The sequence below is a fragment of the Hyphomicrobium sp. genome (genome assembly GCF_047600905.1).
Taxonomy (GTDB): domain Bacteria; phylum Pseudomonadota; class Alphaproteobacteria; order Rhizobiales; family Hyphomicrobiaceae; genus Hyphomicrobium_B.
In genome coordinates, this window is the sequence record NZ_JASGKD010000001.1 from 1128765 (window position 1) to 1243796 (window position 115032).

Here is a 115032-nt window from a genome sequence, read left to right on the forward strand (position 1 = left end):
CCTATTACAATGGCATGATCAACTTCATCGCGAAGTACGCCGCCACGCAGGGACCGAAGTACGTCGTGACGAGCGCGGTCGTCACCGGCCAGGGCGCGGGTGATGCGGGCGGCACGAATGTCGATAGCCACATCACGCTGTCGGACGGCTCGGGCTACGACATTCGCTGGCTCGTGATGAAGACCAAGGAAGGCTACAAGGTCCGCGACGCCCAGGTGGTCGGCTTCTGGATGACATCGTTCCTCGATGATCTGTTCCAGAACTACATCACCGAGAACGGCAACAACCCGCGAGCCCTCGTGCTGGCTCTGAGCCGCTAGGCAGATCAATCTCCGCTGAATTGCCCGGCGTCTCTTGGTGCCGGGCCGTGTTCGTTGTCTGTACGCCGCTCGTTGCGCCGACGCCTTGACGTCGGGGACCAACCGCCCAAATTACGTCCAGCTTTGCATCGACAAAGCGCCGCACCCCTGCAAGGTTGCAGAGCACAGGGGAGCAATATGCCTGCATAGGTTCTATATGCGTGCGGGTGAGGTCTTGGGTGGGGATGGAGTGGGGTATGATGTTTTCTAAATGGCGTTTTGTATCGGGCTTGGCGTTCGTCGCCGTTCTGGCGTGCGCGTGGTCGCTGCAAACACGGCCGGTTGCGAGCCAGGAGCAAGAACAGCAGCAGGCTCCGGCCGCCGAGGGCACCGAGGCCCCATCCGATCAAGCCGCTCCTGCAGCCGAGCCCAGCCCCGATGGGTCTACCGCAGCGCCAGCCGCCGAGCCGGCACCCGAGAGCGGGACCACAGAAGCGCCGCCTGCGGGCGATGCTGCAGCTCCGCCCGCCGATAACGGCGGTGCTGCCGATGTCGCCCCGGCCCAGCCGGAACAGCCGGCGGCCGAGGCTCCTCCCGCCGCCGCGCCTGCGGAGGGTGGCGGTGCGATCAGCGCCAGCCAAGTGCAGATCGGCGCGGCCGTGTTCGGGGCCGACGGCGCGAAGATCGGCGAGATCAACGGCATCAAAGCCGATGATGCCGGTCATATTCAGGAAATCCTGGTGACGGACGGTGTTCCTGCCGGCATCAACGCCAAGGTCTTCGAGATCACCGCCGACAAGATCACCAGCGTGACCGACGGCGTGAAATTGTCGCTCAGCGCCGAAGAGGCGAAAAAGTTGCCGATCATCGACAACAGCAACGGCTGAAATTTAGCCGTGCGACGTCGCTCTTCCTGCGGATGAATGAGATGCTCGGGCTCATCCCGGGCATCCATCCGCCAATGCCATTGCCGAAAGATCGATCCTCGGCATGACGCCGAGGATGACACGATGAGAAACGTTACCGCTCGAAGCGCTTGAACTTGATGCGATGGGGTTCGACGGCCTCGTCGCCCAGCCGGCGCTTCTTGTCTTCCTCGTAGTCGGCGAAGTTGCCTTCGAACCATTCGACGTGGCTGTCGCCCTCGAAGGCGAGAATGTGCGTCGCAAGACGATCAAGGAAAAAGCGATCGTGCGAGATCACCACGGCGCAGCCAGGAAAATCTTCGAGCGCCGCTTCGAGCGCGCCGAGCGTCTCGGTATCGAGGTCGTTCGTCGGCTCGTCGAGCAGCAGCAGGTTGCCGCCTTCCTTCAAGAGCTTCGCAAGATGCACGCGGTTGCGTTCGCCGCCGGACAGCATGCCGACTTTCTTCTGCTGGTCGGCGCCCTTGAAGTTGAACCAGCCGCAATAGGCGCGGCTCGGAACTTCCTTCTTGCCGCCCAGAAGCATCTGATCGAGGCCGCCCGAGATTTCCTCCCAGACGGTCTTCTTGTCGTCCAAGTGCGCGCGCGATTGGTCGACGTAGGCGATCTTGACGGTTTCGCCTAAGCGGATCGAACCCTTGTCGGGCTTCTCGACACCAGTCAGCATCTTGAACAGCGTCGTCTTACCGGCACCGTTCGGACCGATGACGCCGACGATGCCGCCGGGCGGAAGCTTGAAGGAAAGGCCGTCGATCAGCAGGCGGTCGCCGAAGCCTTTCGTCAGATCGTCGGCCTCGATCACGACGCCGCCGAGGCGCGGACCAGTCGCGATCTGGATGGAGGCGCGACCATTTTCCTCACGACCGGCTTCATCCGCCAGCTTTTCGTAAGCGGTAATACGCGCCTTCGACTTGGCCTGACGCGCCTTCGGCGAAGACCGTATCCATTCGAGTTCGCGCGACAGAGCCTTCTGCTTGCTCTCTTCCTGCGCCTTCTCGGTCGCCTCGCGCTTGGCCTTCTGTTCGAGCCAGCCGGAATAATTGCCCTTCCACGGCACGCCCTGCCCGCGGTCGAGTTCGAGCGTCCATTCGGTGATGTTGTCGAGGAAGTAGCGATCGTGGGTGACCAGGATCACGCAGCCCGAGTATTCCTTCAGATAGCGTTCGAGCCACGCGACGCTTTCAGCATCGAGATGGTTGGTCGGCTCGTCGAGCAGCAGGATGTCGGGCTTCGACAGCAGAAGCTTGGTCAGCGCCACGCGGCGCTTCTCGCCGCCCGACAGCTTCGTGACGTCGGCGTCGCCCGGCGGCGAGCGAAGTGCATCGAGCGCCTGCTCGACCTGCGCGTCGAGGTCCCAAAGATTTTGCGCGTCGATCTGATCCTGCAGCGCTGTCATCTCGTCGGCAGTTTCTTCGGAGTAGTTCGCCGCGATTTCATTATAGCGGTCGAGGATTGCTTTCTTCTCCGCCACACCTTCCATCGCGTTGCCGAGCACATCCTTCTCAGGATCGAGTTCCGGCTCCTGCGGCAGATAGCCGACCTTGATACCGTCCGCCGCCCAGGCTTCACCGATGAAGTCGTCGATGCGGCCGGCCATGATTTTCAGAAGCGTCGATTTGCCGGCGCCGTTGAGGCCCACGACGCCGATCTTGGCGCCCGGCAAAAATGAAAGCGAAATGTCCTTCAGCACCTGCTTCCCGCCCGGGTAGGTCTTGGAAAGTTTGTGCATATGGTAGACGTACTGATGTGCTGCCATTAGCGGCGCCTCTATGTCTTGAAGCTCAAGGGGTTTGAGCGGCCTTCTAGCCGATTGCGGCGGCCAGCTCAATTATCTCGTTCCACCGTTGCGCGAGGTGTCGCGGGCGGCCTTGGCCGGTATATAGGAAGGATTCGCGGAGAAAGGACCGGCATGTCGGATCAAAGCACCGAAAACGGCAAGGCAACCAAGCCGAAGTTGGCCTGTGCGCTAACGGGAAAGGAACTTTCGCGCAGCAACCTCGTCAGCCTCGCGGCCGTCATGCCTTTGCTTGTGGAGCGCATCCGCAAGGATTATCCGGACCTCAAGGACGACGCATACGTCGCACGCAAAGAGCTAGACCGTTATCGCTCGCTTTATGTGATGGAGCTGCTGCGGGCGGAGTCGGGCGATCTCAGCGAGATCGAAGCGCAGGTGGCGCGCAGTCTCGCAACGCACGAGACGCTTTCGGAGAACGTCGAAGACGAGTTCGGCGCAGACCGCACGATCGGAGAGCGCCTCTCGGACATATTGGCGGAATTCGGCGGGAGCTGGAGCTTCCTCATCGTGTTCTCCGGCTTTCTCGCGGTCTGGATGCTCTACAATTCCTACAAGGCAGGATCGGCGTTCGATCCCTATCCCTATATCCTGCTCAACTTGATCCTTTCGACGATCGCCGCGGTGCAGGCGCCGATCATCATGATGAGCCAGAAGCGGCAGGAAGCCAAAGATCGGCTTCGCTCGCTCAACGACTATCGCGTCAATCTCAAAGCGGAGCTTGAGATCCGCCACCTGCACGAAAAGATCGATCACCTCATCAACAAGCAATGGCAGCGGCTGGCGGAGATCCAGGAACTGCAGCTCGAAAAAATCATGGAGCGGAAGAAGTAAACTCCGCTATCGGCGCGACGCGTTTATGAGGCCCGGCAAAAGCCCGGCACGTTTCTGCCAGCGTTTGCGAATTTCATCGGCGATCGTCTCAGCGGCGTGGAGCGGCTTATAGGTCCACGTCGGCAGCGGCTCGCCCGGCGGCGGCAAAGGTCGCGTCGCACCATAGGCTGCGAGAGCCGCATGGAAGCGGTCGAATTTCGCGCTGCCTCCGGTCGGTGAGAAAATGAAGATCGGTTTTCCTGTCGCCGCGGCTTCGCAGGCCATACTGACGCTGTCGGCCGTGATTACGAAGGCATCGGCGTGGGCGAGAAAATCGGGATAGGGATTGGCCCCGCCACCGCTCCAAAAGATCGCGGGCTTGCCGGCGATTGAGTCTTGCAGCCGGGCGGCGACGTCACTGGGCGTCCGGCGCGACGTCGTGATCATCAGCCCTGCGCCGGTATCGGCCAGCGCGCGCAATGCCTGGACCAGTCGATCCTCATCCTCCGGCGTGTAGCGGTAGTCGCCGTTCGGACCGCCGATCAGGCAGGCGATGCGCGGCTGAGGCAGCGCTGCGATGTCGGGCGGCATGGTCGCTCTCAACGCTTCGATGCGCTCGGCTGAAAACCGGTGCGGCGCCGTGAGCGTCGTGATGACGTTGGGTCCACGGCGGCGATCGTGCTCCGGCACCCAGATGAGATCGGCGCTATTCGGGCCGGTCTTCGGGTCCATCAGCACGACCGTATAGGTCTGAACGCCTGCGCGGCGCCTGAGCGCGCGGATATAGGGAATGGTCGTCCGCCCCGTCGCGAATGCAAATGCCGGCCACGGGGGCCCGAGCGGGCCGCCCGCTTTTCCCATGCCTTCACCAGGTGGCAGCGGGCCCCACGGCGCCGCCAGCTTGTATATGCCCGTCAAATTTACGCGCTTGATAACGGGGGAAAGGCCGAGCGCCTCGACGACGCCCAGACACTGCGCTTCATGCCCGGCCTTGCCATCCGAAAAGACCCAGGCCGTGCGGCCTTCAAGAGCGGATGGATGCGCGTCGGGCGGGGGCATATCGGGCGAACTTCCGGTTGCATGGGCGGCAAGGCCGGAAAGGCGCGGCCAAGCGTGTTGAAAGAAATTTGCGAAACTTTATCCGCTCGATGACATTGCTGATATTACTCTAAGCTCCCTGCGACGGCGCGGTCCATGGCAATAGAACTCGACGAAACAGATTGGCGGATTTTGCGCGAGCTGCAAGCCGACGGGCGCATCACCAATATTGCTCTTGCCAATCGTATCGGGCTTTCGGCCCCCCCGTGCCTCCGCCGTGTCCGGGCACTCGAAGAAGCAGGCCTCATCACTCGTTATACCGCGCTCGTCGATGAAGTCAGGCTCGGCTATGCGCTGACGGCGTTCGCGATGGTCCGTCTGCATAACCAGGCGGAATCGGACCTGCGCGCCTTCGAAAATCGCGTTCTCGGCTGGCCCCTCGTCCGTGAGGCCTACATGCTTTCGGGCGAGAGCGACTTCATACTGAAGTGCATCGCCCGCGATCTGCAGCGCTTCCAAAGCTTCGTGCTCGAAGAATTGACCGCGGCACCGAACGTCGCCAGCGTTAAAACATACCTGACGATCCGACGCGCGAAGCGCGAGCCCGGCGTACCGATCAGCGTCGCGGGACCGGATGGCACATGAGGCGGCGCTGCGTGCGTTTGGAGGTTTGATGACGGCGTTTTCCAGGTTCGCTCAGCGTGCGGCGAGAGCAGCCATTCTATCGATCGTGCCGAATGTCTCGCTGGCGCTGGCGGCGACGTCAGATGATCTGTTTAACGATTATTTTTCCAATGTCCTCGATGGCCGGCCCTGCTTCGCACGCAGCTACGATGAGACCGAGTTACAGGCGCATCCGATGCAGCTGGTGAGAAAGATCGAGATCGACCTTTCCAAGCAAAATTCCGATGGCACGCCCAATTCGGCCGACCATTTCGCCCTGGGCTTCGCGCTGATGCTGACGTCTGGATCCGATTGGATCGGGCAAGCGGCGAACTGCCGAACGAACGATGCGGATTTCGAGTGCTATCTGGAGGGCGACGGCGGCGTCTTCCGGCTGACGCCCTTGAAAGGCGGGGGGCTCAAGCTCGAGACCGGCGACAGCGGCATTTCGCTTGAGAGTTCGAGCGGTGACATCGAGCTTTCCGGCAAGAACGGGATCGACCGCACGTTCGATCTCGTCCCCGCCAAGGAAGAATGCCAATCGGCCGCCGCGTACTTCGAAGGCGGCGACGACTAAGACCGGTCTTTGTCATCCCCGGAACAAGCCTGAGGATGACATTTATCGAGACGAAGCTTCAGCCCCACTTGATCTGCAGGACCTCGAGTGTGCGGGTGCCCTTCGGCGTGGTGACGTCGACGCTCTCGCCCTTCGTCTTGCCGATGAGTGCGCGTGCAATCGGAGACGAGATGGAAATCTTGCGGTCGCGCAGGTTGGCTTCGGTGTCGCCGACGATCGTGTAGGTGACTTTCTCGCCGGAATCCTCGTCCTCGAGGGTAACGGTCGCGCCGAACTTGATCGTGTCGCCGGACAGCTTGGTGACGTCGATGATCTCGGCACGGTTGATCTTGTCCTCGATCTCGGCGACGCGGGCTTCGTTGAGACCCTGCTGCTCCTTGGCGGCGTGGTATTCGGCGTTCTCGGACAGGTCGCCGTGGGCGCGCGCCTCGGAAATCGCGGCGATGATGCGCGGGCGCTCGACAGCTTTCAGTCGCTGCAATTCTTCTTCGAGGCTCTTATAGCCCTCAAGCGTCATCGGCACCCGTTCCATCATAGTCTCCAACGTCTTCGAACGGCTCAATCATTTGCGGGGGTGTCCCCGACATACGGTAACAGCAAGCCTGGCAATTAGGAATGTTGCGAAGGGGCACCGCTTTCCGGGCGCCCCATCAGCGCGGCGAACGGCCTAGCGATGTGCGAAAGCCTGCAACGGAGCCACTTCCAGCGTGTCGGACGCCAGTGCTTTGATGGCTCGAGTAACCGCTACCGCCCCTGAGAGCGTTGTATAATACGGGATGTGGTGAAGCAAGGCCGTGCGCCGGATGTCCTTGCTGTCGCTCAGGGCTTTCGAACCTTCGGTTGTATTGAAAACAAGGCTGATGTCGCCGTTTTTGATGGCGTCGACGATATGCGGGCGACCTTCGAGAACCTTGTTGATGGCATCGCACTGGATGCCGTTGGCTTCCAGGAAGCGTTTGGTGCCCCGCGTGGCCACGACCTTGAAACCCATGGCGGCGAGTTCCCTGACAGGGGCGACGACGCGGGATTTATCGCTCTCCTTGACCGAGACGAAGACCGTCCCTTTCGAGGGCAAGGTCTGGCCGGCGCCGAGCTGGCTCTTGCCGAAGGCCATCGCGAAATCATGGTCGATGCCCATCACCTCGCCGGTGGAGCGCATCTCAGGACCGAGGATCGGATCGACGCCAAGGAAGCGCGCGAACGGGAAAACGGCTTCCTTTACGGCGATGTGGTCATAGCTGGGCTTAGTGAGTTTGAACGATGCCAGCGGCTTGCCCGCCATGATCTCGGCGGCAATCGAGGCGATCGGCAGGCCGATGACCTTGGCGACGAACGGCACGGTGCGCGACGCACGCGGGTTCACTTCGAGAATGAACACCTGCTCGTCCTTGATCGCGAACTGCACGTTCATCAGGCCGACGACGCGTAGCGCGAGCGCAAGTTCGCGGGCTTGGCGTTCGAGTTCGGCGATGATCGCCGGCGACAGTGAATGCGGCGGCAGCGAGCAGGCGCTGTCGCCGGAGTGAATGCCCGCTTCCTCGATATGCTCCATGATGCCGGCGACGAATGTGTCCTTGCCGTCGGATAGGCAATCGACGTCGACTTCGACGGCATCGGTCAGATAGCTGTCGATCAGCAGCGGCCGCTTGTCCGAGACGACAAGCTCGGACGGCTTGTCGAGCGTCGCCGAGAGGCGGGCGACGTAGCGGTCGACCTCGGCGCCGTCGTGGACGATCTCCATAGCCCGGCCGCCGAGCACGTAGGACGGACGAATGACGACGGGATAGCCGATCTGTTCGGCGATGCCGCGCGCCGCCTCGGGCGTCTTGGCGATGCCGCTTTTCGGCTGCTTAAGCTTCAATTTGTCGATCAGTGCCTTGAAGCGATCGCGGTCTTCGGCAAGGTCGATGGCATCGGGTGACGTGCCGAGGATTGGCACCCCGGCCTCTTCCAGCGCGCTCGCGAGCTTGAGCGGTGTCTGGCCGCCAAACTGGACGATCACGCCCTTGAGCGTGCCCTTGCTGCTCTCGACACGGATGATTTCGAGCACGTCTTCGGCGGTCAGCGGCTCGAAGAAAAGCCGGTCGGAGGTATCGTAGTCGGTCGAGACGGTCTCAGGGTTGCAGTTGACCATGATGGTCTCGAAGCCCGCAGCCGTCAGTGCGAAGCAAGCATGGCAACAGCAGTAATCGAACTCGATGCCCTGGCCGATGCGGTTCGGACCGCCGCCGAGAATGACGATCTTGCTTTTTTCGCTCGGAAACGCTTCGCAGGACGCTTCGTCCGTTAGCCCCGTTTCGTAGGTCGAATACATATAGGCCGTGGGGGACGCGAATTCGGCTGCGCAGGTGTCGATGCGCTTGAAGACCGGCACGACGGCAAGGTCCTTGCGCAATTTGCGGACGTCGGTTTCGGCGACCTTGCCGAGCTTTGCCAGACGCGCGTCGGAGAAGCCCTGCGCCTTGAGCGCGCGAAGCTGAGATGCCGATTTCGGCAGACCATGCGCGATGATGCGGGCTTCTGTATCGACGATGGCTTTGATCTGGGAAAGGAACCAAGGGTCGATCTTGCAATACTGATGGATCTCGTCGAGCGCGAAGCCTTCGCGGAAGGCCTGTGCGACCTTCAGGATGCGGTCGGATGTCGGCCGCGAGACGGCGGCGCGGACAACGTTCTTGTCGTCGCCCTGGCCAAGACCCTCGAGCTGAATATCGTCGAAGCCGGTAAGGCCCGTTTCCATCGAACGAAGCGCCTTCTGCACGCTTTCGGCGAACGTGCGGCCGATGGCCATGGCTTCGCCGACCGACTTCATCGACGTCGTCAGCGTCGTGTCGGCACCGGGGAATTTCTCGAATGCGAAGCGCGGAATTTTCGTGACGACGTAATCGATCGTCGGCTCGAACGAGGCGGGCGTGGCACCACCCGTGATCTCGTTCTGGATTTCATCGAGCGTGTAGCCGACGGCGAGCTTGGCCGCGACCTTCGCGATCGGGAAGCCCGTTGCCTTCGATGCCAAAGCGGAGGAACGCGACACGCGCGGGTTCATCTCGATGACGATCAGGCGGCCGTCGGCGGGATTGACGGCGAACTGAACGTTCGAGCCGCCGGTCTCAACGCCGATCTCGCGCAGAACGGCGATCGAGGCGTCGCGCATGATCTGGTATTCTTTGTCGGTCAGCGTCAGAGCCGGGGCGACGGTAATGCTATCGCCGGTGTGGACGCCCATCGGATCGATGTTCTCGATCGAGCAGATGATGATGCAGTTGTCCGCCTTGTCGCGGACGACCTCCATCTCGAATTCTTTCCAGCCGATGACGCTCTCTTCGACCAGGACCTGTGAGGTCGGCGAGGCGTCGAGGCCGCGATCGATGATCTCGAAATATTCCTCGCGATTGTAGGCGATGCCGCCGCCTGTGCCGCCGAGCGTGAACGACGGCCGGATGATCGCCGGCAGGCCGACGTGCTCGATCGCGGATGTCGCCTCGTCACGGTTGTGGACAAGGCGCGAGCGCGGGGTTTCGAGCCCAATCTCTTCCATCGCTTCACGGAACAGCTTGCGATCCTCGGCCTTATCGATGGCCTCGGCTTTCGCGCCGATCAGTTCGACGCCGTACTTGTGCAGAATGCCCTGCTTGTGGAGCGCGAGCGCGGTGTTGAGCGCGGTCTGGCCGCCCATCGTCGGCAGGATCGCGTCGGGCTTTTCCTTGGCGATGATCTTGGCCACAACTTCGGGCGTGATCGGCTCGATGTAGGTCGCATCGGCGAGATCGGGATCGGTCATGATCGTCGCCGGATTGGAATTGACCAGGATGATCCGATAGCCCTCGTCTCTCAGAGCCTTGCAAGCCTGAGTGCCGGAATAGTCGAACTCGCACGCCTGGCCGATGACGATCGGGCCGGCGCCGATGATGAGAATGGATTTGATGTCGGTACGTTTTGGCATACAGCGCAAGACTTTGGCCGAAGCTCGCGTGGTCGACGCGGTCGGCTCAGGGGTGGGTGGAACGACGGGCTAAGGGGGCCTTATAGGCAAAGCATTGCGCGGGGGAAACCCCGAAAATATCGCGCTGCGACGTTCTCCGCCTCGAACGCAGTTTATGCGGTTTTCAGGTTGTCATATTCGGGCCGGGCGGTTCCGGGCAGGAATACCGTCAACAGCCCGAAGAATGGCAGGAACGAGCAAATCCAATAGACGTAATCCACGCCCTTCGCGTCGGCGACGAGACCGAGCAACGCCGCGGCAATGCCTGCGATACCGAACGCCGCGCCGAAAAAGATTCCCGAAATCATGCCGACGCGACCCGGCACCAGTTCCTGGGCGAAGACGACAATCGCAGGGAATGCCGACGACAGAATGAGCCCGATGAGGATCGACAGAATGACCGTCCAGGTGAAATCGGCATAGGGCAATGCCAGCGAGAATGGCAGGCAGCCGAGGATCGAAAACCAGATCACCATCTTCGGACCGAAGCGATCGCCATAGATGCCGCCGAGGATCGTTCCGACCGCCGAGGCTCCGAGGAACGCGAACAGCATCAGCTGCGATTCCTGCACGGACACGCCGAAGCGATGAATGGCGTAGAAGGTGTAAAAGCTCGCGAAACTCGCGGTATAGATGTTCTTCGAAAAGACGAGCACGGCAAGCACGATGAGGGCGACAGCCGTCTTGCCGCGCGAATGGATCAGCCCGGGACCCTGCATGCCATTGCGCCGCTTCGTGCCGGCCACCGTCGCCCACTGGCCGACCTTCCACAGGATCACCATCGCGACGAGCGCAATTGCCGCAAACCAGCCGATGCTCCCCTGCCCGCGCGGTAAGACGACGAATGCGGCAAGCAACGGTCCGATTGCGGTACCGAAGTTGCCGCCGAGCTGAAACAACGACTGAGCGAAGCCGTGACGTCCGCCGGAGGCGAGGCGAGCGATGCGCGAGGATTCAGGATGGAAAATCGCCGAGCCGACACCAACGCAGGCGGCGCCGACAAGAAGGCCGAGATAGCTGGTCGTAAACGCCAGCAGAATAAGGCCAAAGAACGTCGATCCCATACCGATGCTGGTCGAATACGGGACGGGGCGCTTGTCGGTGTAGTGGCCGATGAAAGGTTGCAGCAGCGAGGCGGTGATCTGGAATGACATCGTCAGCAGGCCGATCTGCCAGAAGCTCAAATGGTAATCCTCTTTGAGCATCGGGTAGATGGCGACGAACAACGACTGCATCACGTCGTTGAGCAGATGGCTAAAGCTCACCGCCAATAAAACCGCGAGTGAGGCGCTGGCAACCGGCGCGCGAAGCGCGGTGCGGGATGAATCGATGACGGTCATGGGAATCTCCGGACGAGCTTCTAACGCCGGAGAGGACAGGATACATCGCGCGCGCCGGCATGGCTGCCATCCGGCTCCGTGATGTCGCAGAGATCTTGAAAACGATTATTTACCGTCCGCGGCCGGCGGCGGGGTGGGCCCCGGGGATTTATCCGGCAGGACGTCCTTTGGCGCGTCGATCTTCAAGTCGATCGGGTAGGAATAGGTCGTCTTGAAAATCGGCTTGTTCTCGTGGCCGGGCACCAGAAGCACATTGCTGGCTGGCAGGCCGGTCAGAGCATCGACGTAGAACATGCGATAGGCTTGGCTCGCCGTTGCGGTCGAGCCCTTCTCGACCTCGCTGTCGAGTTTATAGGAGAGGACATCGCGGCCATCGACCTGCGTGCGGCCTTTGCAGGCGTAATCGCCGACGTCGGTTTGCTGCTTGACGACATTGTCGTCCATCTGGCCGCGGATCTGGGCAGCGATCTGCTGCGGAACCGGCCGCCAGCCGCTTTGCTGCTTCGACCATGCCTGATCGCCAACCAGGATCAGCTCCGACGTCTGGTTGGTGAGCGTTTGCGTCACTGTCTGGTGCATGCGATCCGGCAGCACGTACTCAACCTGCATCGACGTCGGACCGTTCTCGGTGATCATATGGCTATCCATGCGGAACCACGCCGACTTGCGAAGCTTCTGCAGGGCAGCCGAGACCTCTTCACGGCATGGATTGGCGTTCTGCTTGGAGGGAGCCGGAGACATCTCCGGGGCTTGCGCCGCGGCTTCGCCGGAGAAAGCAGCGAGAACGACAATGGCGGAAGCGATGGTGCGGCGCATGGAAATATCCCAAACGGATGCCGGTTGAAGGGCGTTAGCGGAGCTTTTGCACCGGCGCATTCGCGGGCGCAACGATGTCGATGTCGGTCGGATAAGAATATTTGACCTCTCTGAGCGGCTTGGCGCCATCAGCGAGCGAGGCGACCACATTGTATGCCGGCAATCCGGTCTTCGGGTCGACGTAAATCGTCCGGGCGATGATTTTCGAGGGATCGGCCTGCGGATGCGACTTGTCCTCGAAGCGATAGCCGAGAAGGTCCTGATTTTCGTATTTCACAGTGCCGAGGCACTCATAACCCTCGAGCTTGCTCGGCCGCGCCAGCGCATTGGAGACTTCGGCAACAATCGATTGCGTGAACTGCGGCTGCAGTTCTTCGAAGCTACCGCCTGAACCTGAAAAGGCCCGATCGTTGACCAGCATCGTCTGCTGCTCGCCGGGCATGGCCGGAGACGTTACCGTCTGAAGCATTTTGAACGGCGGCATGTAGTCAATCTTCATGTACGCCTCGCCCTCAGCCGTCGGCTGGGCGAACTCGACGCGGAACGCCTTCTGCTCCAGCTGCTTCCTGATTGCGGCCAGGACGTCGGCTGAGCAATCGGCTCCCGCGGCAAATGCGGGAGACGCCGCCGCCAGCGCCAAAGCAGCGAAAATGAACACGCGCATCAGTTTCCTCCGAGAATTTTTCCCCGGGTTATAAGCAAATTTGCCGCAGAAGCGATCTTAAAGTTCAGCAAGGTTGATTTGCGGCGCGGCGCCCCTTGGAGTGCCGCTATCAGCGTTCCCGTGTCGTCGGCAGACCCTTCTGTTCACGCATCATGTTGACGAAGCGCGTGAAGAGATAATGGCTGTCCTGCGGGCCGGGCGAGGCTTCGGGATGATGCTGCACCGAGAACACCGGCTTGCCCTGAAGCGCCAATCCGCAGTTCGAGCCGTCGAACAGCGAGACATGAGTTTCGACGACGCCGTCCGGCAGGCTGTCGCGATCGACGGCGAAGCCGTGGTTCATCGACACGATCTCGACCTTGTTGGTCGTGAAGTCCTTGACCGGATGATTGGCGCCGTGGTGGCCCTGGTGCATTTTCTTGGTCGAAGCACCGAGTGCGAGCCCGAGCATCTGGTGGCCGAGGCAGATACCGAACACCGGCTTGCCGCTGTCGACGAGCTTCTTGATCTCGGGCACCGCGTATTCGCCCGTTGCCGCCGGGTCGCCGGGACCGTTCGACAGGAAGACGCCGTCCGGATTGCGCGCGAGAATATCGCCGGCCTTTTCTTTCGCGGGAACGACGGTCACCTTGCAGCCGGCGGACGCGAGGCAGCGAAGGATGTTGCGCTTCAGGCCGTAGTCGATGGCAACGACGTGGAATTCAGGATTTTCGTTGCGCGTAAAGCCTTTGTTCCAGACCCAGCGCTGCTCGTCCCACGAATAGCTCTGACCGCTCGTCACTTCGGGAACGAGATCGAGACCGAGGAGGCCGTGCCACGACTTGGCTTCGGATTTCAAAGCTTCGATGTCGAACTTGCCGTCCGGGCTGTGCGCGATGACGCCGTTCGGCATGCCGCGCTCGCGGATGCGGGCGGTCAGTGCGCGGGTATCTATTCCAGCGATGGCGATGATGCCGCGCGTTTTCAGCCAGGCGTCGAGATTTTCAGCGGCGCGATAATTGGAAGGATCTGTGATGTCGGCTCGAAGGACGCAACCGCGCACGCCCGAGCGCGAGGCAAGGTTCGAGGTCTCGGTATCTTCCGGGTTGGCACCAACGTTGCCGATGTGCGGAAAGGTGAAGGTGATGATCTGGCCGGCATAGCTCGGGTCGGTCAGGATTTCCTGATAGCCGGTAATGGCGGTGTTGAAGCAGACCTCTCCGACTGCCGTTCCGGTCGCACCAAGGCCGCGCCCGGCGATGACGGTTCCGTCGTCGAGCACGAGGCGCGCGGTCAGAGGCACTTCTGTCCAGGGTTCAGGTGCGGTCATCACTCTTCCAGATCATGGAGTTTCGGGCCGGGCCCAAATTTGCGCGGAACCTAGGGGAACGGCCATTCGGCGTCAATTATGGCGACCTCGTTAAAATTCTCGCCAAAGTTCTTCGGCTCAAGGGTTGCCTCAGGGCGGGCCAAGCCCCTAAACCAACGCTCCGAACGCAAGGAGACGCAGCATGCGCGCGAAGATCAACGCGGACCTCAAGGCGGCGATGAAGGCCGGCGAAAAGCAGCGCGTGGGGACGCTGAGGCTCATCAACGCAGCCATTCAGTCCGCCGAGATCGAGGCCAAGAAAGACCTCGACGAAGCCGCCGTGCTCGCGGTGATGACGAAGATGGTGAAGCAGCGGCGGGATTCAATCGCTCAGTATACGAGCGGGGGCCGCCCGGAGCTTGCAGCCACCGAGCAGGCCGAAATCGATATCATCGAAGCTTACCTACCCAAACAGATGGACGAAGCCGCAGTCGCGGCAGCGATCGCAGATGCGATCAAGGAGACCGGCGCGGCGAGCCCGAAGGACATGGGTAAGGTCATGGGCGTGCTCAAAGCCAAGTACGCGGGACAGATGGATTTCCAGAAGGCGAGCGCGGCGGTGAAAGCCAAGCTTGGTTGATTTTCCGACAGGCCTTCCTCGAGACCAGCGTGAGGATGACATGAAAACCGGAATGCCTAATGCGCAGGCACTGTGGAAAGCGGGTACGGCCGGACATGACAAGGCCTTGAAGTGGCAGGCCTCGAAGCGAATCACTTATTCCTGATTCCGCGGACGGCCCAGCTCAGGGGCGAACGCGGCAGGTCGCTTCACCGAGGCTCAACGCGTTCATGCGCTTCAGTCCGAACTTTCTGGATGAGATCAGATCCCGGCTGTCGGTCAGCCAGGTGGTCGGCCGGAAGGTCGCGTTGAAGAAGGCGGGGCGCGAGTATCGCGGGCTATCGCCATTCAAAACCGAAAAGAGCCCGTCTTTCTTCGTCAACGACCAAAAGGGCTTCTATCATTGCTTCGCGAGCGGCGAGCATGGCGACATCTTCACATTCCTGATGAAGACCGAAGGGCTTGAATTCCCCGAAGCCGTCGAGCGGCTGGCGGCGGAAGCGGGCGTCCCGATGCCGAAGCCGGTCGAGCGGAACGTCGAGCAGGAAGACCAGCGCGACCGGCTTTACCATCTGCTTGAGGCGTCGGCGGAATTCTTCGAGGCGAGCCTTAAGACCGGCGCGGGCGCGGAGGCGCGGCGCTATCTCGAAAAGCGCGGTCTCGCGCAAAAAACCATTCAAAGCTTCCGGCTCGGGTTTGCGCCGAATTCGAGGTCGGCGCTCAATGCGCATCTTAAGTCCAAGGGCTTCTCATCCGCCGATATGGCGGTCGCCGGAATGTTGATCGCGGGCGACGACATTCCGGAGCCTTACGACCGGTTCCGCAACCGCGTGATGTTTCCGATCCTCGATCTCAAAGGCCGGGTAATCGCGTTCGGGGGCCGCGCGCTCGAGAAGGACGTGCCGGCCAAATATCTGAATTCTCCGGAAACCCCCCTCTTCCATAAGGGCCACATCCTGTTCAATGCCGCCCGCGCCAGGACGGCGGGGCACGAAAAGAACCGGGTGATCGTGGTCGAAGGCTATATGGACGTCGTCGCGCTGGCGGAAGCCGGTTTCGAAGAGACGGTCGCGCCGCTCGGCACGGCGCTGACCGAGGACCAGCTGAAACTGCTGTGGCGCTTCGTGCCCGAGCCCGTGCTCTGCTTCGATGGCGATAGCGCTGGGCTGAAGGCCGCCGACCGGGCTGTCGAGGTCGCGCTGCTCTGGGTCAAACCGGGCTACAGCGTGATGTTTGCCTTTCTGCCGAACGGGCTCGATCCCGACGATCTCATCCGGCAACAGGGCGCGGATGCGATGACCGAGGTTTTGGCCCGGACCCGCCCACTGATCGACGTGCTGTGGGAGCGGGAGCTTAAGGCGCAGCCGACCGGCACCCCGGAGCAGCGTGCCGCCCTCGAAGCCCGGCTCGGCGCGCTTACAGCGTTGATCCAAGATGCGACGGTCCGCAGCCATTATTCCCGCGAGTTGAGGGACAGGTTGTATCAACTTGGTCGGGAGCGATCGTCATCGTTCCGTGGCTCAGCGGGTGCTCGGAATGACGGCTCCCGGGGGCAGGCGTCCTATGCGCGGCCGGTCGCGCCGCCCGACTGGCGCATGCGGGACCGCAGCCGCGTCGGCGGCCCGGGCGGCGAGAGATGGCAGCCGTCGCGACCTTTCCGGCAGAGCGCCCTTTCGAACGTACCGACCGCCAGTCCTGAACTCGTTAGCCATTTCCAGAGCATATCGCCGCGCGAAGCGCTTATCGCGAAAACACTTCTTAACCATCCCTGGTTGATTGATGAGCATTCCGAAGAGATTGCGGCAATCGAGTTCGGCGCCCCTTCGCTGGCGGCGCTTCGCGATGAAATTTTAGCGGTTCATGCACGCCAAAATTCACTTGACACCGCAACTTTACGCACCCAATTGAGCAAATCGGGGGTTGCAAAGGTGGTGGACCTCGTCGCGCAAACGATTACGCACGCCAGCGACCGTTTTGCCGAAGCAGATGCTTCCGTCACCGATGTCGAAGCCGCCTGGCACCATATTCTTGCGCTTCATCAGCGACAGGCCGCACTCGGTCATGCCCTGAAAGCGGCCGAGGAGGCTTGGTATCGGGATTGCACAGAAGAGGCTCAGCAACGCCTACTCGACATCAAACGTGAAATCGCCCGCGAGGCGGCGATGGATACAATGGACGACGAATTCGACCAACCCGACGACGACGCTTCACACGTTCAGCGCGCCCAATAGGCGCGTATCCGGCATTCAGGCTTCGGAGAGCTGCAGAGACAGCGGTTCGAAGCCTAAACCATGATTGAGCCGCACCCTTCCGGGCACGGCGCAGACGACAAGGAACAAAAATGGCACGCGCCCAGCAGGCAGTCCAGAAGACCGACGACAAAGAACAGGCAGCCGACGCACCAGAACGCGACAGCCCCCTCCTCGATCTTTCCGACCAGGCCGTCAAGCGTCTTCTCAAGTCGGCGAAGGCCAAGGGCTACGTTACCCTCGATCAGCTGAACTCGGTGCTGCCGTCGGAGGAAGTTTCCTCCGACCAGATCGAGGATCTTTACGCCACGCTGTCCGACATGGGCATCACGGTCGTCGAGACCGAAGAGGGCGAAGAGAAAGAAGAAGGCGCAGAGGATGTCGCCGACGATGAGGAAAGCGGGCGCTCTCTGGTGGCGCAAAGCTCGTCGGCCCTGACCAAGTCGGAAGGCAAATCGGAACCCGCCGAGCGTACCGACGACCCCGTCCGCATGTATCTGCGCGAGATGGGCTCGGTCGAGTTGTTGTCGCGCGAAGGCGAAATCGCCATCGCCAAGCGCATCGAGGCCGGCCGCGAAGCCATGATCGCGGGCCTGTGCGAAAGCCCGCTGACGTTCCAGGCCATCATCATCTGGCGCGACGAACTCAACGACGGCAAAATTTTGCTTCGCGACATCATCGATCTCGAAGCGACCTATGAAGGTCCCGAGGCGAAAGAAGTTCCGGCTATGACCGGAGAGGGCGAAGGCCCAGAAGGCGATTCCGAAACTCCGGCCGGCGAAGGCGACGACGAAGACGAGTTCGAGAACGCCATGTCGCTTGCGGCGATGGAAGCGGAACTCAAGCCGAAAGTTCTTGAAACCTTCGACAAGATCGCATCGACCTACAAGAAACTGCGCAAGCAGCAGGACAAGAAGCTCGAACAGCAGCTCGTCGGCGAGCAGGGTTCGCGCCAGCAGCAGAAAGCCTACGAGAAGCTTCGCGACGAGATCATCGTCGACGTCAAATCGCTCTCGCTCAACAACAACCGTATCGAAAGCCTCGTCGAGCAGCTCTATGCGATCAACAAGCGGCTGATCGGCCTCGAAGGCCGCCTGATGCGCCTCGCCGACAGCTACGGCGTGCCGCGCCAGCACTTCATCGATGAATACTACGGCAACGAACTCGATCAGACGTGGCTCGACCGTGTCGCCGGCAACGGCAAGAAGTGGGGTCAGTTCGTCAAGACAGAGCGCGGCCAGGTCGAGCAGATCCGGGCCGAGATCCATCAGCTCGCGACCGAAACGGGCTTGGAAATTCCGGAATACCGCCGCATCGTCAAAGCGGTGCAGAAGGGTGAGCGCGAGGCCCGTCAGGCGAAAAAGGAAATGGTCGAAGCCAACCTTCGCCTCGTTATCTCGATCGCCAAGAAGTACACCAACCGCGGCCTGCAGTTCCTCGATCTTATCCAGGAAGGCAACATCGGCCTTATGAAGGCGGTCGATAAATTCGAATACCGCCGCGGCTACAAGTTCTCGACGTACGCGACGTGGTGGATCCGACAGGCGATCACGCGTTCGATCGCCGACCAGGCCCGCACGATCCGCATTCCCGTGCACATGATCGAGACGATCAACAAGATCGTGCGCACCTCGCGGCAGATGCTGCACGAGATCGGCCGCGAACCGACGCCGGAAGAGCTCGCCGAAAAGCTTGCGATGCCGCTCGAAAAAGTGCGCAAGGTTCTGAAGATCGCGAAGGAGCCGATCTCGCTCGAGACGCCGATCGGCGACGAGGAAGATTCACACCTCGGCGACTTTATCGAAGACCGCAATGCCGTGCTGCCGATCGAAGCGGCGATCCAGTCGAACCTGCGCGATACGACGACGCGCGTGCTCGCCTCGCTGACACCGCGCGAAGAGCGCGTGCTGCGCATGCGCTTCGGCATCGGTATGAACACCGACCATACGCTGGAAGAGGTTGGTCAGCAGTTCTCGGTGACGCGCGAACGTATCCGCCAGATCGAAGCGAAGGCGCTGCGGAAGCTTAAGCATCCGAGCCGGAGCCGGAAGCTCAGGAGCTTCTTGGATAACTGATGCAGAGTTAACAAGGGCCGCGAAAGCGGCCCTTTTTGTTTCTGCGTCCGGAGAGATGTTTGAGCGTGTCTTCGTTGGGTGTTGCTTGTTCTCGACCTCAGCCCACGCTTCGGAGATCGCAGCTGCTAACCTTTCGCTCGCGGCCAAAAACTCCGCTTGGCAGCCCTTTAAGACGCCTTCATTCTTGCCCAGATTGAAAACGGGCCAGGAAATTCGGCTGCGGCGAGGTCGAGAACCTCAGCTTTTTCCGGGATATGGCCAGCAGCCCCATAAATAATTGGAGGAAACCAATGTCCGAAGTGCAGGAAAAGCCAGGCGGGGTTCGCAGCGAAAATTGCCAGGCCATCATCCCTCACCTCGTCTGCGGCGGAGCTGCAGATGCCATCGACTTCTACAAGAAGGCCTTCGGCGCGGAGGAAACGATGCGGCTGGCCGGCGCCAACGGCAAGCTGATGCATGCCGCGATCAAGATCGGCGGTTCCAGCATCATGCTCGTAGACGAGGCGCCGGAATGGGGATCGCTGTCGCCGCTCACCCTCGGCGGCAGCCCGGTCACGATCCATCTCTATGTTGCCGACGTCGATGCGTTCGTCGAGCGTGCCGTCAAAGCCGGTGCCATCCTTCGCATGCCGGTCGCGGACATGTTCTGGGGCGACCGCTACGGGATCGTGGAAGATCCGTTCGGGCACAAATGGTCGGTCGCGACGCATCTGCGGGACATGAGCAAGCACGAGATCGAGGAAGCCATGAAACAATTCATGCCGTCTTCGAACTGCGCTTCCTAGCTAAGAAAACGAAATTCGGCAGACGCGCTGGCGTCGAGGCTATTCAATCTTGATGATCTCGGCCTCGCCCGCGCCTGCCATGACGACGTCGCCGACGCTCTTTTCCATGAGGGCCTGCGCGAGCGGCGAGACGTAAGAGATCTTGCCTTTCGAAGGGTCGGATTCGTCTTCGCCGACGATGCGGAACTTCTGGACGCGGCCGTCATCCCTCTCAAGCGTCACTGTCGCGCCGAACGAGACCGTGTCGGTGCCTTGCGGTGCGGCTTGCACTTCGGCCGTCGTCAGGCGCTGGTTCCAGTAACGGAGGTCACGCGAAACACGCTGAATGACATCGCGGTCGCCCGAACGCTGGCCTTCGGCAAGCGCATCCTGAAGACGATCGACCTCGACCTCGATCAGGCGCAGACCTTCCGGCGTTACCAGATTGCGATGCTCGGAGACGAGCTTCTCGGGAAGCTCCTCAACGGCGTCGGATTCTTTGACAAATGCTCTGCTCATCAGGCCAATATAAGCATTATCCGCCGCGGGTACCAGAATGCGACAGCATCAGCAGACACTGACGATTAACACCCGCGGGCAAGGTCTGACGGAATTCACCCTCGACGTGGTTGAAATCGTCAACGCGGCGGAGATCGAGGTCGGTGTCGTGCATATTTTCTGCCGCCACACCTCGGCGTCGCTTCTCGTTCAGGAAAACGCCGACCCCGAGGTGCAGCGCGATCTCGTCGCGTTCTTTCAGCGCCTGGTGCCGGATGGCGACCCGCTGTTCATTCACCGCTCGGAAGGGCCGGACGACATGCCCGCGCATGTCAAAAGCGCGCTGACGCAGACGACGCTGACGATCCCGATTTCGCGAGGCCGGATGATGCTCGGCACATGGCAGGGCATTTACCTTTTCGAGCATCGGACGCGGCCGCACACGCGTGAAATCGTCGTGCATGTCCTCGGCGATTGAATGCCTCCTCTGGCATCGAGGTGAAACACGCCTACCTTATGCTGCGACGCACCGCTTAATTCCGTTTCGCAAAGGAGCGATCCATGAGACTGCCCCTCCTGCCTCTCGATGCCATGACGCCCGAGCAGAAAACGCTTTATGCCGACATGAAGAAGGGCATCGAAACCAACTTCAAGGGTTTCACCGCCATCAACGAGAAGGGCCAGCTGATCGGGCCGTGGAATCCCTGGCTGCAGTTTGCGAAGTTCGGCGGTCCGGTCTGGGAATATACCAAGGCGATGTCGAGTTCGCCGAAACTGCCGAAGACGGTGCGCGAGATCGCCATTCTCGTTACCGGCACCAAGTTTCATGCGGCCTATGAGCTTTACGCGCACATCCTCATCGCGGAACTGCGCGGACTGCCTGACGACAAGATAGCGACCATCATTTCGGGTCACCGACCGAATGATCTCAGCGACGAGGAAGCGATCGCCTACGATCTGGCATCGAGCCTCGTCAATGGCAGCACGCTTCCGGCGCTGACGTACAAGCGCGCGGTCGGAGCGTTCGGCGAAGATGGGGCAGCCGAATTCATCTATCTTGTCGGGCTTTATTGCGCGGTTTCGGTGATCCTCAACGGCTTCGATGTTCCGCTGCCCGAAGACGGCACAGCAGATTGATACGAGCTTAGTCCAAGCGGTAATTAAAGCTTACCGACACGCGCTCGGTTTTGGCATGGTTGACCGGCACCTCATGCCGGAGCCAGCTCTCCCACAGCAGCAGTGTGCCAGCCGACGGCGTCACGGAGACGAAGGTCTTGTTCTTCTCCTTGGCCGACGGCTTTTTTGGCGGCGCGGCCATCATCATGCTCAGCCGCGGATCCTCGTACTTGATGGCGCTCGCGTCCTTCGGCACAGCGAGATAGAGCGTGCCGCTGATGACCGAATGCGGGTGAATATGCGCGCCGTGGTGGCCGCCGGGTCTCAGGACGTTGATCCAGAGGCTGTCGATGGCGAGGCGGCGGCCCTCCAGGTCAAATTCGAGCGTCCGGGCAAACGCCGAGACGTGGCGATCGAGGACAGAGATGAGATCGGTAAAGGCTGGATGCCTGTCGGGCAGATCGTTGAGGGAAGCATAAGATGTATATCCGGGGTAATCGTTCGCCTTCGACCAGGCCTGCCCTGCCCTGTCGGCCGCGGCGATTTCCAGCGAAGCGGCAAGAAGCTCCGATACCAACGCTGTTGTCGCACCTCGCTGGAGGTCGTCACGGTAAACGCGGGTGACGAAAAGCTCTTGAATTCGCGGCATGATCCATACCCTGTTGAGGTCAGGTGAAATGTCGCGTTTACCGCAGCCTCGTTGCGCATGGAAGGCTGTGAGGCGACCTGCTAAAGACCGCCGATCATTTTTGAATCGAAAAGCCTCACCGGAGAAGCTCCCGATGTCCGACACGTCACCTGAATCGCAGGCTCGCGCGGCGACCGCCGCCCTCATCCGCGACTATTACGCGGCCTTCAACCGCGGCGATACCGACGCGATGCTCGACTTTCTGACCGAAGACGTGATCCACGACGTCAACCAGGGCGAGCGCCGCCAAGGCATCGAGAAGTTCCGCGCCTTCAACGCCCGCATGACGCACAACTACAAGGAAGAGCTGAAAGATATCGTCGTGATGGTGTCCAAGGATGCGACGCGCGCTTCCGCCGAATTCAACGTGCACGGCATCTACAAGAACACCGAAGAAGGGCTGCCCGACGCCGTCGGCCAGAAGTATGTGCTTCCGGCAGGCACGTTCTTCGCCATCCGCGACGGCAAGATTGCGCGCGTCACCACATATTACAATCTGACCGATTGGATCGCCCAGGTCGCAGGCTAAAGGATCGAGACGGAATGGCCGCTGTCGAAAAGAAGAAGCTCGAGGTCAAATCGGTAACGGGACCGGATATTCTCAAGGTCCTGCCCGATCTCGGCCGTCTGCGCATCATCGTCTTTCGCGATTGGCCGTATCTCTATGAGGGCACGCTCGAATACGAAGAGAAGTATCTGAAGAAGTTCGCCGAGGCGAAAGGCGCGGTCGTCATCTGCGCTTACGACGGCGAGCAGATGGTCGGAGCTTCGACCGGCGCGCCGATGATCGAGCACGCCGACGAGTTCGCGGAGCCGTTTAAGAAAGCCGGCTACGACATCTCAAAGATCTTCTATTGCGGTGAAAGCGTGCTGCTCAAGAGCCATCGTGGCCACGGCCTCGGCCACGCATTCTTCGACGGACGCGAGGCGCAGGCGAGAAAGCTCGGCGGATTTGAGTATTCCACGTTCTGCCGTGTCGTTCGGCCCGACGATCATCCGTTGAAACCAGCCGATTACGCCCCACTTGATCCGTTCTGGAGAAAGCGCGGCTACGAGCCGGTCGAAGGTCTGGTCGCGACCTACGACTGGCAGGACATCGACCAGGCCGCCGAGACCACCCACAATATGCAGTTCTGGATGAAGAAGCTTTGACGCGCTCAACGACCCTCAAAGTCGCGAGTTCTCAATATCCGATCGGGCAGCCGAAGACGCTGGCCGAGTGGGAGGAGAAGATTGCGCTGTGGGTGAAAAACGGCGCCGCAACAGGCGCCAAGCTTCTGGTGTTTCCGGAGTATGCCGCAATCGAGCAGGCCGCCTGCTTCGGGCCTGACGTCTACGGCGATCTTCGGGCAACGCTGGCAAAGGTCGCCGAGATCAAGGACGCGCGCGTCCAGTTTCACCTCGACCTCGCCAAGAAATACAACGTCTATATCCTCGTCGGCTCGGGACCTGAGAAAAAGCCAGACGGCAAGTTCGTCAACTCGGCACAGCTCGTGACGCCGAAGGGTTCGGTCGGCGTGCAAGAGAAGCTCATCATGACGCCGTTCGAGCACAGCTGGGGCGTGACGGCGGGCAAGCAGGTCCGCGTGTTCGATACTCCGATTGGTCGGTTCGGCATCGCGATCTGCTACGACAGCGAATTTCCGCTGATTACGCGCGCGATGGCCGAAGCGGGCGCGGAAGTGCTGCTTGTGCCGTCGTGCACCGAGCGCGTATCGGGCTATCATCGTGTTCGCACGGGTTCGATGGCGCGCGCGCTCGAAAATACCATTGCGTCCGTGCAGAGCCCCACGGTGGGCGACGCGCCATGGTCTCCGGCTGTCGATTTCAACGCTGGCGCCGCCGGCATCTATGTGCCGTCGGAGCATGGCGTCTCCGATACGGGCGTCCTTGCGGAGGGCAAGCTCAATGCGGCGGAGTGGGTGACGGCCGAGATTGATCTCGGGCGGTTGGCGCGCGTGCGCGAAACGGGCGAAATGCACAACTACGGCGACTGGTCGATCCAGCCGGGCGCTCCGACGCCAAAGGTCGACGTCGAAGTCGTCAAGCTCGCTTAGATCGGCGCGAGCCTACTTCAGCGCCCAGGTGATCGTCACGCGCGCTTCGAGCGTGCTGGTGCCGGTTTCGATCGGCACCGACGAGGCTGCCGCCTTTGCAAGCCGAGGAGCGTACATCACGGGGCCGCTCGACGTTACGTCCTCGGAGATCTGCAATACGTCGCCAACTTCGGCACCGGCGGCATCGGCAAGCAGCTTGGCGCGACGCAACGCATTGGCGACTGCGTCCTTGCGGGCGGCATCCTTCAAGGAATCCTCTTTCGAGACTTCAAAAGAAAGACCCTGAATCTGATTGGCGCCGGCGCTGACGACGTTGTCGAGCACATCGCCAAGCTGATCGAGCTTGCGGACCAGAACGATGACTTGATTGCTGACGCGGTAGCCCCGGACCTTTGGCGGAGCGCCATCCTTCGAATAATCCATAACAGGCTCGACATTGAACGAGGCCGTCTGGATGTCTTTGGGATCGATGCCCTTTGCTTTCAGCTCGTCGATGATTTTGGTCATCGTTTCGTTGTTCTTCGTCAGGGCGTCGCGGGCCGTCGCGGCCTCCGTCGAAACACCGGAGGTGATGCGGGCGCGGTCGGGTTCGGCTTCGGCTGTGCCCGTTGCCGAGACGGTAATGGTGCGTTCCACGGATTTATCCTCTGCGCGCGAAACCGTAGGCGGGATCAGCAGAAACATGGCCACGAAGGCGATCTTCAGAAGGTGAACGACGGCTATCGGCCGCGTGGCGCTGCGCATGGGTGTCTCCAACAAGTTTTCTCTGGTCGCTATAGTCGTTTCGAGGACAAAAGAGGGCCGATTGCTGTCTTTGGAGTGAACAGACGTTTGTTCAGCCGTCAAAATGGGACGTCCGCCTTGCGACGCCCGGATCTCCTGCTATAGCATTTCCGGGCTTTGCCGCTGTGCCGGGCAGTGGCGGGCCTGTACGGGCATGCCGAGACAGAAGAATGGTTGAAACCAAAATTCCCGAAGATCGCAAAGCTACGAGCCAAGGTTCCGACATCCGTCAATCTTTCGGCACCGATTTTATTGTCATCGGTTTCTTCACGCCGAATTATGAGCCGTCAGCGTCGACGTTCTCGAAGAACCTGATCGGTCACCGGATATCCCACCACCTTTATGCACGACCGGTGCTCGGCGACAGCTGGTACTCGCAGACGCGGCAGAAGCCCACCATCCTGGCGCAGGCACGAAAAGACTATCCGGACGTTCCGCTGATCTTCATGGACGTCGACTGCACCGTTCGCGGCGACATCGGCGGCATTCTGGATTCGCCCGGCGACCTCGCCATGCGCACCAAAGGAACGTCTTTGGGCACGACGAAGCGAGCTCTAAAGCCGACGACGCGGGTCCTGCTGGTGCGCCCGTCGGCGGGAGCTGACGCCTTCGTCGCTGCCTGGGAGGACGGCTGCCGGCACGCGGGCAAGGGAGATTCGGCTGAAGCGGTCCTTATCGAAGTCATGTCGGACAGCGCCGAGCGATATGCGATCGGGACCCTGCCGCTCAAGTATGCCGGCATAGAACTTCACGATGCGCCGCCGAATGCCGTCGTCGTACATGACAGCATTCATGATCAGACCCGCCCCGCCTGGGCTTTGCGCCGGAGCGCGCAGCGCTATTTCCGGGCCGGCCGAAACGCGGCCTACCGGCTCGCGACTGGGAAGACCTATGACGAGATCTATGGCAAGCGGGGTGCCCGCCAGCGAACGCAATAGAGCGGCGCGTTACGCTTTCCTGGCGACAGAATGCCTGACACAGAATCGTCGTCGTCAAGGCTGTCCGTCTTGCGAACATCTGGTATGAGAGGCACCGCGTGGGCCCGTAGCTCAATGGTTAGAGCTGACGGCTCATAACCGTCTGGTTCCAGGTTCGAGTCCTGGCGGGCCCACCAATTCCTCGCTCCGCGGGAACGCTAATCAGCGCCGCGCAGTCCGATACGCAATCGCACCGACGCATAACAACAAAGCCACGGCGGCGACCCCGCTCGATGCATCGATTTCGGGGGCAGCCGAGGGGCCGTCGCCTCCACCGCCTCCGCAGCCGAAAAACGGGATGCAAAAGGGGCCAGCATAAGCGTGCGATGCAAAAACCATCGCGGATATGAAGGCCGACGACGACATAACGAATTTCGTTTTCATGATTTTTTACAGCCTTGTTTTCTGGTTCAATTACATCAACGTATCGGTAGCTAGAAATTTTGTAATGGTAAAAAACCACGTCCTGTCTACCTCTTTAGTGAAAGAGTGAAGGGAGCGCTCGGAGGACGTCTGCGGAAGCAGGAACTCCTGGACCGCAAGGGCGGCGCACTATCGCCAATCCGTTGAATCGGCGCCTTTCGCTCTTGCCAAATTGCAACTCGCATTTGCACCCACGCCGGATTTGACAGCAACCGCGCCTTCGGTCACGCGAGAGAGCAAAGTGAAGGGCTAGATGCGTTCCGCTTTTCAATAATAACAAGAGGGAACGAGATGGCACGCGGCCCGAAGGAGCCGAAAGACCTTCTCCATTGCGCGAGGGAAGGCTGGAAGGCGCGCCAGGCGCAGCTTCGATTGAGCGACAATCCGCAGGACGACGGCGAGTGGAACGCACGCGCCGCCACCATCCGCGCGTGCCTCAAGCATGCGCAAACGCTGCCGGCAAATAACGCTGATGATCTGTTCGCCAAGGCGCTGCTAATTGCGATGCTGGTCGAGGAAAAAGGGCCGAACGACTTACATTATCGTCTCGCACAAAACCTGATTGCAGATTTGCAGGCTCACGGAGACGGGTCGCAGGAACCGGATCGATAGGCTACAGTTACCGTCGCGACGAGTTGCCCAACACGATTGACGAAGCCGGTGCGCGATGGTCGAAGAAAATGGTTGCCTATCGGATTGCAGCGACCGTGATCTCAACTACGAGACGGCCAAGGCCGTCCTGAACGAGGCGCACAGGGCTTGGAGCGTCGGCGACATCGAAGGTGTCCTTCGCACCTATGCCGAAGACATCCTCTTCCAACGCAATTCCGTCGAGGGCGAGCAGCCGCTCGCCATTCGCGGGCGCGACGCCATGCGGGCCTACCTCATCCCGATCGCCGAGAAAGCTTCGGGCGTAGCGGTGCTGGAAAGCTTCGAATTTCACGCGGGAATCGCGCGTTCGCGGGTTCGATATTTTCTGCAAGACCGCGAAACGGGCGAGACGATGTCAGGGACCTACAGGCAAGTGGTCGTATTCCGGAAAACGCTGATTTCGCGCATGGAGCAATACCACGATGCGGCGCGACTGGCGGCGTTCTTCAGGCTTATCGATGCACCCGACGTTCCAACCGAGACAAAGTGATTTGTGCGTCTTCGAGAGTGCCGATCTGTTCTCTCTTCACGGCTTCTGTGGATGGCATTCGGCGCCATTGGCTTCGGCAATCTTGATAACGTCCTTGGCCGTGGTGATGATGGCGCTGATCTTGCCTCGCGCCAGCGCGAAAGGCGCGCTTTCCGCATCGTAGTCTCGAATGGGCTCCGCGCCGAAAGATTCCGCCACCTTACATCCGGCATCGGAATAACAGGCGACTGTGGTGTCGGGGCCCGGCGGATCGTCTTTGGGGTTGATGCAGACCGTCTCGGCGTGCGCTGCGGCACAAGAAAGCGATGCTAAGATCGCGACAAGATAGGCCAGCATGCGCATGGATCATTCCCACATTTCCGAGAGTGTCATTGGTGCGCCCGGCTCAAGACCGCCGGGACCGTCAGCTTCAATGGTCGGCTTGCTTGTCGAGAGGCTTCTTTTCGGTGGGCGCGTCGTCGCCGCCGAAGAAATATTCGTAGGCTGCATACGTCATCAGAGCCACGCCGACTACGGCTGCGCCGCGACCGGCCTTGGCTATTCCGGACTTTGCGAGAACTCCGACGGCGCGGTCGGCAGCCGACGTCTCGACCGCCTGGGGCAGAAGTCCGATCGTCTTTTCGCTGATCAGCGCTTTCACCTCTCCCGACGTCAGAATCCCCTGCGCGGCTTTACGGCTGAGTTCGGCCGAATGACTGCCGCCAAGATAGAGCGTCGCCCCTACCTGGCCGGGTCCGACGTCGGTGAGGTTCTCGATCAGGCGGCACGAATGAAAATGGTCGTCCTTCGGGCAGGCGACGGTAAGCGGCCGCGGTGGCGGGGTCGGGAGAACAGGTGTTGCGAGCGGGGTCGCGGGTTTGGAGAGGAAAGGATCGGAGAATGTCGGTTTTACCAGGGAGGAATTCGGCAACGCGAAAACACCGCACGATGACGGCAAGCCACTCAGCCCACAAAGCGACGTCGGCTTGGCGACCTTTTTATTGTTGAGTCGGGCGATTATGTCGTTGATTTGCTGTTCAGTGAGAAGCGGCTTCGGCTGATCCTGTGCCGCCGCCGCAAGCGCCAGCGCAGTGAGGCCAATCGCGAAAGGAATGATCGCCAGACGTTTCATCGGGAAAGATCGCCTGCTGGAACTCCGCCCACTTCATATTCCAACATTTTGACAATTAGGCACAGCGGAGCCCTGCCGTTCAAGTCAATCTGTGCGGTTTCAGGCTCCCCGGACCTTTTCGTTGCGCAAAACCTCGTTCATCGGCGGCACGGAATTTGACACCCTACCCCTGCCGAACGGGCTCTCGCCGCCGTCATGATCTTTTGTCATCGTTACACAAACTGAGGAACTGCTAACAATTCCGGACCAAGTCGTGGAGCGGGGAATGATCGCCAATATTTTGAAAGTTGTTTTGCCGGCGATTTTGGCCTGCACGTTTCAGCCGATATCGGCTTGGGCGGATAACTGCGGCGACCGCGTTTCCCGCCTTGAGGCGGAGAATAAGGATCTATCGTTGAAGCAGCGTATGCACGTCACGAGCTCATTCGACGCTTTCTATTTGGAAAACCGCGATCCGTCGGCGCACATCACGATCTCGTGCGGCCCGGCGGTATCATCTTTCGATGTCGAATGGTCGGGCGGCTCGCTTTCGGCCTACAGTGCCCTCATCGATCAAGTTAGCCAGTCCCTCGATCTTAGCAGCGACGACTTTTCCTCGTCGCTCAAGCAATGCTGGAGCCAGGCCGCCGTCAGCGACGATGACGAGGAGGGAACCATCATGATCTCCACATCACGCGCTCAAATCAGCTGCATCGATAAAGACGGAAGAGCGCAAATCAGCGTCTCGCGACCCTCGCAATGATGCGATCCGTGTGAGGGCACGTTCAAGCGATGACCTTTCCATGTATGCGCTTGCTTCCCTTGCAGCGGGCTGATGAGGGCAGGCCAACTCGAGGGAAAGCCCATTCCTCTGTACAGACTTTGATGGAGACGGCTTCGGCCGATCAATGAATTCAGATATGTCGTCTGGCGTCGCGCAAAGCCTCTGGCGGCATGCTCCGCTACAATATTTTCTTTGGGCACGCGGTTTTTCGAAGTTTTCTTCGCAGATTTTGACGGTTGCCATCGGCTGGCAAGTTTACGCCTTGACGAGCAGCGCCTTCGATCTTGGAATGATCGGGCTGGTGCAATTCCTGCCGACCGCCATTCTGGTTTTTGTCGCGGGACATGCCTCGGATCAATATGATCGCCGGCGCGTCAATCAGATCTGCCAGATCGTCGAGGCGGCGGCCGCAGCGTTTCTCGCGTGGGGAAGTTACGCGGGCTGGCTGACCGTGCCGCAAATATTCGTCGCCGTCGCCCTATTCGGCGTCGCCGGCGCCTTCGAAAGCCCCGCCACGGCTGCACTGCTTCCGGGGGTTTCGCCCGAGGGCATGCTGCAAAGAGCTTCCGCGCTTTCGACGGGCGTCTTTCAGCTCGCCGCGATTGCCGGACCCGCTGCGGGCGGTTTGGCCTATGGCGTCTCCCCTGCCCTCCCTTACGCGGCGATCGCCTGCTTCTGGCTTATTTCAGCGCTTCTCAACGGCGCCATCGTTTTAGACCGCCCTGTCGCGGCGCGAGACTCTCCGACCGCCGGTGCGCTGTTCGCGGGCGCGCATTTCGTGCGAACGCATCCGGCCATTCTCGGGACGATCTCGCTCGATCTTTTTGCGGTCCTGCTTGGCGGCGCGGCGGCGCTGCTGCCGATCTACGCCCGCGACATTCTCCACACGGGCCCTTGGGGTCTTGGCATGCTGAGGGGCGCTCAGGCCATTGGCGCTTTGATCATGACCGTGTTGCTCGCCCGATATGCGATCACCAGGCACGTCGGAATGCGGATGTTTCAAGCGGTCATCGTGTTCGGCATCGCCACCATCGTGTTCGCGTTGTCGAAAGTGGTCTGGCTGTCAGTGCTTGCGCTCGCAGTGATGGGGGCGGCCGATACCGTCAGCGTCGTCATTCGCGTCTCGCTTGTCCAGCTTGCGACGCCCGACGACATGCGCGGCCGTGTCGGCGCCGTGAACTTCCTGTTCATCAATGCATCGAACCAGCTCGGCGAATTCGAAAGCGGAATGACGGCAGCTTTGCTCGGCGCCGTTCCGGCGGCCGCTCTCGGCGGCATTGGCACGATCGCGGTAGCGCTGATCTGGATGAAACTTTTTCCGGCGCTGCGCAATCTGCAGCGGCTCGAATAAATCTAATCAGCTTTGGACGCAGTCGCGCGTGATCTGGTCGATGGAGCGCACACCGGCGAGTGCCATGGTCACATCAAGTTCGCTGACGATCAAATCGATGGCTTTGCTGACGCCCGCTTCACCGGCGGAGCAAAGGCCATAAAGATAACTTCGACCGAGGAGGCAAGCACGGGCACCCATTGCAAGCGCTCTAAAGACATCCTGGCCCGAACGGATGCCGCCATCGAAATAGACTTCGATATCGGAACCGACAGCATCGACGATGCGCGGCAGCATCGAGATCGACGAGGCCGCGCCATCGAGCTGGCGGCCGCCGTGATTGGAGACGACGATGGCCGACGCGCCGCTTTTGACCGCCATCCGTGCATCATCGGCGTCCATGATGCTTTTGATGATGAGCTTGCCGGGCCATTGCTCGCGTATCCATGCGACATCGTCCCAAGATAGCGCTTGATCGAACTGGCTCTTGATCCAGTCCATATATGAGAGAAGATTTTCCGTGCCGGGAATGCGCCCGGCGACGTTGCCGAATGTCTTGCGCTTGCCCATCAGAACGTTGGCGATCCAGGCGGGCTTCGATGCGATGCGGCCAATGGTGCCGAGCGTGATGCGCGGCGGCACGCTCAAGCCGCTGCGGACATCGCGATGGCGCTGGCCGAGCACTTGCAGGTCGACCGTCAGAACGAGAGCGCTGCAGTTGGCGCGGCGCGCCCGGGCAATGAGATCGGCGACGAAACCGCGGTCCTTCATGAAGTAGAGCTGGAACCAGAATGGCTTCGATACAGCGCTCGCAACGTCTTCGATCGAACAGATCGAGAGCGTGCTGAGCGTATAGGGAATGCCGGCCTTTTCGGCCGCGCGCGCAGCGGCGATCTCGCCGTCGCGCCAGGCCATACCGCTGAGGCCGATGGGTGCAAGAGCGAGCGGCAATGGTTGGCGCTCGCCAAGCACCGTCTGGATGTGATTGCGGTTTGCTGCGCCGGCCAACACCCGTTGTCGGATGTTGATGTTCTGAAGGTCGCGGATGTTGGCTGCTAAGGTCGATTCCGAATATGAGCCGGATTCGTAATAGCCCATGAAGTCGCTCGGCACGCGGCGATGCGCCAAGCGCCGAAGATCATCGATGCAGGCCACGGATTTAAGCGTCACGGATCCTGTCCGGGCAGTGCGCGTGTCTTCAGGGATGCGCCGGTGACGTCAGCATTCGGCTTCGCTGACCGAGATAGCAACGCCGGGGTGCACCGATTTCAACTGGCGGACGTCGTCGAGCGCTTCCGCCCAAACGTTGCACGGCCCTGCGAGCCGGATCTCACCGCGTGTTCGCGACAGCGGCGTCGGGCCGAAGCCAATCGAGATCGCGTCTCCTTCCGGCCAGAAGACAATGTCACCGACTTTGACGGTGACGCGAGCGTCGGGTTCAGCGGCAGAACTTACAGGCGCGTCGAAATACACTTCGCCGCCCCATGTACGCGCAGCAGATTCAATCGGAAGCGCTGCCCATATACGTTCCGCGGTGGGCGTGTTGAGCAGCCTCGCACGGATGGCGACACTGCCCGCCCGGATCACGATCTTTCGCATGCCGCAAAATCCCGATCAGCGCTCCGCGACCGGGACTAGAATGCGGCCGCAATTGGGAAGTCTCTCATTGAGGGCCGCCGTCATCAAGGGTTTTGCGGCTCTTGGATGCGAACAAAATGTCCGTCGTGCTCGAAAGTTGCGCTCAATTCGCTGTTTGCGCAGCGCAATTGCCGTGTTGCGATTGCGAAGGGCCGTCACGCATGATGACAATCGGCAACGGCCCATTGCAATTCGATCACTTCGGAGCAGGCCCGAACACGAGAGACGTGTTCAAGCCGCCGAACGCCAGCGAGTTCGACATTGTGTAGCCGACGTTCATATTGCGGCCGACGTTCGGGACGTAATCGAGATCGCAACCCTCGCCCGGCTCGTCGAGGCCGATGGTCGGGGGCACCCAGCCTTCACGCATCGCCATGATGGTCGCTACGGCTTCGATGCCGCCGCCGGCACCGAGCGGGTGGCCGTGCATCGATTTGGTCGATGAGATCGCGAGCTTATAAGCGTGATCGCCGAAGACGTTCTTGATCGCCTTGGTTTCGTTGATGTCGTTGTCGGCCGTCGCGGTGCCGTGGGCGTTCAGATAGTCGATCTGATCCAGCTTGATGCCCGCGTCCGCGATGGCGTTCTGCATCGCGACGCTCGGGCCTTCGACCGTCGGCTTGACCATGTCCTGACTGTCGGACGCCATGCCGTATCCGCAAAGCTCGGCGAGGATGGTGGCGCCACGGGCCTGCGCGTGTTCGAGGCTTTCAAGAACAAGAACGCCGGCGCCGTCGGCGAGCACCGTGCCATTGCGCTTCTTGGCGAACGGGAAGCAACCTTCGGGCGACAGCACGTGGAGCGCTTGCCAGGCCTTCATCGTTCCGTAGTTGATGACCGATTCAGATGCGCCGACGAGGGCGACGTCGACAAGATTGTCGCGAATGTAGTCGCGGCCGATGCCGATGGCATGCGTCGCGGTCGAGCAGGCCGAGCAGGTGGCGAACGTCGGGCCTTTGACGCCGAATTCGATGCCGACGTGAGCCGCGGCCGAAGATCCGATGATACGAAGCAGCGTCAGCGGGTGGGTCGCGCGCTTGTTATGAATGAAGAGGTCGCGGTAGGCGGTTTCGTAAGTCGTCAAGCCGCCGGCGCCGGAACCGATGATGCAAGCCGACCGATAGGGATCGGTGATCGGCATTTCGAGGCCGGACATTTTCACCGCTTCGTCGGCGGCAGCGGCGGCGAACCAGGAATAGCGATCCGCGAGCGTAATGATGCGGTCGCGCTTGAAGTGCTTCAGGCGCTGCTTGGGATCAAAGCCCTTGATCTGCGCCGCGATCAGAATCTTCAGATCATCGACCGGGAAGCCTTCGAGATTGCTCACACCCGATTTACCGGACTTGAGGCCCGCCCAAAAATCAGGAACGTTCTGGCCGATCGGAGTTACAACTCCGAGACCCGTGACGACGACACGGCGTCCCGGCTTGCTATTCGACATCTTCTATCTTTCTTGTCTGGGTGAATGCGCGGAAACCCCCAGGAGGGGGTTCCGGCCGTCACACATTGATTTCGACGGAAGGTCGCTCGCGGCCGTTAAGCTTTGGCTGCGGAAGCCTGCTTTGCGGCAATCAACGACTTCACGCGGTCGACCACCGAGCCGACAGTCTTGAACGCTTCGACTTCTTCATTGGCGTTGTACGGGATCTCGATCCCGAAACCATCTTCGATGTCGAAAACGATCATCGCAAGATCAAGTGACTCAATCTTGAGATCTGTGAGCTGGGTGTCGAGCGAGATATCGTCGCGCGGCTCCTTCATATGCTTCTTGAGGATTTCAATAACCTTAGTCGCGACTTCGTCCATCGGCCTCTCCCACCCTCGCAACCCCTGCGACGGGCCAGTTTTGCTTGGCATCTACCTAAATCAAGACTACTAGATCAGCAAGCGGGGGGGTCACTTATCCTTAAACAACCGCGAAGTCCAGGTGCGGACCGTCGCGCTGGCCTGACCCCGGCCTATTTCATGCATCCACCACCCTGGCGATAGCTGTTACCGGCGTGATCGAGCGCTAGCTTTGGCCCACGAAAATTGGCTAAATATTCGCGCGTACCTTGCTGGTTAGCGGACGATTTACGACATCTTCAGCGAAGGTCAACGCGATCCGGAATAAGATAAAATAGAGCCGCCGGACAGCCAATGAAATCGGAAGTCGCCCTGCCCCTGTCAGAGACGTCGCCCCCCTGGGCCGACCATTACCCGGCCGGCGTCGATTGGCGCATGCCGATCCCGACGGGGACGGTGCCGTCGCTTCTGGACCGGGCAGCGGAACGCTTTCCGGACCATCAGGCGATCAGTTTTCTTGGCCGCGTGACGACCTATCGGGAGCTCTCGGCGGACGTCGAGCGGGTCGCCGCCGGCTTGCAACGAAATGGAGTAAAACGAGGTACCAAGGTCGGTATATTCCTCCCCAATACACCAACCTTCGTCGTGTATTATTTTGCAATACTCAAAGCGGGTGGAACGGTCGTCAACTTCAATCCGCTCTATACTGTCGAAGAGCTGACATTTCAGGTGAAGGACAGCGAAACCGAGTTCATGGTGACGCATGACCTTGCGATGCTGTTTACTAAGGTCGAGGCGTTGCTGCAGGCGGGGTTGATTTCCCGCGCGGTCGTGGTGCCGTTCGCCAGCGTGCTCTCGCCGCTGAAATCGGCGCTGTTTCGGATCTTCAAGCGTAAGGATCGCGCCGACGTCGGTGCTTCGCCGGTGGCCGGGCGGCTGATCAGAGGCCTCGATCTTGCCGCCGAACGCGTCCCGCTTTCGCCCGTCGAGATAAGCCCCGACGACATCGCTGTCCTGCAATATACGGGCGGCACGACCGGCACGCCGAAAGGAGCGATGCTGACCCATGGCAACATCGTCGCCAACACCAAGCAGGTCGTCGCCTGGGGCATGGCACTGAAGCCCGGCCAAGAGATCGTGGTCGGAGCGCTGCCCCTCTTTCACGTCTTTGCCATGACCGTGGTGATGACCGTCGGCGTCGAACTCGCGGCCAAGATCCTGCTGATCCCCCGCTTCCAGCTTATCGAGACGCTGAAGCTCATCAATCGCGAAAAGCCGACGATGATGCCCGTCGTTCCGACCATCCTGACGGCGATGCTGAATTTCCAGCACATCAAATCCTACGACCTTTCCTCATTGAAATTCTGTCTTTCGGGCGGCGCGGCATTGCCGCTCGAAACGAAACTTCGGTTCGAGGAATTGGCCGCAGGCTCGACCAAGGTCGTCGAGGGGTATGGGCTATCCGAAACATCGCCGGTACTGACGGCAAACCCGCTCGAAGGCGAGCCGGTGCGGGGATCGATCGGGTTGCCGCTGCCCGGGACGATGATTTCGCTGCGCTCGCTCGATGACCCGACAAAGGAGGTTCCTCAGGGTGAGCGCGGGGAACTTTGCGCCAAAGGGCCGCAGGTGATGAAGGGATACTGGAAGCGGCCGGAAGAGACGGCAAAGCAGTTCGTCGGGGACTACCTCCGGACCGGCGACGTCGCCATCATGGACGCGCGCGGATATTTTTCCATCGTCGATCGCATCAAGGATCTCATCATCTGCTCGGGCTTCAATGTCTATCCGCGCCGGGTCGAGGAGGCGATTTATGCTCATCCCGCAGTCGAGGAAGTGACTGTAATCGGTGTGCCCGACGCCTATCGCGGCGAGGCGCCGAAGGCGTTCATCAAGCTCAAGAACGGCATGTCCGTCACGGCTCAGGAGATGCTGAAGTTTCTCGAGCCCAAGATCTCGAAAATCGAGATGCCGGAATCGATAGAATTTCGCGACAGCTTGCCGAAAACGATGATCGGAAAGCTGTCGAAGAAAGAGCTGGTCGCCGAGGAAGCCCAGCGCGGCAAACAGGCATGACCACAAAGACCCTCCCCATCGCGCGTACCGATGCATCCCATCCTGGAGATGCGCGCGAGACGTCCTATTCGATCTCGGCGCTGGCGAAGGAATTCGGCATCACAACGCGAACGATCCGCTTCTATGAAAGCCGCGGGCTGATTTCGCCGCAGCGTATCGGAACGACGCGGCGCTATTCCAAACGCGATAGAGCGCGGCTGATCCTTATCCTGCGCGGCCGCAATCTAGGGTTCACGGTTGAAGACGTCAGCGAATACCTGTCGCTTTATGATTCAGATCCGGGGCAATTGGCGCAGACGCGACTGCTACTCGACAAGGTGACGACGGCGGTCGGCGAGCTTGAGACGAAGCGGCGTGATATCGAGCGCTCGCTTACCGATCTCAACGAAATCCGCGCACGCTGTGAAGCGCATCTCAAAAAAGGCGCGTGAATAACGATTGCGGCAACGCTATCGATACAAATCCCCACGCGTGGGCGGAAGAACGGGAGTGCGTTTCGCTGATTTCGAGGCGAGCGTCTGAAACAGGCGCAAGGTCCCGCGTGAGAACGCGAGGCTGACGCCGGCGAGATAAGCGACCCAGATGCGGTATTTCTCCTCGCCGACGTATTGAATCGCCTGATCCTTGTTGGCGGTCAGGCGCTCGCACCAAAGCTGGCACGTACGCGCGTAATGCAGCCGCCAGCCTTCGACATCGTGCACCTCGAAGCCGGCGCGCTCCATCGCCGAGATCGAATGGCCGATGTCGTCCAACTCGCCGCCGGGAAAGATGTATTTGGCGATGGCTTTCTTTTCCGGGCGCATCCTGCCCTTGAAAAGCCCCGGCTTATGCTTCGGCGCGCGGCGCGAGATGGCATGATTGAGAAACAGGCCATCATCGCTCAAGAGAGAGCGCACCTTGCGCATGTATTCGGGGATGTTCTTCAGCCCGATATGCTCGTACATGCCGATCGACGCGATCTTGTCGTAAGTGCCTGTGAGCTTCGAATAGTCCGACAGTTCGAAGGTCACGCGGCTGTCGATGCCGAGACGCTTGGCTTTGGCGCGCGCGAACGCAAGCTGCTCTTCCGACAGCGTCACGCCATGCGCGGTGACGCCATACTTCTCGGCGGCGTGGCAGAGAAGACCGCCCCAACCAGCGCCGATATCGAGCATGCGCTCGCCGGGCTTCAGCCGCAGCTTCCGGCAGATCATTTCGAGCTTGTCATGCTGGGCCTGCGCGATGTCGTTCGACCAGTCGGTATAATACGCGCAGGAGTAGACCATCTCGGGATCGAGAAAGAGCGCGTAGAAATCGTTCGACAGATCGTAATGAAACTGAATGTAGGCCTTGTTGTCGTCGGTCTTGCGATTCTTACCGGTGATCTCACCCTGAAAGCCGTGTGCGTCGCGCGCGTCCGCTGCCTTTGCGAACAGGAACGGCGACAATTTCAGTGCGAGGCTGGCGATCTCGCCCGGCTTCAGCTTCACGCCCTTGCGGCCGTCTTGCAGGCCCTTGCCGAAATCGACGAGCGTGCCGCCCGAAAAGTCGATGCCCTTCTCCACATATTGGCGGATGATGGAATCGAGCGATGGATGGCGCAGGATGGTGCCGATGACGCCGGGATCGCGGATCGAAATCTCGAAGTTCGATTGCGGCGCGTCGCCGAGCGGCAGGCGCGTGCCGTCCCAGAGGCGCACCCAGCCATCTGCATTCAAACGCGCCGCCAAAGTGCGGACGAGCGTGCGAGCAGCTTCAAGTTGCTTATCGTCCTTCGCGCCCATGCGCCCTTCCCTCGCTGCCTAGAACCGCGAGGGACATAGCGCATTGCCGGCCGAGAGTCTTCCCGCTTAGGCGGCCTGTGCCTCGATGGTCGCCGGGGACTCCATAATCGCCGTGACGCCCATGCCGCCTGCAGTGCAGACCGAGATCAGGCCGCGGCCGCCTTTGGTCGACAACAGCTTGGCCATATTGGCGACGATACGCGCGCCGGTTGCGGCGAATGGATGACCGAATGCCAGCGACGAGCCCTTGACGTTGAGCTTCGAACGATCGATCGAGCCCAGTGGCGCGTCCTTGCCGAGGATCTTCTTGCAGTAGTCAGGATCTTCCCAGGCCTTGAGCGTGCACAGAACCTGAGCGGCGAAGGCTTCATGGATCTCGTAGAAGTCGAAGTCCTGCAGCTTGAGGCCGGCGCGATCGAGCATTTTCGAAACGGCGATCGTCGGTGCCATCAACAGCCCGTCGCCGCCGACGAAGTTGTTGGCGATGTGCTGGCCGTACGTAATGTAGGCCTGGATCGGCAGATTGCGCTTCTTTGCCCATTCCTCGGAGGCAAGAAGAACAGTCGCGGCGCCGTCCGTCAGTGGTGTCGAGTTGCCAGCGGTCAGCGTGCCACGGTCCGATTTTTCAAAGGCGTTCTTGAGCGAGGCGAGCTTTTCGAGCGTTATATCAGGGCGAAGGTTGTTGTCGCGATAGACGCCTGCGAAGGGAATGACGAGATCGTCCATATAGCCTTCGTCGTAGGCGGCCGCGCCCTTCTTGTGGCTTTCGAAGGCGAGCTGATCCTGGTCGGCGCGCGGGATGTGCCATTCCTGAGCCATCAGCTCACAATGCTGGCCCATCGAGAGGCCGGTACGCGGCTCGGAGACGGCCGGCGGCTGCGGCGCGAGCTCGGCTGGCGACAGGCCCTTGAAAGCCTTCACCTTGTCGAGCGCCGATTTGCCCTGCTGGGCTTCGATCAGACGCTTTGAAAATTTCTTCGAGAAGACGATCGGGGCGTCGGAGGTGGTGTCGGAGCCGATCGAGATGGCATTTTCGATTTCGCCCGTTGCGATCTTGCCTGCCGACATCAGCGCGGACTGCAGCGACGTTCCGCAGGCCTGAATGAGCGTCACGCCGGGGGTCGATGGCGCAAGCTTCGTCGAAAGCACCGCTTCGCGCGCGAGGTTGAAATCCTTCGAGTGCGTGACAACCGCACCGCCGACGACTTCGTCGATGTGCTGACCCTTGAGGCCGTAGCGGTCGGCGAGGCCGTTCAAGGCTGCCGCCATCATGTCAAGGTTCGACTGGTCGGCATAAAACGTGTTCGAACGGCAGAACGGAATGCGGACACCGCCGATTACCGCGACACGCCGAAGTTCTCTTGCCATTTCATTTCTCCAGTATTCCCCCTCTCCCCATCGTCTTCGATGGCGAGAGGGCCGGGGTGAGGGGCGGCTGTTTGCTCACGTTGCGGCCCCTCACCCTGACCCTCTCTCCGCAAGAACGGGGAGAGGGAATAAGAATTATTCGGCAGCGGCGGCTTGCGTCGCGGGCGACGGGCTTTTCGCAGCGAGACTGTTCCTGTAGTGCAGCGGGCCGCCGCGGAAGGGTGCGAAGCCGGTGCCGAAGATCATCCCGGCATCGACGAGATCGGCGGATTCGACGACGCCTTCATCGAGCGACTTCTGGGCTTCGTCGATCATTGGCGCGACAAGCTCGCGACCGAGCAATTCAAGCTCAGCCTTTGCGTATTTCTTATCCGACTTGACCGGCTTGCCGTCCTTCCAGACGTAGAAGCCCTCGCCCGTCTTCTTGCCGAGGCGGCCTGAAGCGACGAGACGATCGAGCCTGGAACCTTCGCTCGACTGGCCAAGAATCTTCGCGACGTGGGCGCAAATATCGAGACCGACGTTGTCGGCGAGTTCGATCGGCCCCATCGGCATGCCGAACGTGCGCGCGGCCTCGTCGATCTTCTCCTTGTCCTCGCCCTGCTCCAATCGCATCATGGCAGCGAACATGTAGGGCGTCAGCACCTTGTTGACGAGGAAGCCCGGCACGTCCTTCGTGATCAGCGGGAACTTGTCGATGGCGGTGACGAACGCCGCGCCTTTCTTCACTTCGTCCTCGCGCGTGTTGGTGCCGCGCACGACTTCGACCAGCGGCATCTGTGGCACTGGGGAAAAGAAGTGCAGGCCGATCAGGCGGCCGGGATCCTTCAGCGGCGCAGCGATATCTTCGAGCTTCAGCGATGATGTGTTGGTCGCGAGCACGGCACCCGGCTTGATCCTGCTTTCGAGATCGGCAAACAGCTTCTGCTTGATGTCGAGCCGTTCGACGATCGCTTCAATGACGACGTCGGCGCGGGCGACGCCCTTGCCTTCGGGGTCGGCGATGAGGCGGGCTTTAGCGGCGTCGCGCGTCGCCTTGGTCTTGAACTTCCTCGCGAAGAGCTTGCCCTGCGCCTTGATGCCCTTCTCGAGCTGCTCAGGTGAAATGTCCTGCAGCGTCACTTCCATGCCGGACGCGACGCAGACGCCCGCGATGTCGGCGCCCATCGTTCCCGCGCCGATCACGTGCACGCGGCTTGGCTTCCACTTGAAGCCACGCGGCGCCTGGCCCTTGAGAAGTTCGGTTAGACGGAACACGCGGCGCAAATTTTTAGACGTGTCAGACATCATCAAAGGCGCGAAGGCTTTCGTCTCTTCGCGCTTCATGGTCTCGAGATCGCCGCCGTATTTCTCGAATAGGTCGATGAGGCGGAACGGCGCCGGATAATGATCTTCGCGGGCTTTCTTCGCCGTCTCCTGACGTATCTTGCCGGCGAGGAAGCCGCGAGCCGGCCATTTCGCGAGCAGCGACTTGGCGGCTCCGGCGGGCTTGGAGCGGCGGTTCTGCAGCACCGCCTTGCGGGCCGCCCAATGCAATTCTCCTTGGCTGCCGACGAGCTGATCGATGAAGCCTTGCGCCTTTGCGACCGATGCGCGGATCATGCCGCCCGTGAGCATGGCCTGCATCGCGGCCATCGGGCCTACCTGCTTGATCGATCGCGCGGTGCCGTTGAAGCCCGGGAAGATACCGAGCTTCACTTCGGGGAAGCCGAAGCGGGTTGAATCATCGCGGGTGGCGATGCGGTAGTTACAAGCGAGGATCAATTCCAGTCCGCCACCGACGCAAACGCCGTGGATGGCGGCAACAACCGGAATCGGCAGATGCTCGATGCGCTGGAACAGCTCGTTCACCGGCTTCAGCGCAGCGACCACATCCTGTTCGCTCTTAAACGTTTCGAATTCGCGGATATCGGCGCCGACGACGAAGCCGCGGTCCTTGCCCGACATGATGACGAGACCACGTATTTTCTTGGCTGCCGTGTCGGCCTCGGCCTGGGTGATGATGGTGGCGAGTTCCTCGATCGGCCGGCGGCCGAGCGAATTCATGCTTTCGCCTTCGCGATCGAAGATCGCCCAGGCGATGTCCTCGCCGTCGACCCAATAGCGCCAGTCCTTGAGATCAAGGCTGCTGGGTTCCGCCGCAAATTCTGTCATCTCTCACCTCAACTCATAGACAGCGGCAGCAATCATTCGGCTGCCAGGCTCTCGGCGCCACGAACGTTGTGGCCGAGCGTCACATAATTCGGTTTTACTTCGGCAGGATCGAAATGGTCGACCGCAATGACGCGTGCCACCAGCCGTTCGACCTCACGAAGCTGTTCGGCTTCCGCTTCCGTAATCACGTTCTTGGCGGCGGCCTCGGCAAACCAATCGCTGCCATGATAGCGCCGCACGAGCCCATCGCGGATAGCTTTTTCGAGCTTTTTCTCGACCGGCTCGGCCGCGATGACCTTTTCGAGCGTCACTTCCAGAATTCCGGTCGGATCGTTGACGTCCTTCGAGATGAAGATATCGCGCGTCAGGCGATCGCGAACTTCACCCGGCTGCAGGGCATGGCGGGCAACGCGGTGGCCCAGCGCGTCGGACGCGGGTTTGTGACGGCGACCAAGCGGGAACACGACGACGCGCATCAGCGGCCTCGCCCAGGCGACGGGGAAGTTGTCGATGACGCCGCTCATGGCTTCCTGGAAACGGTAGAGGGCGTTCCCAGCGGCGAGTTCGACGATCTGTTCGTCGCCTTCGGGGCGGCCGTCATCATCGTAACGCTTGAGCGTCGCCGACAGCATGTAAAGCTCGGATAGCGCATCGGCCATCCGGCCGGTGATCTTCTGCTTGGTCTTGAGGCCGCCGCCGAGCAGCGCGACCGTCAGATCGGCGACGAAGGCATATGAGCGGCTGGCGCGGCCGAGCTGGCGATACCAGTGCGACATGCGAAGAGCGCCCTCGGGCGCTTTGACGAAGGCTCCGCCGGTGAGATTGTGGACGAAGCCGCCGGTCGCATTCGAAAGCGAGAACGCAATGTGGTTATTGAAGGCATCCTCGAAGTCATCAAGGCCGCGCTTTTTGTCGGGGTTTTGCGCCGCCTGCACTTCCTTGTAGAGATAAGGATGCGAGCGTAGCGCGCCTTGGGCAAACGTAATCAGCGTGCGCGTGAGAATATTAGCGCCTTCGACCGTAATGCCGACGGGAACCATCTGATAGGCCGATTGCAAGTAGTTCGCCGGGCCATCGCAGATGCCGCGGCCGCCGTGAATGTCCATCGCGTCGTTGACAGCCCGGCGCATCTTTTCGGTCGTCTGATATTTCATCAGCGCAGAGATGACCGAAGGCTTCTCGCCGCGTGAAACCATCGCTGCCGTCATGGCGCGTGCAGCTTCGTTGACGTAGGCGGTCTCGATGATGCGGACGAGGCCTTCCTCGACGCCTTCCATGCGCGAGACCGGCAAGCCGAACTGCTTGCGAATGCGGGCATAGGCCGACGTGACGCGCAGCATCATCTTGGCGCCCGCCGTCGCCGACGACGGCAGCGAGATGGCGCGACCGGCGGAAAGGCATTCCATCAGCATGCGCCAGCCGTTGCCGGCCATCTTGTCGCCGCCGATGACCCAATCCATCGGGATGAAAACGTCATTGCCCCAGTTGGGGCCATTCGGGAAAGCGGCGCCCGAAGGCAGATGGCGGCGGCCGATATTGACGCCAGGATGATCAGCGGGGATCAGCGCCAGCGTGATGCCGACATCCTCGCCCTTGCCGAGCAGATTGTCCTTATCGAACAGACGGAAGGCGAGGCCAACGAGCGTCGCCTTTGGTCCGAGCGTGATGTAGCGTTTGTCCCACGAGAGGCGGATGCCAAGCGTGTCCTGACCTTTGTGGGTACCGCGCGTCACGTAGCCGACGTCGCGCATGGTGGCGGCGTCGGACCCGGACGTCGGGCCTGTCAGCGAGAAGCATGGGACTTCCTCGCCCTTGGCGAGGCGCGGCAGGTAATAGTGCTTCTGCTCGTCGGTGCCGTATTTTTCGATCAGTTCGCCGGGGCCGAGCGAGTTCGGCACCATGACGATGGTGACGACGTCGGGCGAGCGCGAGGCAATCTTGCCGAGAATGAGCGATTGGGCCTGAGGTGAAAAGCCGAGGCCGCCGTGCTCCTTCGAGATCAGCATCCCGAGGAAGCCGTTGCGCTTGACGAAGTCCCAGATCTCGTCGGGCACCTCGTGCAGGCTATGACGCACCTGCCAGTCGTCGATCATGCGGCAGAGGTTTTCGGTCGGGCCATCGAGAAAGGCGCGTTCTTCGGCCGTCAGCTGCACGGGGGGAACGGATTTGAGCTTGTCCCAGTCGGGGGTGCCGGAGAAAAGCTCGGCGTCGAAGCCGACGGTGCCCGCCTCGAGGGCCTGGGCTTCGGTATCGGAGACGCGCGGCAGGATCTTGCGGATCTGCGCGAAGACCGGGGCGATGATCATGCTCCGGCGGACGGCGGGGATCGAAAGTGCGGCGAGCGCCAGAAACGGCAGCCAAGCGATCCAGGATACGACGCCGATGCTCCCGCCGGTCGCGAGCAGCGTCCAGACGCCCAAAGCAGCGGCCCAACCCCAAAGGGGTGCGCGGATAATGCCCAGCGCCAAAAAGGCGACCAGAGCCACCACCAGCAGAACGACGGGTGCCATTTCCGTGCCTCCCATAAGGGCTGCCGCAAGGCGATAATCTCGGCGCGCCCGTTATCATTGGTTGACGTATACGTCAACTTGGGAAGACCCTGCCGCGTTTTCCAGGGTAGGGCCTTCCAGGGCCTATGCGGAGCCTAATTAATCACGTTTGTGCGGCAGCACATAGTCTTGCAGATACACGGGCCGATCCCTCGGGCCCGGAGCGATGCTGCGCGATAAAGTTTAAGGATTGCGGAAGTTCGGAAGCGTCGGCGGCGGCGGTCCTTCGCCGAAAAGGTCGTCAACGATGGTCTGATACCATTCGGCGCTTTCCTGATAGACCTGCTGGCGCAGTTCGGCGCTGTCGTCGGGTTTGGAGATAAAGGGGTCTTTGACCTCGAGATAGGACTTCCCGTCCTTGGTTGCGGGGACATAGTCGCCGCCGATCTTGGCGCTGTTGTCGGGTGCGACCATCGACCAGCAAGTGTTGCGATAGGAACCCGGGCCTCGCGGCTTGCCCTGCAGGTCGGCGATGATGTCAGCCGAGACGACGGTCGCCTGGCTGACGGCGGAAAACGCCGACTTCGGCATCTCATTGGCGATCGCGGCATCGCCCAGGACGTAGACGTCCTTCACCTTGGTCGAGGTGAAATTTTCCGGGTTGACCGGGCACCAGTCGCCTTCCGTCAGACCGGCGCTTGCGGCGATGGCTCCCGCCTTTTGCGGCGGGATGATATTGGCGAGCGCGGCGCGTTCGGTGCGGCCGGACTTCGTCGTGACGACGCCGGTCTTGGCATCGACTTTGACAACAGCGAAATCATCGATCTCGTTGGTGAGATTGATTTCGATGATGTCCTTGTAATATTCGGCGAAGGCTTCCTCGAAGACGGCCTGTTTCGAGAAGGTCTTCTTGGCATCGAAAATGACGAGCCGGGCCTTCGGCTTTTTGGTCTTCAGGAAATGCGCGATCATGCAGGCGCGCTCATAAGGTCCGGGCGGGCAGCGATAGGGGTTCTGCGGAACGGCCATGACGACGAGGCCGCCATTCGGCAACGCGAGCAGCTTTTCTTTCAGTAGCCACGTCTGCTCGCCACCTTGCCAAGCATGCGGCATCAGCTTGGCCGCGTCCGGCGAATAGCCTTCGATGGCATCCCATTTGAAGTCGATGCCCGGTGCGACCACGAGGCGGTCATACGCGAGAGCCTGCCCCTTCGCGAGCGACACTTTTTTTGCCGCCGTATCTATCCTTGTGGCGGTGTCGGTGAGGACGGTGATGCCGCGCTTCTTCACACCCTCATAATCATGGGTGATCGATTTGAATGAGCGGAAACCGCCCAGATACAGGTTCGAATAGAAGCAGGTGGTATATTTGACCTTCGGTTCGATGAGCGTGACGTCGAGGGAAGCGTCGGCCGTTTTCAGCCGGTTGGCGACCGCCGCGCCGCCCGGGCCGCCGCCGATGATCACGACCTTGGCAGTGCCGGCAGCCAATGCGGGGCGAGACAGTTCGGATATCGCCGCAAGGCTGGCTCCGGCGGCCAACACGTTGAAATCGCGGCGCGTGATCCCGGTCATTCCCGTTCCTATCGCTGGCGTGCAGACATGCCGCCTATTCTCGTTCTTAACGTGTGTTTGCTCGGACATTTGCCACGGGCGGCCGGCCATGTCAGGAAAATAAATCGTAAGGTTGGGCGCCATGACCGCCCATTCCCATATACCGGATGGACCTTCCTTCCGGATCAGAGGCCAAGCGCGTGAACGACCGGGCCGACATTTCCATTCTGAGCCGCAGGACGTTCATCGTTGCCGGAGCGGCCGGTGCAGTGTTGGCACCTTGGGCGGCCCGCGCGGATGGCGGGGCTGCCGCCGAACCGTTCGCACCGAGCCAGGAATTCAAGGACGATTTCGCGCGCATCGTCGGCGCTGCGACGCCCGTCGCCAGCAAGGTTTCCGTCGATCTTCCCGAAACGGCCGACAACGGAAACTTCGTGCCGATCACGATTTCGGTCGACAGCCCCATGACGGAAGCCGATCACGTCAAGGCTATCTATCTTCTATCGACCGCCAATCCGCACGCCCACGTCGCGACGTTCCATCTGTCGCCCGTGAACGCCATTGCGCGCGTGCAGAGCCGCATGCGGCTTGCCAAAACGCAGGACGTTATCGTGTTGGCCGAGCTTTCGACGGGCGCGTTTCTGATCTCGACGACGCGCGTCGGCGTCACCATCGGCGGCTGCGGAATTTAAGGAGCGCGCGACGATGACGGCGACCGATCCTCGCATCAAGCTTCCCGACAGCATCAAGGCCGGTGACGTCATCGAGGTGAAGACGCTCGTGCGTCATGTGATGGAAACGGGCAACCGACACGACAAGACCGGCAAACCGATCGCGCGCGACATCATCAACACGTTCATCGCGAAATTTGAGGGGAACGAAGTTTTTCGGGCCGAGTTCGGGCCGGGCATTTCAGCAAATCCGTATCTTGCGTTTCAACTCCGCGTGCCGGGCCCCGGCAAAATCGAGATTACGTGGATCGACGATCACGGCGTTGCTGTCACCGCGACGGCGCCTGTGAATCTTTCTTGATTAGTGCTCGGCGATACGCCGTTCCGTGCGCCGGTCGCCAGGCAAAGAACTCTTCCGTCATGCCGACGAAGGTCGGCACCCAGTCAAGCCTCTCCATCCGGCACGCTGCGGTTTGTCTGGATCCCGGCCTGCGCCGCGATGACGATGGCAATTGAAAAAGCCGTTCAATTCTTTTTTCCGATGCTCTGTCGGAACGAACGGCTGTCGTTCGTCTTGAAGTGGACGGCGCCCGGAAAAAGGCCATCAGTTGGGGCTATAAAGCGGATCGCCGGACAACGAGAACGGGAGGCAATATGACAGGCGTTCGATTGCTTGTAGGAACGCGAAAGGGCGCATTTATTCTCTCGTCCGACGGCACGCGCAAGAATTGGGATGTCAGCGGGCCGCATTTCGCAGGCTGGGAGATTTATCATCTTAAGGGTTCTCCGGTCGATCCCGACCGCATCTATGCTTCGCAGTCGAGCGGCTGGTTCGGCCAACAAATTCAGCGGTCGAGCGACGGCGGCAAAAGCTGGGAGCCCGTCGATAACAAGTTCGCTTATGACGGCGTGCCGGGGACGCATCAATGGTACGACGGGACGGCGCATCCCTGGGAATTCAAGCGCGTCTGGCATATCGAGCCGTCGCTGACAGATCCCGACAGCGTTTACGCCGGGGTCGAAGACGCAGCTCTGTTCCAGTCGAAGGACGCGGGAAAGTCGTGGGCGGAAATGCCGGGCCTGCGCGGACATGGGTCAGGACCCAACTGGCAGCCCGGCGCCGGTGGCATGTGCCTGCATACCATCCTTCTCGACCCGAAAAATCCGCAGCGCATGTTCATCGCCATTTCGGCGGCAGGCGCGTTCCGCACCGACGACGGCGGCGAAACGTGGCGTCCCATCAATCAGGGACTGAGATCGGAGTTCATGCCGGATCCGACCGCCGAGGTCGGCCATTGCGTGCATCGTCTCGCCATGCATCCGTCGCGGCCGGACGTTCTCTACATGCAGAAGCATTGGGACGTGATGCGCTCGGATGATGCCGGGAATTCCTGGCGCGAGGTCAGCGGCAATCTGCCGACCGATTTCGGCTTCGTCATCGATGTGCACGCACACGAACCGGAGACGATCTACGTCGTGCCTATCAAGAGCGATGCGGAGCACTTTCCGCTCGACGGCAAGCTGCAGGTCTGGCGCAGCCGTACCGGCGGTAATGATTGGGAATCCCTGACTCAAGGCTTGCCGCAATCCAATTGCTACGTAAACGTCCTACGCGACGCGATGTGCGTCGATACGCTGGACTCTTGCGGCATCTATTTCGGCACCACGGGAGGGCAGATCTATGCTTCCGCCAATGCCGGCGAAACTTGGGACGCGATCGTGCGCGATCTGCCGCCGGTGCTCTCCGTCGAGGTGCAAACGCTGATATGATCCGGGTCGTGCTGCCGTCACATCTCAGAAAGCACGCCAACATCAACGGCGAGGTGACTGTCCGGATCGATGGGCCGGCGACGCAGCAGTCGCTGCTCGACGCGCTTGAGACTGCCTATCCGGTCCTGCGCGGCACGATCCGCGACCACGACACGAAGAAGCGGCGGGCGTTTCTGCGGTTTTTCGCCTGCCAGCGCGATCTCTCGCACGAGGCGGCGGACACGCCGCTGCCCGACGAAGTCGTTCGCGGCTCTCAGCCGTTCCTGATCGTGGGGGCGATTGCCGGAGGGTAAGCGGACGTACGTCTGCAAAAAGAGAGACTCAGAAACGCTTTGCACGCGGTGCATGATGCAACCGGGGCATTTGACTTGCACCCGGCTGAAGTCGAACATGGCTGCCCTACATTCGATGCCCCTCCTGAGGTTCAACAGCCATGGCGCCTCCGCGACCTTCCAAGACGAAGCTTGGAAACCACAAGCTTCATCCCGAGACGCTGATGCTCGGATACGGATATGATCCGCTGCTGTCGGAAGGCGCCGTCAAGCCGCCGGTATTTTTAACATCGACGTTCGTGTTCAAGTCGGCGGAGGAAGGTCGCGATTTTTTCCATTACGTCGCGGGCCGCAAGCAACCGCCGAAGGGCACATCCGCGGGACTGGTCTATTCGCGCTTCAACCACCCCAACAGCGAAATCGTCGAGGAACGTCTCGCCGTTTATGAGGAAGCCGAAGCGTGCATCCTGTTTTCCTCGGGCATGTCCGCAATCGCGACCACGATCCTGACGCTGGCCCGGCCGGGAGACGTCGTCGTTCATTCTCAGCCACTCTATGGCGGGACCGAAACGCTGCTGTCGCGGACGCTCGAGCCGCTCGGCATTCACGCGGTGGGATTTGCGAACGGCGTCGACGAGAAAAGCGTACGCGCGGCCGTCGCCAAGGCCGAACAGAAAGGCCGTATCGCGCTGTTTCTGATCGAGACGCCGTCAAATCCTCTGAATACGCTGGTCGACATCGCGCTTCTGAAGCGCATCGCGGATCAGGTTTCGACGCGGCAAGGGCACAAGGCGCCGCTGGTTTGCGACAACACGCTGCTTGGTCCCCTCTTCCAGCGACCGCTGGCGTTGGGTGCCGATCTCTGCGTTTACTCGCTGACGAAATATGTCGGCGGACATTCCGATCTGATCGCCGGGGCGGTGCTCGGCAGTGCCGCATTGACGCGACCGGTGAAGCTGTTGCGCGGCGCCATCGGCACACAACTCGATGCACATTCGTGCTGGATGCTCGGACGCTCGCTCGAAACGCTGGAACTCAGAATGGAACGGGCCAACAAGAACGCGGGCGCCGTCGCCAAATTCCTGCACGGCAATGCCGCTGTAAAGAAGGTTCACTATCTGCCGTTTCTCGAAGCGCGGACGCCACAGCGCCGCGTCTTCAAGGCGCAATGCAAGGCGGCCGGGTCGACGTTTTCGTTCGACATCGCGGGCGGCGAGAAGCAGGCGTTCCAATTTCTGAACCGGCTGGAAATCTTCAAGCTTGCAGTCAGCCTGGGCGGCACGGAATCACTTGCCTGTCATCCGGCATCGACGACGCATTCGGGCGTGCCGGCGGACGTTCGCGCGGCGATCGGCGTTTCCGATTCAACCATCCGTCTTTCGATCGGCATCGAGCACCCGGACGATCTCATCGCCGATCTGGCGCAGGCGCTGTCGGCGGATTGAGTCAGCGGTGCGATCCGCTCAGCCCGCTCGGGCGTTGTCTTTCAGCAGCTTGTAATTGATCGAATCCAGCAGCGCTTCGAAGCTGGCGTCGATGATGTTGGGCGATACGCCGACGGTGGTCCAGCGATCGCCGGTTTCGGTGTCCTGGCTTTCGACGAGGACGCGCGTCACGGAGGCCGTACCGCCGTCGCGCGTTTGCGTCAGGATGCGGACTTTGTAATCGACGAGTTCGACATTCTCGATGTGCTTCTGATAGCGACCGAGGTCGCTGCGCAGGGCCTTATCGAGCGCATTGACGGGGCCGTTGCCTTCGCCGACCGACACGAGCGCTTCGTCGTCGCCAGCGATCGAAACGGTGACGACCGCCTGGGACACGGTGCCGTTGCCGTTGTGCGATTTCGACCGCTCTTCCTTGCGCTCGACGGTGACTCGAAAATTATCGACGGAGAAATAACGCGGCACGGTTGCGAGAGCGCGGCGCGCCAGAAGCTCGAACGAGGCTTCGGCCGACTCGTAGGAATAGCCCTGGTCCTCGCGCGCCTTCACTTCATCGAGAAGTGCCTGCACGCGCGCATCGTCCTTGTCCGATGGCAGGCCAAGGCGTTCGAGCGCCGAGGTGAGCGACGACCGGCCGCCCTGTTTCGAGACGAGGATGCGACGCTCGTTGCCGACGCTTTCGGGTGCCACGTGTTCGTAGGTCTCGGGATCCTTCAAAAGCGCGGAGGCGTGAATGCCAGCCTTGGTAGCGAAAGCGCTTTCGCCGACATAGGGTGCGTGGCGGTTCGGAGCCTCGTTCAGCACCTCGTCGAGGACGCGACTGGCGTGGGTCAGCGTCCGCAGCTTTTCGGGCGTGACGGCGGTTTCGAATTGGTCGGCGAACTCGCTTTTGAGCAGAAGCGTCGGGATGATCGACGTCAGATTGGCGTTGCCGCAGCGCTCGCCGAGTCCGTTGAGCGTTCCCTGGATCTGGCGGCAGCCGGCGCGAACGGCCATCAGCGTGTTGGCGACGGCGTTTTCAGTATCGTTGTGGGTATGAATGCCGAGGTTCGAGCCGGGCACGTGCTTGGCGACGTCGGCGACGATGCGTTCGACCTCGTGGGGAAGCGTGCCACCGTTGGTATCGCACAGCACGATCCAGCGCGCGCCGGCGTCATAGGCCGTCTTGGCGACAGCGAGCGCATAGTCGCGGTTCGACTTGTAGCCGTCGAAGAAGTGCTCGCAATCGATCATGGCCTCGCGCTGCGTCTCGACGACGGCACTCACCGATTGGGCGACGGCTTCGAGGTTTTCCTCGTTCGTAATGCCGAGAGCGACGCGGACCTGATAGTCGGACGATTTGGCGACAAGGCAGATGCTGTCGGCGGCCGACTGCAACACCGCCTGGAACCCTGGATCGTTCGAAACGGATCGGCCGGCGCGCTTGGTCATGCCAAAAGCAGTAAACCGCGCAGATTTGAAATCGGGACGCGCTGAGAACAGCTCGCTGTCCGTGGTGTTGGCGCCGGGATAACCACCTTCGATGTAATCGACGCCGAGGTCGTCGAGGACGCGCATCAGCCGGCGCTTGTCCTCGAGCGAGAAGTCGACGCCCGTCGTCTGCGCGCCGTCGCGCAGTGTGGTGTCGAACAGATAAAGGCGTTCCTTGCTCATGACGGTTTCGATGGCTTCTTGTCCGGGCTTTCGGCCAGCCGCTTTATCATGGTGGTGTTGGAAAGCCACTGGTCGTCGAGCGGGACAGAGTTGCGCTGCGTCGCGACGTAACCGCGGCGCTCGAAGAACGGCACGGCGGTGTCGCTGGCATCGACCGTCAAAGTGTCCGCGCCCCGCGCGCCGGCGATTTTTTCGAGTGCATCGGCGAGTGCGCTGCCTACGCCCTCACCTGCGTAGTCGGGATGTACATAAAGCATATCAATGGTTTTATTGTCCTTAAGGGACCCGAAGCCCAGGTATTCGCCATCGAGCTGAACGACTAGCGTCAAGGCTTCGGCCAGCCGCGATCGGAATTCGGCGGCGTCTTCGGCGCTCGCGGCCCAGGCGACCCTCTGATCTTCATCGTAGTCGTCGGCAGTCAGCTCGTCGATGGACTGGGCGAAGAGATCGCGCAAAGCCATTGTATCGGCAGGCAGAAAAGGGCGGAGCGGATAGTCGTCGGACATGGGCCAAAATGCTTCAGGGCCGGTATTGATGCCGGCCTTTTCGTATCGGAACGGACGTTATTGGAATGCAGCGTTCGGCCTAACCGCAAGCGGCCGGATGCGCAACCCCATAGTTGAGATATGAGAACGGGACCGGCTTCGAAGGATGCGTCAAAAGCTCTTCGATTTCATCGGTTAATTTGGATTGGAGCGGCGCCGGCGACCGTCTCTGCCGCTAGCGGACGGCTGCGGAACGGTCAGGTCCAACCCAGAGCTTCTGCCTGATAGTCCGCATCATTTCCTTTAGTTTGCGCTTGGTGCCACGGAAACGTCTTCTGCGTGATTGGATTTTTGCAGGATCGGCGGCTTTGACCACTTCATTAATGTCATCCCGATGGGTCAATTCGGCGATGCGGATGATCGTATCGCGGAGAGCGGGCATGATGTCGGGACCGGCGACTGCATCTTCCGCCGCTTCCTCTGCCGCGGAGACGTCGCTTGGGAACCATTTGTCCGAGAGGCGACCGCCGAAATAGCGCTCATTCATTTCGTGATTGGCTTCGCTGAAGCGCGTCTTGATCTCGGCGGCCTCGCGGCCGCTTAACAGTGCGCCGAGAGATTCGCCCTCCGGTATGCACGCGGCGATCAGGCGCCGGAGGTTCTGCGCCTCTCGCCAGCCATCCGGCGATTCCCCGAAGAGCGGCAGCGCACCATTGATGTGCCTTAGAACTTCGAGCCGCTGCAGATCGAGTGACTGATTGTAATCGCCGTCGAGGTGGGGATTATCCAGTTCGATCCCGAGCTGTTCGCAAAAGTCTCGCCTGATGTCGCGATCGGTCAATTGCGCCCGGTCGTACTCGCGAACGATCATATTTTCTGATCCGAAGACGCCGGCCCAGAGGTCGAGCGTCTTGAGGTGATTGAAGTAAGCGTCTTTCGGAGTAATGCCGTCGGCGGTGAATTTGCGGCGGTCGCCGCATTGCACGCCGGTCGACCAGGAGGCGAGAGCAAGCTCCGAGGGCTCGCGCGCGTAAAAGACGATCTTGATATCGTCCGTCGGCAAGGCCTCGCGAAGCGCCCGCAGTTGATCAGCGTCCCTGAGCCTAGACGATAAATGCTCGCACGATAAGATGAGGGTTCCGTCCGTAGTGGAACAGCGTCGCGTCAGCTCGGCCAGTACGGACGAGAGCACGTTTTGCCGCTCGCGACTGACAAACTCGACCTCGCGATCGATGAGGCTGGCCGCTACAGGAAAATGCGCGTCGTTCTCGAAGCAGATGTTGCCGGGCTCACAAGGGTAATAGAACCCGGCTTTGCGCAGCAATGCAGCATTCCGGCTCAGAAACGCTTGCAGCGTCGTGGTGCCCGTCTTCTCACCGCCAATGTGCACGAACGCTTGTCTGATCACGGTCGTCCCCCTCCGCGACATAGGAAGGATGGAGACATATATCGGAGGCTTATGTCAAATGGCCTATCCCGAAACGCAGGAACTTTTCCCCACGAGAAGACACTTCGCGACGACTATGGGCCGCCGGTGTGGCACAGGGGCCAGGCACGTCGGCGACGCTCAGCGCGCGACGTCCCAGGTCGTTTCGATCTCGCCGGTTTCCTTGTTTTTCGAGTCTTTGAGCGTGATGCCCATCGCCGCGAGTTCGTCGCGGATGCGATCGGATTCTTTGAAGTCCTTGCGCTTGCGCGCTTCGAGACGGGCGGCAATCAGCGGTTCGATCGTCGCCGCGACGGCCTGAGCGCTTTCGGCTGCACGCGCGTCCGCTGCCTTCAAAGATGTGCCGTCGAAGCCAAGGAACCCCAATGCGGCGCCAAGCGCTTTGACGTCTTTCGCCGCCGCAAGACCATGCAGCTCGGCAATGGCCTTGGGCGTATTGAGATCATCCTCGATTGCATCGAGCACCGATGGCACGACATTGCCGCGCGCATTCGCATCGATGCCGTCGAGCGAGAACCAGCCGGTCAAAATCTTCTGACTTTCTTCGAGGCCCTTCCTGGTCCAATCGATCGGCTGCCGATAATGCGTCCGCAACATGTTGAGGCGCAGCACTTCGCCCGGCCAGCCATCGTTCAGCAGTTCGCGAATGGTGACGAAGTTGCCGAGGCTCTTCGACATCTTCTCGCCCTCGACCTGCAGGAAGCCGTTGTGCATCCAAACGTTTGCCATCACCGCGGTGTTGTGGGCGCAGCGCGATTGCGCGATCTCGTTTTCATGGTGCGGGAACGCCAGATCGATGCCGCCGCCGTGAATGTCGAACACCGGACCGAGAAGCGCACCCGACATCGCCGAGCATTCGATGTGCCAGCCGGGTCGTCCTGGTGTTGTGATGCCGGCGGGTGACGGCCACGCCGGCTCGCCCGGCTTCGACGGCTTCCACAGCACGAAATCCATCGGCCCCTTCTTGTAGGGCGCAACCTCGACGCGGGCGCCGGCTTCCATCTCCTCGAGCGAGCGGTTCGAGAGGCGGCCGTAGTCAGCCATCGAGGCGACGTCGAACAGCACGTGATCTTCCGCAACGTAAGCGTGGCCGTTCCTTACCAACGCCTCGATCAGCGAGATCATGTCCTCGCCGCCTTCGGGGCGGCGGATATATTCAGTCGCGCGCGGCTCATAAGTCGGCGGCAGGACGCCGAGGGCATCGACGTCCTTGTGGAACTGCGCCTCGGTCGCTTCCGTCACTTTGCGGATCGCTTCATTGAGCGGCAGATCCGGATAATCGCGCGCGGCGCGGGCGTTGATCTTGTCGTCGACGTCGGTGATGTTGCGGACGTAAGTGACGTGATCGGGGCCGTAGATGTGCCGAAGCAGGCGATAGAGCACATCGAACACGATCACCGGGCGGGCGTTGCCGATGTGGGCATAGTCGTAGACGGTCGGGCCGCAGACGTACATGCGCACGTTCTTGCGATCGATCGGCACGAATTCCGACTTCTGACGTGTCAGCGTGTTGTAGAGCTTCAGTGCCAAAGCCGGACCTCGTACGTCTTCACCCGATTAGCGACGGCGGAAGTATGCCACAGCGGCGGCATGCGGGGATAAGTCTGCCGCCCGGGCCATATTGCTTGTCCCCAGGTCCGTCAAGCGCCTGAATATGCTGGCAAAACGCTAGCTGTCTCAATTGCTCCCAATTGACCGGCTAGCAAATCGCTGCTTAGGGTCCGGCAAGCACTGATTTGCTGCGCCGTCGGGCGTAGCGCGCCGCGTTCCTCCAGAGGCCTCGGGAAAAGGGTGAAGCAGGGAAGTCCAATCGGTTTGACCGTTCGGCGGCTGGTGATCGCACTGGCGGCGGTGGCGCTTGCCCTCGTTTTCGTGACGGAAGTCGCATCGGCACAAAGCTGGTGGCCGTTCGGCGGGGGGGAAATGACCGCGAGGACCAGAGCGACCGGCCGCCTGTCCCGCAGGAGCCCGTTTATCGGGAGCCGCCGCCCGCACCTGTTCCCCCTCCTCCCGGTCAACAGCAGACTTATCCGTCGGCACCCCCGCCCGCCCAAGTCCCTGGCGCTTCGACGGCTGCTCAGCCGCCGGCGCCCCCGGCTTGGACTCCCACCAAGAACCCGATCTGTCTGCAACTCGAACAGCGCCTCGTGCAGGAAAACCAGAAGAACGGCCAATCGCAGGCCGATCTGCCGCGCATCGAGGACGAAATCCGCCAGCTCGAACGCGTCGTCGACCAGACGGAATCGCGGCTCGATCACGGCTGCTATGAATACTTCCTGTTCACGAAGTCTCTGAAGAACAACCCGCAGTGCAAAGATCTCGCGCGCCAGGTGGATATTTCAAAGCGCAGGCTTTCCGACCTCGATGCGCAGCGCCAGGATATTCTCGGCTCGTCGGGCCGGTCCTATCAGAACGACATCATCCGCGAGCTTGCCCGCAACAACTGCGGCGCCAACTACACGGCGATGGCGCGACGTGCCGGCGGCGACAGCGGTGGCGGCGTGTGGGAAGATGAAGAATCCAGCGGCGGCAACACGTGGAACCCGCGAGCCGCGAACGGCGCGCAGACCTATCGCACGCTTTGCGTCCGCCTGTGCGACGGCTTCTATTTCCCTGTGAGCTTCTCGACGCTGCCGAGCCACTTCGAGCAGGACGCCGACGTGTGCTCGTCCCACTGTGCGGCACCGGCCGAGCTTTTCTACTATCCGAACCCGGGCGGCACGGTGGAACAGGCGGTGGCGATGAAGGATCAGTCGCCATACACCAAGCTCAAGTTCGCGTTCCGCTATCGCAAGGAATATGTGAACGGCTGCTCGTGCAAAGCCGCCGATTACGTTGCGCCCGAAGGCGACAAGAAAGCCGAGGGGCTCCCTCAAGGGGCCGACAATCAGCGGCGTGCCGATGCCGCACAGCGTGGCCCCGTGACGACGGGATCGACGGCGGTTCAATCCGAGACGCTGCCAGATGCTCAGCCCGCGGCCCAGGCGCCTTCTGTCGGCGCGGACGGATGGCAGACCGAAGCCCAGCCGCAGCAGTAGCGGCTGGCAATCTTGTCATCCTCGGCTTTATGCCGAAGATCCATTGTGCCGAAACATTGCTGCTTGATAGATCCTCGGGACAAGCCCGAGGATGACATGAGCTAGCCCGTCTTGCCCTCGAGACGGGCCAGGACGCGATCGCGGCCCATCAGCGGCAATAGAAATTTCAGTTCGGGGCCGGATTCTCGCCCGGTCAACGCAAGCCGCAGCGGATGAAACAGCGCTTTGCCTTTCGCGCCTGTCTTGGCTTTGACTGCGCCTGTCCACTCGGTCCAGGTCGTCTCGCTCCATGGTTCCGGCGGCAGGACTGACGCGGCTGCAACGGTGACTTTCGAATCCTCGATCACGGGTTCGATTTCGCCGGCGACGACATCCCACCAGGTTTTCGCATTGGCAAAGACGTCGAGATTGCCGCGCACTGCCTGCCAGAAATCCTCACGGCCCTCGATGCCCAGCGCGCGGAGGCGATCGGCGACGTCGGCGTAGTCGAGCATGTGCAGCAGCTTGCTGTTCAGAACCTTGAGATCGGCGACATCGAAGCGGCCCGGCGCGGTCGAGATCTTCGCGAAATCGAGTTTCTCGGCAAGCTCTATGCGTGACTTGAATGGCTCGATGGCGTCCGATGTGCCGACAAGAGCGGCGTGGCAAAGGACTGCCATCGGCTCGAGGCCATCATCGCGGAAGCTCTGGACCGAAAGCGCGCCCAAACGCTTCGACAGCGCGTGGCCATCGGCGCCGACGAGCAGCGAGTGATGACCGAATTCGGGCGGCGTTGCGCCCATCGCTTCGAAGATCGCGGTCTGCACGCCGGTATTGGTGACGTGATCCTCGCCACGCACGATATGGGTGATGCCGAAGGCGATATCGTCAACGACGCTGGTGAACGTGTAAAGATACGTTCCGTCCGCCCGGATCAGCACAGGATCGGAGAGCGAGCCGAGATCGACCGTCTGATCGCCGCGAATAAGGTCGTTCCACGAGACGAGCGTCGGCTGTGGCACGAGCCCTCGTCCCTCGCTGGTGTTTGGCAAACGAAAGCGCCAGTGGGGCTTTTCACCTCGTCCGATGCGCGTCGCGATCTCGTCGTCGGAAAGCTTCAGCGCGGCGCGATCGTAAATCGGCGGCTTGTGCATCGCGAGTTGGCGCTTGCGACGGCGATCGAGTTCCTCTTCCGTCTCGAAGCAGGGATAGAGCGCACCGCTCGCTTTCAAGGCTTCGGCGGCTTCATCATAGAGCGCGGTGCGATCCTGCTGGCGTGCCTCTTCATCCCAGGTGAGACCGAGCCATTTGAGGTCGTCGCGGATGGCGTCGGCAAATTCATCGGTCGAGCGCACAGTATCGGTGTCGTCGAGCCGAAGCAGAAAGGTGCCGCTATTTTTCCGGGCGAAGAGCCAGTTCAGCGCCGCCGTCCGGATGTTGCCGATATGGATGCGCCCTGTTGGGCTCGGTGCGAAGCGGACGCGTGGGCTCATTGGATGCTCGATCAAATCATCAAAATTGCGCGCAACCTACCGTGCGCACCGTCGAACGCAAGTTCTCTTCGTCATCCTCAAAGGCAAAGAGAACGCGAACCCTGCTTTTACGCCGTCATCCCGGCGCAGGCCGGGATCGAGACAAATTTCAGTATCGATTATTTGGATGCCTGTCTGGGTGCCGACCTACGTCGGCATGACGGAGCTCTCGTTTAGCGTCAGGCACTCTTACTACTCGCAGCCGACTTGGATACCGGAACGGTAGACTGTTCCGCTTGCCCCACATCCTCTCGAAACTTGTTCGTGATCGGGTAGCGGCGGTCGCGGCCGAAGTTGCGGGCGGAAATCTTGACGCCGGGAGCGGCCTGGCGGCGTTTATATTCGGCAAGATAGAGCAACCGTTCGACTTTCTTCACCGTCTCGACGGCGTGGCCGCGCGCGATGACGTCGGCCACCGGCATCTCCTTTTCGACGAGGCAGCTCAGGATATCATCGAGTTCTTCGTAGGGCGGCAGCGAGTCCTGGTCGGTCTGGTTGGCGCGAAGTTCCGCCGTCGGCGCTTTTGTCAGAATGCGATCCGGGATGACGATGCCCGCCGGCCCGCTCGCGCCGTCGGGAACGTGGGCATTGCGCCATCGCGACAGGGCATAGACCTCGGTCTTGTAGAGATCCTTGATCGGATTGAAGCCGCCGTTCATATCGCCGTAGAGCGTGGCATAGCCGACCGACATTTCGCTCTTGTTGCCGGTCGTCACGACCATGCCGCCGAACTTGTTCGACACCGCCATCAGGATCGTGCCGCGCACGCGGCTCTGCAAATTTTCTTCGGTGATGTCGGCGTTCGTTCCGGCGAAAAGATCCTTGAGGCCCCAGGTCAGGCCCGCGACAGCAGGCTCGATCGAGATCTTATCGTAACGGATGCTCAGCGCCTTGGCGCAAGCGGCGGCGTCCTCGAGACTGTCGTCGGAGGTGAATTTCGACGGCAGCATGACCGCGTGGACGCGATCGGCTCCGAGCGCATCGACTGCAATCGCGGCGACGAGGGCAGAGTTGATGCCTCCGGACAGACCGAGCACGACGCCGGGAAAGCCGTTCTTGGTGACGTAATCCTTCAAACCGAGCACGCAGGCTTGATATGCGGCGGCTGGACCTTCGGGGAGCTTTGCGATTTCGCTTCGTCGGCAATGCCATGCGCCGTTCGCGCGCGTCCATTCGGTAAGGACGATGGCCTCGCGCCAGGCGGGAAGCTGGACGGCGAGGCTGCGGTCGGCGTTGAGAACGAACGAGGCGCCGTCGAAGACAAGCTCGTCCTGGCCACCGACCTGATTGAGGTAGACGAGCGGCAAACCGCTTTCGATGACGCGAGCGACCGCGACATTCATGCGGTTGTCGGGCTTCGGCCAGTCGAACGGCGAGCCGTTCGGTGAGATGAGAATTTCCGCACCGGTTTCGGCCAGCGTCTCGACCACCTCTGCGCCCCAAATGTCTTCACAGATCGGCACGCCGATGCGGACGCCACGAACATTCAGGGGCCCCGGCAACGGCCCCGTCGCGAACACGCGCTTCTCGTCGAAGACACCATAGTTCGGCAGATCGACCTTCAGTGTCGTCGCCTGAACGATGCCGCCGTCGAGCAGAGCGACTGCATTGTAGACCTTCGCCCCTTGAGTCCAGATCGTGCCGATCAGGACGGCCGGACCATCGGCGCACTTTTCGGCCAGCCATTCGAGCTTGTCTTTCGTCGCCTGCAGGAACGCCGGCTTCAGAACGAGGTCTTCGGGCGGGTAGCCGTTGAGGAATAGCTCGGAAAAGACGACGACGTCGGCGCCGAGCTCTTTCGCCCGCGCGTGTGCATTGGCGGCGCGTTCGGCGTTTCCTTGTAGATCCCCGACCGTGGGATTGAGCTGGGCGAGAGCGATCTTGAGCGAAGCGGGTGCTGTCATGCCCGCTATTTAGGGGCCGCCGCGCCGGAGGTCCAGAAGCGAACGGAGGTGCCCTTAATCGTCGTCGTCATCGCAGGGGACTGGGAACTCGACGTCAGGGTCCCAGCAGACCTCGCCATCGTGAACGCGGCTATCGATGCGCGGGCTCAGGTCGCGCGCCATCGCCGTCGAGACGAACGCGACAAACGCGACGATGACCAGAACGCGCACACCCATGCCGTCGGCACCTTGAAACGAAAACGGCGGCCTCGGAGGGCCGCCATTCAGCATACATCACAAATGCCGGCGGCGAAAATGCCCCGTGCTCAGGCGATCAAGGTCCTGGGCTGCGGCTGGTTTTCGGCATCGCGCTCTTTTTTCAATTGCTCGGCGACGAGGAAAGCCAGCTCCAGCGCCTGATCGGCGTTGAGGCGCGGATCGCAATGGGTGTGATAGCGGTCCGAGAGATCCTGCTCGGAAATCGCGGTGGCGCCGCCGGTGCATTCCGTCACGTTCTGCCCCGTCATTTCGACGTGGATACCGCCCGCATGAGTGCCTTCGGCGCGATGGACCTCGAAGAACGACAGGCTCTCCTTCAGGATGCGATCGAACGGTCGCGTCTTGTAGCCGTTGACGGCCGAGATGGTGTTGCCGTGCATCGGATCGCACGACCAGACGACCGAACGGCCAGCCTTCTTCACGGCGCGGATGAGCTTGGGAAGGTGGCTTTCGACCTTGTCGTAGCCGAAGCGGCAGATGAGCGTCAGGCGGCCCGGATCGTCCTTTGGATTGAGAACGTCGATGAGGCGCAGCAAGCCATCAGCGTCGAGCGAGGGCCCACACTTCAGTCCGATCGGATTCTTGATGCCGCGGCAGTACTCGACGTGGGCGTGATCGGGACTGCGCGTCCTATCGCCGATCCAGATCATATGGCCGCTGGTTGCGTACCAGTCGCCGCTCGTTGAATCCCTGCGCGTCAAGGCTTCTTCGTAGCCCAGAAGCAGCGCTTCATGGCTGGTGTAGAAGCTCGTCGTGCGAAGCTGCGAGGTGTTGTCGGAGGTAATCCCGCAGGCGCGCATGAACTGCAGCGTCTCGGCAATGCGATCCGCCAGCTCCTGATAGCGATGGCCCTGCGGGCTGTCCTTGACGAAGCCCATGTTCCATTGATGCACGCGCTCGAGATCGGCGTAGCCGCCGGTCGCGAAGGCGCGGATCAGGTTCAGCGTCGCGGCCGACTGACGATAGGCTTCGAGCTGGCGATAAGGATCGGGTACGCGGGCTTCGGCGGTGAACTCGGTGCCGTTGATGATGTCGCCGCGATAGCTCGGAAGCTCCTTGCCATCGCGCTTCTCGGTCGGCGCCGAGCGTGGCTTGGCAAATTGTCCGGCAATGCGGCCGACCTTCGTCACGGGCTCGCCGCCGGCATAGGTCAGCACGACCGCCATCTGCAGGAAGACGCGGAAGAAGTCGCGGATGTTGTCGGCGCGATGCTCGACGAAGCTTTCGGCGCAGTCGCCGCCCTGGAGCAGGAAGCCTCGGCCGCCAGCGATCGCCGCCAGTTGCTTCTTCAGCTCGCGCGCTTCACCTGCAAAAACCAGGGGCGGAAAGGTTGCAAGGCGCGATTCAACATCGGCGAGCGCCTTGGCGTCGGGATAATCCGGCACCTGCATAATCGGTTTGCCGCGCCAGCTCTCCGGCGACCATTTTTCGGCTTGGGCGTTGGACGCCATAGTAAACTCCTAAAAAGCAGATGCGGGCCCCGCCCGGAAGCGGCGCCTTGCCCTGCTCTGTGGCATATTAACTCGGGGGCTTATAGGTGATAACCGCGGGCCGCGCCAGCCCACGGCGGCAGCCCGTCTTTGCGATTAAAGCCCGGCAGCCATACCGCCGTCGACGGCCAGCTCAGACCCTGTGCAATATAGGCTGTCGTCGGAGGCAAAGAAGACCGCCGCGCCGGTCATGTCCTCGGGCGTGCCGAGGCGGCCCATGGGCGTTTTGTCGATCAGCGCCTTCTTGACCGGCGGCAGCTTCAACAGGCGGTCGGTAATGCCGGTCTCAACATATCCCGGCGCGATCGAGTTTACCCGGACATTGAAGGGTGCGTATTCGACGGCAAGGCCCTTAGTCAGAGCGCTGATGGCGCCTTTGGTCGTCGTATAAGCGGCGAGCGGACGAAGACCGCGATAGGCCATGATCGACGAGATGATGATGATGGTCGGGGCCTTCGACTTGCGGAACAGGGGCAGCACGTCGCGCGAGAGCCTGACGACGGCGTCGAGGTTCACCTCGCGCAGCTTCGTCCAATCGGCATCGGAAAGCTGGCGGATTTCGCCGCGAACGAGGATGCCGGCGTTATTGACGAGAATATCGACGTAGCCGTGCGCGCTTTCGACATTACGCAGCAGCGCAGTGGTATCCTGGCTTTTGGAGACGTCGACGGTCATCGCGGTCGCGGCGCCGCCGTTGGCCTTGATGCTGCGAACGGTTTCCTCGGCGGTTTCGCCGTTGATGTCGGTTACCCAAACGTGCGCGCCTTCGACCCCGAAGCGATGTGCGATCGCAGAGCCGATGCCGCCGCCCGCGCCGGTCACGATTGCAATTTTTCCGCTGAGCCGCGCCATGTGCACCTCACATCGTCGTTTGGGGCGGAACCCTTACGGCGGGGCCATCGCCGGATCAAGCGGCGGCTTCCCCGGGCGCAACCCATTTCTCGCGCAAAGTCACAAGTTCTTCTGCGGCCGATGGATGCAATGCCATGGTTTGGTCGAAATCCGATTTTTTTACACCCATGCGAACGGCGATGGCCGTCGCCTGGATGATCTCGGCCGCATCTGGACCGAGGATGTGGACACCCACGACTTTCTCGGTCTCGGATTGAACGACGAGTTTCAAAAATGTGCGGTCATCGCGTCCCGCGAGGATGGCTTTCATCGGACGAAAGCTCGCTTTGTAAACATCGACGCTACCGTACTGCCTGCGGGCTTCCTCTTCGGTGAAGCCGACGGTGCCGAGTTCCGGCGTGGTGAAAACGGCGGTTGGGATCGTGGTGTAGTCCACGCTCCAGGGCTTGGCTCCAAAGACGGTGTCGGCGAACGCATGGCCTTCGCGAATGGCGACGGGCGTGAGATTGACGCGATTGGTCACATCGCCGACCGCGTAGATCGAGGGCACGGCCGTCTGAGAATTGTTATCGACCACGATGGCGCCGGCGGGATCCATACGAACGCCCAAGGCTTCGAGGCCCAGCCCTTTCGCGTTGGGAGAGCGGCCGATGGCGAAAAGAATTTGATCGGCTTCGAGCTTTTCCTCTCCCGTGATGGTGCCGACGAGGCCGCTCGGCGTCTTCTCGATTTTGGTGAAGACCTTCTCGTTGATGATGCGGATGCCGTGCGCCGTCATGGCGGCGACCAGACCGCCACGCAGATCCTCGTCGAAGCCGCGCAGAATTTTGCCGCCGCGATAGATCAGCGTGACCTCGGAGCCGAGGCCGTGAAAGATTGTTGCGAACTCGGTCGCGATATAGCCGCCGCCGGCGATGACGATGCGGCGCGGCAGCTGCTTCAGATTGAAGACCTCGTTGGAGGTGATGACGTGCTCGATGCCCGGGAGCTTGCGATCGACGTTGGGATGGCCGCCCGTCGCAATCAAAATCGTTTTGGCCGAAACCGTTCGGCCGGAGGACGACAAGCGAACCTCGTTCGGCGAAAGGCACATGGCGCGTTCGGGAAAAATCGCGACGTTGAATTTGTCGAGCGTGGCGCGGTAAGCGGCTTCGAGGCGCGAAATTTCCTTGTCTTTTGCCGCGATCAGCGATGGCCAATCGAACGTTGGGGCGGGCACGCTCCAACCGAAGCCGGCGGCGTCTGAAAAATCACCCGAGAAGCGGCTGGCGTAGACCAGAAGTTTTTTCGGCACACAGCCGCGAATGACGCATGTGCCGCCGATGCGATATTCTTCGGCGATGGCCACACGGGCGCCGTGGCTCGCGGCAATTCGAGCGGCGCGGACACCGCCCGAGCCGGCGCCGATGACGAACAGATCGTAGTCGAAGGCTGACATCGCGAACGCCGTCGCCTTATTTCTGGTCGGGTGGAGTTTGACCGGCCTTGATCTCGTCGGCGATTTTGGCGCTGTACTTCATGCCGATCTCGGCGCCTTTCTTCATCAGCTCCGGCGTCTTGGAAATGAACTTTGCGCCGGCGCCCGAACGATAAAAATCGGCGACCGACTTCATCTCTTCGGCGGTGAATGTCTCGGCGTACAGATTGGCGAAATCGGAGATCATCTGATCCTTGTATTCGAGCAGCTTCTTCATGCTCGAGTTCGAATTGCGCCGACAGCTTCTTACCTGCTTCCGAACTATCGGCATTGGCCCCTTTCGCGAAACCACGCGACATCGCTTCGACCATGCCATCCATCTGCTTGGTGACGCCCGTCACTTCAAGAAGATCGCGCGCGGCGGCGACACGAGCGGGGTCGGGCGGCGTCGCCGGGTTCTCATCGGCCAGTGCCGCGCCGGAGAGACAAGCAAACACCAGAACGAAAGCGCGGAGCAGCAGTCTCATGATCAAACATCCTCTTCAAAATCGATTTCAATTCCGGCCAGGACTTCCACACCTTTCGGCCCAGCGATAATGCCGACGTCGGCAATGCCGAGGAAAAGACCGCTTTCGACAACGCCCGGTACCAGCTTCAAAGCGTCTTCCAAGGCTTCGGGGTCGTCAATCGAGCCGAATGCGCAATCGAGTATATGGTTGCCATTGTCGGTTAGGAACGGCTTGCCGTCTGTACCACGACGCAACGTGATGTCGCCTTCGAGGCCGATATCGGCGGCGAGCTTGCCGATCAGACCTTCGGTTGCCCGCAGTCCGAACGGCACGACCTCCAGCGGCAGAGGAAAACGGCCGAGCACGTCGACCAGCTTGCTGTTGTCCGCGATGATCACGACGCGTTCAGAGGCAACGGCGACGATTTTTTCCCGAAGCAGTGCGCCGCCGCCGCCCTTGATCAGGCGAAGATCTTCGTCGAGTTCATCAGCGCCGTCGACGGTCAGATCGAGAGACGGCGTTTCATCGAGCGTCGAAAGCGGGATGCCGAGCGCGGCGGCCTGAATTCGCGTCGCTTCGGACGTCGGCACGCAGATGACCTTAAGGCCGGTCCTGACGCGGGCACCCAGAAGCTCAACGAACTTCGCCGCCGTCGAGCCGGTCCCCAGCCCGAGCTTCATGCCGTCTTCGACAAAGCTCAGCGCCTGTTCGGCCGCCTGCCGTTTCCAATCGTCAGTGCTCATCGCGCCCCCAAGACCCAGAACGACCGCCAGCCCCACCGGCCTGCGGCGTCCTGTCTATGCTGACGGTGCGGCGCTTTCAAGCCGAGCGGGACTCTAACCCGCGATCGTGACACCGGTGACAGAGCCGAGGCAGACGAATACGGTGCCCTGAAAACGCGAGGAGAATCCATGAACGGTTGGACGATCGTCTTCGATCTTGACGGCACGCTGGTCGATACGGCGCCGGATCTGGCGGAGGCGACCAATCATGTGCTGTCGACTCTTAATCTCGAGCGCGTCAACGAACTGCAGATTCGCCCTTTCGTCGGGCATGGGGCGCTGGCGATGATCGACGGGGCCGTCAAGTCGCATGGGCGGACGCTGTCGGAGCGCGAGTTGCATGACCTGTTCGAAGTCTTTCTGACGTATTATTCCGCTCACATCGCGGACCGCAGCGTCCCCTACCCTCACGTCGTCGCGGCACTCGATCGGCTGAAAGCCGATGGCGCGACGTTGGCGGTGTGCACGAACAAGATGGAAGCGCAGGCACGCTCTGTTCTGGAGGCTTTGAGGCTCGACGATTATTTCAGCGCGCTGACCGGTCGCGACAGCCTCGGCACCTACAAGCCCGACCCGAAACATTTGACGGGCACCATTGCGCTTGCCGGCGGACGTCCGGACAAGAGCGTCATGGTCGGAGACAGCGAAACCGACATCAAGACGGCGAAGGCGGCAAGCGTTCCAGTGGTGGCGGTGAGCTTCGGCTACAGCGTCGATCCGGTCCTTTCGTTCGGGCCCGATGCGATCATCGACGATTACCGCGATTTGCTGCCGGCAATCGCGAAGTTGGCGGGCATGCCCGCGAATTCGTAACCGATCAATAGGTCAGCACCCGGCAATCGCTGCCCATCACTTCACTGACGAAGTGCGCGGCGCCGATGACGCCGCTGCATTCCTCGATCAGATCGTTCTTATGCATCGCGCAAGCGTCGAGCCCGGTCGAGAAGCAATGAAACCGCACGCCGCCGGCGTGGGCTTCCTTGATGAAGTCGTAGATCGAGCGGGTCTCGGCGGCCTTGATGCGGATCGTCTCGGCGACGCCGTTTTTCAGAATCGCCGCCGCCGCGCCCATGCAGATGACTTCAACCTCGTGTCCCATCGAGGCGGCGACGGATGCTTGAAAGAGCGGCGCGCCGAGCGCCTCGTCGCTGTGAGGGTCGGCGGTCGCCAATATGATGATGAGCTTGCGCGCCACGGCCTGCTCCGATGTCGTGGAGAACCGGAGCGAGGCTAGGACGGGAACGGCCGCGGCCGCAACCGCAAACGATTGTTCAGCGCATCAAACGTCGTGTCCGCTGATATAGCGGCGGTAAACCAGGATCGTCGCCGGCAGGAAGACCAGATCGGCGACGAGCGAAGCCAACAGGGTTACGCCACAGACTAGGCCGAACAGACGAAGTGACGGCAGGTCGGAAAAGATTGTCACCCCGAGGCCGAACGCCAGCACGATCGTCGTCAGAATGATCGCTGGGCCGACGAGCACGCGGGCGCGCCTGATCGCGAGTTCGGGCGGTACGCCGGGCTTTTCTTCCAACCGCAGCCGGTTGAGGAAGTGAATGAGCGCGTCGACGCCGAGACCAAAAACGACGATGAGCGCGACGACGGATGAGAATTCGAGACCGCCGCCCATGAAATAGAGCATCGCTCCCGACGTCACGACCGGGAATAAACCTGGCAGAAGGCTGATAAAGCCGACGAACGTCGAACGGAATGCGAGCGCCAGCAGAACGGCGGCGACGAGAACGCAAAGCGGGATGCTTTCGTCGAGCTGTGAAATCATGCGGTAGCTGTTGCGAGCAGCCAGGGCGGGCAGGCCCGTCACGGAAATTTCGTAGTCGGGATTGGCTTTGCGGATGGGATCAAGCGCCTGATCGACGGTATGGACCAGCGGCAATATCTGGCTGGCGTCGACGTCGGGAAGACGCCCCGTGACGAGGACGGCTTTTTCATCCTTGGCGATAAAACGACGGACCAGATGCTCAGGCAAGAGGCCGACGTATTTCTTGATCGTCTCGACGTTGTCCTGGCCGCTTTCGCGCAGCCAACGGCGAAGGCTTTCGAGCGACCAGACGTTGCCGAGACCAGCCGCCTTTTCCAGCGCCTGATGCGTTTCCTCGATGACCTTCAGCGTTGCAGGATCATAGAGGCTGGCGCCGTTGTGCCATTGGATCATGACGTGGAACGGGTTGGCGCCGGTCAACTTGGAGTCGATGCGGCCCGTGGCGGCGATCGCCTGCTCGCGATCGGGCACCTGGTCGGCGAGGCGATAGCGCGGCTCCAGCCGCAGATGGAGCGCAGCGAAGTAGGCAAACAGCGCAAAAGCGATCAGCGTGTAAATGACCGAGTGCTTGACGACCCGATCGACGACGGCGCCGACAAACGTACCGAGCGCATCCATCATGCCGTCGGCTGGCGTGTGATCCCGTGCGAGTGTCTTCTCGTTGCGGACGAGCAGAAGCGCCAGAATGGGCAGCACGACGATGACCGCAATGAAGGAGATGCAGACGGCCATGGCGCCTGCTTCACCGAACGTGCGGATGAGACCCGATTCCGAGAACAACAATGCAAGAAACGATAGAAGCGTGGCGCCATGCGCAAGCACGCACGCCGGGCCAACGACGAGAATGGCAAAACGAATGGCCTGAAGCTTGGTGTCCCCCTCGCGCAGCCGGATGCGGAAGGCCGACACCATCTGCATGCTGTCGGCAAATCCCATCACCATGATGAGCGGCGTCATCACATTCAGGAACAGATTGAGCTTGAAGTTGAGCCAGCCGAGAAGGCCGAGCGCCCAGGCGACCGCGATCACCGGCGGTAGGGCGGCGATCAGCATCAAGGATATGCGGCGGAAAAACAGAGCGGCGATGCCGGCTCCGAACAGCAGGCCGAGGCCATTGTAGACCAACTGGTCGCGTTCGACGGCGTTGCGGATTTCGAGCTGCATCACCGGAGCACCGGCGAGCTTGACCGAAAGTCCGGCGGGAGCGAGATCCTGCTTGGCGGTTTCCTCGATCTCGCCGATGACGGCCTTCGCAGATTTCTCGGCAACGACCTTGCGGTCGAGCGCCAGCACCATCATCGCCAGCTGGCCGTCGTCGGATAGAAACTTGCCTTTGACGATGTCGTTCGATCGGAGTGTTTCGACGACCTTCTCGAATTCGGCAGGATCGGATGGCGGCGGGTCGGGAACGATCGGCGGCGGATAGCCGGTCGCGTCGGGTTTTCCGCGCGCCGATAGCATCGAGACGATACCGCTCACGCCGTCGATGAGTTGCAGGTCGGCTGCCGCGTTGCTGAACGCCGACAGCCCATCTTGGGTCAAGAGCCTCTTACCCTCGACAACGACCAGTACGTCGTATTCGCTCGACGGAAACCGCTTGTCGATTTCTTCGTAAGTCTTGAACTCGGGCGTGTTGGTGCGGAACAATTCCGAAAGGCTGTCGTCGACCTTCAATCGGGAAATGCCCGCTGCGGCGGCAGCGGTCAGCAGGAGAACGATGAATGCAGAAAAGATCGGAGCTCTGATTCCCAGAAGTCCGATTTTGTTCAGGCCCAAAGAGATCAGATTCGGGCGTTGCGGCTCCGCTGACTCCAAAATGTCCTCCCCAACGACTTCGATTTGAGAAGTCGCCCCAGCGCCCCCCGGTATCGTGCGTCTTTTGGGGAGACATGGCACTATGACAGCGCGCCGCGCAAGATCCTGCGGGCCTCACATCCGTGGGCAACTGGCGCAAATTCCGCAGTGCGCTGCGGCGGCGGGCAACTTTGGCTAGAGATTGGCTTGCGGCTGCGCGCGAATCGATTCGGTACGCCGGGTTTTTCTTGCCTATCCGCGACGCGGTATGTGAGAGCGTCGGCCGTGGCCACGTTGCGGCCCGAACCTCAGGAAGTCATGACCGTGTCGATTTCATTTCACCGCAGCGTTGCCGCCGTCGCCGCGCTGGTGTTGTCATTTACCGCCTCGCCGGCTGCCCCTGTGACGCGGATTGTCGTCGGACCGGTCGCGCTCTCCGTGCCCGACGGTTTCAAGGACGTCGCGGGAAAGACCCCCACGATTCGCCAGGAGGCGTCCGGAATTGCAATTGAAGCCTCCGAGCTTCCGCCGCAGGCGTTGCATGAATTCAAGGGTCCGGCATTCCTCGAATTCCTGCAGAGCCTCGGATATACCGACGCCACATACGCGGACGGCGGGTTGAAGCGCGCCGGGCCCTACACCTATGTGCTGGCCGACGCCAAAGGTGCGCAAGGGCCGGAATCGCGTTTTCTGCTGGTCATCGGGGGCGAAGGCCGGGCGGCGATCGTGACGGCCTATGCGCCCAAGAGCGAGATCGCCAATGGCCACGCGAGCCGCGCCACGATCGAGGCCGTGCTCGATACGGCCGAGGTCCTGCCTGCGCCTGCGGCCAAGCCCTGATCATGGCTGCTTCGGACCGCCGAAACCCCGGTTTGCGGCTTGACAGCCCAATCCGGCGCCTCGCATAAGGGCCGTTCCCAAAACGGGCGGTTAGCTCAGCGGTAGAGCACACGCTTCACACGCGTGGGGTCATAGGTTCAATCCCTATACCGCCCACCATTGCCTTGAAATCATTGAAATCGGCTTTGGAGGCGATGGCGGGCGTCCGCCATCACAGCCCGGAGCGCAATTGAACGACGATTTGCTCCGCGGCCCGCGAAATTCGCCGGCGGACCCGATATTTTCACCGTGAGTGCTGAATTCGGCCACGAACGCGCGGCAAGCGTCAGGCTGGGGAGCCCGAGGGATCGACGAAAATGCCTATAAAAAGCTTATGCGCTGTGTTGGTGGCGCTGTTTGCAATGTCTGCCGCAGCGCCCGAGAGCCGCGCGGCTTCTGCCCGTGAGATCGATGCGGGCGTGCGCGACACGCTCGATCGGTTTTTCTACAAGGTCGGCGGCGCAAGGGAGCTTGCGAACAAGGCGGTCGGCATCCTGGTCTTTCCGTCGATCGTGAAAGCCGGATTCGGCTTCGGCGGAGAATACGGCGAAGGCGCGCTGCTAGTTCATGGCCGCACCGTCGATTACTACAACAACATATCGGCGTCGTTCGGATTTCAGCTCGGCGTGCAAGAACGGTCGGTCATCATCGCGTTCATGACGCCCGAAGCGTTACGGCAATTCCGGAAGACGGCAGGGTGGAAAGTGGGTGCCGACGCATCGGTTGCCATCATTACGGTCGGCGCGGGCGGCGCGATCGATACCAACAAGATCACGAGCCCTGTCGTCGGCTTCATCCTCGATCCCAAGGGCCTGATGTATAACCTGACGCTCGAGGGTTCGAAAATTTCGCGCATTTCGAGATAGCGCACTCGGTTGAACACATTTGCTTGCGACTGTTCCCTGGGGAACAGCGTACGGTGGAAGCGGGCACCATTCTTGTCACCTTCATGGGGGCGAAAATGGACATATCTTCGGAAAGGATTTCCCGTGCCGTGGGCGCGGTGGTGTGCGTGCTGGCGACTTTCGCTGCCGTTCCGGCTTATGCCGACATCTACGAATTCGACAAACGCCGTACGGAGGTCCGCTTTTCCTATCTGATGGGGCTTGCAAAACAGAGCGGCCATTTCAGCGAGGTCAAAGGAACCCTTCAGTTCGACGACGGCAAGCTTGACCGGAGCAAAGTGTCGGCGACCGTGATGACGGCAAGCCTCGTAACCGGCGAGCCCTATGTCGACGACGAATTGAAGGGCAGCGACTTCTTCAACGTTGCCAGCAATCCCGTCATGACATTCAAAAGTCATAGCGTGCGTTCGACCGGACCCAATACCGCCGATATGGACGGCAATATTACGGTCAACGGCATAACGAAGCCGATCACCTTTCAGGTCTCGCTGCATCCGCATGACGATCCTGCGCTGAAGTACAGCGCTGGCTTGCGAGAATTCCGCGCGACGGCGCAGATCCAACGGAGCGCCTTCAACATGACGGCCTATCCTTCGATGGTGGGCGACGCCGTCGGGCTCGAAATCGTTGCCGTCGTTCGCAAGACCTCGAAGAAGGCTCACCAAGACGTGATCGCACCGGAAACTGTAACGAAGGGCTGGGAGCCGACGAACACGCAGTAGTCAGCTATGAGGCTGACTGCAGCCCTATCTTCTGCCGGAGCCGTTCATGGCCAGCCCTCTTCCATCCTCTCATCGCTCGCAGCGGGCGTTTTACGTTCTCGCCGTGACAGCGACCGTTGCGCTTGCGATCGGCGTGTTCGGCGGGTTGAACGTCGGCGCCGAGGAAGCAACACGTGTACCGGCACCTGCCGTCGATGAAGCCAGCGTCGGGCCAGGAAAATCCGAAACTGCCGTGTTTGCGGGTGGATGCTTCTGGGGCGTGCAGGGTGTTTTCCAGCACGTTCAAGGCGTCAACAATGCCGTTTCGGGATACACCGGCGGCGCGCAGGATGACGCGCATTACGAACGGGTCGGCACCGGCACCACAGGCCATGCCGAGTCGGTGCAGGTGACATTCGATCCGAACAAGGTCAGCTATGGAAAGCTGCTGCAGATTTACTTTTCGGTGGCGCACAATCCGACCGAGCTCAACTTTCAGGGGCCCGACAGCGGCACGCAGTATCGTTCAACGATTTTTCCGATGACGGATGAGCAGGCCAAGGTCGCGAAGGCTTACGTCGCACAGCTCAATGGTGCGCGTGTTTTTTCGGACCCCGTCGTGACCACTGTCGAACCCGGCAAGACGTTCTATCCCGCGGAGAACTATCATCAGAATTTTCTGACGCTCAATCCGACCTATCCGTATATCGCGATCAACGATCTCCCGAAGATCGAGAACCTGAAGCGGCTGTTTCCGGAGAATTACCGGGCCGAGCCGGTGCTCGTGCCGGTGACGAAGGCGTCGAACTGAGGCGCATGCGGCGCCTAGCTCCGTCCTGCGCCGGGATGACGGTTTGGCGAGTTACGCGTTGCGCGCGATCGGCTCGAGATCTTCCGTGTAGATCGAATACATCGGCTCATCCTGCAGGATGACGTCGTGATATTCACCGTAACCGTTGAAGCGCGTTCCCATCGCGCGTGCATAAGCGCCGAGATTGCCGATCTCGATATAATCGCCTTCGCGCACGGAACCGGGAAGCATGAAGGGACCCTTCATGTGGTCGATGGAATCGCAAGTTGGACCCCAGAACTCGAAGGGCTCCAGCGGCTCGTTTGGATCGAGGCCCGGACGGATGAGGCGAACAGGAAAGACGAAGCCCAGATGCGCGCTATCGAACAGCGCGCCGTACGAGCCATCGTTGATGTAAAGCTGATTGCCGGGCTTTCTGAGATCGACCTTCACGATCAAACTCTCGGCTTCGGCGACAAGCGCGCGCCCCGGCTCGCAGATCAGGCGGCAATCTTCGGTTACCGGCATGTTCGCCATCGACGACTTGATGACATCGATGAAGTCGGAAAGCCGGGCCGGAACGCTATCGGTATAGCGCGACGGGAAACCGCCGCCGATATCGATCGCATCGACGACGACGCCGGCCTTGACGATGTGCTTCTTCACTTCCTCGAACGCCATCGCGTAGGCGTCGGGCGTCGTCGTCTGCGAGCCGACGTGGAAGGTGATGCCGAGTTCGTCGGCAACCTGACGCGTCTTGACCAGCAGGCGCTGCGCCTTCTGGCCTGAAATGCCGAACTTGTGCTCAAGCGGAACGCGGCTGTTCTTGGCCGGCACAGACACGCGAACGAACAGCTCGAGATCCTTGGCGCCCTCGGTCTCCTCGACGATTTTCTGCAGTTCGTCTTCGGTATCGAGCGCGAAGCATTTGATGTCGTAATCGAAGTAGGCGCGGCGGATAGCGTAGCGCGACTTCACCGGATGCATGAAGTGCAGGCGAACGCCCGGGATTGTCGCGGCGTCTTCCAACTCGGCGACGGATGCGACGTCGAACTGCTTGATGCCGGCACCGTAGAGCGCGCCGAGAAGAAAGACGGAGCTGTTCGCCTTGTAGGCGTAAGCGACTTCGCCCGGGAAATTCCGGATGAACCAGCGAGCGGCGCGGCCGGCGGCATGGGGACGAGCAGCGAAGACCGGCAGATCCGGCTTCATCTCGGTCACCATTTCAAGCGCAGTCGCAAACTTCTCCATCGCGAAAGAACCTCCTGGGGAAGAGCTATCCGGTTTCGCGCGCGGCAGCCGAGCAATGTCGGCTCGAGATACGATGTTGAAGGGGTGCATTTAGGTACCTCGGCTCCCTCTGTAAAGCCTTTCCGAACCCAAACGCTCTTCAGGGTTGCCGGATTCTCTTCCGAAGGCGAGTAGAGGTCGGCGATTGGCAGGGGGAGCGATGCGTTTCGGCATCTATCGCTTGCGACAGTTTGATGAAGGCGGCCGGATTTCGGGCCTTGGTCGCGGTTAATCCGCAATCTCAGCGTGGGCCGAGAATCAGAACGGCGCGGCCGTCGCGCAACGCTCGTTCGCTGGGCACGTCGGGTGGCGGCGGATCTATGCGCTCGCCGCGGGCTCTACGCCGTTCGATGGCGCCAGAGCGGGCGATGCGGGCGCGTTCGGCCTTTTCGGGGTTCGTACGCATTTCCCAGTCGGTCACGAGGGTATCCTGGATGAAGTTCTCCCAATTGCCGAGGACCGTGAAGCGCTGATGTTCGAAGTCGTGCTCGATGCCCACGGGAGGTGCGGCGCGAGTCGAACAACGCCCCAGGATCGTCTCGCTGCCCTCGGCTTTGTAGCGAAGTTGGAAATGCGCATCGGTCGGCGGGATGCTGACCGGGACACCCGCCGTCAGCCGATTGTCAGTCTGGAAATCGCTTGGAAAGAGAACCGTCGCTACACCGGCCGCGTCGACGCTGATGACCGTTAGATAGCAATCGTTGTCGGCTTCGGCCTTGATCGCAACGAGATCGCCGGGAACGGGGCGAGGCTTATCAAGCCACATGCTGAGGCCGATGTCCGATTTGACATCGCGAAGGAAGCCTGCGGATGCCGTCTGCTTCGGGGCGTCTATTCCTTTCAGAAGGGAGAAAAGCTGTTCGAGCTGCGTGCGCGATAGCACACCGTGCAGCAGACGTCGGGCGAGCGGAGCGGCGGGTCCTTTAGCGTCGGCGAGGTCGCTCAGAAATTCCTTGCGTTCGAGTCCGGTCTCGCCTAGCGCGATCTCGAAATCGGCGCCTTCGCGATAACGGCGCGCGAGGCCCGACACCAATTCCTCCCCGCCGATCCTCAGCCCAAGATCGACGCCGACGGCTTTGGCAGCGGCGCGATAGTGTTCGGTGGCGCCCGACATCAGCAAGGCATTCTCGCTATCGGTGCCGAAGAGCGGCAGGGCAATGCGGCGATCGGCGGGCATCGGCGCCGACGAGATATCGACCGGACCAGCCGACCTGAAATCATCCTTGGCTTTGACCAGAGCTTCGGTATGGCAGGCAAAACACCTGCTGCCTGCCGTCGTCGTCGGCTCGACGGCGTCGGCTTCATCACCTGCGTAAGGCTTTTCGAGGCCGGGCAATACGCGGTCGATGCGATTGCCGGCGGCATCGTAAAGCGCGAAGCTATAGAAGCCGTTCGGAAGTGCAAAGAGCACGCGGATCTCGTCAGGCTTGAATGGCGCGGCAGCGTTGGTTGCAGATTTCGGCCCAAGCGGATGATCGAAAATGTTCTGCGTACCGGCACTGGTCGCGAAGTCGTAGACCAGCCAAAGACCGCGCGGATCGCCGGGATGGCGTTCGATCAGCCGGTTGCCGCGCGTGACGGCGCTATCGCGGACGGCAATTCGGCGGACCGAGCCGGCGCGTATGTCGGCGTCGATGCCTGATCCGCTCGCCTTGGCGAGATCCGCCAGTTTCGGTGGAATGCCGAGCAAATCGTAATACAGCGGCGCTTCACCGGCGGCGGCGGCCAGCCAGTCCCCGTTGACGATGACGGCCTTGGTTCCGGCCGTCTTGAGAACGTCAGGGGCCACAGCGTGAACGAGCGCCGGCGGATAGGCATTCTCGATCTTCGCCCAGCGGGCGGCGTTCCAGCCAAAATCGGAAAGCCGGAACGACATCACCGTTCCGGCCGCATCGAGTGGCGTGAGCTTCACCGGGTCGGGCGCGGAAGACAGGCTGTTCATCAGCTTATTGAGCGCGGCGGCGTAAGCCGTCATTTCCGCCGGAGTCGCGCATGTGTTGTAGAGGTGCGCGAGCGAGATGAAGCGCACGTCACCGGCTTGATCGCGTTCGAGGCGTTGGGCGTCGCGCATCAGGTGGTCAATATCAGCGGGCCGGATCGGCTGGCGTGACGGGCACGACTGAACCTCAGCGGGAAGCTCCTTGATCCAGCGGCGAACGGCCAGGATGTCATCGGGCTGCGGTTGAACCGCATCGGCGGCGGAAAACACGTCGAGCGGAGCGTGACGTGCCTCCAGCACATCGTAGAGACGCGACGCATCGGGAAAGCCCGGTTTGACCAAGACAGGATCGCGCGCGAGGGCATCGATGTCGAGGATGTCGGCGAGGCCGCCCGACGCCATCGAACGTTCGAGCCGGCCCGTCTGGTGGCAGCGTGCGCAATAGGTGTCGAGAACGCCGTAGGCTCGTGCGGCGCGCGGATCGTCTGGACGCAGCGGCACAGCGGACTTGCCCTGAGATGAAGATTGCGCGTCGGCCAAGCCAGCAGATACGGAAAGCGCTGCGCACGCAAATGCCAGCGCTCCCGAAAACAGGCAGGCGAAAGCCATTCGAAATTTCAACCGCACGTGCTGTCTCGCGCCTGCCCTGTAGAACTGAATCGCATCCCTAGGCTCGACCGGCGGCACGATCGTGGCGCCGCGCGGCCGTTGCGCTCCGATCTGTATCGAATTGGAGAGAGATTTAACGGTTTTTTCACAGGTATAAATGGTTCGTTAATTCGACCGCTTAGGCGTTAGTTATCGCAAGACTTCAAAATCGACCGTTCTGAAAAAGTCGGTTACAAGAAGCTTACTTCAATCGATTGAACCCAGGTTTGTCGAATGGATCTCAAGGCAGCCCGTCAACAGAATGTCATTGCCGATCGCTTAACGCGCGCCGGCATGCTGATCTGCTTCTTGGCGACCGGCACACTTCTGGTCGGCACTCTTGCGTTCGATGCACTTCACGATCCCTCGGGTCCGAAATTCCCGTTCTCCAAGGTGTTCAATTCCAGATAGCTCAGTTGCTTCTTTCCCCTCGTGCATTGACTTCCACTCCCCCGATCCAACGACTTCGACCCTTCAGGGCCCCGATCACAACCGGGGCCCTTTTTTCGTCCGCCGTCAGGGTGCGCCGGCGCCGGTCGAACTTTTCACCATGACGACGTAGCCGGCTTCCTTCAGGCCGGAGACGACCTGATCGAGATGGGCGCGATCGCGCGTTTCGATGACGAGATGCAGTTCGGTTCCCTTGGCAGGGACGTCGGTGAACACACGTTGATGGTAGACCTCGACGACGTTGGCGCCGCAATTGCCGATCACACCGGAAACCTTCGCCAGCTGACCGGGGCGATCGGGCAGGTCGATGGCGAGGCGAGATAATCGTCCATCGCGCGCCAGTTCGCGCGTCAGGACGCTGGCCAGCAGCCGCGTGTCGATGTTGCCGCCGCATAGGACGAGGCCAATCTTGCGGCCCTTGTAGAGCCGGTTGGCTCCGATCAGCGCTGCCAGTCCGGCCGCACCAGCACCTTCGACGACAGTCTTCTCGATCGTGATCAGCAGCGAGACGGCGCGTTCGAGATCGGATTCCGAGACGAGCAGAATATCGTCGACGAGTGCTTCGATGATTTCCTGCGTGAGGCTGCCCGGCGTCTTGACCGCGATGCCTTCGGCGAGCGTATCGCCGCCGACCGGAAGCGAGGACTTCTTCACCGCGTTAAGCATGGAGGGATACAGCTGTGCCTCGACACCGATGACTTTGATCTTCGGGTTGATGGCTTTCGCGGCGATCGCCATGCCCGAAATCAGGCCACCGCCGCCGATGGGAACGATGAGGACTTCCAAATCCGGGGCGGCGGCCAGCATTTCGACCGCCACGGTCCCCTGCCCGGCGATGACCTCGGGATCGTTGAACGGATGGACGAACGTCATGCCGCGCTCGGCACCGTAGGCCACCGCAAAGGCGTAGGACTCTTCCAGCGTTTGGCCTTCGAGAATGACCTCGGCGCCGTGGCCGCGCGTGTTCTCCACTTTTATTGTCGGGGTCGATGCCGGCATGACGATTGTGGCCGGAATGCCCAGACGGTGGGCATGATAAGCTACCCCTTGTGCGTGATTTCCGGCGGACATGGCGATCACACCGTTCTGCCGTTCGGCTTCCGACAGCGAAAGCAGCTTGTTCAGGGCCCCCCGCTCCTTGTAGGAAGCGGTGAACTGCAAGTTCTCGAACTTCAGCCAGACTTCGGCGTTCAGAAGTGTGCTGAGTGTTCGGCTTGGTTCAAAGCGCGTCGGGACGACGGCGCCGCGAATGGCCTCGGCCGCGCGCAGGACGTCTCCGTAAGTTACTGCAAGTGGTTGGGAATCTCGTGTCGCCAATTTTGTCATTATCTTCCGGCAGGGTTCGAAGGGGGCATTTCCTAAGGCTGTCGCTCGACGGTTCGGTGTCCGGGGCTCGTCCCGCGGCCAACCGCGGCCGGCTCAGGTCTTTGCTTCTAACGGCTTGCGAAGCAAGAAGCTTCTCCAGTGATTTGCGGCCTCGGGGAACGGGAATGAACCGCCTATCGTTCAGCACGATTTTCGCCGCGATGGCTCTGCTCGCCGCGGCGGCAGGTCCATCCCAGGCCCAGCAATTCGAATACACGCCTTATAGGGGTTTCAACAACACGGGCCAGCAGCCAACCGACCCGCCGCCGGACAACTATACGCCGATGCATCAAGGTGCCGCCGCGGGCGCGCCGGCCTCTCCGGGGGCTGCGGCGGGTTCTCAGGATGACGGTTCGGACGCCTATCGCGGCGGCAATGCGCGCGCGACAACATCATCCGGTGGCAGCTACGCGCCGCCTCCTTCAGCTTACACGCCTCGCGCCGGCTCCTATTCGCCATCTGAAGACGTTTATTCGCCCGCGCGCACGGGTGGCGGCGAGCCGCCTTCTGCATCACCTCCGCCGCGCGGTGTGGGCGGGCCCCCGGCCGGCGACTTCGACGCCAGATTGCCGCGCATCGAGGTGCAGGCTGCCGCGCCCGATGACGGCCTTCCCTTCGAGGTCCGCCAGCACGATGCGCGCGAAGCCGCAATCGAGGGCTGGAGCAGCAAGGTCGCAGATCGCTTCGGACCGGAATTCTCGCAGTGGCGTCTCGCCGCCGACAAACACGTCGATTGCCATAACGACCGCAGCGATGGCGTGATCTGCACGGCAAGCGGCCAGCCCGTTCGCGGTTCCGGGCCCGGCGGCCCGCCGCCGCGTAACGGCCGGTACTGACCTCCGCTTCAACAGCGCCCTGCCGGACAATTCGCCGGGACGATCCTTGTTGATCCCGGCGTTTCTTTTTGCGATCTGCCGCATCGGCTGACGAACGGCCCAAAGCGAGCGAATGGGAAGTAGCACGATGGCAAAGGTGGCTTGGTTGGGCTTGGGCGTCATGGGGTACCCCATGGCAGGCCATTTGAAGGTGCGCGGCGGTCACGACGTCGTCGTCTATAACCGCACTGCCGCCAAGGCCGAGACGTGGCAGAAGGAATTCGGCGGATCGCTCGCGGCGACGCCAACTGAGGCAGCGCGAGGCGCGGACATGGTGTTCGCCTGCGTCGGCAACGACGACGATTTGCGCAGTGTCACTGCTGGGGCAAAGGGTGCGTTTCAGTCCATGCAGCCGGGCGCGATCTTCGTCGATCACACGACGGCATCGGCCAAAGTCGCGCGGGAGCTTTCGGCGGCGGCGGATGAGAAAGGCTGCAAGTTCCTCGACTGTCCGGTTTCGGGCGGGCAAGCAGGAGCGGTCAACGGCGTGCTGACCGTCATGGCAGGCGGCGACAGCCACGCGTTCGAAACTGCGGCGCCGCTAATGAAAAGCTACGCGCGCTCGGTTCGCCTTCTTGGCCCCTCGGGTTCGGGTCAGCTTGCCAAGATGTGCAACCAGATCGCGATCGCGGGCCTGCTGCAATGCCTGGCGGAATCCATCCATTTCGCCGAATGCGCGGGTCTCGATGTTGCGGCACTGATCGAGACGATCTCTAAAGGCGCCGCGCAGTCGTGGCAGATGGACAACCGCTGGAAGACGATGCACGCGCGCGAATTCGATTTCGGCTTCGCCGTCGACTGGATGCGCAAGGATCTGGCGATTTGTTTCGATGAAGCGCAGTCGAACGGTGCAGACCTGACCGTGGCCAAGCTGGTCGATCGCTTCTACGGCGACGTGCAGGCACTCGGCGGAAACCGGTGGGATACCTCGAGCCTCATCGCACGCTTCAAACCGAAGACATCCGAATAAGTGAAACGCCCTCAGGCTTCGACGCGATCGGACTTACCGGCGCGATCGGTCAATGCAAACTGCAGCGGCAGAGCGGTTGTGTACTTGATCTGCTCCATCGCGAACGCGGATGAGACCTTGGCGATATCGACGCGCGAGATCAGCTTTTTATAAAAGGCGTCGTAGGCAGCGATATCCGGTACGGCGACGCGAAGCAGATAATCGATCTCGCCCGACATGCGGTAGAATTCCACGACCTCCGGGAATTCCGCGACGGCTGCATGAAATTTTTCGAGCCAGTTGAGCGAGTGCTTGTCGGTCTTGATCGAAACGAACACCATCACGCCGGCGTTGACTTGATGAGCGTCGAGGATGGCGACGCGACGTTGGATCACGCCTGATTCCTCGAGCTTCTGGACACGACGCCAGCACGGGGTGGTCGAAAGTCCGACTTCCTTGCCGATATCGGCAACCGGGCGCGTGCAATCCTGCTGAAGAATTCGCAGGATTTTGACGTCCATTTCGTCGAGCATCGGCGTTGTCCTCCGGAATGGAAATAAATATTTTACCCGTTTGCGGGATTTTTGAGATTGTTATTCTATGAATTTCGAGTGTCAACGAATTTATTGGTATTTTTTTTCAAATGCTGTGCGCTGATGCCGTGGTTGACGGGCTCATTCATGCCTTGGCGCTCGGCCGTGCGGACACATCGGCATGCCAACGCATGACATTTGCGAAGGCCTCAGGACGGCCCAAGCGCGCGGGCCGCATGAAGTCGATGGCCACGAGAGCGGTGATATCCGCGATCGAATAATCGTCACCGGCGATGAAGCGGCTATCGCCAAGTCGGGTGTCGAGCCGCCCGAGTTCGCGCGCAACTTTTTCCTTATTGGCTTCTCCCCATTCCGCAATCTGCGGCACTTCGAGATGAGACATCTTCGGATTCAAATGGCGGAAGACGGTGAAGACGGCGCTGGACAAGCCGAGTTCGACGCGTCTGTTCCACATTTCGACCTCGGCCTTGCCGACGGCGCCGATACCGAAGAGCGGCGGCTCCGGTGCGATCTCCTCGAAATATCGGCAAATGGCGACCGTCTCGGAGATGGTCCGGCCATCGTCGAGGACGAGCACCGGCACGCGATGCCAGGGATTGAGCTTGGCGAACTCGCCGCTCGTTAGATCGACTGTCATCATGTCTAGTTCCTGGCGCGGCACGATGATGCCTTTCTCGGCCAGGAAGATATTGACACGCCTTGGGCTCGGCGCGGCGTGGGTCTCAATGAGATACATTTGTCACCTTTCGTCCTCTGAGGCCCGCTGCGCACGCCAGGCCCGAGGCTCTTCGAATTCTCCGGACCAGAGCCCTTTGCGTGCGGCGCGCGCCTTGCCCTGCTCGTTCCAATAGCTGCCGTATGCCACGGCCATACCCGAGGCGACCATTTCGGCGTTGAGGTTGCGGTCACCCGCCGTGCAGCGGCCGAGCATCCGGCCATAGACGTCGCGTTCGCTGATGGCGCAAGTGACATCGTTTGAACCGATCAAGCCCACGAGTGTCTCGCGGGCGGCCATACCGCAACGCCAGCTCAGTCCGTCACGCCGGCAGTCCTGCTTCCATTCCGGGGCATCGATGCCCTTGAGCCGGACCTCGTCGTCGCCGACCCATAGGCTGTCGCCGTCGATCGGATCGGCGCGGCCGGTTATCGAGGGCGGGAACGGGTCCCCGGCGCTCGCGGTGCGGAACCGTTGGCCGTGATGGCGACCGAGAAAAATTAATGCGAAAACCGATACGATTATCAAAACAAGCTTAACGTGAGAGGCCAATTTCGCGCGCCGCGATGGCCCAGAATACCGATATTTTGCGCGAAATTTTTTCGGTTGCATCTACGATTTTTTATACCAAGGTCGGGTGACTTTAAGGCTTGCTTTAACGAATTGACGCCACCTTACGAGCTGCGCCCGGGAAGAGCTCGCGCGAATGCAGTATGGGATAACGGCTCGCGGGATGGACGACAACGCGGACAGCGGCGACACGGCCTCTGCAGACAGTTCGAATACTGCTCGACCGGCCTGGCCTCGGGAAGGATTGAAGTCCTTCCGCGAGAAGCTGCTGCACGGCACCGTCAATAAACCGGAATTCGAATACGAGCTGCTGACGATGTTCGCGCGCAACGAAACGAGCGCGCCGTTCGCGATGCCGGCCTTGTGCTTCATCTTCTACATCACGTCGATGTTCTGGGCGTCATTCACCGAGGCCACGACGTGGATTGCGCTGGTTTCGATTTCGCGCGTCTACATGCTCGATCAATGCCGGCGGCTGCTCTCCATTCCGCGCACCGAAGTGAACGTCGGGCAGTGGCGTCGCCACTTCTTCCGAATTGAACTCGTCAACGGGTTCGCGCTTGCGGCCTTCGCGTTGATCGGAATGTCGCTGCACGGCAATCATCTCGGTGAAATGCCGGCGACGTTTTCCTCGCATGTCTTCATTTTCGCGACGCTGATGGTGGTGCTCGCCATCCGCATGACGTTCGCTTCGACGCTGCCGAGTTTGTTTCTCGCGGGAACCGTGCCGATGACGGCTGCGGTTGCGGTACGGCTTTTCCTTGTCGGCAACCCCTTCTATTTCGCGCTGGCGTCGATGGCGATCGGCATCCACGTCTTTTTCGTCTACTTGGCGCGCGGGCTGCACTCGACGGCGCTCGCGATGGTCGAATTCCGCGCTGAAAAGGATAGCCTGATTTCAGAGCTTGAAGAAGCCACCGCGATTTCCAATGAAGCGCGGCGGCGCGCCGAGGCGGCGAACAAAGCCAAATCGCGCTTTCTCGCCACGATGAGCCACGAGCTTCGCACCCCGCTCAATGCCATCATGGGTTTTTCGGAAGTTTTGGAAAAGGAACTGCTCGGCCCGATCGGCAGCGACGTCTACCGCGATTATGCCCACAACATCTATCAAAGCGGCGACCACCTGCTGTGCATCATCAATGAAATTCTCGATCTGTCGCGGATCGAAGCGGGGCGCTACGATCTCAACGAGGAAACGATCCGGCTGACCGATGTCGCCGAGGATTGTCAGCGGCTTGTCAAGATCAAGGCTGATTCCAAGGCGCTGACGATTGTCGAGGATTTCGCGGCGGACCTGCCGCAGGTGTGGGCCGACCCGCGGGCGTTGCGGCAGATCTGCCTCAATCTACTTTCAAACGCCCTGAAATTCACCCCGAAGGGCGGCCGCATCACGCTCATCGTCGGACACACCGAGGACGGCGGACAGTTTCTGACCGTGTCTGACACCGGGCCCGGCATCCCAAAGGACGAGATCCCGCGCGTGCTGCAAGCCTTCGGTCAGGGTTCGCTGGCGCACGAGACGGCCGAAGGCGGCACCGGCCTCGGATTGCCGATCGTGCAGAACCTCATCCATCTGCACGGCGGCACGTTCGATTTGCACTCAGAACTTCGTAAGGGAACCGAGGTGACGGTGACATTGCCGCCGCAGCGTGTGCTACGGCCGCTGTCGCCTCTTCAGCCGCTGGGTCAGGAGCGGCACCGCGGTCCTGTCGCGCCTGCGAGGCCTCCGCGCCAGCCTCGGATGCGTACGGCGGAAGCCTACAACGGCGACACACGTTATCGGGCTGCGGGAGACGCGCGTTAAAGGCGCATGCCGTCAAAGGTCGAGCGATGCTTTTTCTGCTTTTCATCATCATCATCGGACTTGCCGGCGTCGTCGGCGCTACGCTGTTCGGCGGTATGAACTTGGATGCCGTTCCGAACCTGCCGGTCGCCGCGTCAGTCATCGGTATTCTGCTTGCGCTCTATCTCGCGACGCTTCTGAGCCACCGTGGCGAACGCCGCCTGGCGTTGTGGCCGACCATCGCCGCTTGCGTGTCCGGCGTCATTCTTGTCACCGGTGCTTTCAACAAGAATGCATCTTTCGCGCTCTCGCAATTTGTTGCCTTCGCGAAGCCGGCGGATGAGGCTTTGCCGGTCATGCGCGATGCCTCGGCGTCGGTTCGGCTTCGCCGCAGCGACGAAGGCGGGTTCTCGGCGAACTCGGAGATCAACGGCGCGGCCATGACCGTCCGCGTCGATAGTGGATCCGCCACTGTCGTGCTCAAACAGTCCGATGCGGAAAAAGCCGGGATCGACGTCGGCAGCCTGACCTACGATACGCCGCTCAGGACCGCGAACGGCACAAGCTATATGGCCCCTGTCCGACTAAAGTCGGTGCGCATCGGCCCGCTCGTCATGGACGACGTCGAGGGCATGGTCGCCCGCACAGGAACCCTGCACGAGAACCTCCTCGGTACAAGTTTTTTAAGGCGTCTGACTTCTTATGAACTGGCAGGCAACTTTGCGACGCTGCGGCAATAGCCGTTGGCCCAGGGGTGCCTGACGGCGCTTTCGAGAGGAACCGGAATGTCGTCGGCTACCGTCAGTCTGTTCGCATCATTCGCGCTCGCCGCTTTGGGGGCTGCGGGGCTTGCCTATACGCTCACCCATCCGGGCGTCGTGGCGGGGTTTCTGGATCGCGCCCGTTTGGCCACGACAACGGCCAGCAAAGCTGAACTGAACAGCGCTGAGTTGTCCACGACCGATGCCTCACCTGCGCCAGCGAACCCCAACGGCACTGTCACGTTGCCGGCAGGGAAATATGGCCACTTTCAGACAGGGGCCGAGATCAACGGTCGCGACATCGACGTCATGGTCGACACCGGCGCTTCCCTCGTCGCGTTGAGCTATGAGGATGCCGAACGCGTCGGGATATTCGTGAAACCGTCCGATTTCACGCAAATGGTGCAAACGGCGAACGGCGCTGCGCGCGTGGCCCCCGTCACGATTGCACGCATCAGGATCGGCGATATCATGGTCAGAAACGTTCCGGCCGCCGTGTCCGAACGGGGCGTCTCGGCGCGGAGCCTGCTCGGCATGTCGTTCCTGGGCCGGCTGTCGCGTGTCGAGATGCGCGGCGATACACTTGTCCTGCAGGAATAAACTATTCCACTTTTCCGCCCAGAACATTGCTGATAGAGCGGCGCGTCGGAACCGCGCGCTGCGTTGGCGCGTCGAGAACCCGCGAACGAATACGCCCGAGGAGAACCTCATGCTGCCAAAGCCGCGCGCTGACCTGAAGCCCAACACCGCCGACTTCGAGCGCTTTCCGCTCGTCAAGCCGACCGGCTTCCGCGAATACGACGCACGCTGGCTATTCCCGCAAGAGATCAACCTGATGGGTCTGAACGCCGTCGGGCTTGGAATGGCGACGCTGTTCGCGCGGCGCGGCGTGCCCAAGCGCATCGTCGTTGGCCATGACTACCGCTCCTATTCCGCTGCCGTGAAACAGGCGCTGATGACCGGGCTGCTCGCGGGCGGCTGCGAGGTGCATGACATCGGGCTGGCGCTTTCGCCGATGGCCTACTTCGCGCAGTTCGAACTCGATGTCGAAGGCGTGGCAATGGTGACGGCAAGCCATAACGACAACGGCTGGACCGGCATCAAGATGGGATTGTCGCGACCGCTGACGTTCGGACCCGACGACATGTCGGAATTGAAAGGGATCGTTCTCAACGGTGAGTTCGAGACCAAGACGGGCGGCCGATATATTTTCGTGCCCGATCTTGCCGAGCGCTACATCAAGGCACTCACCAATCGCCCGAAACTGAAGCGCCGCCTGAAGGTGGTTGCTGCGTGCGGCAATGGTACGGCCGGCGCGTTCGCGCAGCAGGTGCTGGAGGCCATCGGCTGCGAAGTGATCCCTCTCAATACCGATCTCGACTACACGTTCCCCAACCACAATCCGAATCCTGAAGACATGAAAATGCTTCACGCGGTTTCGGCGAAGGTGCTGGAGACGGGCGCGGACGTCGGTTTGGCGTTCGACGGCGACGGTGATCGCTGCGGCGTGGTTGCCAACGACGGTCATGAGATTTTCGCGGATAAGGTCGGCGTGATGCTGGCGCGCGATATCTCGGCCATTCACAAGAAGGCGAAGTTCGTCGTCGACGTGAAATCGACCGGCCTCTTCACGACCGATCCGGTGCTGATCGCCAACGGCGCGACCACGAGCTACTGGAAGACGGGGCACAGCTACATCAAGCGCTACAACTTCGAGCACAAGACACTCGTCGGCTTCGAGAAGTCGGGGCACTTCTTCTTCAACGAGCCGCTCGGGCGCGGCTATGACGACGGCCTCGTCTCGGCAATTGCGGTTTGCGACATGCTCGACCGCAGCCCCGGCAAGTCGGTTGCAGACCTGCGCGATGCGCTGCCCAAAACCTATGGCTCGCCGACGATGTCGCCGCATTGCGACGATGAAAAGAAATACGGCGTCGTCGATCGCATCACCGAGCACTACAAGAAGCAGAAAGAGACCGGCGGCCACGTCGCGGGTCAGGCAATCCGCGATCTCATCACGGTCAACGGCGTGCGGGTGATGCTGGAAGACGGCACGTGGGGGCTCGTCCGCGCCTCATCGAACAAGCCCGAGCTCGTCGTCGTGGTCGAGAGCCCGACTTCGGAAGCCAACATGAAGGCGATTTTCAAGGACATCGACCAGCAGCTGTCGCGCTTCCCGGAAGTGGGCGAATACAATCAGAAGATCGCTGTTTGATTGGCGCCTAGTGTAGCAACGTCCATAGGAAGCGCGCGACCACGGTCGTGATGAAGACGGCGAAGGCGAGTTCCAGCGTGCGCTTCGAAATGCCGTGCGCGAGCTTTACGCCATAAGGCGCGGCCAGAACAGCGAGCGGCGCGATAAGCAGCGCGCCCAGGTTGACGTAGCCCAGCGATAGCGGCGGCAATCCATGTTCGCCCCATCCGGAAATAATGTAGCCCGCGATGCCGGGAACGGCGATAACTGCGCCGATGCCCGTCGCCGTGCCGACCGCTCTCAACAGCGGCATGCCGTGGAGGGTAAAAAGGGGAACGGTGAAGGTTGCTCCGCCGATGCCCATCAACGTCGATATCAGGCCGATCAGGAACGCAGCGATTTCGAGCCAGGGCGGGCCGGGCAAGTGGTCGGAGATCCGCCAATCGTCGCGGCCGAGGAACATTTTCAATGCGAGCGCGGTGCCGAAGAACACCCAAATCCAGCGCAGGACTTCGCTGCTGGCGTAATAGGCGATGATGATGCCGGCGCCCACCCCAAAGAAAATCCAAGGTCCCATGCGCTTGACGATGTCGATATCGACCGTGCCGCGGGCGCGAAAGGCGGAGAAGGAACGGAATACCGTCGGCGCGATGACGCCGAGCGTCGTGCCGAGGGTGACGTGCATGCGAATGTCTTCGGAAACACCCGCAGCGCCGAAGACTTCATAAAGAACGGGAACAAGGACGCCGCCGCCGCCGATGCCGAGCAATCCCGACAAGAACCCCGCGACGACACCGGCGCCCGCAAGCAAGAACAGCAATTCGATCAGATATTGTGTCGAAATATCGGAGATCGGCATGCAATCGGCTCAGGCTGCGTCCGAGCGGTCCTGCCGCTCGCCGCCGTACTGGGCGAGCGCGATCGCCTCGCTCAGGACATTGGCGGTCGCGGAGGCATCTGTCGCACGTTCGCTTAAGTGACGGCGAAATGCGCGGCCGCGCGGCTGTCCGTGATAGAGGCCGAGGACATGGCGCGTGATGTTTGACAGGCGTCCACCCTTGGCGAGATGGGCGCCGACATAGGGCAGCATCGCGGCCAATGCGTCGCCGCGCGTCGTCGGATCCGACGGTTCGCCGAAGATCACGCTGTCGACGCAAGCGAGAAGATAAGGGTTCTGATAGGCAGCGCGGCCAAGCATAACGCCGTCGAGATGTTGCAGATGCGTTTGCGCATCCTCGATGGTTTCGATGCCGCCGTTGAGGATGATCGTAAGGTCGGGGCGACGGTCTTTAAGGCGATAGACGCGCTGATAATCGAGCGGCGGGACCTCGCGGTTTTCCTTGGGTGACAGCCCTTTGAGCCAGGCCTTGCGCGCATGCACGATAAAGGTCCGGCAACCGCTTTCGGCGACGGTCTCGATGAAGCGCGTCAGGTCGCTCTCCGAATCCTGGTCGTCGATACCGATGCGGCACTTGACCGTTACCGGAACAGGCTGGCTGTCGCGCATCGCCGCGACACAAGCGGCAACGAGTTGCGGCTCAGCCATCAGGCAGGCGCCGAAACGGCCTTCCTGGACGCGATCGGATGGGCAGCCGACGTTGAGATTGATTTCATCATAACCGAGCTCCGCTCCGATGCGCGCGGCGACGGCGAGCTTGGCAGGATCGGAGCCGCCGAGCTGCAGGGCGAGCGGGTGTTCCTCATTCGAGAAACCGAGTAGCCGCTCCCGGTCGCCGTGGATGACCGCATCGGCGGTGACCATTTCGGTATAGAGCAGCGCGCGCTTGGTGAGACGGCGATGGAAGACGCGGCAATGCCGGTCTGTCCAATCCATCATCGGGGCCACGCAAAATCTATGTGCTTGATATTGCAATTGAAATTTCCAGTCAGCCGTACTCGCGCGCCGACGTTCGAGAACAAAAAATCGGGAGACATTGCATAAACGTCTGGCCGACGGCTGGCGAGGCAAATCCGGCATAAGCGCCATTTTGCCTCCGTGCCGTTGCGGCCCGCAGCCGTAGCGCTCGCGTCAGTGCGCGGTGGCTTCGACCAGGCCACCAGGACAGCTTGCCGGCACAGCAGGCGCGGCCTTGATCAAGTCGCTGAGCGCGTCGCTTCCTTTGACGTTTCCGGCGAGGTTGATGACGAGTTCGGTAATTTTCCGGCTGTCTCCGCGGCCGTGGCAGGAAATCGTGACGCGTGCCCCGGCGCCTGCGCCGAAGGAGGCGTCGAAGGCCGCGCGGATTGCATCGGCGGAAAGGAACTTGCCGACGTTGTCCGCGAAAACCTGCGAAACCTTCGACGCATTCACGGCATCGGCGAGGTCGGCGGCGCGGGTGAAATAGACGTCGGCGCTGGTTCCGAAGCAGGTGCCGTGTACGATCCATTCATGGCGTTCGAGTTTCGACTGCACACCCGGCATCGCCTCGGAAAGATGTTTCAGCGTATCCGGGCTCAATTCCGGTTCCGGCAGATCGTTCCAATCGTGGTTGTCGTCGGTTTCTCTGATTGCCGCTGGGACATTGCAATATTGCGTGCCCCGCGGCTGCGGCCAGAGTCCATGCAGGCTCAGATGCGTGGCCGCATAGCTCGAGGTGCTGAGTTCACGACACTCGGTTTTATCGCTGTGCTGCTCGCAGAATGTCGGCTCCCAGCCCATCGCCAGAACATGCGTCGCGCGCTTGGCCGATCCGGCATCGGGTCCGGTGCCTACCGACGGCGATGGGGAGGATTGGGAGGGCGCTTGCGTCTCGCCTGGGCCGGTTGCGATGTGCCCGCACGAGCCGCTGACCCAACGCTCCTCAGGTTCGGCGCCGTTGATGATGATGCGATAATGGGTGGCGTCCGGCTTGTTCTTGGCGATGAGTTGGTAGGTCTGGTTCGGCTCGATTTTCACGTCGCCCGGGTTGGTCGATTTCCGGAACGATTGGAATGCAGGGCAGGCTTCTGTCGCCACGAACGAGCCTGTCAGGGGGACATCGGCACGAGCCGCACCCGGGGCGATCGTCAGAAGCGCAATTGCTCCGGCGACCGACGCCAAAACCGCGCGCGGGGAATTCCATCCGCGGTCGCTCTTGGTGATAAAGCGCGAGACCTGATAAAAACCGCGTGCGCTCGTCATGTTCCCTCTTCGATTCTGGCGACTCCGATGGCGGCTCGTTAAGCCGTACGCATTAGGCATAACTTTGTTCAGAAACTCTCGATTTCTTAAACCTCGGCGGTTTCATCGGCGAGGTCCCGAAGCGGATCAAAGACAGACCTGGGTGCTGGCATAATGATCAGACGGGCAATTCGGATCCTGCAGCGCGCGGCTATTTTCGGCCTCGGCATGCTCAGCATCTGGCTGATCGTCGACGTCTTCAAATTCGTCGATCATCGCCTTCCTTCGATACTGGCGCTGGCGGCGACCTATGCCATCGGTGCGTACCTTATCCTGCCAAACGTCGTCCGGATGGGTCTGAAAATTCTTCAGAGCCAGCACGTGCCGAGCTTTACGATCACGGGTGATGGGCTTCCCGGCGATCCCGTTAATGTCGCGCTGGCGGGTACGCTCGGCCAGCTGCGGGGCGCCTTTGCGGCGGCGGGATGGACGGAGGCCGATCCTTTGAATTTTATGAGCTCGTGGCGGATGGTGAAGGCCTTCGTGCTCAACCAACCCTATCCCACTGCGCCATTCAGCACGCTTTATTTATTTGGCCGCGGCCAGGACATCGGCTTTCAGAAGGATATCGACAACAGTCCGCGCAAGCGCCATCACATTCGCTTCTGGGCGCAAAGCATTTCCCGCGCCCAGGCGGGTGCCGACACCCTCGAATTCTGGCTCAACACCGATCGGCCAGACGACCGCGAACGGGTTATATGGGTCGGCGCAGGAACGCGCGATACGGGCTTCTCCCTGACCCGGCTGACGTTTCAGATTACCCATGCGACTGACGCGGACACCGACACGGAACGGGCTTTCATCGTCACCGAGCTGACGCGGAGCGGTGCGATCGACGGCTCGACCTTATTCAAGGCCGGTGACAGCGTGGGGCACGTCAACCACTACGTCACCGACGGCGATATCGCCGTGGCGGAGATCAGAGTGCCGGCGGCAAGTTCCGTCGCATGAGGTGACGTAAGCGGAGCGCGATAGCCCGCTTTTTGGAAAGCGTGCCCGGCGGCAATATTTTACGTACACGCCCTATTTTTGCCATTGCCTCCCTCGTTATGCTCGAAAGACATAAATATCCGGGGGCTTTGATGTCGCTTTTTCTCTCGACCTTACCATTGTGGTTGGCCGCGCTGGTCATCGTCATCATTCCGACCATCATCGCGATGGCGGGTCCAGCATTCATCCGGCACCGCGTTGGCCTCGAGCGGTTGACCTCCAACAACGAGATCGCCGGTTTCAAGTTTGCGACTGTCGGCGTGATTTATGCGGTACTGATCGCGTTCGCGGTGATCGTCGTATGGGAAAGATTCAGCGACGGGGAAACGGCGGTTCTTCAGGAAGCGGGAGCAGCCGCCACGCTCTACCGGCTGACCAACGGAACCGCACCGGAAGTCGCCGAGACGCGTGCCGCACTCGACCATTATCTGAAGCTCGCAGTCGAACAGGATTGGCCGAAGATGGCGGACGAGAGCTACAGTCCGGAGGCGACGGTCGCCCTCAACGATCTTTATGCCACCGTCGTCCGCTTGACCAACAAAGGATTGGCGGCGCCGCCCCTTCTCGTCGAGATGTTCAGGCAGCTCGATTCTATCACGCAGGCGCGACGGACGAGGCTGCAACTCGCATCCGGTATCGTTCCCGATATTTTGTGGATGGTGCTCTTTGTCGGCGCGATCCTGACGATCGGGTTCACGTTCTTCTTCGCCACGGAAAACCTCTACGCACAGACCATGATGACCGGAATTCTGTCGGTGCTCGTGCTGATGGGCCTGTTGGTGATCGTTTCCATCGATCATCCCTTTGCCGGGCCGGTTCACATCGAAAGCGAACCGCTGGAGATGGTTCTAAAAGATTTCAGCGGCGCGCATTGAGGCTCATCTAGGGCTGCGCGCCATCGCCACCCTTTGAGGAACGGCCGGTCGTCGAATAGAGCGGCAGAGTGCCGACGGTGAAGGCGCGCGCGTCATAGTCGCGGAGTTCCATCGTAAATTTCACCTCGGCCGGCCGGTGGTGGAAAAAGTTATCGAGGGGTCCGAAATCGTTGACGTCGGCTTCGTCGAGAACGAGGCGGAAATTATAGGTTCCCGGCTCGCGGATGAGTTGATCCGGCTTTTCCTTGGGACCATTGGTATAAAACAGCACGGTTTCAGTCTTGCTGGACTTGCCCGCGAGCGGAATCGGCGCGAAGGCGTCGAATGACAAGGCGCGTGCGCGTTCCATCGACCAGCGCCCGAAGTTGGCAGCGTAAAAACGCTTCGTCTCGCCGGATTTCGGATTTGTCGCTTCGAGATCCATCGACAGCACGGTGCCGGTGCGACCGCCATCGTTCAAAAGCGTGACGGGGACTTCGATGACTTCGAAATTGCTGTTGTTGTAGGGAGCGCTGAACTGGATGACGGGCGGCACGAAGATTTTCAGATCCGGCGCTTTGAGCGAACTGTCCCAAAGACTGTAGCCTGAGAATGCCAACGCCAGCGCCGATATGGCGGCGGAAAAAGAACGACCTCTGCCGCCGGGTGCTTCCCTGTGCGAGCCTTCGGCTTCAATTTCGTGCTGAGTTTTCGTCATGGCTCCCCCTGCCCCGCGGCCGGCAAGCAATCAGCCTGCCTGGCGTCCGTCAAGGCGTGCGCAGAGACGGAGGACGGCTTCCCGGCGCGGTGTGCCCGCAGCGAAACGCCCGTCGCTTTTGCTGCGTTTCTTCATAAGGGGATTAGGGCGAAGCCTTCACCGTCGAGCCGACCACTGCCGCGACAGCCTTGGCGTCCTGAGGAGTGGGATCACGATCGCGCGGCTCGTCCGTCGTGCCCGGTGCGGTTTCAATTTCATCAAGCCATTTGGCGGTGCGGGCAAAGTCTGGGTCGGCGCGAAACTGTTCGCTCGGAGCGAAGCCGTCGCAGCGGCTCAGCGCCTGTGCAATCAGTTTGCGAAATTCGGGAACGTCGAAATAGGAGGCGTGCACCAGTTCCTTCCAGGTGAAATAGGTGCTGATGGCGGTATCTGCGGTATGAGGCGGGACCGCAAAGCGGATCTGACCGATGGCATGGCGAAACTTGGCGATCGACAAGCTGGCCGCCGCATTGCTGTAGTCGGTGATGAGTTCGGCGAGCGGAAGCGGAAGCCGCGGCAGCGATTTTTCGACCCAGGTCGGCCGGTCCAAGGCGCCGATGGCAATCTCGCCGTCCGTGTCGTTGCCATAGGCGGCGCGTTTGACTTCGGCGTTGGTGATGCTGTTCAAAACCTTTGCAATGACGGCGCTGATGAGCGTCGCTATACCCTGAATGATGACCATCAGAACAAGGGCCAAAGCGCCGAGAATGGCAGGCACGATAATCGCGGGCACGAACAGCGACCAAAACCAGCGCTTCTGCCGGTCCTCTAAGTCCGCCGCGCCCAGCGCCCAAGACAGCTCATCGGTTACGACGTGCAGCAACAGGCCGCTGTTGATCGCGAGATCGTGGCCTTGTCCGCATAGCGTTCCGCCTTCGCAGGGCTGGCGATTTTTGTCGTAAAAGAAGCGGCGCTTGAAACGAATGCCGCGCTCGATCGCGTCGAGGTTCGGATACTGCTTCTCAAGCTCGCTCCGCTTCTGTCGGTACTGTTGCCAGGCGGCTTTGCGATCGACCGGAGTTGGCACTGCCGCGCCGCTTTCGGTCGTCACCTCTTCTCCTTCCGCCTTGCGGGCGACCATGAGCTGAGTTCGCAACGCATTCAATGCGGATTCGGCCTCGGGCGAGGCGTTGGCATCATAGATTTCCGTCTTCAGCCATTCGGCAATTCCCACCATCGCAGTCGGCGTCAGCAAGATGGCGAAATAGATGATCGGAAGCGCGATGACCGAAAGCAGCGTGATCGAGGAAACGGCGAACGACTTGCCGAAAAAATCGAGCCGGGCATCAGGCAAAAGAGAAAGCCCTTGGATCGCTTCATCGTCGGGATGGGATAGCGGCAGCCAACGGGGGGCGAAATTGCTCAGGGCGCGCTTGGTCGTTCGCCTATGGTAACTCAGCATACCGCGGCTATCGAGCCAATGCAGCACGACGTAAAATACCAACGCGGGCAAGCTCGCGAGCAGACCGGTGAAGATCCAGACACGCGGAAACATCTGCCCGAAAAGCGTCTTCTCGTCGCCAAGTTGCGTGGCGACGACATAAACTAGGAACATCAAGAGCAGCATCATCGATGCGACGAAGATCACTTTCCGCATCAGGCTCAGGCGCGTGAGGAGCCAAAGCTCTTTCCGAAGCTTCAGGAACGGCGTGCCAACAGTGATCCAGCGTTTCAGGTTGGCAAGCGGACGCCGGCGGGCGGCGTTCGACAGCAAGGCGTCCGATAGGATCGAGCCGCCGTGGCTGTGCCCGATGATGCAGTATGGCTCGCTCTTGGCTTCGAGCTCGCGCATGGCTTTCGTCAGCCTGTCGCCGGCATCCCGCCGCTCGACCTCGCTGTTGTCGCCTGCCCATGGAAACGGCACGAAATTCAATTCACCGTCGCGCGCCTCGACCAGCTGGCGCATTTCCTTTTCGAAGGTGCTGCCCTTTTCCCACCACTGTAGTTCGGGCGCCGGACCGCCCTCGGGAGCCTCGGCAGTCGGCGCGGCGAAAGTTCCGTGCACGGTAATGATAGTTGCCAAACGCCCCTCCCCACATGCTCAGCCCCGGCAGCCGGTTCGAAATCATCCTGATGGCGGTCGGGAAAGTCCTTCGCCCTGGCGCACACCCTTCTTGGTCGGGGCTTGGGCCGGTCGGCGGCGGATGATGGCGCATTCAATGAAAAGCACCATTGTGGCAAAGCGATTTTTGGCGTGAAAGCCGGAGCGTGTTGCCGCAAATCCCCTGTCATTTTCAGCGTTCTGAACCGGGTTTCGCGAAGAGAAGCCAAGACGCCGAATGTCGAGCCGTAATGTTAAACCGGCGGTACTCATCAGCAAGATGGCTAGAGTTATTCTCCTTTTCAGCTTAATTCGCGCGCGGCGCCGAATAATAAATTTTTTGCAATCTCCCTCACGTCCGATTTTCAAACCCACATGAGAAGAGAAACGCGCGGTCGAATACTGTTTTCTCCACGGAGTATTTGCGTGCTGATCAAATCATCATTCTTTTGGGGAGGAACTCGTCAGCAATGAGCCAACAGCCCGCAGCCCATCTTCAGCGCTCGGTCATTCATCTTCTGCGGCGCGTCGATCAGTGCGCGACACAACTTTACTCCACAGAGACCGCCGATAGCGATCTGACGCTAAGGCAGCTCGCCATTCTCACGGCGATCTCGCGGCAGGAGAATCTCAGCCAGACCGATCTGGTTTCCATGACTGGAATCGATCGTTCGACGGTTGCAGGCATCGTCAGCCGGCTTTTGCGCAAGGGCCTTCTGGAGCGCAAACGCTCGCCGCACGACGGCAGAGCCTATTGCGTTCGACTTTCCAAGCGCGGCGCAAAAGCGATTGCCGGGGCCGATCGACTTTACTCGCGGGTCGAAAAGAAGCTTTTTTCCGGTGTTCCGGCGTCGGAAGCGAACCAGTTCGTGTCGACCCTCAAGGCGATCCTGTCCGCCCACGATGAATCCTCGGCGACAACCTGAACAACCTGACCAGCAAAGCGCTAGATAACTCCGATAATCGACAAGAGTTCCATCCCTAGAACTTTTTGCCGGTCTTCCGTCTTTGCGTTTGACCTCGTCCGCGCGCTTCGTATCATCGTGGCGCGGGCAAGGATAAGAATATGTTGCGCACTCTCGGGGATCCGGCTCTGTCGATCGAGGACGAGCCGAACGAATGGTTCATCTCGACATCAGATGTTCATCCACGGGACCGGTTCGAATACTGGTTCGAAACCAGCCGTAAGGTTCTGGGCGCCTATGAGACGCGCCCGGACCATCCGACGCGCTTCGAAGGCGACATGCGCCATCTCCGCGTCGACGGGCTCGCGTTTTCAATCTTTCGCTGCAATGGCATGACCGCGTGGCGTACCAAACATCAGGCGGCCGCTCTTTCCGATATCGTTCATATTGTCCTGCAAATCTCCGGATCGGCACGCCTGTGCCAAAACGGCCGTCATGCGGAACTCGGCGCCAACGATCTTTGCCTGATCGATGTGGGGCGGCTGGTGTCGTGCGTCCAATCGCATGACGCTTGCAGTCTCGTTATCGAAGTGTCGCGGCGCGATTGCGAAACGCGCCTCGGACCGCTCGCCTACTGGACGGCACGACGCGTCGATAGCCAGCACGGCGGTGGTGCACTCGCTTCGATGTTCGCGCGGTCCCTTGCGGACCAAATCATGTTCTTGAGCGGATCATCGCAATCGCAGGTCAAGCGACAGCTTCTCGATCTGCTGGCCTTGGCGCTGAAAGATTCGGAGGGCGAAAACTTCGTCCATTCTTCCGCGCGTCTTGCCTCGCTGCTGCGCCTCAAATCCGTCGTCGACGAAAACCTGCCCAACGGCAGTGCAACATGCGAAGACCTCGCCGCCGCGGCTGGGATCTCCGTGCGCTACGCCAATCAGCTGCTCGACGCCGAACAGACCTCGCTGCAGCGACTTTTGTTCACCCGGAGGATAGAAAAATGCCGGGCGGCACTGGCGGATCCCGCGCAAGCGCATCGCCAGATCAGCGACATAGCCTATTCGTGGGGGTTCGGCGACGTGTCCCATTTCGGGCGGCTCTTCAAAGCCTCGGTCGGAATGACGCCGAGAGAATACCGCAAGACGCATACACTCAGCGTCGTTGACCGAATTTGAAGAAATCCCGGGCATAATCGACCAAGTCGGAACTTTGCGCTGCCGCGCGAGTTTTGGTCGGCTTCCCGCGGGGAGGCACCAATAATTCGCCGCTGTGGACTTGCAGGGCCAGCTGTCGTCAAATTTTTGTGCTACCGACCCTAGAAATTCCAAGCGGAAAGAAATCGTCGGAGCATTCGGTCAGTAGGGCGCGTCTTGAGCAAGCAAGAGGAATTGTTGGCTCGTGTCTCCGCGTTCCGATCGGCGCTGCGGTCGAAAGTCGTCCACCAGGCCGACGAGTTCGCGGTTCGCTCTTCGATCTTTCTGACACGCGTCGCGTTCCTCGGAATTCTGCTGCTTCCGTTATTCGAGCCCAACAGCTTCTATATCGTCCGCGCCGGGCATTCGACATCGCCTCCCGAGGCGGAGCTGCGCGCAAGATCGGATGTTCCGCCCGTCGCGTCGGCGGTCCCTGCGGGCTCAGCCGAGACCGGCACGCCTCCAGCTGACAAGAGTGACGATGCGCCGCCGCCCGCTCGGACGGCCGACAGCGCAGGTCCGAACTTGCCGGCTTCGAACAATTCCGGCCCGACGGTCCCAGCGTTGCCGCCAACCCAGAACGACGCGTCTGGAAAGCCCGTCCCTCCGGACAAGCAAACCGCACCCGATTGGACGTCCGCCGAGATCGCCGACGCCAAACAGCAATGCGAGAAGCTGCTCGGCAAAGTGACCGTCGAGACCGAAGAGCTACCTCCGGTGCGCGAGGGAATATGTGGGGCCCCGGCTCCCCGACTTTTGAAGAGCGTTGGCGAAAGCAAAATCAAAATCGAGCCGGCCGCGACGCTCAATTGTCAGATGATCGCGGGCCTATCCTCGTGGATCAACGACAAGCTGCAGCCCGCTGCGCAGAAGAATTTCGGCTCGCCGGTGGTGCGCGTCATCGCGGAATCCTATTCCTGCCGGAACCGCTATGGCCTGGCGCGGGCGCCTATCAGCGAACATGCGCTGATGAACGCAATCGACGTCTCGGCGTTCGTGCTTGCCGACGGCAAGATCATCCGTGTGTCCCGAAACTGGGGTCCGACGGCGGACGAACTGAAGCGGGCGCAAAAGGCGGCGGACGCGGCCGTGGCTGAAAAAGCCAAGTTCCAGATCGCGGCGTCGAAGCTCGGCGCCCACGATCTGGCGAAGAAAAGCGTCGACAAAGACAAGGCCGACGAGAAAGAAAAACCGAAATCACCGGAAGCCCTGAAGGAAGAGCAGGAAAAGCAGGCGATGTCGCTATTCCTGCATCAGGCTCACGATGGCGCATGCAGGATGTTCGATACCGTTCTCGGTCCTGACACGAACGATGCGCATCACGACCATTTTCATCTCGACATGAAAGAGCGAACGCGCCACCTGACACTTTGCGAGTAGCGCGTGGCTTCCGTCAAACTTCTGGCGCTTTGATAGCGACGATTTCCATCGCGCTGCGATGATCGTCGCGAATACCGTACTCGGCGAATTCAAATCCGCATGTCTTGAGCGGCGCGATGAGGCCGGCTCGCGTGAAACTGTGATACCGTTCGAGTTCTCCCCAGTAGGGATTCGTACGCGTGGCATCGAGCGCGCGCCATACGATCGTGTCCCGGTTCGGTAGCGACAGAATAAGGGCGCCGCCTGGACGCATCATTTTGTTGATCGCCGCCAGCATCTGATTTGGAAACGGTACGCGATCCAGAACGTCGATCATGCTGACAACGCTGAAGCGGCCGTCGGCCGTCAGTTCATCGAGACTTTGATACGCCTCACAGCCAAACCGTTTGAGCTTCGCGACGGCTGCCTCGTCGGCATCGATGCCGGTGACGCGATATCCCCATTCCGCCGCCGTGAAGACGCGAGAGGCATTGCCGAAGCCGATATCGAGCCAGTCGCCATCAGGGATATATCGCGCGGCGCGGGCGACGATTTTCGCCGAGGCCTTGCGGGCATTTTCGGCGTCCTTGCCGACGCTTGCTTCAGGCGGGGCCGCCGATTGAACGATGGCGGCGCCGGCCGGCGTCAGATAACCTTCGGTGAAAACGTGATCGCAGCTCGCGCAGCGACACCATTTCAGGACCGGCGGCATGATGGTGTTGTAGAGCCGGTGGTTCGTGATGCGGGCTTCGTTTTCGACCTTCATCTCGCGCCCGTCGCAGAGCGGACAGGCTTCGAACAACGCTCTCAGCTCAGTCGCTGGATCCAGCTTGGCTGCGGGAGCTCGCGCGGGCGCTTCGTTCTCGACGACAACAAAAGCTCTCGGCGCTTCGCCGGCTCGCTTGATCTCAACCATCGTCTCGAACGACCTTTCCAGGTTGCGGGTGTAGCGGGTTGAATCGAAAAGAGGCGCCTTGTCCCGCTGGCCGATGATTTTATTGCGCAGCGCTTCGAGCTTGGCCTTGTCCTGCGCCAGATCGAGCGCGAGTTTGGCGTAATCGTCGAGGTTCGTCGTGACGAGTTCGGGCACGCCCATGGCGGTCAGAAGACTGGCGGCGACCCTGCCCGCGAACGTCTCGCCAAGACACGTCAGGACGGGCAGGCCAGCCCAGAGCGCGTCGCTCGTCGTCGTGTGGGCATTACAGGGCAGAGCATCGAGGAAGAGATCGGCGAGGCGATGACGCGCGAGGTGCTTTTCGATCGAGGCACGCTTTGCAAAAACGAGGCGCGCGGGATCAACTCCCCTGTTCGCTGCTTCCTTGCGCAAATTATCGGCGCACGTCTCATTGGGGACGAGCAGCCACAGCACCGACCCTGGCACCTTCTTGAGCAGCGGCATCCAGATGTCGAACATCGTGGAGTTCAGCTTGTAGCTGTTGTTGAACGAGCAGAAGACGAAGGCATCGTCCGGCAGGCCGTGATCGGCGCGTGTCACCGGCTCCTGCGAAATGTCGCGCTGGCGGTCGTTGGGCTGATAGCTGTTGGGAAGATGCACGATCCGTTCGGAATAATTGTGCTGCGCCTCCATTGGCGCAACGACCGCATCGGCAATCAGGTAGTCGATGAAATCGGCGCCCATCGTCCCCGGATAGCCGAGATAATTCACCTGGATCGGCGCGGCGCGATAGGCGAAAATCTCAGTGCGGGCGTCACGCGTAAAACCTTTGAGATCAACCAGGATGTCGATCGCGTCGTCGTGGATGGTGGCGGCGACATCACGGTACCGCAGCGCGCCGATCTTACGGAAGTGATCAAACGTGGCAAGCAGGCGCTTGCGCATCGCACTGTTGTCATCAGGGCTGTGGCAATAGGCGAAGACTTCGAAACGACTGCGGTCGATTTTCTCGAGGACCTCGGCGAACAGCATCGCCGTCGCGTGCTCGAAGAAATCGCACGAAACGAAACCGATGCGGATTTTAGCACCGACGCCCAGGCGGTTTTTATACGTCGAGAAGCGCTGCGACTCCGGGACGTCGAACGTTTTGATAAAGCTTTCAGCAGCGCGGAGAAGATCCGCCGCAGATGCCCACAAGGATATGAGCTGGAACGGCGCGACCGTGACTTCGCGCTGGCGGAAAATCTCGAGGCAGCTGCGCTCTTCGGCGTCGACGCCATCCCAGTCGCATAGGACGCGCCGGAGATTTACGAATTCAAACCTGCTGACGATCGCGTCCGGCGCGCATTCGATGCACCGCTGAAATGCCTCGCGCGCTTCCTCATACTGATCGCGCAGCTTGTAGGTGATCGCGAGATTGTAATAGGCGGTCGCGAGATTTGGCTTCAGCTTGATCGCCTGCTCGTAGGCTTGGATGGCCCCGTTGAACATGTTCATGTTACGCAGCAGGTTGCCGAGACCTGCGTAAGCGTCGGCGAAACCCGGCTCGATTTCGAAGCCCATCTGATAGTTTTCGAGAGCCTGATCGAATTCGCCGAGCGCTTCCAGATTCAGCGCGTAATTGAAAAAGTATTCGGCGCCGCCGGGATCGGCTTCGATGGCGCGGCGGCAAAGGTCGGCCGCTTCGGAAAAGCGCCGTTCGTCGCGCAGGTATGTCGCGAGGTCGTCGAACTTCTTGGCGCGCTGGACACCCGTCTTCGAATTCGCCTCGATGTCGGCGATAAGCATATCGAGCGAGCGTGATGCGAGGGAAAGGCGGCGTTCCAGCTGCCGCGCCTCTTCGAGCTTTGGATCGAGTTCGAGCGCCCGCTTGCAACACGCAGTTGCCGCTTCGAATTCGCCCGACGCCAGATGCAACTGGCCGAGGCGGGCGAGAACCACGGCGTTATCGGGGCGGATTTCGAGCGACGTGAGATAGGCCGTCATCGCCTCGGCGTTCTTCTTCGCGACGCGCAGAAGATTGCCGAGGACGGCGTGGTGTTCGGCCTTCTCGGGACGCAAGGCGACGCATTTCTCGCACGCTTCGATCGCCTCTTTCGAGTAGCGGAGATCGCCAAGGATGATCGCGAGGTTCAGCCATGCTTCGTGGTAGTCGGGCTGAATGTCGACGCTTTGCCGGATCAGTTCGACCGCCGTTACCGGGTCTTGCCGATTGATCGCGATGAGGCCCAGATGGTGCAGGCTCGGCGCGTGTTTCGGGATGACCGACAGAACGCGCCGGTGGGCGACTTCCAATTCGTTGAAACGGCCGCTTTTCAGATGCTGGACGGCCTCCTGGAAATGGCGAGCGGTCTCGGCATTCTGGATCTGTTGCGGTACATGCCGCGAGGTGGCTTCGGCGCGCCGCCGTTCTCTTCTATTCATTCCCGCTGCCCGCCCCTTTCAGCCGCAAAACAGAAACCGCCGGGGCGGAGTCTGCCTTCCTCGTCGTGCGCGAGGCTTGCGGCGGCGGGCGGCCCCCAGCGTTTTATTCGGCCGGGTGTACCGGAGTTTCGGAGTGCTCCTCCGGCCGGCGGCGACCGAGGCCAGAGAGCCAACGGCAGACGACGTAGAAAACCGGCGTGAAGATCAGACCGAAAAACGTCACGCCGATCATGCCCGAGAACACCGCGGTGCCTAGGGCTTGGCGCAGTTCGGCGCCGGCGCCGACGGCCCAGACAAGGGGAACGACGCCCAGAATGAACGCCAGCGACGTCATGATGATCGGCCGCATTCGTATGTGCGCGGCTTCGGTCGCGGCTTCGAATCGGTTTCGGCCCTGAGCCTCAAGCTGTTCGGCGAATTCGACGATCAGAATGGCGTTCTTGGCGGCGAGGCCGATGAGCACGATGAAGCCGACCTGAGTCAGGATGTTGTTGTCTAGCCCCCGGATGATGACGCCCGAGATCGAGGCGATCAAACTCATTGGCACGATCAGAATGACAGCGAGGGGCAGCGTCAGGCTTTCAAACTGCGCGGCAAGCACAAGGAAGACGAACACGACGCCGAGGGCAAACGCGAAGGCGGCGGTATTGCCGGCGCGGATTTGCTGGAAAGCGAGATCGGTCCACTCGTAACTGAATCCGGGCGGCAGCGTCTGGTCGGCCATCTTCTCCATGATGTCGATGGCTTGGCCCTGCGAATAACCTGGTGCGGCCGAGCCATCGAGTTCGGCTGCCGGATACAGGTTGTAGCGGGGGACGCGAGACGGTCCGGAGACGTCGCTGACGGTGACGAACGATCCAAGCGGAACGGTATCGCCGTTGTTGTTGCGGACGCGGATGTTGAGCGCGTCCTGCGCGGTCAGGCGAAAGCCCCCTTCGGCCTGCGCGGTGACGCGGAATGTGCGCCCGAGGATGTTGAAGTCGTTGACGTACAGCGACCCAAGATACGTTTGCAGCGAAGAGAAGACGTCGGGTATGGCGATGCCCAGCATCTCGGCCTTCACACGATCGATATTGAGATAGAGCTGTGGCGTCGACGTCTCGAACAACGAGAAGACTTGCCGGACGCCCGGCGTCTGCGCGGCTTTTCCCATCATCCCATTGACCGCCTGCTGCAGGGCTTGCGAACCCGCGCCGCTGCGGTCTTCGACCATCATTCGGAAACCGCCTGAGTTGCCGAGACCGCGAACGGGGGGCGGGGCGACAACAAGAACGAGGCCATCCTGAATGGCGGAGAACTTTTTCAGAAGCTCATTTCGGATCGCGCCCGCTGACAGCGTCGGGTCGGAGCCGCGTTCCTCGAAGGGCTTCAGAACGACAAATACGGCGCCCGCGTTCGAAGCGTTGACGCGCGTCGCGCCCGAGAAGCCGACGATGCTGACTGCGTGGGCAACGCCCGGAACCGTCAATGCCAGATCGACGATACGCCGGTTGACGGCGTCGGTGCGGGCGAGAGATGCCGCTGGCGGAAGCTGGACAACCGTAATCAAATAGCCGCCATCCTGATCGGGAATGAAGCCGACCGGCGTCTTGCGGAATTCGTTGAGGCCGAACGTGATCAAGCCCGCATAGATGATGAGCATGATGGCCGCGAAGCGGACCGCCTTGCCGGCAACCCAGCCGTAGCCATGCGAGAGCTTATCGAAGCTCCAGTTAAACGCGCCGAAGAAGGCCCGGATCGGCCAAGTCAAAATGCTCGGACGATGGTTCTCGGAATGCGGCTTCAAAAGAAGGGCACAGAGCGCCGGTGACAGTGTCAACGACACGATGAGCGAAATCACCGTGGCGCCGGCGATGGTCAGAGCGAACTGGCGATAGAACTGGCCGGAAATGCCGGTGATGAAGGCGGACGGCACGAACACCGCGCTGAGGACGAGCGCGATTGCGATGAGGGCCGTGCCGACCTCTTCCATGGTCCGATAGGCGGCTTCCCTCGGACTCAAGCCGTTGGCCATGTTGCGTTCGACGTTTTCGACGACGACGATCGCGTCGTCGACGACAATGCCGATGGCGAGCACCAATCCGAACAGCGACAGGTTGTTCAGAGAAAACCCGAACAGCGCCATCAGGAAGAACGTGCCGATGAGCGACACCGGAATGGCGACGATTGGAATGATGGCCGCGCGCCATGTCTGCAGGAACAGAATGACGACCACGACAACGAGCACGATCGCTTCCAGGATCGTGTGAACGACGGCATTGACCGACTGCTGGATGAAGTCCGTCGGGTTGTAGACGATGGTGTATTCGAGGCCCGGCGGGAAATCCTTCGAGATGTTCTTCATCTCGTCTTCGATCTTCTTCGCCGTGTCGATGGCGTTGGAACCGGGAAGCTGGAAGATGCCGAGGCCGACGGCTGCCTGCTTATCGAGGTATGAGTTGATGCCATAGTCGAGGCCGGCGAGTTCGACACGCGCGATATCCCTGACGCGCACGACCGAATTGCTCGACTGCTTGACGATGATGTTGCCGAATTCCTTGGGATCGATCAAACGGCCCAAGGTCTGCACGGTGATCTGGAAAGCCCCGGGTTTCGGTAATGGTGGCTGACCCAAGACGCCGGCAGCGACCTGAACGTTCTGGCCGCGCAGCGCGGTGACGACATCGTCGGATGTCAGGCCGAGCGATTGGAGCCGGTCGGGATCGAGCCAAACGCGCATCGAATAATCGCGGCCGCCGAACACCGTCACGGAGCCGACGCCCTGGATGCGCGTCAACTGGTCGATGACGTTGACGTTGGCGTAGTTCGATATGAAGAGCGTGTCGCGCGAGTTGTCGGGCGACAGCAAGTGCACGACCATCATCAGATCGGGTGACGCCTTCGCCACCGTCACGCCGATATTGCGCACGTCGGCGGGCAAGCGCGGCAGCGCGATCTGGACGCGGTTTTGAACCTGGACCTGCGCGATATCGAGATTGGTTCCGATGTCGAACGTAACGGCGATCGTAAATCGACCGTCGTTGGTCGAGTTCGACGTAATGAACAGCATGTGTTCGACGCCGTTGATTTGCTGTTCGAGCGGCGTTGCGACCGTGGCTGCAACAATATCGGCGCTGGCGCCGGGATATTGTCCGGTCACGTTGACGACGGGCGGCGCGATATCGGGATATTGCGCGATCGGCAAGCGGCTGACGGAGACCGCGCCGATGATCACGAACACGATCGAGATGACGGCCGCAAAGATAGGCCGGTCGATAAAGAAGTGCGAGAGACGCATTGGACGGTCCGTCTGTTAGTTGGTCCGGACCGCAGGGTCCTTCGAAGATGTCGAATCGGCGGTCGCCTGTTGCGGCGTTACTTTCGAGCCAGGGCGGACACGCATCAGGCCGTTGACGACGATCGTGTCGTCGGCGGTGAGCCCGGCTGTAATCACGCGCATGCCGTCGATGACCGGACCAAGCGTCACGTACGCCGGTTTGGCTACGTTATCCTTGTCGATCGTGTAGACGAATTTACGAACCTGCTCGGTGCCGATGGCATCGTCGGGAACGAGCAGCGCTTCAGCGGGCTTATGAGCCGCGATGCGGATGCGGCCGAACATGCCGGGCGTCAAGCGGCCGTCGGCATTGTCGAAGACAGCGCGGGCCCGGATTGTGCCCGATGAGGTGTTGATGGCGTTGTCGACAAAATCGATGCGGCCGCGATGCGTGAAATCTTTTTCGTCGATCAGCTTCAGTTCGGCCTGCAGGCCAAGACCGCGATCGATGCTGTCGGCCTGCTTTTCCGACGCGGCGTTCAAATAGCGAAGATAAGATCCCTCATCCATCGTGAACTCGAAGCGGATCGGATCGATCGAAACGATCGTGGCAAGCAGCGTGGTGTTCCCCGTCGTGCCGCCAGTGACGAGGTTGCCGATCGACACGCGACGATCGCCGATGCGGCCCGCAATCGGCGCGGTCAGGTCGGTGAATTCGAGATCGAGCTCGGACTGTCGTGTGGAGGCCTGGGCCGCCGTAACATTGGCCTGTGCGACGCGCTCCGCCTGTATGCGCTGGTCGAGCGTCTGTTGGGTTATGACCGTTCCGACTGGCAAATTCCTGCTGCGCTCAAGATCGCTTTGAGCGAAAGCGAGATTGGCTTTGCCCTGTTCGATCGATGCCTTCGCCTGATCGAGCGCCGCCTGGAACGGCCGACGGTCGATGGTGAAGAGAGGATCGCCGACCTTGACCATCTGGCCGTCGGTAAAACGGATCTTGTCGAGATAACCGGAAACGCGCGCCCTCACCTCGACGAAGTCGAGCGCAACAAACCGGCCGACATACTCGTCATAGTCGGTGACGACTTTTTTGATCGGCTTGGCGACCGTCACCTGCGGCGGAGGCGGCGGCGCAGCGGAGGCAGACTTCTGCTCGCTGCATCCGGCGAGCCCGACAGCCAGGAGAAGCAAGGCCGCAACGGCGGCGATGGATCGTTGGAACACGCCTTCTTTCTCCATCCTGATTGGCCTCTTGCCAACGTCATCGCGGACTGCGATGGCGTTGCCAGCACCAATACTCCGTTTTTTGAGCGTCATCCGCCTGACTTGCGAACCGGTCCCATTTCTGTTTCGGCTCTTCGGCATAGGCTCGATCGTCAGCTCGTCAAAGACGAAACGCCGAATGACACAGGCGACCAGTCGTGGTAGCGAGCCGTATAGAGAGGTTACCGATCGGTAACAACTGCTAGCTGCCGCTAACTATTCCGTCAAGAGGCGATGGGTACAACGCTCGACAAGGACGTGCGCAATTTCAGCGACTTGCGCGAAAGGATCAGCGACAGCCTGTCCGGCAAGCCACCCCGCGAGCGAATTTTGGTCGCGGCGGCCGAGCTTTTTTATCGCTTCGGCGTGCACCCCGTCGGCGTCGAAGCGATCGCGGAGACCGCCCTCACGAACAAGATGACGCTCTATCGGCACTTCCGCTCCAAGGATGACCTCATCGTCGCCTACGTGCAGCAATTCGCGAACGAAAGCCTCGAAACTCTCAATCGGCTGTTGGGCGAGGACTGCGGAACGCCGGAGCAAAAACTCGCTGCGTGGGTCGATCACGTCGACGATGTGATCACCAACAAATACGAGCGTGGTTGTGCGCTCGCGAATGCGGCCGTCGAACTCGACTCCAATCACCCGGCACGCGCGATCATCGAAGCCTACAAGCGGCGCAAACATGACCTTCTCGTCGACGCCTTCCGGGCCGCGCGCTATCGCGAACCCGAGCGATTGGCGGATGAAGTTTTTTTATTGTTCGAAGGCGCCCGCATCAGCCTGCAGTGCGGCGGCAAGGGACCAGCATCGCGGCTCGTTTCGATGCTGCGCGGCATGCTTGCTGCCGGTCCGCGCGTCGCGGCGGATTGAACGCATTCGCGCGTAACGAAAACCCGGCACGCACTGCCCATGGAATAGGCGCTGCGCACAAGGTGTCGGCAACTTCGGCGCATTCAACGGGAAAAAAGCTGTGATTTCTCCGCGCTCGGGCAATGGCACGCGGCGTGCATTGCCTCAGGCATAACGCCTCTAGGGTTCCGGCTTCCCAAGCGTCAGGTCCGAGAGAGGCTCTCCCGTTTTGCGAACGACGCAAGGCGGAGCCACGGCGGGATAAAAGCCCGGGAGACCTACACCGCGAGTTGCCTCGGCTCTCGAACGGACAGGCCTCCCTCTGCGCATGCTTCCCGCGCGTATTCGAGGACCCCACCGTTCGCTGTCTCGATGTTCCTCGCGGTCCGATTGAGTGGACAGGACAAGGACAGGGGTTAGCGATGGGCTCTTCCGTCAAGACGATACTGAAAGCTGTAATTGGCGCCGCGGCCGTGATGGGGCTTGCCCTGTCGTCCGCTGACGCAGCCGAGAAAAAAGACTTCAAGGTCGCCTGGTCGATCTATGTCGGCTGGATGCCGTGGGGATATGCTGCAGACTCCGGCATCGTGAAAAAATGGGCCGACAAATACGGCATCAACATCGAGGTCAAACAGTTCAACGACTACGTTGAATCGATCAACCAATACACTGCCGGCTCGTTCGACGCGGTGACCGTGACGAACATGGATGCGCTTTCCATTCCGGCGGCGGGCGGCGTCGACACGACGGCTGTCATCGTCGGCGACTTCTCGAACGGCAATGACGCCATCATCCTGAAGAACAAAGACAAGCTTGCCGACATCAAAGGCCAGAACGTCAATCTCGTCGAATTCTCCGTCTCGCACTACCTGCTCGCCCGCGCGCTGCCGACGGTCGGCCTCGCCGAGAAGGACCTGAAGGTCGTCAATACGTCCGACGCCGACATGGCCGCCGTCTACAAGACGCAAGACGTCACGGCGGTCGTGACCTGGAAGCCGATCGTCTCGACGATCCTTGAATCGCCCGATGCGCATAAGGTTTTCGACAGCTCGCAAATTCCCGGCGAGATCATCGACCTCATGGTCGTGAATACGAACGTTCTCAAGGACAATCCGAAGTTCGCGAAGGCTCTTGCCGGCATCTGGTATGAGACGCTTGCGACGATGAAGGACGGCACGGCTTCGAAGGAGGCCATGGCCAAGGCGTCGGGCACCGATCTCAAAGGCTTCGACGAGCAGCTCGCAACCACCAAGCTATTCTCGGATCCCAAGGACGCTGTCGCCTTCACCACCAGCGGAGATCTGAAGAAGACGACGGAACTCGTTTCGAAGTTCCTGTTCGAGAAATCGCTGCTCGGCAAGGACGCGAAATCGGAAGGCGCGATCGGCGTCGAATTTCCGGACAAAACCGTCTTTGGCGACACCGGCAACGTCAAGTTCCGCTACGACGCGACGTACATGAAGGAAGCCGCGGACGGCAAGCTCTGAGTTCGTCCCGGCTTCTCATCATCGAAACGATCGCAGGAAGGCGAAACGCGATGCGCGCAATCAATTATCGTCCCGACCGAACGTGGCGCTACACGCTCGCTTTCCTGCCATTCGTTCTTCTCTGCCTCGCCTACGTTATGGGCTCGGGCATCCGGCTGGCGGAAAATCCGAACGATAAGCTTCTGCCGAGTTTTTCGAAAATGGGCGAGGCTATCGAGGCCTATGCGTTGCAGCCCGATGCCCGAACCGGAGACTATCTGCTCTGGGAAGACACGACTGCGAGCTTGACGCGGCTCGTCACGGGCCTCGCGATTTCGACGATCATCGCGCTCGTTCTCGGCATCGTGCTTGGCTTGCTGCCGGTGGCGGGAGCGACCTTCGGGCCAGTGATCGCGGTGCTATCAATGGTGCCGCCGCTGGCGTTGCTGCCGATCCTATTCATCGTCATGGGGCTAGGCGAAGCGTCGAAAATCACGCTGATCGTCGTCGGCACGTCGCTGAAGCTCATTCGCGATATCGCGCTTCGGGTCCAGGACATTCCGCGTGAACAGCTGATCAAGGCGCAAACGCTCGGGGCTTCGAGCATGCAGATTGCGCTGCGCGTCGTGCTGCCTCAAACGGTGCCGCGGTTGATCGATTCCGTCCGCTTCGAGATCGGACCGGCGTGGCTGTTCCTGATCGCGGCAGAAGCCATCGCCGCGGATTCCGGTCTCGGATATCGCATCTTCCTGGTGCGACGCTATCTGTCGATGGATGTGATCCTGCCCTACGTGGCCTGGATCACCCTGCTCGCCTTTCTCATGGATCTTGGTTTGCGCATCCTTCAACGCAAGGCGTTCCCCTGGTTTGCTCAGGCGAGGACGCAATGAACGCAATTGTCTTCGACAAAGTCTGGAAAGAATACGGCGACCACGTCGTACTGGAACAGATCGACCTCAACATCGCACCGCGCGCGTTCGTGGCGCTCGTCGGCCCGTCCGGATGCGGCAAGACGACATTCCTGCGCATGCTGCTGGGCGAAGAAACGCCGACACGCGGCAGCATCACGGTTGCCGGCCAACCGCTGAAGCCCGAGCCCGATTCCGATCGCGGCGTGGTATTCCAGCGCTATTCCGTGTTTCCGCATCTCACCGTGCTCGGCAACGTCATCATCGGGCGTGAGTTCGAGAAGGCCGGCGGCCTTGGCCGCCTGTTCGGGCGCAAGCGCAAGCAGGCCGAGGAAGAAGGCCGCGCACTTCTATCGGCTGTTGGCCTTTCGGGGCACGAAGACAAATATCCGGCAGCGCTTTCGGGCGGCATGCAGCAGCGGCTGGCGCTCGCTCAGGCGCTGATGCGGCGGCCGAAGATCCTGCTGCTCGATGAGCCGTTCGGCGCGCTCGATCCGGGCATTCGCGCCGACATCCACGTCCTGATGCGGAAGATCTGGAATGAATCGGAGCTGACTGTCGTGATGGTGACGCACGATCTCAGAGAAGCCTTCGAGCTCGGCACGCGCATCATTGCGTTCGAGCGGCCGCGCAACCGGCCGGAAGAAGCCGAGCGCTACGGGTCGCGTCTCTCGGCCGATATCACTCCGAGCATCAATGGGGCGTTGCTGCCCAAGGGCGCGACGATCACCAAAGACATCGAGATCTGGCCGCCAAAAGTCGCGACGTCACTGAGCCCGCCTCAGCCGACCCCGCGACCCTAAGCTTTCACGTCTCCGCGTGGGACGACCCATGGCGGCTATCGTCAACCCGGGACGACCCGGACTGAGGCGCAGGGACAACGGCGCTCTGCGTTGGGATTTGAAATGGGGAACCTCGTCTACACCGATACGCTACCCGGAGGTAAGCACTGGTCGCTGCTGATGCGGCGGAACATGCGGCTCAGGCTAACGGACGTCGAAGGCGGCGCCAATATCGGCATGCTGTTCTACAATCCGCAGAACCTGCTCGAACGCTACAATGCGCCCGATACGCTGAAGTGCCAGCACACGTTCAAGCTGACAACGGGCCATTGCCTCTATTCGGACATGGGCCGCATCTTCTGCTCGATCGTCGGCGACACGTTCGGCTGGCACGAAACGGTCTCGGGCAACACGACGAAGGCCACCGTCACGCGCAAGTGGGGCGAGAAAAGCTATCAGACCGCGCGCAACGACTGGCAGCAGAACGGTCACGACAGCTTCCTTGTCGAGGGCTCGAAGTACGGCCTGACGCGGCGGGACCTCGCCGCCAACGTCAACTGGTTCAGCAAGATCGTGGTCGCGGACGATGGGGCGACGTCGCTCGACACCACCGTCGCTAAAGCGGGGGCGCAGGTGGAACTGCGCTTCGAGATGGAAACGCTGGTCCTGTTCCATACCTGTCCGCATCCGTTCAATCCGGCGAACAGCTATCCGCGCAAAGGCGCGCAGTTCGAGATTTTCGAAGGACCGCCCGCAGCCGACGACGATCCCGCCCGCCTCTCGCGGCCCGAGAACGGCCGGGGCTTCGAAAACAACCGGATCTTTCTCGCCGGCTGCTGCGAGGAGGCGCACTGATGATCAAGGAGAGCAGCTTCAAAGATGCCGACGCGATCTATCGGCGCATCGTTCCCGCCGGCGATTATTGGATGCACGTCGTCCGCAAAGGCGAGACGTTCCGCATTCTCGATCTGGAAGGCAACCAGGCGGCCGATACGCTTTTTTTCAATGCCGATGATCCCGGCGAGCGCTATTCGGCGTCCGACACCATTCGCGAGCAGGGCAACATCTATCTGACGGCCGGAACCGTGCTGCTGTCGGATCGCTGCCGTCCGATGCTGACGATCAGCGCCGATACCGTCGGCCGTCACGATACGCTCGGGGGTGCGTGCGCCACCGAAAGCAACACGGTCCGCTATGCGCTCGAAAAGAAATCGATGCACGCCTGCCGCGACAGCTACATGCTGGCGATCGCGGAAAACGAGCAATACGGACTGTCGAAACGCGACATCGGGCACAACATCAATTTCTTCATGAACGTGCCTGTGACGCCCGATGGCGGCCTGACGTTCGAGGATGGTTTGTCGGCGCCCGGCAAATACGTCGAGATGACCGCGCATATGAACGTCATCGTACTGATCTCGAACTGCCCGCAGCTCAACAATCCGTGCAACGCCTACAATCCGACGCCGATTGAAGTGCTGATCTGGGCGAAGGGGGCGTGAGGCGCATGTTTCGCAAAGTGCTGATCGCCAATCGCGGCGCCATCGCCTGCCGCATCATCCGGACACTTGACCGGATGGGAATTCAGAGCGTCGCGGTCTATTCGGAAGCGGACCGGCATTCGATGCACGTGATGCAGGCAGGAGAGGCGGTCGCGATCGGCCCCTCCCCCGCTGCCGAAAGCTATTTGAAATACGACGCCATCCTGGAAGCTGCGAAGAAGACCGGCGCCGAAGCCATCCATCCTGGCTATGGGTTTCTTTCGGAAAATCCCGACTTCGCCGAAGCCTGCGAAAAGGCGGGCATCGCGTTCATCGGTCCGAAGCCGCAGCACATGCGGGCGTTCGGCCTGAAGCACAAGGCGCGTGAACTGGCGGAAGCGGCAAACGTCCCGCTGGCGCCAGGATCGGGTCTCATCCGCGACATCGAGCACGCGAAGGCCGAAGCCCAGCGCATCGGCTATCCGGTAATGATCAAGAGCACGGCGGGCGGCGGCGGCATCGGGTTGCAGCTCGTATCTTCTGCGGAAGAACTGACGCCGATGTATGAGCGTGTCGAACGCCTCGCCCGCAACAACTTCAAGGATGCGGGCATTTTCATCGAGAAGTATGTCGCGCGCGGGCGGCATATCGAAGTGCAGATTTTCGGCGACGGTAAGGGCAACGTCGTTTCGCTCGGCGAACGCGATTGTTCGGCGCAGCGGCGCAACCAGAAAGTCATCGAAGAGACGCCCGCTCCCAATTTGCCAGAGGCAACGCGGGCGGCGCTTTGGGACACAGCGCGCAGGCTCGGACAATCGGTCAATTACGAAAGCGCCGGCACCGTCGAATATCTCTACGACGCCGAGACGAACGAATTCTATTTCCTCGAAGTCAACACGCGCCTGCAGGTCGAGCACGGCGTGACGGAAGAAGTCGTCGGCGTCGATCTCGTCGAGTGGATGGTCCGGCAGGCGGCGGGCGAACTGCAGCTTCCCAAGCAAGAGACGATCGTGCCGAAAGGCGCTTCCATTCAGGTCCGGCTTTACGCCGAAGATCCAGGCCGCGACTTCCGCCCGAGTTCGGGCCGCCTGACGGACGTCGCGTGGCCGCCCGAGACTCGGATCGAAACATGGGTGCAGAGCGGCTCCGAAGTGTCGCCGTTCTATGACCCGATGATCGCGAAGATCATCGTCAAGGGCGCATCGCGCGGGGAAGCTCTTTCGCGACTGCAAACCTCGCTTGACGAAACTCGGATCGGCGGACTCGAAACCAACCTCGATTATTTGCGGCAGCTGTCGCGCTCGGAGGTGTTCGGCGCAGGTCAGATGCTGACGCGGACGCTACAGACCTACGTTTATAAGGCCGACACCATCGAAGTGCTGTCGCCGGGAACTCAGACGACGATCCAGGACTGGCCGGGCCGTATCGGTTATTGGGCGGTCGGCGTGCCTCCGTCCGGACCAATGGACCCGCTGTCGCATCGGCTCGTCAATCGGCTGCTCGGCAACGATGAAAACGCGGCGACGGTCGAGACGACACTCGCGGGCCCAACGCTGCGCTTCAACACCGACACGACGGTTTGCCTCGGCGGCGCCGAGCTTGCTGCAACACTCGACGGATCGCCGGTCGCCTACTGGCAGCCCTTCGCAGTGAAAACCGGGCAAGTCCTGAAGATCGGCGGCGTCAAAGGGCCGGGCGTGCGGGCGTACATCGGCGTGCGCGGCGGCATCGACGTGCCGTCGTATCTCGGCAGCAAGTCGACGTTCACGCTCGGCAAATTCGGCGGCCATGGCGGACGCGTGCTCATGACGGGCGACGTGCTGCACATCGGCAAGGATGCAGGAGCGAACCCGGCGACGAACCTCGATGCCGATCTCAAGCCGCATCTGACGCACGCGTGGGAAATCGGCGTTCTCTACGGGCCGCACGGCGCTCCGGATTTCTTCGCGCCGGAATACATCGACACGTTTTTTTCGGCCGATTGGGAAGTGCATTACAATTCCAATCCGACCGGCATCCGGCTGATCGGGCCGAAGCCCGTGTGGGCGCGGACGGATGGCGGCGAAGCGGGCCTGCATCCGAGCAACATTCACGACAATGCGTACGCCATCGGCACGATCGACTTCACCGGCGACATGCCGGTGATCCTCGGACCGGATGGGCCGTCGCTCGGCGGATTCGTCTGCCCGGCGACCATCGTACAAGCAGAGCTTTGGAAAATGGGCCAGCTGAGGCCCGGCGACAAAGTTCGTTTCGTGCGGCTGACGCCGGCCGCCGCAGCAGCGCGTCTTGCAAAGCAAAGTGCCGAACTGTCAGCATTGAAGTCCGTCGCCGCTCCGACGTTTCCGAATGACAAGTGGGGCGCCGACGATTGCGTGATCGGAGGCCGAGAGGCCTCCGGCGACAAGCCGCAAGTCGTCTACCGGCGGGCAGGCGACGCTTATATGCTGGTCGAATACGGCCCGATCATTCTCGATTTCACATTGCGATTCCGCGCGCACGCGCTGATGACGGCTCTAGAAAAAAAGAAGCTTGGCGGCATCCTAGATCTGACGCCCGGCATCCGTTCGCTTCAAATCCACTATGACGGCGCCGTGCTGCCGCTTGAAGATTTGCTGGCGGAGCTTTCGGTCATCGAAGATACGCTCAACGACCTCAGCGATATCGAAGTGCCGTCGCGCATCGTCCATCTGCCGCTATCGTGGAATGATGCGGCCGTGCAGAAGACGATCGACAAGTACATGCAGGGCGTTCGCCCCGATGCGCCGTGGTGTCCGTCGAACATCGAGTTCATCCGGCGCATCAACGGGCTTCAATCCATCGAAGAGGTGAAGCGCATCGTTTTCGAGGCGACGTATGTCGTGCTGGGGCTTGGCGACGTCTACCTCGGCGCGCCGGTTGCGACGCCGATCGACCCGCGCCATCGCCTCGTCACGACCAAGTACAATCCGGCACGCACCTGGACGCCGGACAACGTCGTCGGCATCGGCGGCGCCTACATGTGCATCTACGGCATGGAGGGGCCCGGCGGCTATCAGCTCTTCGGCCGGACCTGCCAAGTCTGGAACACCTACCGGACGACGGCGGCATTCGAAAAAGGTTCACCGTGGCTGTTGCGGTTTTTCGACCAGATCCGCTTCTACCCGGTTTCCAGCGAGGAACTTTTGACGTTCCGCGACGGCTTCCTGGAAGGCCAGGCCGGTGTCAAAATCGAGCCCACGACATTTCGCCTCAAGGACTATCATGCCTTTGTCGCCGAAAATGCCGAAACTATCGCGGCGTTCAAATCGCGCCAGCAGGCGGCTTTCGAAGCCGAGCGGGCGCGGTGGCAGCAAAGCGATCAAGAGGGTGCGCCGAGCGCTCCGGACGACGTTGACGATCTCGGCGGCGAGGCGGAGTTGCCGCCGGGAGCCACCGCGGTCGAAAGTCCGGTGCCGGGGAGTGTCTGGAAGGTCATGGTCGAGCCGGGCAAAGTCGTGAATGAGGGCGAGACGCTGATCATCGTGGAATCGATGAAAATGGAGATGGCCGTTCCGGCGCCCGCGAGCGGCATCGTTCATGAGGTGCGGTGCGCGGAGGGCAAACCCGTCGCGCTCGGCCAGACGTTGGTCATCCTGAAGGAACCGCAGGCGGAGGCGACGGCGTGATCCTATCGCTCGATATCGACAATCTCGCCGTACTTTACGAAGCGAACAAGACCACGCCCGAGGCCGTCATCGACGAGATCTATGCGCGCATCCACGCCAAGGGTGTTCACCCCGACTGGATCGCGCTTGTCGACAAGGAAGCGGCAAAGGATCGTGCGCGCCGGGCGCCGCGCGGACCGCTTTACGGCATTCCGTTCGCGGTCAAGGACAACATCGACGTCGCCGGCATGCCGACGACGTGCGCCTGCCCGGTCTTCGCCTATACGCCCGAACGGTCGGCGACGGTGGTCGAGCGTCTCGAAGCCGCCGGGGCCATCCTGATCGGGAAAACGAACCTCGATCAGTTCGCGACGGGACTCAACGGCACGCGTTCGCCATACGGCATTCCGACGAGTGTCTTTGACCCAGTTTATATATCGGGCGGTTCCAGCTCCGGATCGGCGGTCGTCGTCGCGAGCGGGCTCGTCTCTTTTTCGTTGGGCACCGATACGGCGGGCTCGGGACGGGTGCCCGCGGCATTCAACAATATCGTCGGAATGAAACCGACGAAGGGCCTGATCTCGACGCACGGCGTGGTGCCGGCGTGCAAGAGCCAGGACGTCGTCTCGATTTTCGCGCTGACCGTCGCCGACGCTGCGAAAGTTGCATCGGCGGCCGCCGGGTACGACAAGGACGATTGCTTTTCACGCGCGGACGCGCCGCCATTCGCGGTCGAGAGCGTCGGGAGGCCGCTGAAGGTC

At 61.0% G+C, this 115032-nt stretch carries 102 protein-coding genes, 2 tRNA genes and 1 riboswitch (2 of these 105 running past the window's edge); of the genes, 54 read left to right on the forward strand and 50 right to left on the reverse strand.

Annotated elements, in window-relative coordinates:
- Positions 1 to 320 carry the 3' portion of an ABC transporter substrate-binding protein gene (locus tag QM780_RS05615; protein ID WP_415069501.1) on the forward strand. 268 nt of this gene lie to the left of the window's left edge, so only the last 320 of its 588 coding nucleotides appear in the window; the start codon falls outside the window, past its left edge; its stop codon occupies positions 318 to 320.
- 236 nt (positions 321 to 556) lie between these two features.
- Positions 557 to 1186 carry a PRC-barrel domain-containing protein gene (locus QM780_RS05620; protein ID WP_415069502.1) on the forward strand — a complete coding sequence of 210 codons (630 nt, stop codon included), beginning with the start codon at positions 557 to 559 and terminating at the stop codon, positions 1184 to 1186.
- Positions 1187 to 1319: 133 nt separating this feature from the next.
- Here the strand turns inward: QM780_RS05620 and ettA are convergent, their stop codons facing one another.
- A complete protein-coding gene (ettA, locus tag QM780_RS05625) occupies positions 1320 to 2978 on the reverse strand; it encodes an energy-dependent translational throttle protein EttA (protein ID WP_415069503.1) in 1659 nt (552 codons plus the stop codon).
- A gap of 153 nt (positions 2979 to 3131) precedes the next feature.
- Here ettA and QM780_RS05630 point away from each other — a divergent pair, with 153 nt between their 5' ends.
- On the forward strand, positions 3132 to 3848 hold the full coding sequence (locus tag QM780_RS05630; RefSeq protein ID WP_415069504.1) for a DUF1003 domain-containing protein: 717 nt from the start codon (positions 3132 to 3134) through the stop codon (positions 3846 to 3848).
- 6 nt (positions 3849 to 3854) lie between these two features.
- Here QM780_RS05630 and QM780_RS05635 read toward each other — a convergent pair whose 3' ends face one another.
- Positions 3855 to 4886: a mitochondrial fission ELM1 family protein gene (locus QM780_RS05635; RefSeq protein ID WP_415069505.1), complete on the reverse strand. Its 1032-nt coding sequence runs from the start codon at positions 4884 to 4886 to the stop codon at positions 3855 to 3857.
- Between the two features lie 135 nt (positions 4887 to 5021).
- Between QM780_RS05635 and QM780_RS05640 the strand changes: the two genes are divergently transcribed.
- Both QM780_RS05640 and QM780_RS05645 read left to right on the forward strand, forming a co-directional pair.
- Positions 5022 to 5510, forward strand: coding sequence for an Lrp/AsnC family transcriptional regulator (locus tag QM780_RS05640; protein ID WP_415069506.1), 489 nt, complete (start codon positions 5022 to 5024; stop codon positions 5508 to 5510).
- Between the two features lie 28 nt (positions 5511 to 5538).
- Entirely contained in the window at positions 5539 to 6105 is a 567-nt protein-coding gene (locus tag QM780_RS05645; protein ID WP_415069507.1) for a hypothetical protein, read from the forward strand.
- A gap of 58 nt (positions 6106 to 6163) precedes the next feature.
- Here the strand turns inward: QM780_RS05645 and greA (QM780_RS05650) are convergent, their stop codons facing one another.
- The 6 genes from greA (QM780_RS05650) to carA all read right to left on the reverse strand — a co-directional run bounded on the left by greA (QM780_RS05650) (position 6164) and on the right by carA (position 14216).
- Positions 6164 to 6637, reverse strand: coding sequence for a transcription elongation factor GreA (gene greA / locus QM780_RS05650; protein WP_415071975.1), 474 nt, complete (start codon positions 6635 to 6637; stop codon positions 6164 to 6166).
- Between the two features lie 135 nt (positions 6638 to 6772).
- Positions 6773 to 10048: a carbamoyl-phosphate synthase large subunit gene (carB, locus tag QM780_RS05655; protein WP_415069508.1), complete on the reverse strand. Its 3276-nt coding sequence runs from the start codon at positions 10046 to 10048 to the stop codon at positions 6773 to 6775.
- Positions 10049 to 10200: 152 nt separating this feature from the next.
- On the reverse strand, positions 10201 to 11427 hold the full coding sequence (locus QM780_RS05660) for an MFS transporter (protein WP_415069509.1): 1227 nt from the start codon (positions 11425 to 11427) through the stop codon (positions 10201 to 10203).
- 105 nt (positions 11428 to 11532) lie between these two features.
- Positions 11533 to 12243 carry a hypothetical protein gene (locus QM780_RS05665; protein WP_415069510.1) on the reverse strand — a complete coding sequence of 237 codons (711 nt, stop codon included), beginning with the start codon at positions 12241 to 12243 and terminating at the stop codon, positions 11533 to 11535.
- Between the two features lie 34 nt (positions 12244 to 12277).
- On the reverse strand, positions 12278 to 12907 hold the full coding sequence (locus QM780_RS05670; protein ID WP_415069511.1) for a hypothetical protein: 630 nt from the start codon (positions 12905 to 12907) through the stop codon (positions 12278 to 12280).
- A gap of 109 nt (positions 12908 to 13016) precedes the next feature.
- Complete coding sequence (gene carA, locus QM780_RS05675) at positions 13017 to 14216, reverse strand: glutamine-hydrolyzing carbamoyl-phosphate synthase small subunit (RefSeq protein WP_415069512.1); 1200 nt, start codon at positions 14214 to 14216, stop codon at positions 13017 to 13019.
- Between the two features lie 181 nt (positions 14217 to 14397).
- Here carA and QM780_RS05680 point away from each other — a divergent pair, with 181 nt between their 5' ends.
- From QM780_RS05680 to QM780_RS05695, 4 genes are all read left to right on the forward strand, one after another.
- On the forward strand, positions 14398 to 14835 hold the full coding sequence (locus tag QM780_RS05680; protein ID WP_415069513.1) for a GatB/YqeY domain-containing protein: 438 nt from the start codon (positions 14398 to 14400) through the stop codon (positions 14833 to 14835).
- Between the two features lie 209 nt (positions 14836 to 15044).
- Positions 15045 to 17045 (forward strand): DNA primase, encoded by a 2001-nt coding sequence (gene dnaG, locus QM780_RS05685; protein WP_415069514.1) that lies wholly within the window; start codon positions 15045 to 15047, stop codon positions 17043 to 17045.
- A gap of 110 nt (positions 17046 to 17155) precedes the next feature.
- The gene (rpoD, locus tag QM780_RS05690; RefSeq protein ID WP_415069515.1) at positions 17156 to 19138 is read left to right on the forward strand and encodes an RNA polymerase sigma factor RpoD; all 1983 of its coding nucleotides are present in this window, start codon (positions 17156 to 17158) and stop codon (positions 19136 to 19138) included.
- A gap of 290 nt (positions 19139 to 19428) precedes the next feature.
- Positions 19429 to 19923, forward strand: a complete 495-nt coding sequence (locus QM780_RS05695) for a VOC family protein (protein WP_415069516.1) — start codon at positions 19429 to 19431, stop codon at positions 19921 to 19923.
- 39 nt (positions 19924 to 19962) lie between these two features.
- Here the strand turns inward: QM780_RS05695 and greA (QM780_RS05700) are convergent, their stop codons facing one another.
- Positions 19963 to 20421, reverse strand: a complete 459-nt coding sequence (greA, locus tag QM780_RS05700; protein WP_415069517.1) for a transcription elongation factor GreA — start codon at positions 20419 to 20421, stop codon at positions 19963 to 19965.
- A 37-nt stretch (positions 20422 to 20458) separates the two neighbouring features.
- Here greA (QM780_RS05700) and QM780_RS05705 point away from each other — a divergent pair, with 37 nt between their 5' ends.
- Together QM780_RS05705 and QM780_RS05710 are read left to right on the forward strand one after the other, a co-directional pair.
- Positions 20459 to 20878: a secondary thiamine-phosphate synthase enzyme YjbQ gene (locus QM780_RS05705; RefSeq protein ID WP_415069518.1), complete on the forward strand. Its 420-nt coding sequence runs from the start codon at positions 20459 to 20461 to the stop codon at positions 20876 to 20878.
- Positions 20879 to 20961: 83 nt separating this feature from the next.
- Positions 20962 to 21537, forward strand: a complete 576-nt coding sequence (locus QM780_RS05710; protein WP_415069519.1) for a carboxymuconolactone decarboxylase family protein — start codon at positions 20962 to 20964, stop codon at positions 21535 to 21537.
- A gap of 7 nt (positions 21538 to 21544) precedes the next feature.
- Here the strand turns inward: QM780_RS05710 and QM780_RS05715 are convergent, their stop codons facing one another.
- Positions 21545 to 22165 carry a TIGR02466 family protein gene (locus tag QM780_RS05715; RefSeq protein ID WP_415069520.1) on the reverse strand — a complete coding sequence of 207 codons (621 nt, stop codon included), beginning with the start codon at positions 22163 to 22165 and terminating at the stop codon, positions 21545 to 21547.
- Between the two features lie 133 nt (positions 22166 to 22298).
- Here QM780_RS05715 and QM780_RS05720 point away from each other — a divergent pair, with 133 nt between their 5' ends.
- Genes QM780_RS05720 through QM780_RS05730 form a run of 3 tightly spaced genes read left to right on the forward strand, consistent with a single transcriptional unit; the run spans position 22299 to position 24261 of the window.
- Complete coding sequence (locus tag QM780_RS05720) at positions 22299 to 22733, forward strand: ketosteroid isomerase-related protein (RefSeq protein WP_415069521.1); 435 nt, start codon at positions 22299 to 22301, stop codon at positions 22731 to 22733.
- Between the two features lie 14 nt (positions 22734 to 22747).
- The gene (locus QM780_RS05725; protein ID WP_415069522.1) at positions 22748 to 23356 is read left to right on the forward strand and encodes a GNAT family N-acetyltransferase; all 609 of its coding nucleotides are present in this window, start codon (positions 22748 to 22750) and stop codon (positions 23354 to 23356) included.
- Positions 23353 to 24261, forward strand: a complete 909-nt coding sequence (locus QM780_RS05730; RefSeq protein WP_415069523.1) for a carbon-nitrogen hydrolase family protein — start codon at positions 23353 to 23355, stop codon at positions 24259 to 24261. Before QM780_RS05725 ends, QM780_RS05730 begins: the two co-directional genes overlap by 4 nt.
- A gap of 12 nt (positions 24262 to 24273) precedes the next feature.
- Here QM780_RS05730 and QM780_RS05735 read toward each other — a convergent pair whose 3' ends face one another.
- Complete coding sequence (locus QM780_RS05735; protein ID WP_415069524.1) at positions 24274 to 25005, reverse strand: SIMPL domain-containing protein; 732 nt, start codon at positions 25003 to 25005, stop codon at positions 24274 to 24276.
- Between the two features lie 209 nt (positions 25006 to 25214).
- On the opposite strand from QM780_RS05735, the gene QM780_RS05740 reads away from it, so the two are divergent.
- The 4 genes from QM780_RS05740 to QM780_RS05755 all read left to right on the forward strand — a co-directional run bounded on the left by QM780_RS05740 (position 25215) and on the right by QM780_RS05755 (position 27585).
- On the forward strand, positions 25215 to 25982 hold the full coding sequence (locus tag QM780_RS05740) for a hypothetical protein (RefSeq protein ID WP_415069525.1): 768 nt from the start codon (positions 25215 to 25217) through the stop codon (positions 25980 to 25982).
- A gap of 100 nt (positions 25983 to 26082) precedes the next feature.
- Positions 26083 to 26158, forward strand: a tRNA-Ile gene (locus QM780_RS05745).
- 577 nt (positions 26159 to 26735) lie between these two features.
- A complete protein-coding gene (locus tag QM780_RS05750) occupies positions 26736 to 27056 on the forward strand; it encodes a hypothetical protein (RefSeq protein WP_415069526.1) in 321 nt (106 codons plus the stop codon).
- 55 nt (positions 27057 to 27111) lie between these two features.
- On the forward strand, positions 27112 to 27585 hold the full coding sequence (locus tag QM780_RS05755) for a nuclear transport factor 2 family protein (protein WP_415069527.1): 474 nt from the start codon (positions 27112 to 27114) through the stop codon (positions 27583 to 27585).
- 36 nt (positions 27586 to 27621) lie between these two features.
- On the opposite strand, the gene QM780_RS05760 is transcribed toward QM780_RS05755, so the two are convergent.
- Together QM780_RS05760 and QM780_RS05765 are read right to left on the reverse strand one after the other, a co-directional pair.
- Entirely contained in the window at positions 27622 to 27927 is a 306-nt protein-coding gene (locus QM780_RS05760; protein WP_415069528.1) for a hypothetical protein, read from the reverse strand.
- A 67-nt stretch (positions 27928 to 27994) separates the two neighbouring features.
- Positions 27995 to 28696 (reverse strand): hypothetical protein, encoded by a 702-nt coding sequence (locus tag QM780_RS05765; protein ID WP_415069529.1) that lies wholly within the window; start codon positions 28694 to 28696, stop codon positions 27995 to 27997.
- A gap of 265 nt (positions 28697 to 28961) precedes the next feature.
- Here QM780_RS05765 and QM780_RS05770 point away from each other — a divergent pair, with 265 nt between their 5' ends.
- Together QM780_RS05770 and QM780_RS05775 are read left to right on the forward strand one after the other, a co-directional pair.
- The gene (locus QM780_RS05770; RefSeq protein ID WP_415069530.1) at positions 28962 to 29438 is read left to right on the forward strand and encodes a hypothetical protein; all 477 of its coding nucleotides are present in this window, start codon (positions 28962 to 28964) and stop codon (positions 29436 to 29438) included.
- A 157-nt stretch (positions 29439 to 29595) separates the two neighbouring features.
- Complete coding sequence (locus QM780_RS05775; RefSeq protein WP_415069531.1) at positions 29596 to 30810, forward strand: MFS transporter; 1215 nt, start codon at positions 29596 to 29598, stop codon at positions 30808 to 30810.
- Positions 30811 to 30816: 6 nt separating this feature from the next.
- Here the strand turns inward: QM780_RS05775 and QM780_RS05780 are convergent, their stop codons facing one another.
- The 4 genes from QM780_RS05780 to QM780_RS05795 form a co-directional block, all read right to left on the reverse strand.
- The gene (locus tag QM780_RS05780) at positions 30817 to 31959 is read right to left on the reverse strand and encodes an L-lactate dehydrogenase (RefSeq protein ID WP_415069532.1); all 1143 of its coding nucleotides are present in this window, start codon (positions 31957 to 31959) and stop codon (positions 30817 to 30819) included.
- Positions 31960 to 32007: 48 nt separating this feature from the next.
- Positions 32008 to 32388 carry a cyclophilin-like fold protein gene (locus tag QM780_RS05785; RefSeq protein ID WP_415069533.1) on the reverse strand — a complete coding sequence of 127 codons (381 nt, stop codon included), beginning with the start codon at positions 32386 to 32388 and terminating at the stop codon, positions 32008 to 32010.
- Positions 32389 to 32623: 235 nt separating this feature from the next.
- On the reverse strand, positions 32624 to 33868 hold the full coding sequence (locus QM780_RS05790) for a beta-ketoacyl-[acyl-carrier-protein] synthase family protein (protein ID WP_415069534.1): 1245 nt from the start codon (positions 33866 to 33868) through the stop codon (positions 32624 to 32626).
- Between the two features lie 95 nt (positions 33869 to 33963).
- Complete coding sequence (locus QM780_RS05795) at positions 33964 to 34233, reverse strand: acyl carrier protein (protein ID WP_045836129.1); 270 nt, start codon at positions 34231 to 34233, stop codon at positions 33964 to 33966.
- A gap of 333 nt (positions 34234 to 34566) precedes the next feature.
- Here QM780_RS05795 and QM780_RS05800 point away from each other — a divergent pair, with 333 nt between their 5' ends.
- On the forward strand, positions 34567 to 36288 hold the full coding sequence (locus tag QM780_RS05800; protein WP_415069535.1) for a long-chain-fatty-acid--CoA ligase: 1722 nt from the start codon (positions 34567 to 34569) through the stop codon (positions 36286 to 36288).
- On the forward strand, positions 36285 to 36719 hold the full coding sequence (locus QM780_RS05805; RefSeq protein WP_415069536.1) for a MerR family transcriptional regulator: 435 nt from the start codon (positions 36285 to 36287) through the stop codon (positions 36717 to 36719). The genes QM780_RS05800 and QM780_RS05805 overlap by 4 nt, the downstream gene beginning before the upstream one ends.
- 18 nt (positions 36720 to 36737) lie before the next feature.
- On the opposite strand, the gene QM780_RS05810 is transcribed toward QM780_RS05805, so the two are convergent.
- The 5 genes from QM780_RS05810 to QM780_RS05830 form a co-directional block, all read right to left on the reverse strand.
- Positions 36738 to 38051 (reverse strand): class I SAM-dependent methyltransferase, encoded by a 1314-nt coding sequence (locus QM780_RS05810; RefSeq protein ID WP_415069537.1) that lies wholly within the window; start codon positions 38049 to 38051, stop codon positions 36738 to 36740.
- A 66-nt stretch (positions 38052 to 38117) separates the two neighbouring features.
- Positions 38118 to 39419 (reverse strand): acetyl-CoA C-acetyltransferase, encoded by a 1302-nt coding sequence (locus QM780_RS05815; protein ID WP_415069538.1) that lies wholly within the window; start codon positions 39417 to 39419, stop codon positions 38118 to 38120.
- A 135-nt stretch (positions 39420 to 39554) separates the two neighbouring features.
- The gene (locus tag QM780_RS05820) at positions 39555 to 41573 is read right to left on the reverse strand and encodes a 3-hydroxyacyl-CoA dehydrogenase NAD-binding domain-containing protein (RefSeq protein ID WP_415069539.1); all 2019 of its coding nucleotides are present in this window, start codon (positions 41571 to 41573) and stop codon (positions 39555 to 39557) included.
- Positions 41574 to 41605: 32 nt separating this feature from the next.
- On the reverse strand, positions 41606 to 44083 hold the full coding sequence (locus QM780_RS05825) for an acyl-CoA dehydrogenase (RefSeq protein WP_415069540.1): 2478 nt from the start codon (positions 44081 to 44083) through the stop codon (positions 41606 to 41608).
- Positions 44084 to 44305: 222 nt separating this feature from the next.
- A complete protein-coding gene (locus QM780_RS05830; RefSeq protein WP_415069541.1) occupies positions 44306 to 45637 on the reverse strand; it encodes an FAD-dependent oxidoreductase in 1332 nt (443 codons plus the stop codon).
- 179 nt (positions 45638 to 45816) lie between these two features.
- Here QM780_RS05830 and QM780_RS05835 point away from each other — a divergent pair, with 179 nt between their 5' ends.
- The 5 genes from QM780_RS05835 to QM780_RS05855 all read left to right on the forward strand — a co-directional run bounded on the left by QM780_RS05835 (position 45817) and on the right by QM780_RS05855 (position 49774).
- Positions 45817 to 46308 (forward strand): thiosulfate oxidation carrier protein SoxY, encoded by a 492-nt coding sequence (locus QM780_RS05835; protein ID WP_415069542.1) that lies wholly within the window; start codon positions 45817 to 45819, stop codon positions 46306 to 46308.
- A 13-nt stretch (positions 46309 to 46321) separates the two neighbouring features.
- Positions 46322 to 46648 (forward strand): thiosulfate oxidation carrier complex protein SoxZ, encoded by a 327-nt coding sequence (soxZ, locus tag QM780_RS05840; protein ID WP_415069543.1) that lies wholly within the window; start codon positions 46322 to 46324, stop codon positions 46646 to 46648.
- Positions 46649 to 46941: 293 nt separating this feature from the next.
- Positions 46942 to 48057: a WD40/YVTN/BNR-like repeat-containing protein gene (locus QM780_RS05845; protein WP_415069544.1), complete on the forward strand. Its 1116-nt coding sequence runs from the start codon at positions 46942 to 46944 to the stop codon at positions 48055 to 48057.
- The gene (locus QM780_RS05850) at positions 48054 to 48350 is read left to right on the forward strand and encodes a MoaD/ThiS family protein (protein WP_415069545.1); all 297 of its coding nucleotides are present in this window, start codon (positions 48054 to 48056) and stop codon (positions 48348 to 48350) included. Before QM780_RS05845 ends, QM780_RS05850 begins: the two co-directional genes overlap by 4 nt.
- Positions 48351 to 48490: 140 nt before the next feature.
- Positions 48491 to 49774 carry a cystathionine gamma-synthase family protein gene (locus QM780_RS05855; RefSeq protein ID WP_415069546.1) on the forward strand — a complete coding sequence of 428 codons (1284 nt, stop codon included), beginning with the start codon at positions 48491 to 48493 and terminating at the stop codon, positions 49772 to 49774.
- A gap of 18 nt (positions 49775 to 49792) precedes the next feature.
- On the opposite strand, the gene cimA is transcribed toward QM780_RS05855, so the two are convergent.
- The 4 genes from cimA to cysS all read right to left on the reverse strand — a co-directional run bounded on the left by cimA (position 49793) and on the right by cysS (position 54886).
- A complete protein-coding gene (gene cimA, locus QM780_RS05860) occupies positions 49793 to 51424 on the reverse strand; it encodes a citramalate synthase (protein ID WP_415069547.1) in 1632 nt (543 codons plus the stop codon).
- Positions 51421 to 51930 (reverse strand): GNAT family N-acetyltransferase, encoded by a 510-nt coding sequence (locus tag QM780_RS05865; RefSeq protein WP_415069548.1) that lies wholly within the window; start codon positions 51928 to 51930, stop codon positions 51421 to 51423. Before QM780_RS05865 ends, cimA begins: the two co-directional genes overlap by 4 nt.
- A 214-nt stretch (positions 51931 to 52144) precedes the next feature.
- Positions 52145 to 53317, reverse strand: a complete 1173-nt coding sequence (locus QM780_RS05870; protein ID WP_415069549.1) for a hypothetical protein — start codon at positions 53315 to 53317, stop codon at positions 52145 to 52147.
- A gap of 159 nt (positions 53318 to 53476) precedes the next feature.
- On the reverse strand, positions 53477 to 54886 hold the full coding sequence (gene cysS / locus QM780_RS05875) for a cysteine--tRNA ligase (protein WP_415069550.1): 1410 nt from the start codon (positions 54884 to 54886) through the stop codon (positions 53477 to 53479).
- 371 nt (positions 54887 to 55257) lie between these two features.
- Here cysS and QM780_RS05880 point away from each other — a divergent pair, with 371 nt between their 5' ends.
- The gene (locus tag QM780_RS05880) at positions 55258 to 56394 is read left to right on the forward strand and encodes a DUF2865 domain-containing protein (RefSeq protein WP_415069551.1); all 1137 of its coding nucleotides are present in this window, start codon (positions 55258 to 55260) and stop codon (positions 56392 to 56394) included.
- A gap of 101 nt (positions 56395 to 56495) precedes the next feature.
- Here the strand turns inward: QM780_RS05880 and gltX are convergent, their stop codons facing one another.
- The 8 genes from gltX to rpiA form a co-directional block, all read right to left on the reverse strand.
- Positions 56496 to 57866 carry a glutamate--tRNA ligase gene (gltX, locus tag QM780_RS05885; RefSeq protein WP_415069552.1) on the reverse strand — a complete coding sequence of 457 codons (1371 nt, stop codon included), beginning with the start codon at positions 57864 to 57866 and terminating at the stop codon, positions 56496 to 56498.
- A gap of 218 nt (positions 57867 to 58084) precedes the next feature.
- Entirely contained in the window at positions 58085 to 59809 is a 1725-nt protein-coding gene (locus QM780_RS05890) for an NAD+ synthase (RefSeq protein WP_415069553.1), read from the reverse strand.
- Between the two features lie 54 nt (positions 59810 to 59863).
- Complete coding sequence (locus QM780_RS05895) at positions 59864 to 60025, reverse strand: hypothetical protein (protein ID WP_415069554.1); 162 nt, start codon at positions 60023 to 60025, stop codon at positions 59864 to 59866.
- 89 nt (positions 60026 to 60114) lie between these two features.
- Positions 60115 to 61518: a class II 3-deoxy-7-phosphoheptulonate synthase gene (locus tag QM780_RS05900; RefSeq protein WP_415069555.1), complete on the reverse strand. Its 1404-nt coding sequence runs from the start codon at positions 61516 to 61518 to the stop codon at positions 60115 to 60117.
- 135 nt (positions 61519 to 61653) lie between these two features.
- Positions 61654 to 62409 (reverse strand): SDR family NAD(P)-dependent oxidoreductase, encoded by a 756-nt coding sequence (locus tag QM780_RS05905; protein ID WP_415069556.1) that lies wholly within the window; start codon positions 62407 to 62409, stop codon positions 61654 to 61656.
- Between the two features lie 55 nt (positions 62410 to 62464).
- Positions 62465 to 63847: a glutathione-disulfide reductase gene (gor, locus tag QM780_RS05910; RefSeq protein WP_415069557.1), complete on the reverse strand. Its 1383-nt coding sequence runs from the start codon at positions 63845 to 63847 to the stop codon at positions 62465 to 62467.
- Positions 63848 to 63863: 16 nt separating this feature from the next.
- A complete protein-coding gene (locus QM780_RS05915; RefSeq protein ID WP_415069558.1) occupies positions 63864 to 64103 on the reverse strand; it encodes a DUF2059 domain-containing protein in 240 nt (79 codons plus the stop codon).
- Between the two features lie 252 nt (positions 64104 to 64355).
- Positions 64356 to 65078 carry a ribose-5-phosphate isomerase RpiA gene (rpiA, locus tag QM780_RS05920; protein ID WP_415069559.1) on the reverse strand — a complete coding sequence of 241 codons (723 nt, stop codon included), beginning with the start codon at positions 65076 to 65078 and terminating at the stop codon, positions 64356 to 64358.
- A 168-nt stretch (positions 65079 to 65246) separates the two neighbouring features.
- On the opposite strand from rpiA, the gene QM780_RS05925 reads away from it, so the two are divergent.
- Positions 65247 to 65930, forward strand: coding sequence for an HAD family hydrolase (locus QM780_RS05925; protein ID WP_415069560.1), 684 nt, complete (start codon positions 65247 to 65249; stop codon positions 65928 to 65930).
- Between the two features lie 4 nt (positions 65931 to 65934).
- Here the strand turns inward: QM780_RS05925 and QM780_RS05930 are convergent, their stop codons facing one another.
- Together QM780_RS05930 and QM780_RS05935 are read right to left on the reverse strand one after the other, a co-directional pair.
- Positions 65935 to 66312 (reverse strand): DsrE family protein, encoded by a 378-nt coding sequence (locus QM780_RS05930; protein ID WP_415069561.1) that lies wholly within the window; start codon positions 66310 to 66312, stop codon positions 65935 to 65937.
- A gap of 84 nt (positions 66313 to 66396) precedes the next feature.
- Positions 66397 to 68679: an efflux RND transporter permease subunit gene (locus tag QM780_RS05935; RefSeq protein ID WP_415071976.1), complete on the reverse strand. Its 2283-nt coding sequence runs from the start codon at positions 68677 to 68679 to the stop codon at positions 66397 to 66399.
- A gap of 297 nt (positions 68680 to 68976) precedes the next feature.
- Between QM780_RS05935 and QM780_RS05940 the strand changes: the two genes are divergently transcribed.
- From QM780_RS05940 to msrA, 5 genes are all read left to right on the forward strand, one after another.
- Positions 68977 to 69531 (forward strand): hypothetical protein, encoded by a 555-nt coding sequence (locus QM780_RS05940; protein WP_415069562.1) that lies wholly within the window; start codon positions 68977 to 68979, stop codon positions 69529 to 69531.
- Between the two features lie 84 nt (positions 69532 to 69615).
- A tRNA-Val gene (locus QM780_RS05945) sits at positions 69616 to 69690 on the forward strand.
- Between the two features lie 242 nt (positions 69691 to 69932).
- Positions 69933 to 70436, forward strand: a complete 504-nt coding sequence (locus tag QM780_RS05950) for a YSC84-related protein (protein ID WP_415069563.1) — start codon at positions 69933 to 69935, stop codon at positions 70434 to 70436.
- Between the two features lie 95 nt (positions 70437 to 70531).
- Positions 70532 to 71197: a YceI family protein gene (locus tag QM780_RS05955; protein ID WP_415069564.1), complete on the forward strand. Its 666-nt coding sequence runs from the start codon at positions 70532 to 70534 to the stop codon at positions 71195 to 71197.
- 46 nt (positions 71198 to 71243) lie between these two features.
- Positions 71244 to 71987 carry a peptide-methionine (S)-S-oxide reductase MsrA gene (gene msrA / locus QM780_RS05960; RefSeq protein ID WP_415069565.1) on the forward strand — a complete coding sequence of 248 codons (744 nt, stop codon included), beginning with the start codon at positions 71244 to 71246 and terminating at the stop codon, positions 71985 to 71987.
- Positions 71988 to 72038: 51 nt separating this feature from the next.
- Here the strand turns inward: msrA and QM780_RS05965 are convergent, their stop codons facing one another.
- Entirely contained in the window at positions 72039 to 73217 is a 1179-nt protein-coding gene (locus QM780_RS05965) for a type III PLP-dependent enzyme (RefSeq protein WP_415069566.1), read from the reverse strand.
- Positions 73218 to 73497: 280 nt separating this feature from the next.
- Entirely contained in the window at positions 73498 to 75804 is a 2307-nt protein-coding gene (locus QM780_RS05970; RefSeq protein WP_415069567.1) for a DUF4384 domain-containing protein, read from the reverse strand.
- A gap of 273 nt (positions 75805 to 76077) precedes the next feature.
- Here QM780_RS05970 and QM780_RS05975 point away from each other — a divergent pair, with 273 nt between their 5' ends.
- Entirely contained in the window at positions 76078 to 76254 is a 177-nt protein-coding gene (locus QM780_RS05975) for a hypothetical protein (RefSeq protein ID WP_415069568.1), read from the forward strand.
- A 105-nt stretch (positions 76255 to 76359) separates the two neighbouring features.
- Here the strand turns inward: QM780_RS05975 and QM780_RS05980 are convergent, their stop codons facing one another.
- Complete coding sequence (locus tag QM780_RS05980; RefSeq protein ID WP_415069569.1) at positions 76360 to 77619, reverse strand: threonine ammonia-lyase; 1260 nt, start codon at positions 77617 to 77619, stop codon at positions 76360 to 76362.
- A gap of 164 nt (positions 77620 to 77783) precedes the next feature.
- Between QM780_RS05980 and QM780_RS05985 the strand changes: the two genes are divergently transcribed.
- Entirely contained in the window at positions 77784 to 78494 is a 711-nt protein-coding gene (locus QM780_RS05985; protein WP_415069570.1) for a hypothetical protein, read from the forward strand.
- Positions 78495 to 78606: 112 nt separating this feature from the next.
- A complete protein-coding gene (locus QM780_RS05990; protein ID WP_415069571.1) occupies positions 78607 to 79503 on the forward strand; it encodes an NAD(P)-dependent oxidoreductase in 897 nt (298 codons plus the stop codon).
- Positions 79504 to 79514: 11 nt separating this feature from the next.
- Here the strand turns inward: QM780_RS05990 and QM780_RS05995 are convergent, their stop codons facing one another.
- The 3 genes from QM780_RS05995 to QM780_RS06005 form a co-directional block, all read right to left on the reverse strand.
- Positions 79515 to 80015, reverse strand: coding sequence for an Lrp/AsnC family transcriptional regulator (locus tag QM780_RS05995; RefSeq protein ID WP_415069572.1), 501 nt, complete (start codon positions 80013 to 80015; stop codon positions 79515 to 79517).
- Positions 80016 to 80160: 145 nt separating this feature from the next.
- On the reverse strand, positions 80161 to 80772 hold the full coding sequence (locus QM780_RS06000) for a glutathione S-transferase family protein (RefSeq protein WP_415069573.1): 612 nt from the start codon (positions 80770 to 80772) through the stop codon (positions 80161 to 80163).
- 3 nt (positions 80773 to 80775) lie between these two features.
- Positions 80776 to 81303: a thermonuclease family protein gene (locus QM780_RS06005; RefSeq protein WP_415069574.1), complete on the reverse strand. Its 528-nt coding sequence runs from the start codon at positions 81301 to 81303 to the stop codon at positions 80776 to 80778.
- Between the two features lie 181 nt (positions 81304 to 81484).
- On the opposite strand from QM780_RS06005, the gene QM780_RS06010 reads away from it, so the two are divergent.
- The 4 genes from QM780_RS06010 to QM780_RS06025 all read left to right on the forward strand — a co-directional run bounded on the left by QM780_RS06010 (position 81485) and on the right by QM780_RS06025 (position 86080).
- Positions 81485 to 83125: a sensor histidine kinase gene (locus QM780_RS06010; RefSeq protein ID WP_415069575.1), complete on the forward strand. Its 1641-nt coding sequence runs from the start codon at positions 81485 to 81487 to the stop codon at positions 83123 to 83125.
- 26 nt (positions 83126 to 83151) lie between these two features.
- Entirely contained in the window at positions 83152 to 83844 is a 693-nt protein-coding gene (locus tag QM780_RS06015; protein WP_415069576.1) for a TIGR02281 family clan AA aspartic protease, read from the forward strand.
- 45 nt (positions 83845 to 83889) lie between these two features.
- Entirely contained in the window at positions 83890 to 84465 is a 576-nt protein-coding gene (locus QM780_RS06020) for a TIGR02281 family clan AA aspartic protease (RefSeq protein ID WP_415069577.1), read from the forward strand.
- A gap of 109 nt (positions 84466 to 84574) precedes the next feature.
- Complete coding sequence (locus QM780_RS06025) at positions 84575 to 86080, forward strand: phosphomannomutase/phosphoglucomutase (protein ID WP_415069578.1); 1506 nt, start codon at positions 84575 to 84577, stop codon at positions 86078 to 86080.
- A gap of 7 nt (positions 86081 to 86087) precedes the next feature.
- On the opposite strand, the gene QM780_RS06030 is transcribed toward QM780_RS06025, so the two are convergent.
- The 3 genes from QM780_RS06030 to QM780_RS06040 form a co-directional block, all read right to left on the reverse strand.
- A complete protein-coding gene (locus QM780_RS06030) occupies positions 86088 to 86918 on the reverse strand; it encodes a sulfite exporter TauE/SafE family protein (protein ID WP_415069579.1) in 831 nt (276 codons plus the stop codon).
- Positions 86919 to 86927: 9 nt separating this feature from the next.
- On the reverse strand, positions 86928 to 87932 hold the full coding sequence (gene dusA / locus QM780_RS06035; protein ID WP_415069580.1) for a tRNA dihydrouridine(20/20a) synthase DusA: 1005 nt from the start codon (positions 87930 to 87932) through the stop codon (positions 86928 to 86930).
- 156 nt (positions 87933 to 88088) lie between these two features.
- Positions 88089 to 89180, reverse strand: a complete 1092-nt coding sequence (locus tag QM780_RS06040) for a ribonuclease T2 family protein (protein WP_415069581.1) — start codon at positions 89178 to 89180, stop codon at positions 88089 to 88091.
- A gap of 156 nt (positions 89181 to 89336) precedes the next feature.
- Here QM780_RS06040 and QM780_RS06045 point away from each other — a divergent pair, with 156 nt between their 5' ends.
- Together QM780_RS06045 and QM780_RS06050 are read left to right on the forward strand one after the other, a co-directional pair.
- A complete protein-coding gene (locus QM780_RS06045; protein ID WP_415071977.1) occupies positions 89337 to 90170 on the forward strand; it encodes an LssY C-terminal domain-containing protein in 834 nt (277 codons plus the stop codon).
- 131 nt (positions 90171 to 90301) lie between these two features.
- Complete coding sequence (locus tag QM780_RS06050) at positions 90302 to 91084, forward strand: hypothetical protein (RefSeq protein ID WP_415069582.1); 783 nt, start codon at positions 90302 to 90304, stop codon at positions 91082 to 91084.
- A gap of 7 nt (positions 91085 to 91091) precedes the next feature.
- Here QM780_RS06050 and QM780_RS06055 read toward each other — a convergent pair whose 3' ends face one another.
- Together QM780_RS06055 and QM780_RS06060 are read right to left on the reverse strand one after the other, a co-directional pair.
- Positions 91092 to 91781, reverse strand: coding sequence for a hypothetical protein (locus QM780_RS06055; RefSeq protein ID WP_415069583.1), 690 nt, complete (start codon positions 91779 to 91781; stop codon positions 91092 to 91094).
- 142 nt (positions 91782 to 91923) lie between these two features.
- Positions 91924 to 93843 carry a hypothetical protein gene (locus tag QM780_RS06060; protein ID WP_415069584.1) on the reverse strand — a complete coding sequence of 640 codons (1920 nt, stop codon included), beginning with the start codon at positions 93841 to 93843 and terminating at the stop codon, positions 91924 to 91926.
- A 488-nt stretch (positions 93844 to 94331) separates the two neighbouring features.
- Between QM780_RS06060 and QM780_RS06065 the strand changes: the two genes are divergently transcribed.
- The 3 genes from QM780_RS06065 to QM780_RS06075 all read left to right on the forward strand — a co-directional run bounded on the left by QM780_RS06065 (position 94332) and on the right by QM780_RS06075 (position 97339).
- Entirely contained in the window at positions 94332 to 94787 is a 456-nt protein-coding gene (locus tag QM780_RS06065) for a MarR family winged helix-turn-helix transcriptional regulator (RefSeq protein WP_415069585.1), read from the forward strand.
- Positions 94788 to 94927: 140 nt separating this feature from the next.
- Positions 94928 to 95941 carry a helix-turn-helix domain-containing protein gene (locus QM780_RS06070; protein WP_415069586.1) on the forward strand — a complete coding sequence of 338 codons (1014 nt, stop codon included), beginning with the start codon at positions 94928 to 94930 and terminating at the stop codon, positions 95939 to 95941.
- A gap of 195 nt (positions 95942 to 96136) precedes the next feature.
- Positions 96137 to 97339, forward strand: a complete 1203-nt coding sequence (locus QM780_RS06075; RefSeq protein ID WP_415069587.1) for an extensin family protein — start codon at positions 96137 to 96139, stop codon at positions 97337 to 97339.
- Between the two features lie 13 nt (positions 97340 to 97352).
- Here QM780_RS06075 and QM780_RS06080 read toward each other — a convergent pair whose 3' ends face one another.
- The 3 genes from QM780_RS06080 to QM780_RS06090 form a co-directional block, all read right to left on the reverse strand.
- On the reverse strand, positions 97353 to 100637 hold the full coding sequence (locus tag QM780_RS06080; RefSeq protein ID WP_415069588.1) for a tetratricopeptide repeat protein: 3285 nt from the start codon (positions 100635 to 100637) through the stop codon (positions 97353 to 97355).
- A 103-nt stretch (positions 100638 to 100740) separates the two neighbouring features.
- Positions 100741 to 103914 carry an efflux RND transporter permease subunit gene (locus tag QM780_RS06085; protein WP_415069589.1) on the reverse strand — a complete coding sequence of 1058 codons (3174 nt, stop codon included), beginning with the start codon at positions 103912 to 103914 and terminating at the stop codon, positions 100741 to 100743.
- 15 nt (positions 103915 to 103929) lie between these two features.
- A complete protein-coding gene (locus QM780_RS06090) occupies positions 103930 to 105117 on the reverse strand; it encodes an efflux RND transporter periplasmic adaptor subunit (RefSeq protein ID WP_415069590.1) in 1188 nt (395 codons plus the stop codon).
- A gap of 273 nt (positions 105118 to 105390) precedes the next feature.
- Here QM780_RS06090 and QM780_RS06095 point away from each other — a divergent pair, with 273 nt between their 5' ends.
- From QM780_RS06095 to atzF, 8 genes are all read left to right on the forward strand, one after another.
- Positions 105391 to 106029, forward strand: coding sequence for a TetR/AcrR family transcriptional regulator (locus QM780_RS06095; protein WP_415069591.1), 639 nt, complete (start codon positions 105391 to 105393; stop codon positions 106027 to 106029).
- Between the two features lie 148 nt (positions 106030 to 106177).
- A riboswitch (guanidine-I (ykkC/yxkD leader) is annotated at positions 106178 to 106286 on the forward strand.
- A gap of 198 nt (positions 106287 to 106484) precedes the next feature.
- A complete protein-coding gene (locus QM780_RS06100) occupies positions 106485 to 107495 on the forward strand; it encodes a putative urea ABC transporter substrate-binding protein (protein WP_415071978.1) in 1011 nt (336 codons plus the stop codon).
- A gap of 50 nt (positions 107496 to 107545) precedes the next feature.
- The gene (locus QM780_RS06105; RefSeq protein ID WP_415069592.1) at positions 107546 to 108364 is read left to right on the forward strand and encodes an ABC transporter permease; all 819 of its coding nucleotides are present in this window, start codon (positions 107546 to 107548) and stop codon (positions 108362 to 108364) included.
- Positions 108361 to 109185: an ABC transporter ATP-binding protein gene (locus QM780_RS06110; RefSeq protein ID WP_415069593.1), complete on the forward strand. Its 825-nt coding sequence runs from the start codon at positions 108361 to 108363 to the stop codon at positions 109183 to 109185. Before QM780_RS06105 ends, QM780_RS06110 begins: the two co-directional genes overlap by 4 nt.
- 102 nt (positions 109186 to 109287) lie before the next feature.
- The gene (locus QM780_RS06115) at positions 109288 to 110019 is read left to right on the forward strand and encodes an urea amidolyase associated protein UAAP1 (protein WP_415069594.1); all 732 of its coding nucleotides are present in this window, start codon (positions 109288 to 109290) and stop codon (positions 110017 to 110019) included.
- Positions 110019 to 110666 carry an urea amidolyase associated protein UAAP2 gene (locus QM780_RS06120; protein WP_415069595.1) on the forward strand — a complete coding sequence of 216 codons (648 nt, stop codon included), beginning with the start codon at positions 110019 to 110021 and terminating at the stop codon, positions 110664 to 110666. Before QM780_RS06115 ends, QM780_RS06120 begins: the two co-directional genes overlap by 1 nt.
- A 5-nt stretch (positions 110667 to 110671) precedes the next feature.
- Positions 110672 to 114292 (forward strand): urea carboxylase, encoded by a 3621-nt coding sequence (gene uca / locus QM780_RS06125; RefSeq protein WP_415069596.1) that lies wholly within the window; start codon positions 110672 to 110674, stop codon positions 114290 to 114292.
- Positions 114289 to 115032 carry the 5' portion of an allophanate hydrolase gene (gene atzF, locus QM780_RS06130; protein WP_415069597.1) on the forward strand. Its footprint extends 1041 nt past the window's final position, so the window shows 744 of its 1785 coding nt (coding positions 1–744); it begins with the start codon at positions 114289 to 114291; its stop codon lies off the right edge, out of view. Before uca ends, atzF begins: the two co-directional genes overlap by 4 nt.

Excerpts from the sequence above, each read along its gene's own strand:
- QM780_RS05985 (WP_415069570.1), top strand. The coding sequence starts at position 77,784 with ATGAACCGCCTATCGTTCAGCACGATTTTCGCCGCGATGGCTCTGCTC.
- QM780_RS06010 (WP_415069575.1), top strand. The coding sequence starts at position 81,485 with ATGGACGACAACGCGGACAGCGGCGACACGGCCTCTGCAGACAGTTCG.
- QM780_RS05850 (WP_415069545.1), top strand. The coding sequence starts at position 48,054 with ATGATCCGGGTCGTGCTGCCGTCACATCTCAGAAAGCACGCCAACATC.
- QM780_RS06110 (WP_415069593.1), top strand. The coding sequence starts at position 108,361 with ATGAACGCAATTGTCTTCGACAAAGTCTGGAAAGAATACGGCGACCAC.
- QM780_RS05620 (WP_415069502.1), top strand. The coding sequence starts at position 557 with ATGATGTTTTCTAAATGGCGTTTTGTATCGGGCTTGGCGTTCGTCGCC.
- rpoD (WP_415069515.1), top strand. The coding sequence starts at position 17,156 with ATGGCACGCGCCCAGCAGGCAGTCCAGAAGACCGACGACAAAGAACAG.
- QM780_RS05735 (WP_415069524.1), bottom strand. The coding sequence starts at position 25,005 with ATGCGCAGCGCCACGCGGCCGATAGCCGTCGTTCACCTTCTGAAGATC.
- QM780_RS05890 (WP_415069553.1), bottom strand. The coding sequence starts at position 59,809 with ATGACAGCACCCGCTTCGCTCAAGATCGCTCTCGCCCAGCTCAATCCC.
- QM780_RS05645 (WP_415069507.1), top strand. The coding sequence starts at position 5,539 with ATGACGGCGTTTTCCAGGTTCGCTCAGCGTGCGGCGAGAGCAGCCATT.
- QM780_RS05775 (WP_415069531.1), top strand. The coding sequence starts at position 29,596 with ATGTCGTCTGGCGTCGCGCAAAGCCTCTGGCGGCATGCTCCGCTACAA.
- QM780_RS05750 (WP_415069526.1), top strand. The coding sequence starts at position 26,736 with ATGGCACGCGGCCCGAAGGAGCCGAAAGACCTTCTCCATTGCGCGAGG.
- QM780_RS05710 (WP_415069519.1), top strand. The coding sequence starts at position 20,962 with ATGAGACTGCCCCTCCTGCCTCTCGATGCCATGACGCCCGAGCAGAAA.
- QM780_RS05720 (WP_415069521.1), top strand. The coding sequence starts at position 22,299 with ATGTCCGACACGTCACCTGAATCGCAGGCTCGCGCGGCGACCGCCGCC.
- QM780_RS05755 (WP_415069527.1), top strand. The coding sequence starts at position 27,112 with ATGGTCGAAGAAAATGGTTGCCTATCGGATTGCAGCGACCGTGATCTC.
- QM780_RS05810 (WP_415069537.1), bottom strand. The coding sequence starts at position 38,051 with ATGGGCGCGAAGGACGATAAGCAACTTGAAGCTGCTCGCACGCTCGTC.
- QM780_RS05640 (WP_415069506.1), top strand. The coding sequence starts at position 5,022 with ATGGCAATAGAACTCGACGAAACAGATTGGCGGATTTTGCGCGAGCTG.
- QM780_RS06120 (WP_415069595.1), top strand. The coding sequence starts at position 110,019 with ATGATCAAGGAGAGCAGCTTCAAAGATGCCGACGCGATCTATCGGCGC.
- QM780_RS06105 (WP_415069592.1), top strand. The coding sequence starts at position 107,546 with ATGCGCGCAATCAATTATCGTCCCGACCGAACGTGGCGCTACACGCTC.
- soxZ (WP_415069543.1), top strand. The coding sequence starts at position 46,322 with ATGACGGCGACCGATCCTCGCATCAAGCTTCCCGACAGCATCAAGGCC.
- QM780_RS05915 (WP_415069558.1), bottom strand. The coding sequence starts at position 64,103 with ATGAAGAAGCTGCTCGAATACAAGGATCAGATGATCTCCGATTTCGCC.
- QM780_RS05680 (WP_415069513.1), top strand. The coding sequence starts at position 14,398 with ATGCGCGCGAAGATCAACGCGGACCTCAAGGCGGCGATGAAGGCCGGC.
- QM780_RS06080 (WP_415069588.1), bottom strand. The coding sequence starts at position 100,637 with ATGAATAGAAGAGAACGGCGGCGCGCCGAAGCCACCTCGCGGCATGTA.
- QM780_RS05770 (WP_415069530.1), top strand. The coding sequence starts at position 28,962 with ATGATCGCCAATATTTTGAAAGTTGTTTTGCCGGCGATTTTGGCCTGC.
- msrA (WP_415069565.1), top strand. The coding sequence starts at position 71,244 with ATGGCCAGCCCTCTTCCATCCTCTCATCGCTCGCAGCGGGCGTTTTAC.
- QM780_RS05740 (WP_415069525.1), top strand. The coding sequence starts at position 25,215 with ATGGTTGAAACCAAAATTCCCGAAGATCGCAAAGCTACGAGCCAAGGT.
- QM780_RS05820 (WP_415069539.1), bottom strand. The coding sequence starts at position 41,573 with ATGACAGAATTTGCGGCGGAACCCAGCAGCCTTGATCTCAAGGACTGG.
- QM780_RS05925 (WP_415069560.1), top strand. The coding sequence starts at position 65,247 with ATGAACGGTTGGACGATCGTCTTCGATCTTGACGGCACGCTGGTCGAT.
- QM780_RS05695 (WP_415069516.1), top strand. The coding sequence starts at position 19,429 with ATGTCCGAAGTGCAGGAAAAGCCAGGCGGGGTTCGCAGCGAAAATTGC.
- QM780_RS06025 (WP_415069578.1), top strand. The coding sequence starts at position 84,575 with ATGCTGCCAAAGCCGCGCGCTGACCTGAAGCCCAACACCGCCGACTTC.
- QM780_RS05800 (WP_415069535.1), top strand. The coding sequence starts at position 34,567 with ATGAAATCGGAAGTCGCCCTGCCCCTGTCAGAGACGTCGCCCCCCTGG.
- cimA (WP_415069547.1), bottom strand. The coding sequence starts at position 51,424 with ATGAGCAAGGAACGCCTTTATCTGTTCGACACCACACTGCGCGACGGC.
- QM780_RS05825 (WP_415069540.1), bottom strand. The coding sequence starts at position 44,083 with ATGGCACCCGTCGTTCTGCTGGTGGTGGCTCTGGTCGCCTTTTTGGCG.
- gor (WP_415069557.1), bottom strand. The coding sequence starts at position 63,847 with ATGTCAGCCTTCGACTACGATCTGTTCGTCATCGGCGCCGGCTCGGGC.
- QM780_RS05990 (WP_415069571.1), top strand. The coding sequence starts at position 78,607 with ATGGGAAGTAGCACGATGGCAAAGGTGGCTTGGTTGGGCTTGGGCGTC.
- QM780_RS05895 (WP_415069554.1), bottom strand. The coding sequence starts at position 60,025 with ATGGGTGTGCGCGTTCTGGTCATCGTCGCGTTTGTCGCGTTCGTCTCG.
- QM780_RS06040 (WP_415069581.1), bottom strand. The coding sequence starts at position 89,180 with ATGACGAGCGCACGCGGTTTTTATCAGGTCTCGCGCTTTATCACCAAG.
- QM780_RS06095 (WP_415069591.1), top strand. The coding sequence starts at position 105,391 with ATGGGTACAACGCTCGACAAGGACGTGCGCAATTTCAGCGACTTGCGC.
- QM780_RS05660 (WP_415069509.1), bottom strand. The coding sequence starts at position 11,427 with ATGACCGTCATCGATTCATCCCGCACCGCGCTTCGCGCGCCGGTTGCC.
- QM780_RS05950 (WP_415069563.1), top strand. The coding sequence starts at position 69,933 with ATGTCTGCCGCAGCGCCCGAGAGCCGCGCGGCTTCTGCCCGTGAGATC.
- rpiA (WP_415069559.1), bottom strand. The coding sequence starts at position 65,078 with ATGAGCACTGACGATTGGAAACGGCAGGCGGCCGAACAGGCGCTGAGC.
- QM780_RS05725 (WP_415069522.1), top strand. The coding sequence starts at position 22,748 with ATGGCCGCTGTCGAAAAGAAGAAGCTCGAGGTCAAATCGGTAACGGGA.
- ettA (WP_415069503.1), bottom strand. The coding sequence starts at position 2,978 with ATGGCAGCACATCAGTACGTCTACCATATGCACAAACTTTCCAAGACC.
- greA (WP_415071975.1), bottom strand. The coding sequence starts at position 6,637 with ATGGAACGGGTGCCGATGACGCTTGAGGGCTATAAGAGCCTCGAAGAA.
- QM780_RS05760 (WP_415069528.1), bottom strand. The coding sequence starts at position 27,927 with ATGCGCATGCTGGCCTATCTTGTCGCGATCTTAGCATCGCTTTCTTGT.
- dnaG (WP_415069514.1), top strand. The coding sequence starts at position 15,045 with ATGCGCTTCAGTCCGAACTTTCTGGATGAGATCAGATCCCGGCTGTCG.
- QM780_RS05830 (WP_415069541.1), bottom strand. The coding sequence starts at position 45,637 with ATGACCGGGATCACGCGCCGCGATTTCAACGTGTTGGCCGCCGGAGCC.
- QM780_RS05955 (WP_415069564.1), top strand. The coding sequence starts at position 70,532 with ATGGACATATCTTCGGAAAGGATTTCCCGTGCCGTGGGCGCGGTGGTG.
- QM780_RS05630 (WP_415069504.1), top strand. The coding sequence starts at position 3,132 with ATGTCGGATCAAAGCACCGAAAACGGCAAGGCAACCAAGCCGAAGTTG.
- gltX (WP_415069552.1), bottom strand. The coding sequence starts at position 57,866 with ATGAGCCCACGCGTCCGCTTCGCACCGAGCCCAACAGGGCGCATCCAT.
- QM780_RS06115 (WP_415069594.1), top strand. The coding sequence starts at position 109,288 with ATGGGGAACCTCGTCTACACCGATACGCTACCCGGAGGTAAGCACTGG.
- QM780_RS05705 (WP_415069518.1), top strand. The coding sequence starts at position 20,459 with ATGCGACAGCATCAGCAGACACTGACGATTAACACCCGCGGGCAAGGT.
- QM780_RS06065 (WP_415069585.1), top strand. The coding sequence starts at position 94,332 with ATGAGCCAACAGCCCGCAGCCCATCTTCAGCGCTCGGTCATTCATCTT.
- QM780_RS05995 (WP_415069572.1), bottom strand. The coding sequence starts at position 80,015 with ATGCTCGACGAAATGGACGTCAAAATCCTGCGAATTCTTCAGCAGGAT.
- QM780_RS05790 (WP_415069534.1), bottom strand. The coding sequence starts at position 33,868 with ATGTCGAATAGCAAGCCGGGACGCCGTGTCGTCGTCACGGGTCTCGGA.
- QM780_RS06055 (WP_415069583.1), bottom strand. The coding sequence starts at position 91,781 with ATGACGAAAACTCAGCACGAAATTGAAGCCGAAGGCTCGCACAGGGAA.
- QM780_RS05665 (WP_415069510.1), bottom strand. The coding sequence starts at position 12,243 with ATGCGCCGCACCATCGCTTCCGCCATTGTCGTTCTCGCTGCTTTCTCC.
- QM780_RS05905 (WP_415069556.1), bottom strand. The coding sequence starts at position 62,409 with ATGGCGCGGCTCAGCGGAAAAATTGCAATCGTGACCGGCGCGGGCGGC.
- QM780_RS06020 (WP_415069577.1), top strand. The coding sequence starts at position 83,890 with ATGTCGTCGGCTACCGTCAGTCTGTTCGCATCATTCGCGCTCGCCGCT.
- QM780_RS06050 (WP_415069582.1), top strand. The coding sequence starts at position 90,302 with ATGTCGCTTTTTCTCTCGACCTTACCATTGTGGTTGGCCGCGCTGGTC.
- QM780_RS05765 (WP_415069529.1), bottom strand. The coding sequence starts at position 28,696 with ATGAAACGTCTGGCGATCATTCCTTTCGCGATTGGCCTCACTGCGCTG.
- QM780_RS05965 (WP_415069566.1), bottom strand. The coding sequence starts at position 73,217 with ATGGAGAAGTTTGCGACTGCGCTTGAAATGGTGACCGAGATGAAGCCG.
- QM780_RS05900 (WP_415069555.1), bottom strand. The coding sequence starts at position 61,518 with ATGGCGTCCAACGCCCAAGCCGAAAAATGGTCGCCGGAGAGCTGGCGC.
- QM780_RS05785 (WP_415069533.1), bottom strand. The coding sequence starts at position 32,388 with ATGCGAAAGATCGTGATCCGGGCGGGCAGTGTCGCCATCCGTGCGAGG.
- QM780_RS05670 (WP_415069511.1), bottom strand. The coding sequence starts at position 12,907 with ATGCGCGTGTTCATTTTCGCTGCTTTGGCGCTGGCGGCGGCGTCTCCC.
- uca (WP_415069596.1), top strand. The coding sequence starts at position 110,672 with ATGTTTCGCAAAGTGCTGATCGCCAATCGCGGCGCCATCGCCTGCCGC.
- QM780_RS05970 (WP_415069567.1), bottom strand. The coding sequence starts at position 75,804 with ATGGCTTTCGCCTGCCTGTTTTCGGGAGCGCTGGCATTTGCGTGCGCA.
- QM780_RS06015 (WP_415069576.1), top strand. The coding sequence starts at position 83,152 with ATGCTTTTTCTGCTTTTCATCATCATCATCGGACTTGCCGGCGTCGTC.
- QM780_RS05855 (WP_415069546.1), top strand. The coding sequence starts at position 48,491 with ATGGCGCCTCCGCGACCTTCCAAGACGAAGCTTGGAAACCACAAGCTT.
- QM780_RS06100 (WP_415071978.1), top strand. The coding sequence starts at position 106,485 with ATGGGGCTTGCCCTGTCGTCCGCTGACGCAGCCGAGAAAAAAGACTTC.
- QM780_RS06030 (WP_415069579.1), bottom strand. The coding sequence starts at position 86,918 with ATGCCGATCTCCGATATTTCGACACAATATCTGATCGAATTGCTGTTC.
- QM780_RS05635 (WP_415069505.1), bottom strand. The coding sequence starts at position 4,886 with ATGCCCCCGCCCGACGCGCATCCATCCGCTCTTGAAGGCCGCACGGCC.
- QM780_RS05815 (WP_415069538.1), bottom strand. The coding sequence starts at position 39,419 with ATGGCAAGAGAACTTCGGCGTGTCGCGGTAATCGGCGGTGTCCGCATT.
- QM780_RS05805 (WP_415069536.1), top strand. The coding sequence starts at position 36,285 with ATGACCACAAAGACCCTCCCCATCGCGCGTACCGATGCATCCCATCCT.
- QM780_RS05845 (WP_415069544.1), top strand. The coding sequence starts at position 46,942 with ATGACAGGCGTTCGATTGCTTGTAGGAACGCGAAAGGGCGCATTTATT.
- QM780_RS05975 (WP_415069568.1), top strand. The coding sequence starts at position 76,078 with ATGGATCTCAAGGCAGCCCGTCAACAGAATGTCATTGCCGATCGCTTA.
- QM780_RS05980 (WP_415069569.1), bottom strand. The coding sequence starts at position 77,619 with ATGACAAAATTGGCGACACGAGATTCCCAACCACTTGCAGTAACTTAC.
- QM780_RS05715 (WP_415069520.1), bottom strand. The coding sequence starts at position 22,165 with ATGCCGCGAATTCAAGAGCTTTTCGTCACCCGCGTTTACCGTGACGAC.
- QM780_RS06070 (WP_415069586.1), top strand. The coding sequence starts at position 94,928 with ATGTTGCGCACTCTCGGGGATCCGGCTCTGTCGATCGAGGACGAGCCG.
- carA (WP_415069512.1), bottom strand. The coding sequence starts at position 14,216 with ATGACCGCACCTGAACCCTGGACAGAAGTGCCTCTGACCGCGCGCCTC.
- QM780_RS05795 (WP_045836129.1), bottom strand. The coding sequence starts at position 34,233 with ATGGACGAAGTCGCGACTAAGGTTATTGAAATCCTCAAGAAGCATATG.
- QM780_RS06000 (WP_415069573.1), bottom strand. The coding sequence starts at position 80,772 with ATGTATCTCATTGAGACCCACGCCGCGCCGAGCCCAAGGCGTGTCAAT.
- QM780_RS06085 (WP_415069589.1), bottom strand. The coding sequence starts at position 103,914 with ATGCGTCTCTCGCACTTCTTTATCGACCGGCCTATCTTTGCGGCCGTC.
- greA (WP_415069517.1), bottom strand. The coding sequence starts at position 20,421 with ATGAGCAGAGCATTTGTCAAAGAATCCGACGCCGTTGAGGAGCTTCCC.
- carB (WP_415069508.1), bottom strand. The coding sequence starts at position 10,048 with ATGCCAAAACGTACCGACATCAAATCCATTCTCATCATCGGCGCCGGC.
- QM780_RS05865 (WP_415069548.1), bottom strand. The coding sequence starts at position 51,930 with ATGTCCGACGACTATCCGCTCCGCCCTTTTCTGCCTGCCGATACAATG.